Source organism: Leucothrix arctica (assembly GCF_003172895.1).
GTDB lineage: Bacteria > Pseudomonadota > Gammaproteobacteria > Thiotrichales > Thiotrichaceae > Leucothrix > Leucothrix arctica.
This window is the reverse complement of record NZ_QGKL01000012.1, coordinates 115,344-208,100: the sequence shown is the minus strand read 5'-3', so window position 1 is coordinate 208,100 and position 92,757 is coordinate 115,344. Positions and strand designations below refer to the sequence as shown.

Annotated in this window: 77 protein-coding genes and 1 tRNA gene (1 of these 78 cut by a window edge); 44 read left to right on the top strand and 34 right to left on the bottom strand. The window is 43.2% G+C overall.

From position 1 onward, the window contains the following. Positions 1 to 150: 150 nt before the first annotated feature. The 4 genes from DKT75_RS04720 to DKT75_RS04705 all read right to left on the bottom strand — a co-directional run bounded on the left by DKT75_RS04720 (position 151) and on the right by DKT75_RS04705 (position 4,850). Complete coding sequence (locus DKT75_RS04720; RefSeq protein ID WP_109821425.1) at positions 151 to 462, bottom strand: transposase; 312 nt, start codon at positions 460 to 462, stop codon at positions 151 to 153. A 248-nt stretch (positions 463 to 710) separates the two neighbouring features. Then, a complete protein-coding gene (locus DKT75_RS04715) occupies positions 711 to 1,586 on the bottom strand; it encodes a cache domain-containing protein (RefSeq protein ID WP_109822272.1) in 876 nt (291 codons plus the stop codon). 46 nt (positions 1,587 to 1,632) lie between these two features. Further along, on the bottom strand, positions 1,633 to 2,583 hold the full coding sequence (locus DKT75_RS04710) for a zinc transporter ZntB (RefSeq protein WP_109822271.1): 951 nt from the start codon (positions 2,581 to 2,583) through the stop codon (positions 1,633 to 1,635). Between the two features lie 86 nt (positions 2,584 to 2,669). After that, positions 2,670 to 4,850, bottom strand: a complete 2,181-nt coding sequence (locus DKT75_RS04705) for an FdhF/YdeP family oxidoreductase (RefSeq protein ID WP_109822270.1) — start codon at positions 4,848 to 4,850, stop codon at positions 2,670 to 2,672. A gap of 368 nt (positions 4,851 to 5,218) precedes the next feature. On the opposite strand from DKT75_RS04705, the gene DKT75_RS22355 reads away from it, so the two are divergent. The 3 genes from DKT75_RS22355 to DKT75_RS04690 all read left to right on the top strand — a co-directional run bounded on the left by DKT75_RS22355 (position 5,219) and on the right by DKT75_RS04690 (position 7,488). Continuing rightward, complete coding sequence (locus DKT75_RS22355) at positions 5,219 to 5,854, top strand: M48 family metalloprotease (RefSeq protein WP_109822269.1); 636 nt, start codon at positions 5,219 to 5,221, stop codon at positions 5,852 to 5,854. Between the two features lie 352 nt (positions 5,855 to 6,206). Further along, complete coding sequence (locus tag DKT75_RS04695; protein WP_146201320.1) at positions 6,207 to 6,596, top strand: hypothetical protein; 390 nt, start codon at positions 6,207 to 6,209, stop codon at positions 6,594 to 6,596. 346 nt (positions 6,597 to 6,942) lie between these two features. Continuing rightward, positions 6,943 to 7,488, top strand: a complete 546-nt coding sequence (locus tag DKT75_RS04690) for an RNA 2'-phosphotransferase (RefSeq protein WP_109822267.1) — start codon at positions 6,943 to 6,945, stop codon at positions 7,486 to 7,488. Positions 7,489 to 7,577: 89 nt separating this feature from the next. On the opposite strand, the gene DKT75_RS04685 is transcribed toward DKT75_RS04690, so the two are convergent. Both DKT75_RS04685 and DKT75_RS04680 read right to left on the bottom strand, forming a co-directional pair. Then, positions 7,578 to 8,006 carry a type III PLP-dependent enzyme domain-containing protein gene (locus tag DKT75_RS04685; protein WP_109822266.1) on the bottom strand — a complete coding sequence of 143 codons (429 nt, stop codon included), beginning with the start codon at positions 8,004 to 8,006 and terminating at the stop codon, positions 7,578 to 7,580. A 134-nt stretch (positions 8,007 to 8,140) separates the two neighbouring features. Beyond that, complete coding sequence (locus tag DKT75_RS04680) at positions 8,141 to 8,617, bottom strand: type III PLP-dependent enzyme domain-containing protein (protein ID WP_109822265.1); 477 nt, start codon at positions 8,615 to 8,617, stop codon at positions 8,141 to 8,143. Positions 8,618 to 8,820: 203 nt separating this feature from the next. Between DKT75_RS04680 and DKT75_RS22460 the strand changes: the two genes are divergently transcribed. From DKT75_RS22460 to DKT75_RS04625, 12 genes are all read left to right on the top strand, one after another. Further along, positions 8,821 to 8,976 carry a hypothetical protein gene (locus DKT75_RS22460; protein WP_425451391.1) on the top strand — a complete coding sequence of 52 codons (156 nt, stop codon included), beginning with the start codon at positions 8,821 to 8,823 and terminating at the stop codon, positions 8,974 to 8,976. Positions 8,977 to 9,126: 150 nt separating this feature from the next. Beyond that, positions 9,127 to 11,421 (top strand): ATP-binding protein, encoded by a 2,295-nt coding sequence (locus DKT75_RS04675; RefSeq protein WP_109822264.1) that lies wholly within the window; start codon positions 9,127 to 9,129, stop codon positions 11,419 to 11,421. Between the two features lie 7 nt (positions 11,422 to 11,428). Continuing rightward, positions 11,429 to 12,511 (top strand): glycosyltransferase family 1 protein, encoded by a 1,083-nt coding sequence (locus DKT75_RS04670; RefSeq protein WP_146201319.1) that lies wholly within the window; start codon positions 11,429 to 11,431, stop codon positions 12,509 to 12,511. A 72-nt stretch (positions 12,512 to 12,583) separates the two neighbouring features. Beyond that, positions 12,584 to 14,890 carry a ribonuclease R gene (gene rnr, locus DKT75_RS04665; protein ID WP_109822262.1) on the top strand — a complete coding sequence of 769 codons (2,307 nt, stop codon included), beginning with the start codon at positions 12,584 to 12,586 and terminating at the stop codon, positions 14,888 to 14,890. Continuing rightward, entirely contained in the window at positions 14,887 to 15,624 is a 738-nt protein-coding gene (gene rlmB / locus DKT75_RS04660; RefSeq protein WP_109822261.1) for a 23S rRNA (guanosine(2251)-2'-O)-methyltransferase RlmB, read from the top strand. The genes rnr and rlmB overlap by 4 nt, the downstream gene beginning before the upstream one ends. Before the next feature lie 29 nt (positions 15,625 to 15,653). Then, positions 15,654 to 16,328, top strand: coding sequence for a glutathione S-transferase N-terminal domain-containing protein (locus tag DKT75_RS04655; protein WP_109822260.1), 675 nt, complete (start codon positions 15,654 to 15,656; stop codon positions 16,326 to 16,328). Between the two features lie 12 nt (positions 16,329 to 16,340). Beyond that, positions 16,341 to 16,952 (top strand): hypothetical protein, encoded by a 612-nt coding sequence (locus DKT75_RS04650; protein WP_109822259.1) that lies wholly within the window; start codon positions 16,341 to 16,343, stop codon positions 16,950 to 16,952. A gap of 71 nt (positions 16,953 to 17,023) precedes the next feature. Next, positions 17,024 to 18,040: an anthranilate phosphoribosyltransferase gene (trpD, locus tag DKT75_RS04645; protein ID WP_109822258.1), complete on the top strand. Its 1,017-nt coding sequence runs from the start codon at positions 17,024 to 17,026 to the stop codon at positions 18,038 to 18,040. Then, the gene (gene trpC / locus DKT75_RS04640; protein ID WP_109822257.1) at positions 18,037 to 18,852 is read left to right on the top strand and encodes an indole-3-glycerol phosphate synthase TrpC; all 816 of its coding nucleotides are present in this window, start codon (positions 18,037 to 18,039) and stop codon (positions 18,850 to 18,852) included. The genes trpD and trpC overlap by 4 nt, the downstream gene beginning before the upstream one ends. A 13-nt stretch (positions 18,853 to 18,865) precedes the next feature. Beyond that, on the top strand, positions 18,866 to 19,666 hold the full coding sequence (gene lgt / locus DKT75_RS04635) for a prolipoprotein diacylglyceryl transferase (RefSeq protein ID WP_109822256.1): 801 nt from the start codon (positions 18,866 to 18,868) through the stop codon (positions 19,664 to 19,666). A gap of 4 nt (positions 19,667 to 19,670) precedes the next feature. After that, positions 19,671 to 20,465, top strand: coding sequence for a thymidylate synthase (locus DKT75_RS04630; RefSeq protein WP_109822255.1), 795 nt, complete (start codon positions 19,671 to 19,673; stop codon positions 20,463 to 20,465). A 146-nt stretch (positions 20,466 to 20,611) separates the two neighbouring features. Beyond that, positions 20,612 to 22,699, top strand: coding sequence for an EAL domain-containing protein (locus DKT75_RS04625; RefSeq protein WP_109822254.1), 2,088 nt, complete (start codon positions 20,612 to 20,614; stop codon positions 22,697 to 22,699). 9 nt (positions 22,700 to 22,708) lie between these two features. On the opposite strand, the gene DKT75_RS04620 is transcribed toward DKT75_RS04625, so the two are convergent. Next, a complete protein-coding gene (locus DKT75_RS04620; protein WP_109822253.1) occupies positions 22,709 to 23,233 on the bottom strand; it encodes an ACT domain-containing protein in 525 nt (174 codons plus the stop codon). A gap of 144 nt (positions 23,234 to 23,377) precedes the next feature. Between DKT75_RS04620 and recG the strand changes: the two genes are divergently transcribed. From recG to DKT75_RS04565, 11 genes are all read left to right on the top strand, one after another. Then, positions 23,378 to 25,453 carry an ATP-dependent DNA helicase RecG gene (gene recG, locus DKT75_RS04615; RefSeq protein ID WP_211665162.1) on the top strand — a complete coding sequence of 692 codons (2,076 nt, stop codon included), beginning with the start codon at positions 23,378 to 23,380 and terminating at the stop codon, positions 25,451 to 25,453. Between the two features lie 71 nt (positions 25,454 to 25,524). Beyond that, the gene (locus DKT75_RS04610) at positions 25,525 to 26,016 is read left to right on the top strand and encodes a hypothetical protein (RefSeq protein ID WP_109822251.1); all 492 of its coding nucleotides are present in this window, start codon (positions 25,525 to 25,527) and stop codon (positions 26,014 to 26,016) included. Positions 26,017 to 26,034: 18 nt separating this feature from the next. Continuing rightward, complete coding sequence (locus DKT75_RS04605) at positions 26,035 to 26,718, top strand: RDD family protein (protein ID WP_109822250.1); 684 nt, start codon at positions 26,035 to 26,037, stop codon at positions 26,716 to 26,718. Continuing rightward, the gene (locus DKT75_RS04600) at positions 26,715 to 27,710 is read left to right on the top strand and encodes a stage II sporulation protein M (RefSeq protein ID WP_109822249.1); all 996 of its coding nucleotides are present in this window, start codon (positions 26,715 to 26,717) and stop codon (positions 27,708 to 27,710) included. Before DKT75_RS04605 ends, DKT75_RS04600 begins: the two co-directional genes overlap by 4 nt. Next, entirely contained in the window at positions 27,700 to 29,262 is a 1,563-nt protein-coding gene (locus DKT75_RS04595) for a hypothetical protein (RefSeq protein WP_109822248.1), read from the top strand. Before DKT75_RS04600 ends, DKT75_RS04595 begins: the two co-directional genes overlap by 11 nt. After that, positions 29,259 to 30,488, top strand: a complete 1,230-nt coding sequence (locus tag DKT75_RS04590; protein ID WP_109822247.1) for a DUF4350 domain-containing protein — start codon at positions 29,259 to 29,261, stop codon at positions 30,486 to 30,488. Before DKT75_RS04595 ends, DKT75_RS04590 begins: the two co-directional genes overlap by 4 nt. Then, complete coding sequence (locus DKT75_RS04585) at positions 30,485 to 31,450, top strand: AAA family ATPase (protein ID WP_109822246.1); 966 nt, start codon at positions 30,485 to 30,487, stop codon at positions 31,448 to 31,450. Before DKT75_RS04590 ends, DKT75_RS04585 begins: the two co-directional genes overlap by 4 nt. Positions 31,451 to 31,456: 6 nt before the next feature. Beyond that, a complete protein-coding gene (locus DKT75_RS04580; RefSeq protein ID WP_245923077.1) occupies positions 31,457 to 32,770 on the top strand; it encodes a DUF58 domain-containing protein in 1,314 nt (437 codons plus the stop codon). A gap of 482 nt (positions 32,771 to 33,252) precedes the next feature. Next, positions 33,253 to 34,743: a GTPase gene (locus tag DKT75_RS04575; protein ID WP_109822245.1), complete on the top strand. Its 1,491-nt coding sequence runs from the start codon at positions 33,253 to 33,255 to the stop codon at positions 34,741 to 34,743. Next, on the top strand, positions 34,676 to 36,052 hold the full coding sequence (locus tag DKT75_RS04570; protein ID WP_245923075.1) for a YcjF family protein: 1,377 nt from the start codon (positions 34,676 to 34,678) through the stop codon (positions 36,050 to 36,052). Before DKT75_RS04575 ends, DKT75_RS04570 begins: the two co-directional genes overlap by 68 nt. 4 nt (positions 36,053 to 36,056) lie before the next feature. Then, a complete protein-coding gene (locus tag DKT75_RS04565; RefSeq protein ID WP_245923073.1) occupies positions 36,057 to 36,575 on the top strand; it encodes a DUF3465 domain-containing protein in 519 nt (172 codons plus the stop codon). Between the two features lie 13 nt (positions 36,576 to 36,588). On the opposite strand, the gene DKT75_RS04560 is transcribed toward DKT75_RS04565, so the two are convergent. From DKT75_RS04560 to DKT75_RS04510, 11 genes are all read right to left on the bottom strand, one after another. Further along, positions 36,589 to 37,254, bottom strand: coding sequence for an HAD family hydrolase (locus tag DKT75_RS04560; protein WP_109822243.1), 666 nt, complete (start codon positions 37,252 to 37,254; stop codon positions 36,589 to 36,591). A gap of 91 nt (positions 37,255 to 37,345) precedes the next feature. Then, positions 37,346 to 37,945 (bottom strand): LysE/ArgO family amino acid transporter, encoded by a 600-nt coding sequence (locus tag DKT75_RS04555; protein ID WP_109822242.1) that lies wholly within the window; start codon positions 37,943 to 37,945, stop codon positions 37,346 to 37,348. A gap of 155 nt (positions 37,946 to 38,100) precedes the next feature. Next, the gene (locus DKT75_RS04550; RefSeq protein ID WP_109822241.1) at positions 38,101 to 41,280 is read right to left on the bottom strand and encodes an efflux RND transporter permease subunit; all 3,180 of its coding nucleotides are present in this window, start codon (positions 41,278 to 41,280) and stop codon (positions 38,101 to 38,103) included. A gap of 1 nt (position 41,281) precedes the next feature. Next, a complete protein-coding gene (locus DKT75_RS04545; RefSeq protein ID WP_109822240.1) occupies positions 41,282 to 42,592 on the bottom strand; it encodes an efflux RND transporter periplasmic adaptor subunit in 1,311 nt (436 codons plus the stop codon). A 375-nt stretch (positions 42,593 to 42,967) separates the two neighbouring features. Next, complete coding sequence (locus tag DKT75_RS04535; protein ID WP_109822239.1) at positions 42,968 to 43,606, bottom strand: HAD family hydrolase; 639 nt, start codon at positions 43,604 to 43,606, stop codon at positions 42,968 to 42,970. A 73-nt stretch (positions 43,607 to 43,679) separates the two neighbouring features. Beyond that, complete coding sequence (locus tag DKT75_RS04530; RefSeq protein ID WP_211665161.1) at positions 43,680 to 44,282, bottom strand: MSMEG_1061 family FMN-dependent PPOX-type flavoprotein; 603 nt, start codon at positions 44,280 to 44,282, stop codon at positions 43,680 to 43,682. 63 nt (positions 44,283 to 44,345) lie between these two features. Continuing rightward, positions 44,346 to 44,516, bottom strand: coding sequence for a hypothetical protein (locus tag DKT75_RS21870; RefSeq protein WP_170310654.1), 171 nt, complete (start codon positions 44,514 to 44,516; stop codon positions 44,346 to 44,348). A gap of 154 nt (positions 44,517 to 44,670) precedes the next feature. Beyond that, entirely contained in the window at positions 44,671 to 45,417 is a 747-nt protein-coding gene (locus DKT75_RS04525) for a sterol desaturase family protein (RefSeq protein WP_211665159.1), read from the bottom strand. A gap of 60 nt (positions 45,418 to 45,477) precedes the next feature. Next, positions 45,478 to 47,232: an ABC transporter transmembrane domain-containing protein gene (locus tag DKT75_RS04520; protein ID WP_109822238.1), complete on the bottom strand. Its 1,755-nt coding sequence runs from the start codon at positions 47,230 to 47,232 to the stop codon at positions 45,478 to 45,480. 53 nt (positions 47,233 to 47,285) lie between these two features. Next, positions 47,286 to 47,975, bottom strand: a complete 690-nt coding sequence (locus tag DKT75_RS04515) for a pseudouridine synthase (protein ID WP_109822237.1) — start codon at positions 47,973 to 47,975, stop codon at positions 47,286 to 47,288. Between the two features lie 153 nt (positions 47,976 to 48,128). Next, positions 48,129 to 49,967, bottom strand: coding sequence for an ABC transporter ATP-binding protein (locus DKT75_RS04510; protein ID WP_211665157.1), 1,839 nt, complete (start codon positions 49,965 to 49,967; stop codon positions 48,129 to 48,131). 310 nt (positions 49,968 to 50,277) lie between these two features. Here DKT75_RS04510 and DKT75_RS04505 point away from each other — a divergent pair, with 310 nt between their 5' ends. From DKT75_RS04505 to DKT75_RS04470, 8 genes are all read left to right on the top strand, one after another. Further along, positions 50,278 to 51,090 (top strand): formate/nitrite transporter family protein, encoded by an 813-nt coding sequence (locus DKT75_RS04505; RefSeq protein WP_109822236.1) that lies wholly within the window; start codon positions 50,278 to 50,280, stop codon positions 51,088 to 51,090. Between the two features lie 59 nt (positions 51,091 to 51,149). After that, positions 51,150 to 52,883, top strand: coding sequence for a bifunctional protein-serine/threonine kinase/phosphatase (locus tag DKT75_RS04500; RefSeq protein ID WP_109822235.1), 1,734 nt, complete (start codon positions 51,150 to 51,152; stop codon positions 52,881 to 52,883). Between the two features lie 454 nt (positions 52,884 to 53,337). Further along, positions 53,338 to 55,518: a sensor domain-containing protein gene (locus tag DKT75_RS04495; RefSeq protein ID WP_109822234.1), complete on the top strand. Its 2,181-nt coding sequence runs from the start codon at positions 53,338 to 53,340 to the stop codon at positions 55,516 to 55,518. 225 nt (positions 55,519 to 55,743) lie between these two features. Then, positions 55,744 to 56,289, top strand: a complete 546-nt coding sequence (locus DKT75_RS04490; RefSeq protein WP_109822233.1) for a sigma-70 family RNA polymerase sigma factor — start codon at positions 55,744 to 55,746, stop codon at positions 56,287 to 56,289. Then, the gene (locus DKT75_RS04485; RefSeq protein WP_109822232.1) at positions 56,282 to 56,968 is read left to right on the top strand and encodes an anti-sigma factor; all 687 of its coding nucleotides are present in this window, start codon (positions 56,282 to 56,284) and stop codon (positions 56,966 to 56,968) included. The genes DKT75_RS04490 and DKT75_RS04485 overlap by 8 nt, the downstream gene beginning before the upstream one ends. Positions 56,969 to 57,074: 106 nt before the next feature. Continuing rightward, a complete protein-coding gene (locus DKT75_RS04480; RefSeq protein WP_109822231.1) occupies positions 57,075 to 57,683 on the top strand; it encodes a fasciclin domain-containing protein in 609 nt (202 codons plus the stop codon). Positions 57,684 to 57,908: 225 nt separating this feature from the next. After that, entirely contained in the window at positions 57,909 to 59,774 is a 1,866-nt protein-coding gene (locus DKT75_RS04475; protein ID WP_109822230.1) for a cation:proton antiporter, read from the top strand. Further along, on the top strand, positions 59,771 to 61,132 hold the full coding sequence (locus tag DKT75_RS04470) for a DUF2254 domain-containing protein (protein WP_109822229.1): 1,362 nt from the start codon (positions 59,771 to 59,773) through the stop codon (positions 61,130 to 61,132). The genes DKT75_RS04475 and DKT75_RS04470 overlap by 4 nt, the downstream gene beginning before the upstream one ends. A 13-nt stretch (positions 61,133 to 61,145) precedes the next feature. Here the strand turns inward: DKT75_RS04470 and DKT75_RS04465 are convergent, their stop codons facing one another. After that, positions 61,146 to 61,412 carry a sll1863 family stress response protein gene (locus tag DKT75_RS04465; protein ID WP_109822228.1) on the bottom strand — a complete coding sequence of 89 codons (267 nt, stop codon included), beginning with the start codon at positions 61,410 to 61,412 and terminating at the stop codon, positions 61,146 to 61,148. A gap of 74 nt (positions 61,413 to 61,486) precedes the next feature. Next, on the bottom strand, positions 61,487 to 61,666 hold the full coding sequence (locus DKT75_RS04460; RefSeq protein ID WP_109822227.1) for a PLD nuclease N-terminal domain-containing protein: 180 nt from the start codon (positions 61,664 to 61,666) through the stop codon (positions 61,487 to 61,489). A gap of 231 nt (positions 61,667 to 61,897) precedes the next feature. Here DKT75_RS04460 and DKT75_RS04455 point away from each other — a divergent pair, with 231 nt between their 5' ends. Beyond that, on the top strand, positions 61,898 to 63,313 hold the full coding sequence (locus DKT75_RS04455) for a mechanosensitive ion channel domain-containing protein (RefSeq protein ID WP_109822226.1): 1,416 nt from the start codon (positions 61,898 to 61,900) through the stop codon (positions 63,311 to 63,313). Between the two features lie 10 nt (positions 63,314 to 63,323). Here the strand turns inward: DKT75_RS04455 and DKT75_RS04450 are convergent, their stop codons facing one another. Together DKT75_RS04450 and tpx are read right to left on the bottom strand one after the other, a co-directional pair. Then, positions 63,324 to 64,076: a YdcF family protein gene (locus DKT75_RS04450; protein ID WP_109822225.1), complete on the bottom strand. Its 753-nt coding sequence runs from the start codon at positions 64,074 to 64,076 to the stop codon at positions 63,324 to 63,326. A gap of 49 nt (positions 64,077 to 64,125) precedes the next feature. Next, complete coding sequence (gene tpx, locus DKT75_RS04445) at positions 64,126 to 64,623, bottom strand: thiol peroxidase (RefSeq protein ID WP_109822224.1); 498 nt, start codon at positions 64,621 to 64,623, stop codon at positions 64,126 to 64,128. Between the two features lie 153 nt (positions 64,624 to 64,776). Here tpx and DKT75_RS04440 point away from each other — a divergent pair, with 153 nt between their 5' ends. After that, positions 64,777 to 65,058, top strand: a complete 282-nt coding sequence (locus DKT75_RS04440) for a peptidylprolyl isomerase (protein ID WP_109822223.1) — start codon at positions 64,777 to 64,779, stop codon at positions 65,056 to 65,058. A gap of 52 nt (positions 65,059 to 65,110) precedes the next feature. On the opposite strand, the gene DKT75_RS04435 is transcribed toward DKT75_RS04440, so the two are convergent. Then, positions 65,111 to 65,761: a C39 family peptidase gene (locus DKT75_RS04435; RefSeq protein WP_146201318.1), complete on the bottom strand. Its 651-nt coding sequence runs from the start codon at positions 65,759 to 65,761 to the stop codon at positions 65,111 to 65,113. A gap of 296 nt (positions 65,762 to 66,057) precedes the next feature. Here DKT75_RS04435 and DKT75_RS04430 point away from each other — a divergent pair, with 296 nt between their 5' ends. Continuing rightward, positions 66,058 to 68,022, top strand: coding sequence for an SGNH/GDSL hydrolase family protein (locus tag DKT75_RS04430; protein ID WP_146201317.1), 1,965 nt, complete (start codon positions 66,058 to 66,060; stop codon positions 68,020 to 68,022). A 39-nt stretch (positions 68,023 to 68,061) separates the two neighbouring features. Here the strand turns inward: DKT75_RS04430 and DKT75_RS04425 are convergent, their stop codons facing one another. Then, on the bottom strand, positions 68,062 to 69,576 hold the full coding sequence (locus tag DKT75_RS04425; RefSeq protein WP_109822220.1) for a B12-binding domain-containing radical SAM protein: 1,515 nt from the start codon (positions 69,574 to 69,576) through the stop codon (positions 68,062 to 68,064). Positions 69,577 to 69,720: 144 nt separating this feature from the next. Between DKT75_RS04425 and ppc the strand changes: the two genes are divergently transcribed. Together ppc and DKT75_RS04415 are read left to right on the top strand one after the other, a co-directional pair. After that, positions 69,721 to 72,519 (top strand): phosphoenolpyruvate carboxylase, encoded by a 2,799-nt coding sequence (ppc, locus tag DKT75_RS04420; RefSeq protein WP_109822219.1) that lies wholly within the window; start codon positions 69,721 to 69,723, stop codon positions 72,517 to 72,519. 48 nt (positions 72,520 to 72,567) lie between these two features. Continuing rightward, positions 72,568 to 72,882: a DUF1244 domain-containing protein gene (locus DKT75_RS04415; protein ID WP_109822218.1), complete on the top strand. Its 315-nt coding sequence runs from the start codon at positions 72,568 to 72,570 to the stop codon at positions 72,880 to 72,882. Between the two features lie 125 nt (positions 72,883 to 73,007). On the opposite strand, the gene opgC is transcribed toward DKT75_RS04415, so the two are convergent. The 4 genes from opgC to DKT75_RS04395 form a co-directional block, all read right to left on the bottom strand. After that, positions 73,008 to 74,246, bottom strand: coding sequence for an OpgC domain-containing protein (gene opgC, locus DKT75_RS04410; protein ID WP_109822217.1), 1,239 nt, complete (start codon positions 74,244 to 74,246; stop codon positions 73,008 to 73,010). Between the two features lie 66 nt (positions 74,247 to 74,312). Further along, complete coding sequence (locus DKT75_RS04405) at positions 74,313 to 77,432, bottom strand: hypothetical protein (RefSeq protein ID WP_109822216.1); 3,120 nt, start codon at positions 77,430 to 77,432, stop codon at positions 74,313 to 74,315. Between the two features lie 5 nt (positions 77,433 to 77,437). Further along, positions 77,438 to 78,877, bottom strand: a complete 1,440-nt coding sequence (locus DKT75_RS04400; RefSeq protein WP_109822215.1) for a DUF3131 domain-containing protein — start codon at positions 78,875 to 78,877, stop codon at positions 77,438 to 77,440. Continuing rightward, complete coding sequence (locus DKT75_RS04395; protein WP_109822214.1) at positions 78,877 to 79,425, bottom strand: hypothetical protein; 549 nt, start codon at positions 79,423 to 79,425, stop codon at positions 78,877 to 78,879. The genes DKT75_RS04400 and DKT75_RS04395 overlap by 1 nt, the downstream gene beginning before the upstream one ends. Positions 79,426 to 79,634: 209 nt before the next feature. On the opposite strand from DKT75_RS04395, the gene DKT75_RS04390 reads away from it, so the two are divergent. Genes DKT75_RS04390 through DKT75_RS04370 form a run of 5 tightly spaced genes read left to right on the top strand, consistent with a single transcriptional unit; the run spans position 79,635 to position 84,855 of the window. Continuing rightward, positions 79,635 to 80,849, top strand: coding sequence for a PP2C family protein-serine/threonine phosphatase (locus tag DKT75_RS04390; protein ID WP_109822213.1), 1,215 nt, complete (start codon positions 79,635 to 79,637; stop codon positions 80,847 to 80,849). Continuing rightward, entirely contained in the window at positions 80,839 to 81,171 is a 333-nt protein-coding gene (locus tag DKT75_RS04385) for an STAS domain-containing protein (RefSeq protein WP_109822212.1), read from the top strand. Before DKT75_RS04390 ends, DKT75_RS04385 begins: the two co-directional genes overlap by 11 nt. Positions 81,172 to 81,182: 11 nt before the next feature. Continuing rightward, a complete protein-coding gene (locus DKT75_RS04380) occupies positions 81,183 to 81,605 on the top strand; it encodes an ATP-binding protein (protein WP_109822211.1) in 423 nt (140 codons plus the stop codon). Between the two features lie 35 nt (positions 81,606 to 81,640). Next, entirely contained in the window at positions 81,641 to 83,530 is a 1,890-nt protein-coding gene (locus DKT75_RS04375; protein WP_109822210.1) for a glycosyltransferase family 2 protein, read from the top strand. Beyond that, positions 83,527 to 84,855 (top strand): DUF3131 domain-containing protein, encoded by a 1,329-nt coding sequence (locus tag DKT75_RS04370; RefSeq protein WP_109822209.1) that lies wholly within the window; start codon positions 83,527 to 83,529, stop codon positions 84,853 to 84,855. Before DKT75_RS04375 ends, DKT75_RS04370 begins: the two co-directional genes overlap by 4 nt. Positions 84,856 to 84,858: 3 nt before the next feature. Here the strand turns inward: DKT75_RS04370 and DKT75_RS04365 are convergent, their stop codons facing one another. The 6 genes from DKT75_RS04365 to DKT75_RS04340 all read right to left on the bottom strand — a co-directional run. Continuing rightward, positions 84,859 to 86,595: an ATP-binding protein gene (locus DKT75_RS04365; protein ID WP_109822208.1), complete on the bottom strand. Its 1,737-nt coding sequence runs from the start codon at positions 86,593 to 86,595 to the stop codon at positions 84,859 to 84,861. 1 nt (position 86,596) lies between these two features. Then, on the bottom strand, positions 86,597 to 87,145 hold the full coding sequence (locus DKT75_RS04360) for a heme NO-binding domain-containing protein (RefSeq protein WP_109822207.1): 549 nt from the start codon (positions 87,143 to 87,145) through the stop codon (positions 86,597 to 86,599). Positions 87,146 to 87,609: 464 nt separating this feature from the next. Beyond that, a tRNA-Val gene (locus tag DKT75_RS04355) sits at positions 87,610 to 87,686 on the bottom strand. A 56-nt stretch (positions 87,687 to 87,742) separates the two neighbouring features. Beyond that, positions 87,743 to 91,477 (bottom strand): PilC/PilY family type IV pilus protein, encoded by a 3,735-nt coding sequence (locus DKT75_RS04350; RefSeq protein ID WP_158278794.1) that lies wholly within the window; start codon positions 91,475 to 91,477, stop codon positions 87,743 to 87,745. Positions 91,478 to 91,577: 100 nt separating this feature from the next. Continuing rightward, complete coding sequence (locus tag DKT75_RS04345) at positions 91,578 to 92,048, bottom strand: pilus assembly PilX family protein (protein ID WP_109822205.1); 471 nt, start codon at positions 92,046 to 92,048, stop codon at positions 91,578 to 91,580. 2 nt (positions 92,049 to 92,050) lie between these two features. After that, positions 92,051 to 92,757, bottom strand: the 3' portion of a protein-coding gene (locus DKT75_RS04340; RefSeq protein ID WP_109822283.1) for a PilW family protein. It continues 193 nt past the right edge of the window; 707 of the gene's 900 nt are visible here — the last part of the coding sequence; its start codon lies beyond the right edge, outside the window; the stop codon is at positions 92,051 to 92,053.

The window sequence follows — 92,757 nt, the reverse complement described above, 5'->3', positions numbered from 1 at the left end:
GGCCAAACCAGCGCTTGAGCTCCGCGATCAGTTTAAGGCGTTGTGGTGAAACAGTTTTAGATGGTTTGCACCAGTAACGGTAACTACTTCGGTTGACCGCCAATACTCGACATAAACGGCTGACACTGTGGCTCTCTTGCTGCTGACGGATCAGCGCAAACCTTTGATTGAGTCCTGCATCAAGAGAGCTGAAGCCTTTTTTAGGATGTCGTTATCGCCTTCCAACCGTTTGATTTTACGTTCAAGCTCACGAATTTTAAGTTGATCAGAGGTCAGTGGTGCAGCGCTAGAAAGCTGACCGTTACGCGCTTGTTTAAGCTGTCTTGCCCATTTATCGACCGTCGATTTTCCTAATCCTAAACTCTCTGAGACGTCCTTAACATTGCGCCCTTTATCGACGACCTCTTGAGCAACTTCAAGGCGGAACTCGGGTGAGTAGGTTGGTCTGGTTCGTTTTGTCATATTTACACCTGCTTAGTTAAAGTGAGTTTATCACCTCTAATCAGGTGGCCAAATTTAGTGTGCCACTACAGATCAAAGCCACAAGGAGCATTAAGTTGTAATTATTAAGTACTGAGAACCTTCTAAATTAACGCTCAACGATCCCATACCACCACCAATACATAAGTCGCTAAAGCGCTATAAAACGAGTCCCGATAATACCTAGCAACAGACATGTAGTGGTTTTAGGTATTATCGGGCTTGTACTATTATCTTCTTGAGTTAGCTTCTTCTAACTTTTTCATGACTATTCTAGTGCTGCTACCAAGACGTTTAATTGCACGACTTAACGCACCAATTTCATCTTTTCTGTCGGTATATTCGATATCACTATCTAGTGCGCCTCTACTGTACTCTGCCGCTATCTCAGTCAGTCTAGCTAACGGTGCAGTCATGCTCTTTATCATATAAAACGTTAGTGGTAGTACCACCACGAAAAACACAGCCAATAATATCACCGCCCATTTCGTCAAAAAGCTTTTGGTGAAGTCATTCATGGTAGTAAATATCGCCTGCTCTCTCTCTTCAATATCATCGATATAAACACCCGCACCAATTGAATAAGGACTATCAGGTATCATCTTGGTATACGATAACTTCGGTTGATTTCCCTTACCCGGCTTATCCCAGTAGTACTCAAGATAACCGCCACCCGCTTTAGCAATCTTATCCAACTCTTGAATAACAAAAACGCCATTCACATCTCTAAGGTCAACAAGATCTTTGCCTTCTAGCTCTGGTTGACTCGCATGGATAAAGCTCACTTCTTCTTCAAAGATAAAAAAATAACCTGACTTGTCAGGGAAAAAGCGCGCACCTTTAGCTAATTTAGAATAGGTTTTATGGATTTCTTTTACGTCGGTTTCGCCCTCAGTAGCAGCGGCTAATGTGGAGGCCATTACATCAACGATATCTTTGAGTTCGTTCTTGTATCCAGAGAGCATTTCATCACCGGCATTCTGAATACCGATATCTCTTATCTGATTTGACATAGAGTGATAACCAACACCCGTCAGCGCGGCGAATAAAGTAAGCACGCACACCAATACGATAACTTTCACACTGAAGTTAAAATTCTTCCACATAGATTCCTTCCTATTGTTTAAACTTTGACACTTAAGCTATAGGTACTTACAACCACTTCATTTTGCGAAATAAAATAGCTTGGGCAGCTACGATCACCACCAACCCAACGCAGGTCAACCAAAATGAATTAGGGTTATCAGTACCCGGTATTCCGCCCACATTGATGCCTAATAAACCGGTTAAAAAACCGAGGGGTAAGAATATTGCGGCAACAATTGAGAGAATGTAGGTATTTTTATTCAAACGATCTGACAAAATATATTGAACATCTTCCTTTAATATATTCAGTTTGTCTCGCATCACTTCGAGGTCTTCTAAGTTTCTCATGACTCGTTCATAATTTTCATTATGATAATTTCTATGCTCGTCATGCAACCAATTAAGTGTTGAATTCCTTAACTGACTCACCACTTCACGCTGCGGGAGTAAGTGACGCTTAAACACGACTATTTTTTTACGTAGTAATGTAATCTGCCCACGCACGTCTTGGCTAATGCCTAACGTTGACTCAGTAATCGACTCTTCCAGCAAGTCTACACTGTCATCCAACTCCAAAATAGTATCTTCAATTTTCTGAAAGAGAATAGAAATGAGATGTGCCAACAATACCGAGCTACTCATCGGCACTGCACCCGCCGTCATCTTTTCTTTAATTTCATCTAGCGTTTGAATGCTTCGATAATGACACGTGACGATTCTGTTTTTTTCAACCCAAATACGGATTGAAACCATGTCTTCCTCAGATTCGTCAGGGTTAAAGTTAATCCCTCGAAGAATGATCAGCATACCTTCGTTGAATGACTCAACACGAGGCCGTGACTCCTGCGATAACATCGCCTTCAACGCAAAGGAGGGAATATTATCCACCAGAGAAAGCGCTTCAGCATGAGTCGTCAGCTGTAGGTCGTAATCACACCACGAGTAGTCACTAGTGGATGAGAAAGACTCATCGACTAGTTTGCCACTTTTAATCCACAACCTTTGCAAATCGCTCATAAACACACACTCCCAATAACTAAGCCATTGGGAGTGTAACGGTAATAAGGTAGGTGACCAAGAACCTTAATGATTGAAGTTATTACTTAAGCCATAACTTCAATCTTTACACCCACTGACTTGAAGTTAGGTGTTTTACTGCGTGGGTCTAGGGTATGTCCTGTCAAAACATTTGCTTCAGGGTAGTACGCCAAGATACTTCCTTGAGGAATATCAAACGCTTTCACCGTAACACCCTCCATTCGACCCGTTGACGACACCAAACTAACGACATCACCCGACTTAATCCCTAACCCTTCAATATCACCTGTTGAAACAAGTATTTCGTCACGCCTTGCATTACCTCGGTAACTATCCGTCTCTTCATAAATGATGCTATTAAACTGCCCCTCACTGCGAATAGTCGCCAGTAACAGTGGGAATTCTTTATTTCTACTGTTACCAGGAATAGCATGAGTAATAAAGCTAGCTTTGTGTGTCGCTGTTTTAAACTCAGGCTCATGCATGATGCGTCCACTGACATGAAATTCTTCTTTTGCCACACTAATGTCTTTCAGCTTTTCCATACCCGGCACGGTAGAAGCAATTGTTTCTCGTATCGTGTCGTGACTATGAAATTCTTCAAAATCTACCGCATGATCAGGCATTATTTTTTTAGCCAACGTCGCGAGTATTTGAACTTCTGACTTCACATTATCCAAGCGATCAATACCGCCATCACTCAAACGAACAAAGTTAAACATGGACTCTTGAGTGGTTGATTGTGTCTCTTCATCACGCGCCAATACAGGCAGAACCAACGCTTCACTATTATCCATACCATACAAATGACCTTGATTAAGCGTCGTTGTTAAGTACATTTTAAAATCAATATTATCTAAAGCTTGTTGAGTCCAGTTACTATCTGGCGAGGCTGCGTATAAGTTACCACCGATAATACAGGCAGCATCAATCTCACCTTTATGAGCTGCTGCCAAGGTGTGGTAAGTATCCATCCCCTCTTTCTCAGGTAGTTTCACCCCGAGCTGAGACTCTAGCTTATTAAATACTTCTTCTGGTAGAACAGGCTTTACACCAATACTCCCAATACCCTGAACATTACTGTGTCCACGTAATGGTAGTAGTCCACTGTATTGCTTGCCGATCATGCCTCGCAATAACGCTAAGTTAGCAATGTACTCAACGTTTTCACTGCCATGCTGGTGATGAGTAATACCCATGCCCCATGCAAATACCGCATTCTTTGAGTTTGCATATAACGCCGCTGCGGATTCAAGTTCTGATTGACTTAATCCACACGCATCCAAAATTTCTTGCCATGGTACACTTTGAATGTCGTCCATGAAGAGGTCGAAGCTTTCACAATACTGCTCAATAAACGCTGTATCCTGCTGACCCTTTTCCAAAATTGCTTTAGCAATGCCTTTGATAACAGCGATATCACTGCCAATTTGCGGCTGCAAGAATAACGATGCGATCTCAGTCCCACCCATTAACATCGACTTAGGGCTTTTTGGTATCGCAAACTTAACTAAACCCGGCTCTTTAGCAGGGTTAATAACAATCACCTGGCCACCACGATCACGACAATTCTTTAATTGGTGGATAAAACGTGGATGGTTTGATGATGGGTTTGCACCAATAACAAAGACCAAGTCACAACCAGATAAATCATCTAACTCAACCGTTGCTGTACCTGTACCAATCGTGGAACCTAACCCAACACTCGTCGCTTGGTGGCAGTAATACGAGCAGTTAGTAATATTGTTAGTGCCGTATAAACGCGCCACTAACTGCATCAAAAATCCAGCTTCGTTCGACGAGCGACCTGACGCATAAAAAAACGATCGGCTAGGATCCGTTTTAGAAAATTGTTGTGCAGCGTAATCTAATGCCCAGTCCCACTCAACCGGCTTATAGTGTTCGCTTCCTTTAGCTTTAAAAATAGGATTACCTAAGCGGCCTATATTCTCTAGCTCTTTGGGAGATAACTCACGTAACTCATTGACAGAGTGTTCAAACACTTCATGAGGAATAGGTGGCTGGATGTCAGTCGATTGCGCTTGAATACTTTTATTACAAACAGATGGAAACTCACCTAACTCGTTAGTCATCCCCCCTTGTTGGCCGCCCATACCAAGACCACAGGCCTTACACGTATTCTTTGCTTTCAGCGCTTTTGCAGACTGCTTCAAACCAATACGTTTAATAGTACTTAAAGTATAAAGTACTTTTTTAGGACCACCACCGACGATGCTCTCTCTCATTTTCTTCTCCCCAACCTTACGCAGTTATCTAATACCAAGTAATTTACTAGTCAAAACCTCAAATCACAACAAGAAATCTAGAAACTATTTATCTATAATAGATTGTCGGTTATTAGTGACTAGCCTAAGGTCGTCACAACTATAAAAATAATACATGACATGGCCTCAATGGATATAATCTATAAGCACGAAAAAAAAGCTATTAAAGATAGTTTTAACCTTTTCAATTCTCTTTTGGATATTTATACAGCGGCGTTGTTGATGCACTACGCAAATACCCTGACGGGATAAGCTTCTATATCGGTCATGAACTCGGCCACATAAAACGAGGCCATTTAGCCTTCCCAGAATTACTCATTCCGGGCAGTATGTTACCGATTGTTGGTTCTGCTTATGCACGTTCGCAGGAATACAGCAGTGACTTACATGGAATAAAATGCTGCAAAAAACCAAAAGATGCGGTATTTGCAATGGCTGTATTGGCACTGGGAGCTGAGCAGTGGAACAAACTAAACATCAAAGCATACGCCAGCCAATCAGAAGATACCGGTAGCTTTTGGATGTCGTTTCACGAACTGACAGCAACCTACCCTTGGCTTAGTAAACGTATGCAGCACTTACTAGGTAAGTCAGCAAATGTAGAGCCGTCATTTTCGAAACGTAGTGCTTTAGCATGGCTTTTAGCGCTATTTGTTCCTCGTATCGGCTCTGGTGGCGGGTCGTTAGTATCCCTAATGATCGTCGTTGCAATTGCGGGTATTTTGTCCTCTATCGCTCTGCCTGCCTATCATTCTTATCAACAGCGAGCCGAGATGGCTTCTGCTCAAACAACTATGAGTGAGCCTTCAGAGCAGTACGCTGCGATTAATGAGCCTGACATGCAACAGCAACCATCACCAAATAGAGTGGTTAAAAAAACTGCACCAAGCGTTGAAAACACAATCGATGTAACAGCACAGGTCGAAATTCTAAACGCGCAAAAGGCCATGATCATCGCTTCTTAGCTTAAAACCATCATTAGTGATCACTTAGCCACTCAAGGGGAGGTTCCTAAATCACTTTCTGAACTAGGCCTTCCAAATGAAGTTGAGACAGTAGAAATTAAGCTCATAACAATGAAGGCAAAACGATTGCCTTTAACTCTGTGGTCTTTGAGAACAATATTTCATGGGAATGCGAGTCGGAAGTCCAAATTGGTGGTTGTAGCTAACCACTCAATGTCTCTAAATCTTAGTCACCTTAAACACTTTTATTAAGGTGGCTAATTTCATTTCCATGTTTCATTCTATGCTTTTGAACCAATACCAACTACCCTATCGACTAATCCATCAAACTTCTAAACCAGATGAAACCGATATGCGTAAGTTCCTCGTTCTATTAATAATCATGACCGCAGTTTTCCTATTTACAGCTAACTATCGCACTGCTGGAAATGCAGAGACGCAATGGCTTTTAAAGTCATCCCCAAGCTTCGCAAAAAATATTGGCTCAAGTGATGCAGCAAAAAACCAAGATATGCTCATTAATGGCAAGATCCCAGATTGGGTGATAGAAAAAGACTACTCGGTCCTCGCCACCTTCAAAGACCAAGGCGCTGCGGGTCATACTGCTAAAGATCAGGGCTGGAAAAGCTTAACGCTATTGCTTGATCTAATTGTATTGATTGGATGGCCGATTTATTTAGCGTGTCTAATTATTTTGGTCTTTAAGCACTTAGTTTCTAAAATACTTAATCGTAAGCGGTAATTTAAGTAGGCTCTAACCACCTAAGAGTTCCCTCATATAAACCATCAATGCTTATTTTGTCTTTTTGACACTTTAAGCTTGACGCACTTAGTGTCTTTACGGCATTATCCACTAAGTGTCTTTTTGTCTATTATCAATAGGCTATGAAAGCAATCATATAAAGCCAGTACGCTGGCACTGAAGTCTTTCCCCTACAAGACACCACAAAGCCAAAGTCCCATAAAGTACTCATCATGGTTCATGCAATCGCAATCATACCTGATGCTATCCAATATTTTGGTGGAGACAAACACATAGGTAACGGCGTTATCTCTATTGCATAAAACAACTAATCTTAATAATTAAAATGAATGAAAAACAAATAAAAAATATCAGCAAATTTCTTAGCCTGGTACTTCGACATGACCCAATAAAAGCTAACTTATCACTCGATACAGCAGGCTGGACAAGCGTGTCTGAGCTACTAACTAACCTGGAAGCCACTCGCTACTCGATCAACCTTGAACAACTTAAAGAAGTTGTCGATAACAATGATAAAAAGCGATTTCAAATATCGGATGATTGCTTAAGAATACGCGCTAGCCAAGGCCACTCCATTAACATTGACTTGCAACTGACTCCGAAAGAGCCACCAGCAGTGCTTTTTCATGGCACTGCAACGCGCTTTGTGGACTCTATAAACCTGCAAGGGTTGAAGGCGGGTAGTCGGAACCATGTTCACCTATCCACTAATGTTGATACAGCGCTCGCGGTTGGTCAGCGTTATGGAAAGCCTGTTTTACTGAAGGTAGATGCACAAGCAATGTATGAACAAGGTGTTGAGTTTTACCTATCAGAAAACGGAGTTTGGCTGACCGAGCATGTATCACCTAACTTTATTAGCAATGCTTGAGGCAGCGACAAATAACCCAGGGGGGCAAACTTCAAAGTAATGAGCTTCAAAACCGACCTTGCTTCACCTGAATTATTCTCTGTATACTTTCATGCCATTACACAGGGCTTAGTAATCAACACCAAATCCTTCAAACCCCTCAGTACCGACTGATCAATTCTCTGCCGAATGATTTCAAACTCACCCTCTTTCACCAACACATCAGGAATAATGTCTCTGCTATTATAGGAATTAGACATCACCGCGCCATAAGCACCTACAAAAAAGAAAGCAACCAAATCGCCAAAGGCAATCTCACTACTGACTGAATAGTTACGGGCAAACGTATCGGTACTCTCAAATATGGGGCCAACAATGTCACACTGCTGCGTTTTAACTTTACGGTTATCCTTGATCTCCAACATAAGCTGTACCGCTTCATAAAGTGCAGGTCGCATCAAGTCATTCATTGCCGCATCTAAAATAACAAAAGAACGTGGCTCAGCAGCTTTGACATAAATAACACGGGTGACTAGCAATCTTGTATCAACAACTAATGATCCACCCCACCAAAACCACCACCCAAATCCAACACATCAATAACACCGCCGCATGCTCAATACGCTACTGTACCTCTAATAGCTTCTGGATAGCATCACGATAAGGCGCAGCATCAAATATCTGTGAACCCATGTGCATTGCCAACCCTGTAATATTGCTGGTAAAGCCCAATAGCATGCTCTGGGTCAATACCAAACTTATTACCCTTTGCACCTGTCGTTATATTCTTGTGAGTATTCACAATCACATTAGGATTCACCCTCAGCGCCACCCATACTTGCTTGCCTTGTTGGTTTGCTATATGCGCTAGCAGTTCCAACTCCTCAGCGAATTCAACATTAAACGGCCCAACACCTTTTTCGATCACCTGCTTAAACTCTTTAGCAATCTTTCCAACACCTGAAAATACCATCTGCTCACCCGAAAAACCCGCTGCAATAACACGACTTAATTCACCACTAGACACTAGGTCCACACTTAGACATTGTGCTTGTATCAGACTCGGTATGTGAATATTGCTATTAGCCTTAACCGCATAGTGAATACCAATACCACGAGATTCAAATTCAGCTTTTGCATCGTTGAATATTTTTCAATAAGTGCGCATGGGAGTAACAATAAAACGGTGTTTCTACTGTCTTAGCAATAGCATCTATCGACGCATTATCAATCTGTAAACGATCTGTAAACGATCTGTTTGATAGTTAATTTGTTCACTTAAGGGAAACATCATGGGAAACTCCTTTGGCACTGCCGTCTAAACAACTAATATAGAGTGACTAGTGTAAGGAGATTGCTGAGGTAAGGCTGCTGACAGGTGTTACAGATGTACTTATCTATGTGGAAGCACCAACTATGGAGTACATCAATAATATACGTACCAAGCTAATTGCCCTACCTAACTTAGATAAAATTCAAACCACTACTACTTTAGAATTACTTTTTTAATAAACATTTAGGAAGTTATTGTTATCGCGGTCGGCTTCATACACGCAAAACATTGTAGTATTTACCTCACGTCAAACTCATTATTAACCTTATGCAGTGCTTACTATTTTATTATATAACTAAGCCAATTGTTACAAGACTAGGAAAAGTATGTCGCAACTTGAAAATCTCTCTGCCATTGACTTCGAAGACCTATGCCGCGATTTAGCTCGGGCTGAAACAGGAGTGAGGTTTTCAGCATTTGGGGCAGGTCCTGATGGAGGAATAGATGGAAGGTTCTCTCAAGGTAACGAGACAACAATATTGCAATGTAAGCACTACCTAAACTCTAGCTTCTCAGATTTAGAGCGTGCAGCTAAAAAAGAAGTTGATAACATCAAAAGGCTAAAACCTGATCGTTACCTCTTTGTTACCTCTCAATCACTAACACCGAAAAAAGTAGAAAAACTTACTAAAATTTTTCATCCATTCTTAAAAGGCTCTGAAGATATCTGGGGGAAAGAAGACATTCACGCCCTATTAAGAAAAAACCCTCGTATAGAAGCATCACATATCAAGCTGTGGTTATCGAGTACAGCAGTTTTGGAAAGAATTTTATCATCTGGACTTGAAGCTTTCACTGAAGCCACAAAAGGTGAAATATTAGATGAAATTAAGGTTTATACTCGGAACCCAAGCTTTGATGAGGCAGTAAAAGTATTAGAACAGGAAAACATACTAATAATCTCAGGCCCCTCAGGGGTCGGAAAAACAACTCTGGCAAAGATCCTCACTTATAAATACCTAAATGATGAGTGGAAGTTCTATGCCATTAGATCATTAGATGAAGGCTTCGTTAAACTTGAAGAAAACAACCCTACTATTTTTTTCTTCGATGACTTTTTAGGTCAGATAGAACTCAGACGTGACTCTCTTAATCAAAATGATACCAAACTCTCTACTTTTGTTAAAAGGGTAAGGAAATCTAAGAACACAAGATTTATACTTACTACACGGGGACACATATTTGAAGAAGCAAGAAGACTATCCGATCATATTGATAATAAAAAACTACAACTTGCAAAATACCTTCTAGATGTAGGTTTATATTCTAGAGAAATCAAGGCACGCATCCTTTTCAACCATATCTCGGTATCAGATTTAAGCAACGAGCACTTTGCATCACTACTGAAAGATGATTGGCTACAGAAAATAATAGATCATAAGAACTATAACCCTAGGGTAATTGCTTCGGTTTCTAGCGAGTGCCTTGATAAAATTGATCCCCGTGAATACCCTCAGGCTATTGAAAATGCATTGAATAGTCCTGATACTATTTGGAGAAAACCATTCCTTTCTCTAAATACAAAATCAAAAAACCTTCTTTATACACTTTTTTTCTGTAGAGAAAGTGGTGAAAGAATCGAGTCTATTAAAGAAAGCTATTCAGCACTTCACCATTCGGTAAGCCGATACTACAACCAACCAACAGAACCTTCTGATTTTGAAGAAGCCTTACGCTCTTTGGAGTCTGGCTTTATAAAAATAGATAGTGCAAAAGTTAGCTTTATCAATCCATCCGTTCAGGACTTTCTTAAAGAATATCTGGTAGACAAAACATTAATAAGCTTGTTACCTAAAACAGCTATACGTCCTGAATGGGCTTATAAACTATGGACTCATATCAAACTAATTAGTAACTCCGCGAAAGAGAGAAAAGATTTTTCCTGCAAGTTTTTGAGCTTTGCCAATGAAATAGACTCATATCAACCGTCCAAAATCATATTGGACACAGAAAAAGAAGATAGATCAGTTTACGGGCTATTTGAGCCGCGCTTTGAGTTTGGTCTTTCTTACTCAAAGATCCTAGAGTTGCTATTCAACTGGTGGAGTGATTCTGACGAATACCTATTTCTTGAAAAAGCTTTATCTTTCCTTAAAAAATCACCCTTGAAAGTACACTCTTTAATAAGCATATTAGATCTACCTGACCTTCACAACTGGGTCGATGACTCTCTCGAAAATACAACCTCCATCAAACACGAGTTATTAATAGCCATTGAATACAAGTTTCTAGAATTCATGAACCAAGGTGTGAGCATTGAAGAGTTAAATTTACTCCTACTTCACTTAGATGACTACTTTGGTGAGTCTACCCCCCTCATTATTCAAGAAAAGTTAGACTCACTTATTGATTATGAGTTTGAACATACTGAAGAGTCAGTATCCAGCTTGGATACTGAGGATGAGCTAGTAGAATATGGAGAACAATTAACATTCCTTTCAGGGCTCACACACCATGATTCCACACATGCTCTCACTGTAATTCAAGAATGCATAGATAACTTAGAAGTAGAAGATGATTTTGAACAAGAGGTAACACACTCACCAAAAAGCAACAGTACAGGGGAAGCATTTGACGATAACAACCTCAAAAGTTTATTTGCACAATTAATTAAAAATTGATAATTCGATGACACACCCAAAACACCTCCTAGTAGACATCTCCAGCCACGGCTTTGGCCACTTCGCTCAAACCTGCCATGTGCTAAATGCTCTACACAAACTTCACCCTGATCTTCGAGTCACCATTAGAAGTAAACTCCCTGACACACTGATCAAAGAACGTTTAAATATGACCGTCACCAGCCTCGACCATAAGCTCGATGTTGGCTTGATTATGGTGAGCGCGATGGAGATCAATCGCGAAGCGTCATTTGAGTATTACAAAAACTTTCATAATAATTATGAACAAAACGTAAACGATGAGGTCGAATGCTTACAACAATTAAAACCTGACCTGCTGCTGGCCAATGTGCCGTATGTTTCTCTCTCTGCAGCTGCAAAACTCAATATCCCTAGTATCGCCATGTGCTCATTAAATTGGGCAGACATATTCAAGCGATACAGCACGGAATACCCTGAAGCAGCCCCCATCGTTGAGCAAATTAAGCGCGCTTACGCCCAAGCTGAAACGTTTTTGACTGTTACACCCGCGATGACAATGCCGTCATTGAGCAATACCCAAGCTATTCCACCTATTTTACAACACGGAAAAGCGTATACTGACAAGCTACGAAAGCAGGTTGATAATGACCAAGCGAAATTTGTACTGGTCGGTTTGGGTGGTATTCCAACCGAGCTAAGTGCAATTGAGTGGCCAAGAATCCCTAACGTGTTTTGGATAATCAACGATAGCCTAGATACTTCACGTGAAGACATCATAGGCCAAGACACAACAGAATTAAGCTATATCGACCTGATGAAAAGCTGTCATGCGGTATTAACAAAAACAGGCTACGGTATGTTAGTTGAGTCAACAACCAACGAAACACCGTTGGTTTGTATTGAACGAGATAACTGGCCAGAAGAGCCTGCCCTTTTCGAATGGGTTGAGCAACATGGTTACTTACAAACAATAACGTTAGACAACTTTTACGCTGGCAATTTTGCCGCTGAAGTTGTGGCATTACTAAACATAGACTGGCAAAAGCCAGCAATTACAAACAATGGCGCAGACGTCGCCGCAAAAATTATCAGTCCTTATCTGCAATAACGGTATTTTTCGTACCTTAGACAATCATTTGCAGTATTATAAGAGACTAAATTAATAGGATAAAAATAGATTTTGAAATATAAAGACCCACACAAAGCCCGCGAAGCAGAAAATTACGAGCGACCAATCGCTAGCCGTGAACTCATTCTAAAAGTGTTAGAAGAGAGTCAGGCACCACTGGGCTTTGCTGAACTCGCTGATCTACTAGAAATGCTAGATGACGAAACGCGAGATCCACTAAAATACCGTCTTCGTGCTATGGAGCGCGATGGACAGATAATCTTTAACCGCCGTAAACAGTACGTGCCGGTCAGTAAAGCTGAGCTAATTTCAGGTCGCATCAGTGGTCACCCAGATGGGTTTGGCTTCTTGATCCCAGATGACAGCAGCGATGATTTATTCCTGCATGGCAAGCAAATGCGTAAAGCCATGCACGGTGACAAAGTACTTTGTAGCGTCACAGGTGTTGACCGTAAAGGCCGTCGCGAAGGCGCGATTGTCGAAGTACTAGAAAGCAATACTGAAGAAGTCGTTGGACGTTACTTCGTTCGTGGTGGCGTTGGTTTTGTCGAGCCTGACAACAAACGTATTACTGCTGACGTGATGATCCCACCTGAAAACTCAGGTAAAGCAAAACACGGACAGATTGTTAGTGCTGCGCTTATTGAGCAACCAAACACGCGTCAGCTAGCGATTGGTAAAGTCGTTGAAATCCTTGGTGAGCACATGGCACCGGGCATGGAAATCGACATTGCACTGCGCTCGCATGACCTACCACATGAGTGGAATAAGGACATCTACGCAGAAACCGCTAAGCTAGGCGCTGAAGTAGTTGAAGCTGATAAAGAAGGCCGTGTGGATTACCGCAAGATGCCTTTGGTAACGATTGATGGTGAAGACTCTCGTGACTTTGATGACGCAGTTTACGTTGAACGTAAAGGCGACAACTGGAAGCTAGTCGTAGCGATTGCTGATGTATCTCATTATGTGCCTGTTGGTAGCGCATTGGATCAAGAAGCTTGGAATCGCGGAACGTCAGTGTACTTCCCTGCTCAAGTTATCCCTATGTTGCCGGAAGAAATTTCTAATGGCCTTTGCTCGCTAAACCCACAGGTCGATCGCTTGTGTATGGTCTGTGAAGCGATCATTGATAACGACGGTGATGTACTGAGTTACGAGTTTAAAGAAGGCATCATGCATTCTGCTGCTCGTTTGACGTATACCAAAGTTGCAGCGATGTTGGTTGATAAGGACGAGGCACTTTGCTCTGAGTATCAGCATATCCTGCCACACCTTGAAGATATGTACTCGCTCTATCACGCCCTTCGTGGTGCACGTGATGAGCGTGGATCTATCGACTTTGAAACGAAAGAAACCAAGATCGTTTTTGGTAAAGATCGTAAAATCGAATCAATCAAGCCGACTGAGCGTAACGACGCACATAAGATCATTGAAGAGTGCATGATCGCAGCAAACGTGTGTGCCGCTCGCTACTTGAAGAAGCACGACATGCCTGCATTGCACCGTGTTCACCCTGAACCAACGCCAGAAAACTTAGAGAAAGTACGTGAGTTTTTGAACGGTGTCGGTTTGAGTCTGGGTGGCGGTGTTGAGCCTGAGCCAAAAGACTACGCACGCCTGTTGGCGAGTGTTCAAGGTCGTAGTGACGCTGAGCTTATTCAGACAGTATTACTGCGTAGTTTGTCACGTGCTAAGTACAGTCCTGTTAGTTCTGAAAAGCCTGAAGCGGCTCGCCACTTTGGTCTAGCTCAGAAAGACTACGCTCACTTCACGTCACCTATTCGTCGCTACCCTGACCTATTAGTCCATCGTGCAATTCGTCACCTGATTCGTGATAAGAAAAACACAGCAGCAAACTACACTTACTCAGCAAGCGATATGGCTGAACTAGGCGAGCATTGCTCGATGGCTGAACGACGTGCAGATGATGCAACGCGTGATGTTATGGCATGGCTGAAAGCAGAATATATGCTGGATAAGGTCGGCGAAGTCTTTGACGGTTTCATTACCGCAGTGACAAGCTTTGGCCTATTCGTAGAACTGAAAGAAGTTTATGTTGAAGGTTTAGTCCATGTAACGTCACTGAAAAGTGATTATTACAAGTTCGACCCAATTACGCATCGTATGACAGGTGAAAGCTCAGGCCGTAGTTTCCGCCTTGGCGACCCGATTACGATTCAAGTTGCGCGTGTTGATTTGGATGACCGTAAGATCGACTTCACACTGCCTGGTGCAGCTGACGAAGACGGCAAGCGAAAGCCTAAAAAATCAAATACGAAAGCTAAACCAAAGTCGACAACGAAAGATGGTAAAACGTCTGACGGTCGCAAACCTAAACGTAAAAAACGTAAATCATGAAGACTTTTCTAAATGGAGTGCATGCCGTTCAAAATGCACTTGAGCACGACGTCGAAAACATGATTCAGCTGTGGGTTGCAGAAAACAAACGCAACCCGCGTGTTGATAAAGTGGTGGCAGAAGCTCAACGTCTGGGGCTGACTGCGCAAAGCATGACGCCTTCAGCAATGGACCGCATGACAGGTAGTCGTAAACATCAAGGTATCGTGGCTGAGTACATGGCACCTGATTCTTCGTCTGAAAATGACCTATTTGAGCTGATCACAAACAGTGATGAGAATCTTTTATTACTGATTCTTGACGGTGTTACTGACCCTCATAACCTTGGTGCGTGCTTACGTACCGCCGAAGGTGCAGGTGTTCATGCGGTTATCGCACCAAAAGATAATGCGGCTAGCCTGACTCCGACTGCACGTAAAGTTGCATCAGGCGCTGCTGAGCGCATTCCTTTTGTACAAGTGACTAACCTTGCACGTACGCTACAGATGCTAAAAGACGCAGGTGTTTGGATTACAGGCACCAGCGACAAAGCTACTCAGACGATGTATCAGTGCGACCTTAAAGGTCATACTGCGATCGTCATGGGCGCAGAAGGCAAAGGCTTACGTCGTTTGACAGAAACAGCATGTGATCACCTTATCTCCATCCCTATGGCTGGTTCGGTATCTAGTTTGAATGTTTCTGTTGCAACGGGTGTCGTGCTTTATGAAGCCGTACGCCAGCGCCAAGCGTAAATCCCCTACTCGTATAAAGTGACTCCCCTATGCTGACCTTGTATCAATTTAACTCTTGCCCTTTTTGCTGGAAAGTTCGCTCATTACTGAACTACGCAAAGCAGCCCTATGAGATTGTAGAAGTCTCGCCAATGGGTATGAAAGGATTAGAGTTTACTGATCACAAAAAAGTGCCCGTTTTAACCGACGGCGACAAGGTCATCGTAGAGTCCGCAACGATCATAGACTATGTGAATGAGAACTACGTTCATGCGGAAAAGTCAGCGAATAGTAAAGAGTGGACTGACTGGGTCGATGACTCACTCGTTCATTACTTACCTGCATTGATTCACCCAGGTTTTCTAACGTCATGGAAGAACTTTGGACACATCATGGAAGCCGACCAATACCCTTGGTACAAGGCAATCATTGTGCGCTTGGGTGGCTCTATCGTGATGCCGAAAGTAGCCAAGAAGCTAAAAAACAAACACCATATTATTGATGAAAAGGCTGAGTTTTTAGCGGCAATTGATCATTGGGTTGATCAAGGTTTAAGCGGCAAGCCATTTTTTGGTGGCGAACAAGCTGACTTTGTCGACTGTAGTGTGTTTGGCGTGCTACATGCAGGCGATCAACTGGGCGTTGTCGCGATGGCAAAAAATCACAATCCAACATTTTCGCAGTGGTATGATAACTGCTCCCCCATTATGTCTGGCCAAAAGTAGGCTCAAGCTTTTATGAATATCCGACCATTATTACTTAGTTGTTTAATTGCGCTGGTTTTACCTGCGTGTGAAAAAATTGATAAAGAAGCTGAGGAACAAGCAGAGCAAGCCGCTGCTGAAATAAAGCCAATCCCATCAGAGAAGTACGATAAAGATGGCTTAGTATTTGAATACCCTACCGGTTGGAACGTCATAGACGATTCAACACAAGATGATGTCCGTTATGTGTTTATAGAAAGCAGTGATGGTGCAGTATCGGTTATTCAAGTATTCAACAAAGAACAATCACCCACACTTGAGCAGTTTGCGACGAGCTACTCTGAGCAAACTCAGATAGTACCCACACTCGCTGAAGGTGAAACAGCCGAGTCTGCTGCACAAGTAATTGCACCGACAGACTTAATGTCTATCACTCGTGATCTTGACGGGAAGACTTACGACTGGATTGTTGAGTCAGTACCGGGAGAAATCGGTGGCATCGCCACTAGCGACTACCGAGAGTACTTTAGAAAGGACTCTGAACGCTTTAGTGCCTTCCTAATCAATCAAGTAAACAACGATGTACTGACTGCGAATGAAGGCTCTTTTGAGTTAATCTTCAGAACGTTGACACCTGCAGAATAAGCGTTATTGAGTAACTAAATTAGTACATGTTAGTATCGATTTTCAAGCAACTATCTGACCAGTAGACGAATATGACAACACAACAAGCCATAGCTAAATTAATTGAAGGCCAATCACTGACTAAAGATGAAATGTCAGCGGTTATGAAAGAAATCATGACGGGTTTAGCGACCGATGCTCAAATTGGTGGTTTCTTGATAGCGTTGCGTCTAAAGGGTGAGAGTATTGATGAAATCACCGCTGCTGCAGAGGTTATGCGCGAGCTAGCAACACCTGTTTCAATCAATGCTGAAAACTTGGTCGATATTGTTGGTACCGGTGGTGATGGTAGCGGTACATTTAATATTTCTACCGCGAGTTGTTTTGTGGTTGCTGCGGCGGGTGGTCATGTAGCAAAGCACGGTAATCGTTCGGTATCTAGCAAATCAGGCGCAGCAGATGTGCTTGAAGCGGCTGGCGTCAACCTTGGCGCATCTCCAGAGAAAGTAGCTACTTGCGTTGAACAACTTGGTGTCGGTTTCATGTTTGCATTGAACCACCATAGCTCAATGAAACACGCCATTGGCCCACGTAAAGAGATGGCTGTTCGCACTATCTTTAATATATTGGGCCCATTAACAAATCCAGCTGGCGCGCCGAATCAATTACTCGGTGTGTTTAGCAAAGAATTAGTACGTCCATTAGCCGAAGTGTTGAAGAAGCTTGGTAGCAACCATGTACTGGTTGTGAGTGCTGATGATGGCTTGGACGAAATTAGCATTGCCTGCCCTACGTCTGTCGCTGAACTTTGCGAAGATGGGACGATAAAAGAATACACTATCCAACCTGAAGACTTCGGTTTCAAGAGTCAACCACTCGACGCAATCATTGTCTCTGACCCAGAAGAAAGCTTAGTCATGCTAAAAGGCGTTCTCGCGAATAAAGCAGGGCCTGCACGTGACATTGTCGCGCTAAACGCAGGTGCCGCTATTTATGCAGCAGGTTTAAGTGATAGTTTGGCGAGTGGTATTGAGCGTGCAACGGAAGTAATTGCCAGTGGCGCAGCAATGGAAAAATTAACAGCATTAAGTGAGATGACAAACGCATGAGTACATACGATGAGGACTCATCAGTCCCAGATATCCTGAAAAAAATAATCACTCATAAAACTCAGGAAGTCTACGATCAACGACAACGTGTTTCTCAAGAAGACGTGATGAAAGCAGCAATATCTGCTTCTCCTGTTAGACCGTTTGTTGCAGCGATGCGTGACAAACTGGCGAACAACCAATCCGCTGTGATTGCGGAAGTTAAAAAGGCTTCGCCAAGTAAAGGCGTGATTCGTGAGCACTTTGTACCTAGCGAAATAGCTAAAAGTTACGAGCAAGGTGGCGCTGCGTGTTTATCAGTATTGACGGATGAGAACTTCTTTCAAGGCAAGACTGAGTATTTAATAGAAGCGCGTGCTGCTTGTAGTATTCCGGTTATTCGCAAAGACTTTATTGTTGATAAGTATCAAATTTATGAAGCACGTGCGATGGGTGCTGACTGCATCCTTCTTATCGTAGCGGTACTCAGCGCTGAGTCACTGACTTCATTCTATGACCTTGCTAAATCGCTAGGCATGGATGTACTGATTGAAGTTCATGATGCCGATGAGTTAGCAATAGCATTACCCATTGGTGCAGAACTAATCGGTATTAACAACCGTGATCTACGCAACTTTGACACTTCGCTAAATACTACAATTGATCTACTAGAGATGATTCCAGAAGATCGTATTGTTGTGACTGAAAGCGGCATTCACACAAAAGAAGACATAGCACTCATGCGTAAGCACAACGTGAATAGTTTCTTAGTTGGCGAAGCATTTATGCGCGCTGATGAGCCTGGCACACAACTACGCAACTTGTTCTTCTAGGACGTAATACATTATGTTGACTCATCCACAGTTTGACCCTGTCGCTATAAAGTTTACCGAAACATTTGGTGTGCATTGGTACGGCCTCATGTACGTTGTTGGTTTTTTGGCGTTCCTGTTTTTAGGTAAATATCGCGCCCGTAAGCCGGGCAGCCCTATTACCCCAGATCAAGTCGATGACATTCTTTTTTACGGTGCATTAGGTGTCGTGCTAGGTGGTCGTATCGGCTCGGTCTTGTTTTATAACTTCAGTCAGTTCCTCGAAGACCCAATGATGCTTATCCGTATATGGGAAGGCGGCATGAGCTTCCACGGTGGTTTAATCGGGGTTTCCTTTGCAGCCTTTTTACTGGCTCGAAAGTTTGGACTACCACTACTAAAAGTTGCTGACTTTATTGCACCATTGGTACCATTAGGTCTATGTGCTGGCCGTATTGGTAACTTCATTAACGCTGAGCTTTGGGGGCGCCCAACCGATGGTCCTTGGGGAATGATATTCCCGAACGTAAATAATATTCCACGTCATGCATCACAACTGTATCAAGCCGCTTTAGAAGGCTTATTGCTATTCATTGTACTGTGGTTATTCTCTAAGAAACCTCGCCCAATGGGTGCTGTGTCAGGGTTATTCCTTGTCGGTTATGGCATCGCACGTTTTGCTGTTGAGTTTGTGCGTGTACCCGACAAACACTTAGGTTTTGTCGCATTCGACTGGATGTCGCAAGGTCAGCTACTTTCAATACCAATGATTTTATTAGGTGTTTGCTTCATCGTTTGGGCTTACACACGAAAACCTGCACCGGTAGGCACGTAAGACCATGAAACAATATCAAGATTTAATGCGTCATGTCCGTGACAACGGATCGATAAAAACAGATAGAACCGGAACAGGTACAACCTCGGTATTCGGTCATCAGTCACGTTATGACTTGAGTGAAGGCTTCCCGATGGTGACCACTAAGAAGCTTCACCTACGCTCGATCATCCACGAACTACTGTGGTTCTTAAAAGGCGATAGTAATATTGCTTATTTAAAAGAAAATGGTGTATCGATTTGGGATGAATGGGCAGATGAGAATGGCGACCTTGGTCCTGTTTACGGTGTCCAGTGGCGCTCTTGGCCAACACCCGATGGCGGCAGTATCGACCAAATTGCCCAAGTCATTGAGCAGATAAAAAACACACCAGATTCTCGTCGTATGATTGTGAGCGCATGGAATGTTAGCTTGGTCAATGACATGGCACTTCCGCCTTGCCACGCGCTCTTTCAGTTCTATGTAGCTGATGGAAAACTGTCTTGTCAGTTGTACCAACGCAGTGCGGATATCTTTTTGGGTGTACCGTTTAATATTGCATCATATGCACTGCTGACGATGATGATGGCTCAGGTCTGTGGACTTGAAGCGGGTGATTTCATTCATACGCTGGGTGACGCACATCTTTATAGTAATCACATGGAACAGACGGATATTCAACTCAGTCGTGAGCCTCACCCACTACCGACCATGAAAATCAATCCTGACGTTAAGGACCTATTCGACTTTAAATTTGAAGATTTTGAATTGGTTGATTACCAGTTCCACCCGTTATTGGCGGGCAAAGTTGCGGTTTAGCTTAAACTTATCTAAAATCTTTTGGACTCACTCTTTGGCTCCACTGGTACATCCTGTTAGAACATAACCAATAAGCCTGTTACACGGTAATGAACAACCTATGAAATTTAAAGCTAACCTACTTCGGAAGACGGAGTAGGCTGAATGTGCCGAATTTGACACTCAATATCCGAAGCAGGCTCATTTTATTGCTTGGTGCATTACTAACGCTCGTTGGTGTTGCAGGCTATATCATTGTTCAGGACTCTCAACAGCGCTTAATAGAAAGCCAAGCGGTCAGAGTCGCTGAAATTGTCACACGCCAAGCTGCAGCTGCTCATTCCATCTATTCAAATAATATTTTAGGCAAGATAGAAAAAGATAAGATAGGATTTGCCGACGTAAATTTTCATAAAAAGAAAGGTGCGCTGCCTATACCTGCTCAGTTTATGAAGAGCTTGGCATTAAGATCATCAGGCACATCAGATGGTTTATACAAATACAGACTTGTCAGTAAATGGAACTTAGCCGAAGATCAAAACCTAAATAATGACTTTCTTATCGAGGCATGGAAACATTTAGAGCAACAAGACCAACTTGAACCCACACAAGCCATTCAGTGGACGCCCTTTTATTCCATCAGAGAATTTAATGGCGAAAAAACATTATTATTTCTAAGTGCCGATCCTGCATCGAAAAAGTCATGCATCACCTGCCATAACAACTACGAACAATATCCAGCAATGGTCGAACGACGCTCTGAGCAAGGTGTTGCGCCACAAAAAGAGTGGAAGTTACACCAACTAATGGGCGCTACTTTTGTTCAAATCCCTATTCAGTCCATGCAAACCTTGGCCTCAAAGGAAAGTACGCAAACCATGCTATGGATACTAGTGATATTGACGGGTGGACTCGCACTGCTTGCACTATTCCTTTTGGGTGACTTCACTAAAGCTAGACGTGTGACCAAAGAGCTCTACTGGCAAGCTCGCCATGATGATCTAACTAAACTGCCTAATAGGCTTAGCTTTAATAAAAAAGCTGAAGATCTACTTCAAAGTGCGCATAAAGAAAATAAAACACACGCCATGTTTTATATGGACCTTGATCAGTTTAAAGTCGTAAACGATACCTGTGGTCATGCCTCTGGCGATGTACTTCTCTGCCAAATCACCAAAGAGCTACAGCTCGATATTGAAGCCTCTCATATGCTAGCCCGTTTAGGTGGGGATGAATTTGGCGTCTTACTAGAAAACGTTTCAATTCAACAGGCTGAAGAAATTGCAAAAACTCTCTGCGCTAATATAAAAAACTATCTGTATACCTGTAAAGGGCGCACCTTCAACGTAGGCGTCAGTATTGGTGTCGTTGCAATAAATAAAGATTCTAAAAGTGTCGATGACGCTCTAAGACAAGCTGACTTATCTTGCTATGCGGCAAAAGAAGCAGGTCGAAACCGTGTGCATCTCTATTTAGAAGCCGATGAAGAAATGGTGCTTAGAAAAGGAGAAATGACATGGGTCTCTCGAATACTAAAGGCATTAAAAGAAGATAGAATCTTAATTTATAGCCAAAAAATAACCGCTTTAAATACAAAAGAAACACACATACACAGAGAGGTATTAGTTCGGCTATTAGACGAAGACGGCCGTATAGTGTCCCCCGGTGAGTTCCTACCCGCGGCAGAACGTTACGACTTAATGTCAAAGCTAGACTTAGCTATTCTCGACTTATCGCTATCTGCGTTACATAAAAGAGCCTTTAGCGATCTTGGTGATGATGGCTTTATATCTGTCAATATTTCTGGGCAATCGTTTAGTAACGAAAGCTTTTTGACAGAAGTACTTGCGCTAATCAAACATCACGATGTTGATACCAATCAACTCTGCTTTGAGTTAACCGAATCAACAGCCATATCAAATCCTATTTTTGTTCGTCACTTCATGGCTGAAATGAAAAAGCTTGGGATTAAGTTTGCCTTAGATGACTTTGGTACGGGCTTAAGTTCGTTAACGTACTTAAAGCAATTTCCTGTGGACTACCTAAAGATAGATGGGAGCTTTATAAAGGATATCGTACAAGACCCTATTGACCGAACGCTAGTAGAAGCGATTAATCAGATGGCTCATACCATGAAAATACAAACCATCGCCGAGTACGTTGAGTCTGAAGAAATTTTAGAGCTGCTACATGAAATGAAAGTAGACTACGCTCAGGGTTACTATATCGAGCGCCCTAACCAAGTGATCGTATAAAGTTACTGACTATTTGCTGGTATCGGTAATAGTGATGTCGATTTTGTTTCTACGTAAGTTTTCTGCTGCTCGGTTTAATTCTTCCAAGCCTAAGGTCGCACGGCCTTTGATAAGGTTTAGGAAGTCACTGCTTTGACCAACTTCAGGCTTACCTAGCAAATCTGAGTTCATACTCATAATTTCCAGACCTGCATCATTTAAAATCGTCATGCAGTAAGAGAATACACCGACACGGTCTCGACCCTGTAGCCGCACAGAAACTTCTGGGCAGTGGTGAGTTGGATCAAACTCTTTAACGCTATCAATGATCAAACGTAGCTGGTGTTTTTCTGTTGTTGGCTCTAACAAACCACGCAATTCATGAATCTCTGCGTCGGTGTTAACGATCATCATCACGACAAAGTTATCACCTAGACTGAAAGAAGACATCGCCACAAGATCACAACCGTCTTGTGCAAGGTCTGAAGATAGACGTCTTATCATTGAAATTGCACGATCGCTTCCAATGACAACGACTCGATAGTTATTTTCCATAGAAATGACTCCTCAGACACGGCAATGTGATTGATTTTAAATTTGATTCTACCCTAGAGAGGTGATTTAGCAATAGCGTAAATAGCGTACCTCCGACGACTCGTCTATACTAAAGATCATACTAAAAGCGAACAATGGATACTTGTGCAAACTCATAACCCACTTATGGAAGCAGTCACCACACTAAAAGGTGTGGGTCCAAAAATGGCAGAAAACTTACAGAAGCTGGATATTCATTGCCTCCAAGACCTGTTGTTTCACCTGCCTAGCCAATACCAAGATCGTACCAAAATTCATGAGATTGGTAGCTTACGTGGCGGTCAAAATGTCTTAGTCGAAGGCACTGTTGAGCACACTGAAGTCGTCTTTCGTGGTCGGCGCATGATGATTTCACGCATTAGCGATGAAACAGGCAGCCTAGTGCTACGTTTCTTTTTCTTTGGTGGTGGCCAGAAAAGCGCACTCAGTGTTGGCACTCGAGTACGGTGCTTCGGTGAGATTCGTCAGTCACTTCATCAAATCGAAATGATTCACCCTGAATATACGATTATTAATGACTACGCGCCGTTAAAGCTAGACGACACGTTATCCGCTATCTACCCCGCAACTAAAGGCTTGCAACAGCGTACTATTCGCCGACTCATGGGTGAAGCGCTAAAGATTTTAGTAGAGATAACAGACTACCTCCCTTTAGCAATACGACAGCGCAAAAAAATGCCACCTTTGGCTGATGCCATTCGCAGCATACACACGCCCGATGCTGAAAGTAGTCAGGCACTGCTTAATGCTTTTCACCCAGCCATTAAACGATTAGCCTTTGAAGAACTACTCGCTCATCAGCTGAGCTTGCGACAATTCCGCCTACAGAGTTTGAAATTGACGGGCATTGCTATGCCATCAAAAGATAAACATATTTCAGCACTAAAAGCGTCATTACCCTTCTCGCTCACGGGTGCACAACAACGGGTTATTGAAGAAATACAAAAAGACTTACGCTTAGCTTCACCTATGTCACGACTCGTTCAAGGTGATGTGGGGTCAGGTAAAACCTTAGTCGCTGCCGCTGCAGCCTTACATGCTATAGAAGCCGGCTACCAAGTTGCCCTAATGGCACCGACCGAGATATTGGCCGAGCAACACCTAAAGTGCTTTCAAGAATGGTTTAAGCCGCTTGGTTTGACGGTCGGGAGCCTGACCGGTAAACAAAAAGCCGCCGAGCGACGAGACCAAAACGAACGTGCCGCTTTAGGTATGAGTAACTTGGTTGTGGGTACACACGCCCTATTTCAAAACGATGTGGTATTTGCCAAGTTAGGTTTAATCATTATCGATGAGCAACATCGCTTTGGTGTGGGTCAGCGCTTGGCATTACGAGATAAAGGTGCGGGCAAACTCGGCTATCCACACCAACTCATTATGACGGCAACGCCTATTCCTCGTACGTTAGCGATGACGGCTTATGCAGATATGGACTACTCCGTTATTGATGAGTTGCCACCCGGCCGAACACCTATTAAGACCGTCGTTATTGCCAACGAACGCCGAGATGAGATCGTACAACGGATTCATGGAGTATGCGCCAGCGGTGCACAAGTGTACTGGGTCTGTACCTTAATAGAAGAGTCAGAAACACTACAATGTGAAAATGCCGAGCAAACACTGGAAATGCTCCAAGAGCAACTACCTAACATAGCGATAGGCCTAGTCCATGGCCGCATGTCAGGTGCAGATAAGCAGGAAGTCATGCGCCAATTTAAATCCGCTGAATTATCGCTGCTTGTGGCAACGACGGTAATAGAAGTAGGTGTTGATGTCCCTAATGCTAGTTTAATGATTATTGAAAATGCAGAGCGCTTAGGCTTGGCACAGCTACACCAGCTTCGTGGTCGAGTCGGTCGAGGTGCTGCGGCAAGTAGCTGTGTTTTGATGTATCAAAGCCCATTATCCAAAACTGCACGTAAACGTCTCGACGCATTGAGGAATAGTAACGATGGTTTTGAAATCGCAAAAATAGACCTAGAGATCCGAGGTCCGGGTGAGGTGTTTGGGACACGTCAAACGGGAGAGTTACAGTTTCAAATCGCTGACCTTTCGCGCGATGAGGCAATGCTTCACGATGTTCAAGAAACTGCTGACTTGTTATTAACGGAATATCCTGAAACAATCCAACCTCTAATTAAACGTTGGATCCGTCAAGCTGCTGTATTTATTCAGGCATGACGGTATCAAAACAAAGCCTCTTATAAACACGCTTAGGCGTCATAAGAAGCGATAAAAAACAGGATTAACGGATGAACCTGAAAATACTCGCTATCGTTCTGCTACTGGGATCTTTCTCAACTGCATGTACAAATTCACGTTCCAGCAGCATCTATGCCGCCGGTGTAAGCAAACACTTAGACAGTGACCATAAAGATACAAACGAAGGTAATATGGAGTATTTCGGCTACTCCCAAGATTTCGAACGTAACAACTGGCTTTATGAAAATGGCGTTTCGACTTTCGTCGACTCTTACTCCGTCAGAAGCTATATGCTAACGAGTAATATTTCCCATGAAAACTGGGTTTATTGGGGTATGTTAAGGCCAATGATTGGGGCTAATTGTGCATTGAAAGGCTACGATCACAGTCACAAACGTAGACGCTGGTTGTGTACACCACCGCTTAAACTTAGAGTGGGGAAAAAGACGGGATTATTTGCTAATATAATGGCCACACCAAAGATTGGTGATATTACCAACGGGCTGGTGGCAGCCGAGTTTGGTTATAAATTCAAATGGTAAACAGGTAACGTCATTTAAATGCAGACAATCGATACACTTTATTCAATCAATACACCTGAAGGCGTGGCGCTTCGCCTTATGCCTGCAGGGCCAGTGCTTAGATTCTACGCATGGTTGATTGATACCTGTATTCGTGGCGCTGTTATGGTGGGTTTGGCCATTGCACTGGCTTACCTTGATGAATTAGGTGATGGCATATTCCTGATTTTGGTGTTTTTAATTGAGTGGCTTTACCCCGTTTACTTCGAGCTTTTCCACAACGGAAAAACCCCAGGTAAATCTATGATGGGTTTATTTGTTGCTCAGGAAAATGCGAGCCCGATTACACCCGCCAGCTCTCTTATTCGTAACCTACTTCGATTTGTAGACTTTCTGCCATTTGCCTACGGCTTTGGACTCGTCTGCATGTTGAGTAATAATCGCTTTCAGCGCATTGGCGACATTGTTGCAGGCACGGTGGTACTACATGTTGAAGCGATACAACCGCTGACAGAGCAAGATAATATAATAGCCGAAGTCCCGCCACGCCCACTTCAGTTAGATGAGCAACAGGCAATCATTAACTTTTACCAACGCCGCGCTACACTGAGTGAAGAGCGTGCCGAAGAACTTGCTAAAGTCGCGGGTTCACTGGTTGAAAACAAAACATCTGCTGCTGATTACTTATCGGGAATGGGTCGTTGGATTATGGGGAAACGATGAGCTCTAGCCGTCAGCAACAGTTTACTCAACGTCACGAAACACTGTGGAGCAACTTTGAAAAGCTGCTCGACTATCAAGCACTATCACGCTTTAAGCGCAACAAGGCAGAAAAACCCGCTGAGCTCGATATGCCGACGGCTTACCGCCAAATCTGTCAACACTACGCGTTAGCTAACTCGCGTATGTACAGCCCAATATTGGTCAACAGACTTAATCATTTGGTGGTACGTGGACATCAAGCTTTATACAGTAGTCACAGCCAATTCTTACGCTCTATTCTCAGTTTTTTTGCTGCCGAATTTCCGTCATTAGTAAGACGAGAATGGAAAATAATGTCGATCGCTTCCGCACTGTTTTATGTGCCCTTTATTGCCATGATTATCCTGATTCAACTGAAACCAGAAATCGTTTACAGCGTGATGGATGTTGAACAGGCACGCATGATGGAGTCAATGTACGATCCAGAAAACTCATCGTTAGGGCGAGAACGTGACTCGGGGTCAGACATAGAAATGTTTGGCCACTATATAAGGAATAATACCGGCATTGGCTTCCAAGTGTTTGCTGGCGGCATGCTGTACGGTATTGGCACGCTGTTCTTCTTACTGTTTAACGGCATCTTTATCGGTGCGGCGGCGGGTCATTTAACCCACCTCGGTTATATCGATACCTTTTGGGGTTTCGTACTGGGTCACGGTGCCTTTGAGTTAACCGCCATCGTTATCTCTGGCGCAGGAGGGCTTAAACTCGCTCAAGCACTCATTGCTCCCGGACGAAAATCACGTATTCGTGCGCTCATTGATAATGGAAAAGTGGCCATCAAGATCATGTACGGTGCCGCCACCCTATTCATCATGGCTGCATTTGTAGAAGCATTTTGGTCCTCCATGCCGTTACCCGTCATGATTAAGTACAGTGTTGCCGCATTTCTTTGGGCATTAGTCATCGCTTACTTCTGGTTTGTGGGTCGAGGCTATCAGCATGCAGCTTGAGTCCATTACCGCTAACATTCGTTCTCGTACACCTTGGGAAGCGATTGACCTTGGCTTTGCTATGGTGCGTGAGTGGTGGCTACTCATTTACACACCGTTAGCCCTATTATTACTGACTCTCATTACGCTACTACTGATCGTCATTCCTTATGACTATTACTGGGTTAGCTTGATTATTTTATGGTGGTTGAAGCCACTTTATCACCGCCTAATTTTGCATATTATTAGCCGCAAGTTATTCGGTGACACCGTCGAATACGCCTCAGCCCTTAGAGAATTACCGACTCTAATGACTAAAACCGGTTTATTCAGCGAACTAACATGGCGACGGTTCTCGATGAGTCGAGGTTTTCTGCTCCCTATTTGGCAACTAGAACAACTACGAAGCACGCCAAGAAAACAGCGACAGCAGCTACTGCTTAATAATGTGCATACCGTGGCTATTTGGCTCAATATCGCAATATTTTCCTTCCAGTTCATACTCACCCTGTCTTTCTTTATGCTGATCTGGTTGTTTATCCCCTCTGAAATATCCGCTGATTTAGGTGAGCGAATCTTTTCTAATCGGCTCGACAGCATTGGCTATTCCGTTGAAATTATTGCGGTCACTGGTTTCGTGCTTGTGATGGTATTTTTAGAGCCGTTTTATATCGCAGCTAGCTTCGCCATGTACATCAACCGTCGTACACAGCTTGAAGCGTGGGATATAGAAATAAACTTTAGAAAAATGGCTAATCGCTTTAGCTTGTTGGATAAGACCTTGCCCGATAAAAAACTAAGTACGCTAGCGGCAATAGTACTAGCCTCGGCACTTGGCTTAAGCACCCTGCAACAACCTAGTTACGCAGAGGAAGTACCACTTAGTAACGTAGTCGTTACCGAACAATTATCAGAGTCACGTCTGGCTGGGGATAAGTCAAAAAGCATCATCGAAGAAGTCATGTTACAACCTGACCTAGCTTTTGAAAAAATGACACCTAAGTGGCGTTTAAAAGATAAAAGTGAAGAAAAAGAAAAGAATGAAATAGACCCACCAAGCTGGCTCGTCTCGCTTGGGCTAATCATTGCTAGCCTGCTTGAATACAGCTTATGGCTGTTAGTGGGAGCCGCTATTATTGCGCTTTATATTTTCCGTAAACACTGGTTACCTTTACTGGTCAGAGTGCCCGAAAAAGAAGGCGTAGAGCGACCTGACATTTTATTTGGTATGGATGTAAGAAAAGAGTCATTGCCCACTGATATTCCAACGGCAGCCAAGTCACTTTGGAATGACAGTAAGCATCGAGAAGCACTCAGCGTATTATATCGTGGGGCACTCGTTAAGCTGATCAATGACGATCAGTTAGCACTCGAACACAACCATACTGAAGGTGATATTCTTAGGCTAAGTCGCCCAGCAATTACTACTCCAAGATACCGATATTTAGCCGACCTGACCCGACACTGGGTCGCGATTGCTTATGCACACAAAACACCTAGCGATGAACAGATAACGTACCTACTTGATCATTGGAGCAGTGACTTTGCGGTAGCAGCAGAGGCGGAACAATGAAAATAAACGCCCGCGGTGCAGTGCCTGCACTCGTCATTGTTACTCTTATCAGCTTACTCACTTTTGGCTTTTTTCACCTCTACGAGCGCGTGGAAGAAAGTGGTTGGAAGCCGCTAACTGGAGAAGCTAAGAGTAACCCCTTATTTGCCAGTCGATTGTTTCTTAAGCGCATGGGTATTCCCACTCAGTCTTTAGAAAGCTTGCACAGCCTCGTTGAACTACCAAGTACCAACAGTGTCATTTTATTGACTGCTTCGCGTTATAGTTTGAGCGAACAAAGAGTCGATGAGCTTCTTGCATGGGTTGAGCAAGGTGGTCACCTAATCATACCAAGCACAGAAGCATGGCAAGAAAGTTACTATGAGTTCGATGAAGCACTGGTCGACGAAACTAGTAATGACAATCGTGATGCGCCCCCCACCGTCAGTGCCGATCCTATTCAAAATGCGATTAAAGTTCACATTGATAGCGATGATCATATTGAGTTTGAAGACGGTAAGCCTAGGAAGATTCAATTACCCAATGCCACTAGGCCACTTGAGATTGCTGAAGATCACTTTCATGCCATCATTCTAGATGATGATAACGAGTCTGTGCAGATTGAAAAAGTGCAGCTCGATAATAAAAACTTCATTATTAGACAAGGCGTTGGTGCAGGTTTAGTCACCTTAGTATCGCAACTTCACTTCATGGAATATCGAACGCTTTACGACTTCGATCATGCAGAAATTTTATGGTACTTGGTACATCGTAACGCGACAGAACTATCCAGCCCAGATGAGGTATGGTTAATCCACTCAGATGAGTCGCCTAGCTTATTAAGCCTAATATGGAAAAAGTTCTGGGCATTTATCCTCATGCTGACTGCGCTACTCGTGGTCTGGGGATTACGTACATCTCGACGCTTTGGTCCGCTTATTCCTAAAGAAGATGAAGACCGCCGTCACCTCATGGAACACATCACGGCCAGCGGAGCGTACTACTGGAAGCATAAGCAAGGCGACACACTGATTAATAGTACTCGCACTGCCACTAACCAACGCTTAAGTCGACGCATACCCGGCTGGCAGAGTTTAACTAAAGACCAACAAGCTGAAGCGGTTGCCAAAAGACTGACGCTCGACACTAAACAAGTGTTCCAAACGCTACACGGCAATATCAGTAATAGCCCTTACGACTTTACCGAGACGATTAAACAACTCGAATACATCAGGACTAATGTATGAGCATGCAAATTGAACAAGTCAGTGAGTTAGTCACTGCGATAAAAACAGAAATCAGTCATGCCGTCATCGGCCAAGAAGACGTGATTCACCAAACACTGATTGCATTGATTGCAGGCGGAAACGTTCTCATTGAAGGTGTGCCAGGTTTGGGTAAAACACTGTTGGTGCGTGCTTTAGCAAAAACCTTTGAAGGTGAATTTTCTCGTATTCAGTTCACCCCCGACTTGATGCCAGCTGACGTAACGGGTCATACACTTGTTGACTTAAAAACGAATGAGTTCAACTTACGTCGCGGCCCAGTATTTACCAACTTGTTATTAGCCGATGAAATTAACCGTGCGCCTGCCAAGACCCAGTCAGCACTACTAGAAGTGATGCAGGAGCGTCAGGTTACCATCGAAGGTGAATCTCACCCCGTGCCATTACCCTTCATGACTCTAGCGACACAAAACCCGCTAGAACAAGAAGGAACATACCCGCTCCCAGAAGCTCAGTTAGATCGATTCTTACTGAAAGTCTTCATGGAGTACCCTAGCACCGATGAGGAAAGCCTCATGGTTGCAGCGGTCACCAATAAACAAACAGGCGACCAGCTGAATTTATCGCGAGTCAAAGCGGTGGCATCACCTGCTGACATCTTGGCGCTTCAAGCCGCTGCTGCTGAGATTAGAGCAGATCAGCAAGTTATCGACTATGCCGTTAACCTCGTTCGAGCAACCCGCACATGGCAGGGTTTGAGTATTGGCGCGGGCCCTCGTGGCAGTATTTCATTAATTCGTGCGGCACGTGCTGAGGCGATGATTAACCTTCGAGACTTCATTACGCCAGATGATATTAAAGCGATTGCGCTGCCCGTATTACGCCACCGTGTTGCGCTAGCACCTGAGATGGAACTTGAAGGTTATTCGACCGATCAAATTTTGACATCGGTGATCAACAGCATCGACGCGCCGAGACAATAAGCACTTATGAACTTGCCCATCCCCGGTAAATCACTCTATAAACTCCTAGCGGCTTTGGCTGTGCTGGCGTTCATTGCGAGCTTTGTTCCAAGCCTGATTATGTTGTGGAAAGGCGCATTGGTGATCGCGGGTATCGTCGTGCTACTGGATTTATTTCTGTTGTATCGACGAGCAATACCAGAGGCTGAACGTGACGTTCATAGCTCTTTTCCTCTTGGCGTAAAGCGCGATGTTGGTCTCAAGCTAACCAACACCTCACGCTATGCATGCACCTTAGATGTGTATGACCACTTCCCTATTCAAGTTGAAGCCACGGGCTTACCTGTACATCTGAGTTTAGCGCCAGACCAAACGGCAGAGCTACAATACCAAGTCACAGCAACCGAACGTGGTAAAGCCCTATTTCGTGGTGTGCAGTTCCGTTTGTATTCTCGTTGGAATTTTTGGTTACGTGACTATCGATTATCGCTGACCAATGAAGTCCACATTTACCCCAACTTTGCGGCTATCTCGCACCTTGCATTATTGGCGACTGATAATCATTTAAGTCAGATGGGTATCATCAAAAAACCAAGGCGTGGACAAGGGCAAGACTTTCACCAATTACGTGAATATCGTGAGGGTGATAGCGTTCGACAGATTGATTGGAAAGCCACGTCCCGACTAGGCAAAGTGATCTCTCGTGAATACCAAGATGAGCGAGATCAGGAAGTCATATTCATGTTGGATAGCGGTCACCGAATGCGCGCACGTGATGATGAACTATCTCACTTTGATCACACCTTGAATGCCTTACTAGTACTGTCTTATGTAGCATTGCGACAAGGTGATGCCGTAGGTTTAAGTACTTTTGCCGGTAGTCAACGCTGGATAGCCCCTAAAAAAGGCTACCACACCATTCAGAACCTGCTCAATACGGTGTATGACTTGCAACCGACTACGGATGCTCCTGATTACATAAAAGCCGCCAGTGACCTTCTGACGCGTCACAAGAAACGCGCATTAATCATCATTCTAACTAACGTTAGAGACGAAGACAGTGCAGAACTGAAAGCGGCGGTCGGCATACTTCGTAAACGTCACTTAGTATTACTCGCCAGTTTACGCGAGCAAAAACTTGATCAGGTTCTTGAAGAAACACCGACAGAGATTAATAGCGCACTTAACACCGCTGCAACGCATCATTATTTACAACAACGTAAAGCGTCATTTGATGCGTTAACCAATCAAGGTGTGATCGCCGTAGACGTGGCACCACAACAACTAGGCGTGTCCCTCATTAATAGCTATTTGAATATTAAGAGTAGCGGCAAACTGTAAGACTCACTCAACGCCTAGTTGAGGTTATAAATCCCGGTAAATCCAGCGAAATAGTTCTATATTTATGAATTATTTTTGCCTAAAACGCCAGACTCACCAAGAAGGTAACCGCAGCCATGAGTGGTATGTATCCTCGGGCACGGTCAACACTGTTTCGACAAACTCTCATGCAAAATGGGGACCTTGTCATAGCTACAGTGCAAAGCAATGTGTACGCTTCAGATTGAACTGTAAACCTAATCTATTGGGGTAGATAAATTCAGCTCTGACGCCTAGTAAACTAGACCCGTTGGGCATCTGTTGCGTACGGTTGCAATCTATCTAACTTCTACCGCCCATCCTTGTTAAGTATGATTATTGGACACAACGAAACGACCAACGGTCGTTATGATCGCTATTATTTAAAGTGAACAAATTAGAGTTAAGCTTTTACTAGCTCATGATAAACTCGGAAACAATCATAATAATCACTGACTAGTCTCATGAATAAAGCGGGATCTACATTCAAGCGAATACTGGCCGTCGTTGTTGCCATATCAGCCTTCTTATTGTTGCTGTTTATATTTTTTGCAACGCGGAGCATCCTTGATATTTGGGCGCGCATGCAGCTACTGCCCGAAGGTATTTTCTATACCTACATGGGGCTTATCGCAGCCTTTATCGTGGGAACTATTTGGTTAATTTATAGCTTACTCAAGCCGTCAAAATATGCCCTAGATGACAACAATAATGAAATCACCGAAGAAAGTGTGTTGTCCGAAATCGACCATGCTGAGAAAGTCGGCATGGACACTCGTGAGCTAAGACGAGAACTAGAAACGCTTCAAGCACGTAAAGATACTGGAACGATCTATGTCTCGCTCTTCGGCAACGTGAGTACCGGTAAAAGTTCGATTATTAAAACACTACTCCCTGATGCTGATATCGACATCAATGTACGTGGTGGCTCGACGCAGCACATTTCTCAATACACGTGGAAATCTAGCTCAGGTGATCAACTCGTGCTAACCGACTTACCCGGTCGAAATGAAGCGAGTGGTACGTTGGATGAGTTGGCAAGTGATGAAGCGGTGCGTGCTCAAGTCGTTATTTACGTGACTGACTCTGACTTGTCTCGAACACAATTTGATGACATTCAAGAGTTGCTCAGCTTTGGTAAACCACTGATTGTTACACTGAACAAAAGCGATCGTTATGACGACGAAGAAAAAGACTTACTGAAACAACGCTTTGCAGAACGAATGGCAACGGTTGAAGGCTATAAACACAAAGCACGTTTGGTGTTTGTACAGTCAGGCGGAGAAGAAGAAGTTATTCGAATAGATAAGGAAGGTAACGAAACACCGTTTATTCGCCCTAGAAAAACTCATATCAATGAACTTGCAGATGCACTGCAACGAGAGATTGATGGCCACAGTGAATTATTAGAAAAGCTACGGGATGCGTCGGTGTTTGTTTTGGTGAAACAAAAACTAGATGCAGAGAAAGCAGATTACCGACAGCTTGAAGCTGACCGGATTATCAAAAGTTCGACTAAAAAAGCGATCGTTGGCGCAATGGCTTCGGTGAGTCCTGGGGCTGATATCGTGGTGCAAGGTTATTTAGGCACACGTATGGTGAAAGACCTATGTGCACTATACGACTCGCCAGTTAAACAATTAGATATTGATAAGTTTTTAGACTTTAGCCAAGGCCAAATGAAGAAAAGCATACCGCTGATATTGGCGGTGGCAGGTAACGGTTTAAAAGCATTTCCCGGTATTGGGACGGTTGCTGGTGGCTTAGTTCACGCAGTGGCGTACGGAATGATTTTTGATGCACTGGGTAACTCAGTGAAGAAAACCCTAGAACAACGTGGTCAGTTACGCGCAGCACCTGCTGCTATAACCTTTAAGGAGATGTTGAGTGAAAATCTGGACTCGCGCGCAAAGCTATTTGCCAAACTGGTTTTCGACCAACGAAAAGACCAATGATGACGTTGACCAGCCAAGCACACACTCTGCGGGTGATTCACACCTAAACTTAGCCAAGCAAAGCCTTCACCAGCTACTCAACGATAAGCGCGTACCTGACTCAGTTCGCCAGGGTTTGAAAAGTGACTATAGTGCTATTCAAAAGATGCTCGACAAGCTTGAACAAGGCCAACTGCATATTGCCGTGTTTGGCCGCGTGAGTGTGGGCAAGTCATCGGTGCTTAATGCGTTAATGGGTAAACAGGTGTTCAGCGTTAGCTTGCTGCATGGTGAGACTAAAAGCGCCGACATGGAAGCGTGGAAAGAAGTCGATGCGGGCGGTGTGTTTTTAATTGATACACCCGGCATCAATGAAATTGACGGTGAACAACGTGAAGCACTGGCTCATGAAGTCGCTGGCCGTGCTGATTTATTGTTGTTTGTGATCGATAGTGATTTAACCGATATTGAGCTAACGGCTCTGAAAACCGTCGCTGATGCAAAACGCCCGATTATCTTAGTCGTGAATAAATCTGATCAATATAACGAAGAAGAACTACTGCAACTACGCACTATCATTCGTGATCGTGTCACGGGGATTGTTGCACCTGAAAATATTGTATTTACTGCTGCCTCTCCTGCTAAGCAAATCATCATTCGTGAAGATGAGTTTGGTAATGAGCAAGAATCGACGCGCCAACGCCCTGCTGACATTATCAGCCTAAAATCACGCTTGTGGGATGTGATAGAAGCAGAAGGTAAGACACTATCGGCGCTCAATGCCTCATTATTTGCAGGCCAACTCAGCGAGCAAGTTGGTGAGCGAATGTTGGAAGTGCGTAAAGAGGTTGGTGCGAAAGTCATCAATATGTACTGCATGGGTAAAGGTGTGACGGTTGCACTCAACCCTATTCCTATTGCTGATTTGGTGGCTGCCGCTGCTATTGATGTGAGTTTAATTGTTCACTTATCTCGCATTTATGGTTTACCGATGAGCAAGACCGAAGCGGGTGAATTGATCAAAAGTATCGCCGCTCAAATGATTTTATTATATGGCTCTTTTTGGGCGATAAACATCGCGTCGTCAGCTCTAAAAATCGGTACGATTGGACTGTCAACGGTGCTGACAGGCGCAGCACAAGGGGCTATCGCGTGGTATAGCACCTTGATTATTGGTCGTGCGACTGAAACCTATTTGGCAAAAGGAAAGTCGTGGGGAGACAGTGGTCCAAAATTAGCCGTTGCCGAGATACTTGATAGTTTGGATAGAGACTCCATACTTAAAGAAGCGAGAGAAGAAATCATGTCCTACATCAAACAAGGCAAATAAGAATATGAAATTTAATAATCGTAGAATAATGAATAAATTTAGCCGCATTATTGCAGGTGTAGCGGTTGCTGCATTAGTGAGTGGTTACAACTATTTTTTCAGCGAAGAGTCGGGTTCAACTCAGGCGAACAGTGGTAAATCGTCACCTAATTTAGAGTCGGGCAAAGGCCCTAGCTTAGAAAACCAGTCTGCATTATTAAGTAAGATTCGTTCAGCGAAAGAAAACACCCATTCTCGCTTTTGGATGTCTGCTGAAGGGACTGTGGTTAAGAACCTTAAGGATGATCTTAAGGGCAGTCAGCACCAAAAATTCCTTATTAAACTGGCTTCTGATGTCACGTTGTTAGTCGCTCACAATATTGACCTTGCGCCACGAGCACCCGTGTCGGTTGGCGATAAGATCAAAATCCGTGGACGTTATGAGTGGAACAACCGTGGCGGCGTTCTGCATTGGACTCACCATGACTCCAAAGGCAAGATCGAAGGCGGCTGGATTTATGCCGACAACAAGTTCTACAAGTAAGGCGCTTCACGTACTAGTCTTGTAGGAAAAGCTCACTGTTTAAATGCCCAATGAGGTCTGAAGCGCAGTCGATCACTAGATCGGCTTCTTCAGGCTCATCATAATGTTCACTTCTAATCCAAATGGCTTTCATGCCTAGCTTTTTTGGCGTCGCTACATCGCTCTGGGGATGATCGCCAATGAATATGCACTCTTCTGCTGACAACCCTAAATCCGCTAAACACCTGAGATAGATCTCTTCGTTTGGCTTCTTGATACCCTCTTCCTCTGACACTTTGATGACTTGGAAATACTGTCGGATACCTTCAGAGTCTATCTTTGCATTCTGACCTTTTGATCGGCCATTAGTAATCATCGCTAAAACATAGTGCTCAGACACTTGAGCTAGCATCTCTTTAATACCCGGGAACAATACTCCGTCTAGGCCGTAGGTTGCCTTGAAGTCGGTGAATAGTGCTTCTGCTTCAACTGACTCAGTTAGCTCCTGCATTGACTCTTCGTAGGCGATCAGCTTATCCGCGTAGCCGTTTTTTTGATTGTGCATGACGGTTGTGACGAATGATTCTTGGCTACATGAAAGCTCGGTATCGAAACGGATGTATTGGTCATTGAGAAACTTCCTGACAGTTTCTGTGCGGTCTATTAATGTTTGGTCGAGGTCGAAGATGATGGCTTTCATAGTAGATGTAGCTCCTCTTTCAGTGGCGGCTTATTGGTATATAGAAACGGGTATCTAGAGATTTTCATTTACAGTGACTTATCGCATTCAATTAGCCAAATAACAGCGTCAAAGCAATAATCAACATAGTAAGTCCCACAATAAACTCTAACACCTGCCAAGCCTTAGGATTTTCAAACACTGGTGCTAATAATCTAGCCCCATACCCCAAACTAAAAAAGAACGTAAAAGAGGCAATAATCGCACCCAAAGCGAACTCCAACTGCTGACCTTCATACTGCGTTGAAATACTCCCCAACAACACCATCGTGTCCAAGTACACATGCGGATTTAACCAAGTAAAGGCAAGGCAAATAGAAGCGATTTTCAAAGCTGAGCTTTGTACTTCAGTGTCGGTTGTCAACGCATGTCGTTGGCTAAATGCTGACTTAAAACTTAAAAATGAATACACCAGAAGAAATGCCGCACCACCGTAACGAGCATACATTTCTATCGAAGGATATTTACTGACAACCATGCCAAAGCCAGCAATACCTAATGAAATCAGAATAGCGTCAGAGATTGCGCAGATAGCGCAAACCAATAATACATGCTGCCTCTTAATACCCTGTTTTAAAACAAAAGCATTTTGAGAACCAATGGCAAGAATCAGAGATAAACCGAGGGAAAAGCCTGCGAAAAAGGTAGTCATTCAAGTTCACTTATTAAGGTTGATACTAATAGTTACAACAATTAATACCAAGTTCATCGCCCATAATCGGAGGGGAAAATAAGCTGGGCATTAAACGCCTGCTCAGCACATAAAATATCACTGTCAGTAACTGACTTATCTCCAATCAGCTACTGTCACTCACCTGACGGCTTTTCTGCTAGCTGCGTTTCGGTCAGTTTTTTCTCTTCCTGCTGAGCCGCATATTTATCTTTGACTTCATCACCGCCACCAAACAAACCACGCACAACCACGTAGTAAATCGGTACAAGACATAAGGCCAATATCGTCCCTACCAGCATCCCCCAAAGTACACTAGTACCGATAGCACGCTGACTAGCAGAACTTGCGCCAGTCGCGGTATACAAAGGTATAACACCCGCGATAAACGCTAGTGAGGTCATTATGATAGGACGAAAACGAAGCGCACACGCTTTCATCACAGCACGCACTCTATCCATGCCGGTCTCTTGCAGCTCTTTCGCGAACTCGATAATCAAGATCGCGTTTTTGGCCGAGAGCCCCATCACGGTTATCATCCCGATTTTGAAGTAAATATCGTTATCAAATTCTCGGAAATAGTTACCCAGTGTCACACCCAGTATTCCCAATGGCACCACCATCAGTACTGCAAATGGCATTGACCAACTTTCATATAGCGCGGCAAGACATAAGAATACCGCCATCGCAGAGAGCATATAAACATACAACTCAGAGTTACCTGCACGAATTTCTTCTAGTGACTGGCCACTCCATGCAACCGAGAAACCTTGGCCTATTTTCGCAGCAAGCTCTTGGATATTATCCATCGCTTGACCACTCGCAAAACCTGGCGCAGCGGCACCCTGAATAGCCATCGCACTAAAACCGTTATAGCGCGTTACCTGCTCTGGACCCTTCGTCCAATGAACTGATGAAAGCGACGACATTGGCACCAGTTCGCCTGCTGCATTTGGCACCGTTAAGCTCAAAATATCATCAGGCTGCATACGTGCTTTGGCCTCAGCCATGACATACACACGTTGCATACGGCCTTTATTCGGAAAATCGTTAACGTAGTTAGAACCGAACGCACTCGCTAAACTAAAGGATATAGATGACAGCGGCACGTTTTGCGCAAAGGCCGCATCACGATCAATATCGACACGAATCTGCGTGGCATCTTCCAAACCATTCGGTCGAACGCCAGTTAACATTGGACTCTGATTGGCCATACCTAGCATTTGATTACGCGCATTAACCAATGCATCGTGACCCAAGTTATTACGATCTTGCAGGTAAAAACTAAAGCCAGAGGATGTACCCAAACTACTGATCGCAGGTGGCGTGATCGCAAAAATCATCGCATCATTAATCGCCTGAAGCTTGCCGGTTAACGAGCCTGCTAATGCCATCGACACTTCGCCAGCTTGTGTACGCTCAGACCAATCTTTTAGCGTGATAAAGCTCAGCGCCATGTTTTGACCCTGACCTGTAAAGCTGAAACCCAGTACTGAAATCACATCTTGAACAGTGGATTCATTGCTAATAATAGCCTCGGCCTTTTCGATCATCGCTTCAGTACGCTCACGAGAAGAACCCGTTGGTAGCTGATAGGTGACGATAACCGTGCCCTGATCTTCCGTCGGTAGGAATGAGCTAGGAATGCGCTGAAACAGCATGACAGAAGCCGTGATCACTAGTGCAAACACGATCATCATTACGATACTGTGCTTGATAAAGAGCCCGACCATTGAGCGATACACTTTAGTAATCTTAGTCAGCACTCGGTTAAACCAACCAAAGAAACCACCTTTTTCGTGGTGATCATCACTCACAGGTTTAAGCAAAGTTGCGCACAAGGCAGGTGTTAGGGATAACGCTAAAAATGCAGAAAAGGCAATCGACGCGGCCATAACCAAAGAGAACTGACGGTAAATACCACCCGTTGCCCCATCCAAAAAGGCCATCGGAATAAATACAGCAATCAGTACCAAGGTAATACCAACAACCGCACCCGTGATTTGCGTCATCCCTTTGTGTGCCGCTTGATAGGGTGTGAGTTTTTCCTCAACCATCAAACGTTCGACGTTTTCCACCACCACGATGGCGTCATCCACCACGATACCAATAACCAGTACCATCGCGAACATGGTCAATACATTGATAGTCAGGCCCAGTGGCCCCATGACCGCTACCGCCCCTAATAGTGAGATAGGTACAACGATGGTTGGGATAATGGTATAGCGAATATTTTGTAGGAATAAGTACATCACCAAAAATACTAATACCAGTGCTTCACCCAAGGTATACAGCACTTTTTTCAGTGAAATCTCGACAAACTTAGACGTGTCATAAGGCACTTTCCAAGCCATTCCCTCTGGGAAAAATGGCGCCATTGTCGCGAGACGTTCTTGTATTTCACTCGCCACAGCAATCGCGTTACCGCTCGAAGAAAGCTGGATACCGACACCAATCGCCGGACGACTGTTTAGACGTGCGCTAGTGCTATAAGCTTGGCTTCCTAGCTCAATAATCGCAACGTCACTTAACTTAACAGTCGCGCCGTTACTGCTGCGTTTAACAACAATTTTCTCAAAGTCTTCAGTTGACGTTAGCTGGCCATAAACATTAATCGACGTTGTATATTGTTGACCTGCCACACTCGGTAATGCCCCCAAACTACCCGCAGTAATCTGCGAGTTTTGAGCACCAATTGCCGTGGTTAAGTCAGCGTAAGACAAACCAAAACTCTTCATCTTTTGTGGATCAACCCAGACACGCATCGCCTGCTCTGAACCAAACACCTGAATCGTTCCAACCCCTTCAACACGCTGCAAATCAGGCTTAACGGTACGCACGGTATAGTCAGCGATGGTTGCTTGAGTAATGTCGGAGCCTTCCTCCGCGTACATCATGGTAATCATCAAGAAACCCGTTCCGGCTTTGGATACGGTGATTCCGGTGTTACGCACAGACTGCGGCAGGCTTGATTCAACTTGCGATAACTTATTCTGAACGTTGACCTGTGCGATATCTTCATCAACACCCGATTTGAACGTCAGCGTTACCTTACCCGTACCATTTGAATACGCATTGGACTCAACATAATCCACGTTTTCAACAGCGTTTACGCCCTCTTCAATGACCGAGATAACCGAGTCTTGAATAGTTTCAGCCGTTGCACCTGTGTAGAAAAATGAGATTTCAATCTTAGGTGCTGCAATGTTTGGATACTGTTCAACAGGGATTTTTGTCGCAGAATACAAGCCGGCAAAAATAATGAATATCGCAACTACCCAAGCAAAGATTGGGCGGTCGATAAAGAACTTAGCCATATTATTTCCCTGCGCTCTGAGTCACGCTAGTCCAAGGACGCGTTTGTACTTTTTTCGCCCCTCGCATAATCGCTAACTGCCCCATGCCATCAACGATCACTTTCGCGTTAGGCGTCAGGCCTTTTGTAATAATCCAATTTTGATTGCGCTGGCCACTGACAGTGACTGGCTGAGGACGGAAACTACCATCATCTTCAACAATCATCACAATGTCAGTATCACCACGCGTCACTGCTTGCTGTGGGATCAAATAAGCGTCTTCGATACGTTCTTGCGGCACGTTTACACGCACATATAAACCAGGAATAAGGTCTTGATCAGGGTTAGGGACCTCGGCACGAACCGTCACCTCACCTGTGCTTTCATTGACTGTTTGATTAACAAACAACAAGCGTCCTTTATGTGGATAAACCGTGCCATCATCTAACAAAATTTGGATATTCTTATCTGAGCCTGTACTACTAATCCGCTCACGTTGTGCTTGGCGTAATTTCAAAATAGCACTCGCTGGCTGAGTAATATTTACATACAGCGGATCAAGCTGCTGTACCTCGGCCATTTGCGTTTGCGAACCTACTACATACGCGCCTTCTGTAACGTTAGACACTCCCGCAATACCGTTAATCGGTGACTTGATCTTGGTATAGCTAAGATTAATATTGGCCGTTTCGATACCTGCCAAAGCCGCTTCAATCGTTGCTTTAGCAGAGTTCAATCCTGCTTTAGACGCTGCGATACCTGCTTGAGCCGCATTGACATTACTTTGCTGAACTTGGAAAGTAGACACGGTTTGATCATAATCTTGTCGCGCAATGACATTGGTTTTAATCAGTTGCTCAGAGCGAGAAAGCTGCTTGCGAGCATAGTCTCGATTAGCCTCGGCTTGCTCCAACGCTGCTTGGTTTTGCTGTAAACCTGCTTCAGCCGTTTTAACCGACGCTTGTGCAGTCGATAAGTTTGCTTTGGCATTACTAAGCGCCGTGTTAAACGTACCTGGGTCAATCTGATACAACAAATCCCCTGCTTTAACCGTTGCACCCTCAGTAAATACACGCCTTTCTACCACACCACTGATTCGTGGAATAATGGTCGCGGAACGAGATGCCTGCAAACGTGCTGGCAAATTAGTTGTACGTGTAATCCCTTCTGGCACCGCTGTAACAATATCTACCACCGGTAACGGCATTGCTTTAGGAGGCGCACTAGGTGCAGCTTCAGCTTTTTTGGGTGTATCCAGTTTTTCGCAACCACTGATTGCTAACAATAGGAAAAGGAGCAAAGCTCCGAATTGCACCGGCTTTTGGTATGACATTGTGTACTTTCCAGATGTGTATAGGAGATTTTTATAGGACGCAGAAATAGCTTTGCTATTGTACTTTCGAGCGATATTGAGTGTAAAGAGAGGAGTTGTTACCGATGCTAATTACCTAAGCAAAATAACAGTGAATGGCGCAGTTGTGGGCTAAAAGCGTATAAGTAACCATGTTGCTAGCATGGGTAGTTAGGTACCGCTACATAGCTAGTTTAAAGGAAGGTAAATGACCTTTAATTAATAGTGTTCTCTAAGTTACATTTTCCTACTTTTGTCATGGGTTAGACAAGCGCTATTTCTTCCATGAAACTTAGGCACACAATATTTAGATATAGTCGGGCCGACGCGTAGTTCAACTTTTAGAACTTATTCCACTCAGATATATTCAAGCAGCTCTGGAATTGCACTAATTTCAAAGTCCGCATTCATCGACTTTAAGTGTTCAAAGTCATGAAACTGAGCATTCAATGGTGGAGCAAACAAACACGTATGACAACCTACCGCTTTTCCAGCAGTAATGTCTACGTGAGAATCTCCAATGATTAACGTTTCTTCTGGAGCACAGCCCATCCTCATCAGCATTTCCTCAAAGGGTAATGTGCTTGGCTTGTGACCGTAACCATCATCTCCAGCAATCGTTGAATCAAAATAACTGTTGAGACTATGCGCGCCCAGACCCACCTCAAGTATCTGCCGAGAGCTAGAGCTAACCAGACTAAAGTCTGTTTTGCTAGCGCGAAGTGCCACTAGCGTTTCTAGCGCACCCTCGTATAACTCAACGGATTGCAAGGACCGGTATACATGCTTGCGCACCTCCTCAGCGATTGTTGGAAAATCAATAGTTGGATGTCTATCTGGCACTTCGTGATGGTTATGAAAGAACTCAGTAATGATTTCCGCAGAATCAAATTTCAAGTTTCGTTGCGTCAATGACTTTTGGTATCCAGCCAACCATAACTCTAAGGTTCTAGCTAACGTCCCGTCCCAATCAAATATTATCTTTTGAAATTTCAAACTAAGTGCTTCCCCAAAGTTTATCTCCTATTACTACAGTTCTATTTAATTCTTCACTCGCTAAGTGAGAAAATTAATACAGCGACTTTTTATAACTCTTATCTACAGCACCTTGCTCGACAGAAACTAATTCCATTGCCGAATGGTCACGCATCATTTCAAATAACGTCGCCACTGGACGTGTCTGTGGCCATGTTTCTGGTTGCCATAAACCAGCGCGTATCGGCGCTTTTCCACAATGAACAAGTATCTCGCGGGCAGTCACACGCAATACCGTTTTAGGCGCTCGATCATTGATCTTAAAACGGTCGCAAATATCAGCATCATCTAAAATCTCAGCCACACCATTTACCCGCAGCGTTTCAGTCACACCCGGTATCATGAAAATCAGTGCAACGTTGGGGTTTTGGAGAATATTCATCAAGCCATCAAGACGTCTATTACCTGGCCTATCAGGTATCAGTAGTTGATTTTCTGACTCCACTTCAACAAACCCTGCGGGATCACCTTTGGGAGATAGATCCAGTTTTTCACCGTTAAACGTGCCTATAACTACGAATGTGGAGTGCTTAATGAAGGCTCTACAATGGTCGTCGAAAGTTGAGATGACTTTAGCAGCCGCGACTGGAGACTGTTCTCCGTAAAGCGCTCGTAGTTTTTCAGGGGTCATGGTCATACTAAAAATCCTATGGCTCTAAATAAATGCACGGGTGTTTGCATCAGTAATTTCTACTGTAAATTAATCCTTCTTTTCGATAGTGATTTCGATATTTTTGCTAGCACCAGCAAACCACTTTTGCACATACAAAGACCCAACGATAGGTGCTGTTCCTTCTTCTGGAACCTCCTTGTATCTAACACTGTTTTTAGTCTCTTTTTCGAGAGTGAGTTTCACTACTTTTTTTGTCATACAATTTCCTGCCATTTTTATATAAAAACTTTAGACTACTTTTACAGCAATCTTATTAATAAGTTAATGCATTGGTTTGAATAACAGAAGCATAGACCACGCAAAGTCTCTCTTTGAACGGGATATGCTCTTTAAGCAAAAATATGATCACTCATTAGTTTGCACCAACTAACTTAGTTTTTAACGTCCGATCCCAAAACGAGTTAACGAACCCAAAATTCACATTACCCACCGAATGATGTGCGGAATGCGACTCGGTATAACCATTAAACAACCGAAACAACACACTCTTACTTTTCATTCGAATGTTCGAGTGTATGACCAATGTAAATATGACGCCAAACATGTGAAACGAAAAGATAACAACAAGATGAACCGGAAATATCAGCATAAATAACGGCGCACTCAAACTGATTAACAACGCCTCAAGCGGGTGAACGCTATACGCACTCCACGGAGTCGTTCTAACCGAATAGTGATGTACGGAATGAGCCTTTCTAAATAGTTTTAAGTGCAACAGTCGGTGAACAAAGTACGAATATGTTTCATAAAATATCGTGAAGACCAACACTTCAATGATCAACTGACTCATTGAAGTAGGGATAACACCCACAAAAAGTTTTCGGGCAAGTAAGCTAGCTAAAGAAAATACAGCACACGCTAACACTCCATTAATCACCTCTCTACGTACTTGCCCTTGTTTAAGAGGACGAGAGTCGATCAGCTCTGCGAATGAGTTTTCTTTTGTAATTATGCGAGTGATAAACACAATAATTAATGCCGCCACTATGTAGACGCTGACGTTAGCCGCAAGCGACATCAAAAAGGCTATATACCAATCTGTCTGAATCCAATAATCAAATACAGACAACAGACGTTGTGTTATTTCAGTAAAATTCAAATGACCTCCACGTTAATCTTCCCAGCAACCTTGCTGCCAATCAAGCTGCCGACCTTGCTTTCAACTCACAGACCGCTCTTGAAACTGCAACTCAGACAATCGCTTATACAACACCGAACTCTCCAACAGCTCATCATGACTACCCTGCACCACCAACTTCCCATCTTCCAATACTGCAATCGAGTCAGCATTTCGAATAGTCGCCAATCGATGCGCAATTATTACCGTTGTTCGCCCTCGCATAAGGTTTTCCAAGGCTTGTTGAACACGATGCTCACTCTCAGCGTCAAGCGCAGAGGTTGCTTCATCAAGAAGCAATATTTTTGGGTCTTTCAAAATAGCTCTAGCAATCGCCACGCGTTGACGTTGACCACCTGACAAACGCACACCCTGCTCACCCAAAAAGCTTTCATACCCTTCAGGTAACTTCTCTATAAAGTCATGGGCATTAGCTGCTTTGGCCGCTGCAATCACCTCTTCTTTAGTCGCATCAGGTTTACCGTAACGTATGTTATGCATCACATCTGCACTAAATAAAGTCGGTTGCTGTGCGACAACTGCAAGCTGTGAACGCAGGTCAGTTGGCAGTAGATCTCGAATGTTTGTATCACCCAAAGTGACTACACCCTGATCAGGGTCGTAGAAGCGTTGCAGCAATTCAAACACAGTCGATTTACCCGCGCCCGATGGGCCAACGAGTGCCAACGATTTACCTTCCTCAATCACCAAGTTCAAGTTATCTAAGGCCGCTTGATCAGGTCTTGACGGGTAATGAAAAGTGACGTTTTCAAACGCCATTCGAGAGCCATTATTACTCGCTTTTTTCGGGTGACTTGGTAACTCAACGGCACTCTTAATCGATAATAATTCAAAGAGTCGTTCAGCTGCGCCAGCCGCCCGTTGCACGTCACCGATCACCTCTGAAATAGTGGCTACTGAGCTAGCGACAATAATCGCATAAAACACAAATGCACCAAGCTCACCACCTGTCATAACCCCGTTAATTACATCGTTTCCGCCTACCCAAAGCATGGCGGCAATGGCACTGAATATAAGCGAAATAACAACGGCAATTAACATAGCCCGTTGCTTAATACGCTTGCGAGCAATCTCAAACGCACCCTCTACGTGCCCGGCAAACGCTTTACGTTCGTTCGCTTCTTGGGTATAGCTTTGCACTGTTTTAATTTGCTGAATGATCTCGCCCGCGTGACTCCCAACATCAGCAATCGTGTCTTGGCTTTTGCGTGACAATACGCGAACGCGACGGCCATATAAAATGATGGGTACTAGCACAATCGGCACACCAATCAACACGAAAGCAGTCAGCTTTAAGTTGGTAATCAACAACAGCGTAAGACCACCAATAAAGGTAATAAACGACCTTAACGCCATAGACGCTGACGAGCCAATAACCGTTTGCAGCAAGGTGGTGTCAGTGGTTAGACGTGACATGATTTCGCCGCTGCGATTCTCTTCAAAGTAACTTGGGTGTAGCGTGATCAAGTGATCGAAAACTGCCTGCCGAATATCCGCAGAAACGCGCTCTCCCAACCAAGACACTAAATAAAATCGTGCATAAGAACCAACCGCCATTAACACCGCGATTCCAATAATAAATATCACGGCTTTATTGAGTTGGTCGATAGAGCCTGCAATAAAGCCCTCATCGATTAATATTTTTATGCCCTGCCCCATTGCCAAGGTCACACCGGCAGTGAATACCAACGCGCAACCTGCTGCGACTAATGTACCTTTATACTTCAGTAAAAAACGGCCTAGTTGGAATAGAACGGAGTAACTTGATCTAGCCATAATTGATATCTACAGGGTTATTAGAGAGTTGATTGGTCTGTATTTTGCGGCATTTATTGAGTGAAAGACTGTACTTCATCATGCGTTAAATAGCGCCATTCACCTACTTTAAGGTCAAGAGATACGTCACCGATTGCTTCACGATGAAGTGTATTGACGCGATTACCTACCGCAGCAAACATACGTTTAACCTGATGAAACTTGCCTTCCGTGATCGTTAAAAGTACTTCTTTGGGGCTCACTATTTCTAAGTCAGCAGGTCGCGTTAAGTGCTGTTCACCTTGTAATTGTACGCCTTGTTTAAACCTATCAACAACACCATCGGCAATCGGTTTGGACAACCCCACACGGTACACTTTGCGGCATGCTTTGGTAGGTACGGTGATGTTATATGACCAACGTCCATCATCCGTAATTAACACCATACCTGTTGTATCTGCGTCTAAACGGCCTGCAATATGAAGCTCTGAGACGTTATCTATGTCTAAGTGGTTAAACAATGAGGGATACACTTCGTCGATATTTGAACAGATTGTGCCAGCGGGTTTGTGCATGAGTACATAACGAAAGGCTCGCGCTTTCAGCTTAGTTCCGTTTAACAGTATCGTGTTGTTTTCGTGAACTTGCATGGCTTCATTTGTAGTGATTTCACCATTGACGCTCACGTCTCCAGAGCTGATGCGTAACTGTGCTTCGGCTTTGCTTAGCTCGGTGCTTTTACAAATGAATTTATCAAGACGCATTATCGAGACTTCTTAAAAAGTACATCACATTCATCCCCTGCGTTAACACCCATGGTATTCGTTAAATAGCTATCCATAATATCACTGAGTCGCTAGGGACTTAATTAAGTCTCCAGCAATCAGCCATAAACTCCACTACTCTAGACTCTCAAATTAATCTTCACTAATAAACCCACCCGACTGCCGCTTCCAAAAACTCGCATACAAGGCATCCTTTTCCAGCAACTCCTCATGCGACCCTTCCTCAACAATCTCCCCTTGGTCCATCACCAATATACGATCCATTTCAGAGATAGTAGACAAACGATGAGCAATCGCCACCACCGTCTTACCTTTCATCATTTCATTCAACGTCGCCTGTATTTGCGCTTCAACTTCGCTGTCTAGGGCGCTGGTCGCCTCATCCATTATCAAGATCGGTGCGTCTTTCAATATCACTCGCGCCAGTGCAACACGTTGTCGTTGACCACCGGATAACTTCACTCCACGCTCGCCCACTTGCGCGTCATAACCCCTGTTGCCAACGTTATCTTCAAGATCAAGAATAAAGTCATGCGCCTTGGCTTTGCGCGCCGCTTCGATCATGTCTTCCTCAGTTGCGTCAGGACGACCATAAAGAATGTTGTCTCTAATAGAACGATGCAGCAGCATACTTTCCTGCTGAACCATACCAATACGTGCGCGTAAACTGTCCTGCGTCACAGACGAGATATCACTGCCATCAATGGAAATTTGCCCCTGCTCAGGATCAAATAGGCGCAGCAATGTTTTAACCAACGTCGACTTTCCAGCACCGGATCGACCAACTAAACCGATCTTTTCACCGGGTTTTATGGATATAGAGATGTCTTTCAAACCACCGCTGTCACGCCCGTAATGGTGCGATACGTCAGTTATTTCGATGCCACCTGTTTCTATTTCCAAGTCAGCCGCATCATCCGCATCCTTCATCCCGATTGGTTGTGCAACAGTTTCCATACCTTCAGAAATAACACCCAGTGAACGGAAAAATGACGATAATGCTGACAATATCCACCCCGTCATTGAGTTGATTCGTAACGCCAACGCACCTGCAGAAGCAACCACACCGACCGTAGCTGTTTCGTTCGTCCACATAAATAACGCCCAACCCACGACGCTGACAATTAAAATACCATTGAGTAATACCAAACCCGAGTCCATGACGGTCACGATTCGGTTCTCTTTCATATAGGTTTGACGGTGACTTTCAAAGATCTCTACGGCTGACTCTGTCTCTCGGTCTGAGTGCGAGAACAGTTTTACTGAATTAATATTGGAGTAGCTATCAACCACGAAACCCAGTGTGCGACTTCGTGCCGCAGAGCTAGCACGTGCAGCAGGTCGAATACGCTTCAACGACCAACGTAGCAATATCACATAAAGCACCATCCAAATGCCGAGCGGAATCAGTAGCATCGGATGCGCATTGGCCAGCAGGATACCTGCACCAATCATATAGGCGACGGTAAAGGTCAGCGCATTCATCATTTGAAAAGATAAATCACCCGCAGCGGCCGGCATTTGTATAACACGACTTGCAATACGTCCTGCAAAGTCAGACTCAAACCAGCCGACAGGTTGACGCAGTACGTGACGGTGTGAGCGCCAACGCCCCAGTGCGGCCAAGTTGGGTTGTATACCGTTTTTGATGAGCGCGGTATCGAGTGTTTGTATCAGGGGTCTGATAATCAGTATGAAAACGAGAACTAATATCAGCTCTACACTGTTGTTTGCCCAAAACTCACTCGGGGATGTTTTGGACATGACATCCACTAAGTGCCCGAGATAGAAGATTAAAAAGACTTCTGCACCAGCCGTCGCAAACGAGGTGACTGCGTTTAACGCGATGAGTTTGCGGAACGGGTAAAACAGCGCCCAGAGGAATGGCCCTATTTTATTGGGTGGGGTGTCGTTTGCTGAGTAGTCTATGTATGGATCTACTAGATTCTCAAAGAAGTGTAGTATGCGCATCATTCCCCCTATGTTCAGCCTATTTGGCTGTAAGCGTTTAGAGTAACCAAGTCACCTAGATGGCGCAATATTTGTAATATATTAGTTTAGCTCTCTATTTGGAGTATGAAAGCCGCACCATAGTGGAATAAAGAAGGTAATTTGGTGCAAAAGTGTTAATTAAAGTCACAAACGATTTAGTTTATTAATTAAGCAGATAATTCTTACTAGCTATATAGAAACTTAACATTCACGAAAAAGGAATGAATAACTAAAACTTTGGCACGCAACTTGCCATTAAATAATTTTACCCAATCCAGGAAAATTATAAATGGCTTATATAGAACCTTCTGAATTCGTTACTAAAATGGTCGATACCGGCGAATCAAAAATCTTCATGTCTGCAAAAGATACAATCATTCGTGCCTACATGGCCGGTGCAATCCTAGGACTTGCAGCAATATTTGCTATTACAATTGCAACTCAAACTGGCTCTGGTCTTCTTGGTGCCGTGTTATTCCCTGTTGGGTTTATCATGCTTTACCTGATGAAGTTTGACCTGCTAACGGGTGTATTCACACTAGTACCACTAGCTCTACTCGATAAGCGTCCAGGCGTTACGTTTAAAGAAGTGATGCGTAATTGGGGTCTTGTTTTTGTAGGTAACTTTGCAGGTGCATTAACAACTGCATTCTTAATGTCTTTCGTTCTGACTTACGGTTACAACACTGACGGTGGCGCTATCGCACTTAAAGTTGCCACTATTGGTGAGTCTCGTACTGTTGGTTATCAAGAACAAGGCTTAGGCGGTTGGATCACGATTTTCTTCCGCGGTATGTTATGTAACTGGATGGTATCAATGGGTGTTGTTGGTGCGATGATCTCTACCTCAGCAACCGGTAAAATGGCTGCAATGTGGATGCCTGTTATGCTGTTCTTCTACATGGGCTTCGAGCATTCAATTGTAAACATGTTCCTATTCCCATTCTCGATGATCATGGGTGGTGACTTCACTGTATATGACTACCTAGTTTGGAACGAGATCCCAACAGTACTAGGTAACTTAGCTGGTGGACTATTACTCGTTGGTTTACCGCTATACTATACACACGTACGTACTAGCGCTAACCGCAAGATTGTCTAACACTTAGTCACTCTTCGAATGGAGTCTCCATTCTTAATAATGTTTGGAGACTCCATAAGATGTCCAGTTCACTCCGTATTAGTTTAGGTCAGCACTCTCAAGCAGGCCTTAAAGACATTAATCAAGACTTCCACGGTGCATTTACACCCAAGGAACCCGCCCTATCCAGCAAGGGTATCGCTGTTGCACTTGCCGATGGCATTAGCAGTAGCGATGTCAGTCAAGTCGCCAGTGAAACCGCAATCAAAAGCTTTCTTAGTGACTATTACTGCACCTCAGATGCATGGTCCGTTAAGACCTCCGCACAACGCGTTTTACTCTCCATTAATTCTTGGCTATACGCACAAAGCCAGCGCGGTGAACACCGATACAATAAAGACAAAGGCTATGTGTGTACCTTCAGCGGCCTTATCATTAAATCAGCGACTGCGCATATTTTTCATATTGGTGACGCACGCATCTATCACTTATCTGCGGGTAATCTAGAGTGTTTAACCCGAGAGCATCGTGTTTGGGCGTCTCGTGACTCCAAAGACTCTAGCTACCTCAGTCGTGCACTCGGCATCAAACAACAACTCGAAATCGATTACCAAGCGGTGCCATTACAACAAGACGATATATTTTTACTGATCACTGACGGCATATTTGAGCACGTCAATGACCAGCAACTGATTCAACTCATTGAACAATACAGTGACCTAAACCGTGCGGCACAGGCGATTACTGACATGGCCTTGGCTAAAGGCAGTCAGGATAACCTCACGGCACAGTTAGTTAAAATAGATCAACTTCCAAGTAAGCAGGCTGATGAGATTTATAATGACCTCACTACTCTGCCTTTTCTGCCTGAGTTAAAACCACGCATGACCATTGATGGTTATGAAATTATTCGGGATATTTATCGCAGTAGCCGCAGTCATGTGGTGCTGGCGAAAGACGTGGATACCAGTGAGCAAGTCGCATTGAAAGTACCGTCAGTTGAACTTCGCACTGACGCAGCCTACCTCGAACGCTTCCTGATGGAAGAATGGATTGCTAATCGTCTGGATAGCGTCAATATTTTAAAAGCACCGCTCCAGACACGAAAACGTAATTATTTATACTGCGTGACCGAGTTTGTTGAAGGTCAAACCCTCGCTCAACGCATGATCGATGAACCAACACCCGACCTTGAAACGGTCCGCAATATTGTGGAACAGATTGCAGCGGGCTTGCAGTGCTTTCACCGTCAGGAAATGCTACACCAAGACCTTCGACCCAATAACATTATGATCGACCAAAGTGGCACGGTGAAGTTAATCGACTTTGGTTCGACTTATGTCGCTGGCATTGCCGAAATGGACTCACCCCTAACGGAACATGCGATGTTGGGTACTGCCTCGTTTACCGCGCCAGAGTACTTTTTAGGTGAGTTTGGTACACGACGCTCTGACTTGTATTCACTGGGTGTCATTACGTATCAAATGCTTTCAGGGCGTTTGCCCTATGGAACAGAAGTAGCAAAAGCACGTACTAAATTAGCTCAGAGAAACCTAACCTATAACTCCGTACTGGACCAAAAGCGTGAGATACCCGCTTGGCTAGATGGCACATTAAGAAAAGCAACTCACCCTGACCCGGAGCGACGTTATGGCGAGCTGTCTGAGTTTATGTATGACTTGCGCCACCCTAACAGTGCGTTTATGGAGAAACATAAGCGACCGTTAATAGAAAGAAATCCGCTATTATTTTGGAAGGTATTGTCGTTAGCGCTGTTTGTTGTGGTCATTTTATTGTGTCTTAAAATTCAGTAATTATTCTTTTGGCCAACTAAATCTCCTCATTACCCCTGTAACATCAAACTAAGCCTATTTATTTTAAAATAAAAATAAGACGGTTTTTATTGATTTTAATTCAACATAAAATACTTAAAGAGCACTTTTCACACTTTAATGATATCATGAGCCGCAATTATACTAAAAAACACATAGAAAATAAGAATATATACGTCTCCGTACTACTGTCTGGGCTGACAGACTGTCTAGGCATAAGACCAAAACTGCTACCGAAATTGACTAGCGGCTTAGTTGTCACTCAGATAACTAATAAACTAGCCACTAAAGATGGCTTGAAGTATTAGCCGTTAGTCTCACTTAAGTTCTGATTCATATAACTTTATTGATAATAGCAGCGGCAAATATTAGGAATGTATGGGTATTTATCTTAAAACCATGAGTCAGCATCGTACTTAAGGCATCAATAACTGCAATGAATAAACTTTCATCACATGACTTAATTTTACTTCAACATCAACTAATGATGTCGATGGGGGTCACATCCGACCCTGAGAAAATGCTGCGTGATTTTTCAAGATTGCTTATTGAATCGCTTGACCTAACGGCTGTTCACATTGATCAAAAAAGAAATTTAAAAACGGATACACAGACACGCTCTCGCACCTATTACCCAGACAAACACTATGAAATGGGTGCTACTTATATCACTCACTACATTGGTGTAGAGAGCCCACGTGAATCTAAATACTTAGAGCTCAGAAAAGTAAGTAATAAATACTGGTATTGTTTTTCATTAAATAACATTGGTTTCATGGTGCTTGAACGACCAGAAACGTTTTTAAATGAGAAGGTAATTCCCGCCCTAACGCCAGTCATCATTAGAATGTCTAAGACCTATTCCGGTCGTAAACAACACATAGTTAACAAACAACAACGCGCTGAAATTCACAACATTTCGACTAACTTACGCACTGAAAAATTAAAGCTAGAGCAGATCTTACGTTCTATAGAAGATAGCGTGATGGTACTGGACAAAAGTGGTTTAATTACTTTTTCCAACCATGCAGCACACAAACTATTTGGTGCCGATAAAGCCACCATGGTCAATACACATTTTACCAAATATCTACGCGTTTATGATCTGGATGGAAATAAAGACATGACCCGAACTATTGGGAAAAGTGTCATCAACAAGGGTGAATGGTCTACTCCACGTCCTGTGAAATTAATAACGCAAGACAATCAAGAGCTATATGTTCGCCTGAGAGTGAAGGGTATGTTTGATGAGAAGTACTCTGACCCATCCGACGAAAAATATTACGTCTCGACGTTTCACGATGTGACAGATAGTTATAGGCTTGAGCAAAAGCTGCAAATCCAAGTAAAACATGATGCCCTAACTGGCTGCTTAAATCGTCATGGTTTTGGAGAACGCTTAGCACAATATATTACTAGCCGAGAAAACGATGACAATTTGTCATTCGTTTCTATCGACTTAGACAGATTTAAACTCATTAATGATATTGGAGGTCATCAAGCGGGTGATGCTCTGTTAAAAAGTGTGACTCAGTTAATTGAGCATGACATCAATGGCCGTGGCTCACTTGCTCGTCTTGGTGGCGATGAGTTTGTTATTTTGTTTAATAAAATTGAGCCTCAACTTGTTGAACATATTACTGAAGATATTTGTAAAAGCATTGACCGCCTTCGGTTTAAGTGGGAACAAAATATTTTCACTATTGGGGCAAGTTTTGGTATATCGCACAGTTGCGGTAAAGAAATAGATACGGATGACGCTTTCATGAGGGCCGATGAAGCCTGCTTAATGTCTAAGGAAAATGGTCGTAACCAAGTGACCATAGCGCCCAAATCAATAGGCAATGAGTGTGACGCTCAAAATAAGATAATTCATCACTTCAATCGAAATTATCTTCACTATATAAATCAGGCATTGAAAGGTACTGATAAAGAATATCAGCTTGTTCTGTTTAAGCAGGACATTCGCTCAATTTCTCCAATATTTCAGGGCAATCATCACGAAGTGCTCCTGCGTTTATTTCATAAAAATACCATCATACCACCGGATACTTTTTTGCCAGCGGCAGAGCGCTCGGGCATTGTTAGAGAAATAGACCTATTTGTATTAGAGAAAACCTTACGGTATTTGACAAAAAATATAGGTGGGCACTACAACGTTAACTTGTCTGGCGTCTCTTTAAGCGATGATGTGACTCGTCAAAAAATACAGCAACTCATTGCTAAGTTCCCCAATGAATCCAAGTTTTTATGCTTAGAGATTACTGAAACAGCAGCTATTACCAACCTTGCGAAGTGCATTCGATTTATGGAAGAGTTAAACGAAGTGGGGGTGAGTTTTGCGCTGGATGATTTTGGAACAGGTGTTTCCTCATTTAGCTATTTAAAGAGCTTACCCGTTAAGTACTTAAAAATTGATGGCTCGTTTATCCATGACATTTGTAATAACGAGATTGATGAAATTGTTGTTCAATCCATCGTTTCCGCATCACGCGCCATGAAAATACGCACGGTCGCTGAGTACGTGAGTGATGAGGATATTTTAACGAAGGTGACATCATTGGGTATTGATTATGCTCAAGGTTATTGGATGAACATCCCTTCTCGTCTAAACTAACGCCTATACGTTTTTAAATGACCGTACAGTATTGCGCTCCCGCGTATCTGACAGTCGTTTCTATATAGGCAGTGCTGGTCAGCAAAAAAAATATAACTTAATTAAATAATCATCACTTGGAAACAAGTGGTGATTTATCTTGTCTGACTGCACGGTTTCAAAACACCTCGAATCATTATATAACAGTGCTATAGTGATTAAATACATCAATATCTAGGAGCGGATATGACTGAAAAGGCAGATATAGAAAAGTTTATCTCCCAAGCAGCACTCGGAAATCAGCAAGCATTTAACGACCTCTACGATGCAACATCAACCAAGCTCTATAGTGTCTGCCTCAAAATTTTAAATAATCCAACTCATGCTGAAGATACGTTGCAGGATGTGTTTATAAAAATCTGGCGTAGCGCGGATAAGTACCAACAAAACGGCCTAAGCCCGATGACTTGGTTGATTACTATCGCTAGAAATACTGCCATTGATAAGTTACGAGCACTCGGCGGGCATTATCACTCACCCGATGCTCTCGATGCATTAGAAGACACAGGGCAATCCCCTGAGGCAGAGTCCATCGCATTTAGCGAGAAAGAACAAATTGCTCGATGCCTTGAGCAACTCGAGCAAGATAAAGCAGAGGCAGTAAGAAGTGCCTATTTACAAGGTGATAGCTATGCCGACCTCGCAAAAAAATATGCCGTACCAGTCAATACAATGAGAACGTGGTTACGTAGAAGCTTGTTAAAATTAAAGGGGTGCCTAACCAATGACTGATACCCAAGATCCACAAGAAAACCAAGATACTGTGCTAGTGGCAGAGTATGCACTTGGCCTCATGGAAAGAACTGAGGCGGCTGCCTTTGCTAAGCGACTAGAAGAAGAAAGTGAGCTGCGTGCTGACTACATTAGCTGGTCTGAGTACTTAACAGGCTTATCGAGTGAAATACCTATGGTTGCTCCACCTGCTCACTTAAAGGCCACTATTAAACAACGACTTTTCGACACTGCAACTCAGAGTGAAGAGAAATCACCGGGTTGGTTTAACTTCCGTTGGGCAGGTGGTTTTGCGCTGGCAGCAGTATTAGGTGTCATGTTGTTTATGTTGAAACCTATTCACTTTGCTCCCACTTACACGGCACAGTTAACATCTGCTGATCAGGCTATTCAAGTGACTGCACTCTACGACACTGAGGCGCAGTCACTTAGAATGATTAATTTCGCGGGTAAACCTGTCGCAGGCCGTGACTTTGAGCTTTGGGTTATTGTTGGTCAAGAAGCACCGGTATCTTTAGGTGTTGTAACATCCTTTGCCGATCACTATGTGAATGTACCGGTTGAACTGAGAAGTTTAGTCGCAGGTGCGACCTTAGCATTGAGTGATGAAGCACTAGGCGGATCAACGACGGGTAGCCCCGGAACGGTGTTAGTTGCAGCAACTGTTCAAGCAATTTGAAATTAATTTAGTTTTTTTTCACACGGGGTGAAACTCTTTTTGAGTTCACTCCGTGTCTCTCAGTAACCATGGCAAAAAGTCATGAAACTTACTCAGAGAGACTATTATGAAAATTTCAAACATTGCAGTATCAGTAGCCGCAGCAGTAACCCTTACAGCGTGTTTCACAGGTGGTGGCACGACAGCATCAAGCACAAGCACAATGAATAAAAACTCAGTGCTCATGAGTGAAAACCCTATGGTTGGCGGTGCTCCAATGTTTGCCAACAAAAATATTATAGAAAATGCCGTTAACTCTAAAGACCACACAACACTTGTTGCTGCGGTTAAAGCGGCGGGTCTTGTTGAAACACTCCAAGGTCCTGGCCCATTCACGGTATTTGCACCCGTAAACTCTGCATTTGATGCACTACCTCCTGGTGCAGTAGAAAACCTACTTAAGCCTGAAAACAAAGCAGCACTGACTAAGGTTCTGACTTGCCACGTGGTCGGTGCAAACGCAATGTCACTCGCTATTAAAGGCATGATCAGCGATGACGGTGGTAAGCACCCAGTAAAAACGTTGGGTGGCTGCGTACTGCAAGCAACATATAGCGGCGACAAGATTATGCTAACTGATGAAAATGGTCGTACAGCAACGGTAACAGTAGCTGACGTCAAACAGTCTAATGGTGTTATTCATGTTATTGACACGGTCATGCTACCAAAGCAATAACTCTCCCTCTGAATAACAATAAGATCCATTAGTTGTGGAATTTGGCCGATTAAAGAGCTGTCTCTTCGCTTGCTTTGAGATGACTCAACAATCGGCATTTTTTTGCCTACAATAAATGACTTAAATGTGATTTAACTGACTAACTTTAAACGATAACAAAAAATACTGGTTCGTCGAGTCCACTTGTATAAACTACTCTCATACAGAAATAACGGACTCGTTTTTATGCAGCATCATATGGCTGAACTGATTGCCTCAATTCTCATCGTTGGTATTGCTCTACAGTGGGTTGGCTGGCATTTAAAAATCCCTGCTTTAATTTTACTGATTGCTGCGGGCTTCATTATGGGGCCAGTCACAGGCTGGTTAAAACCGACTGAAGATTTCGGTGACATTCTCCAGCCTATGGTTTCATTGAGCGTTGCCGTCATATTATTTGAAGGCGGGCTGAGTTTACGCTGGCATGAGTTCAAGAAAAACACGCGCGTTATTTACCGGCTAGTGACTTGGAGTGTGTTGATCACTTTTGGACTTGGTAGTCTTGCGGCGCATTATTTAGTGGGTATGTCCTGGCCTGTGGCCTTGGTCTTTGGTGCCATCATTATTGTTACCGGCCCAACCGTGATCATGCCACTGCTCAAGCAAGCGAATCTGAAAAAGCGCCCTGCTTCGCTATTACGCTGGGAAGGTATCGTCAATGACCCTATTGGTGCGCTATTAGTCGTACTCATTTACGGGTATTACGTGCTTGCCGAAAGCGACATGCTTATTATCAATATATTGAGTGGCTTGCTTATCAGCGTATTTGTGTCACTGGCAATGGGTGTCGGGGCTGGGCTATTTATTGCACGTGCATTTCGCAAAGGTTTTGTACCAGAGTACTTAAAGTCACCGCTCATATTGATCGCCGTACTCTTGGTTTATACAATTTGTAACCGCGTACAGAGCGAGGCAGGCTTGCTTGCAACCACTGTCCTAGGTATCACTTTAGCTAACCAACAACTCAACACCTTTCATGAGCTACAGCGTTTTAAAGAGTACATCACCATTCTATTGGTTTCTTCGACGTTCATCGTATTAACGGCTGATATTAACCCTGAGATACTGCAACAAATTGGCTGGCAAGGTTGGTTACTTTTAGTCTTGGTTATTTTTGTTATCCGACCTGTCGCTATTTTCCTCTCGACAGTAGGGACGGACATTAATAAGCAAGACCGACTGCTCATTTCATGGATAGCGCCACGCGGTATTGTTGCCGCAGCAGTCGCCGGCTTGTTTGGCGCTGAGCTTATAGCGAAAGGTTACGAAGGTGCGGAGCTGCTATTACCGTTAATTTTTGCACTAATTATTATGACCGTGATTTTGCATGGTTTGAGTATTGGCTGGGTGGCTCGAAAGCTAAACCTAGCCTCGTCACACCCTGACGGCGTTATGATTATTGGTGCTTCAAACTGGGGGATTGCATTGGCTGCTGCCTTGCAGAAAAACGATATTCCAGTGGTACTTGTTGACCGAGACTGGAAGCGTTTGAAGCCCGCTAGAATGCAGAACATACCGACACATTTCGGTGAAATATTGTCTGAGCGAACAGAAGAAGTACTGGAGCTGTCACACATCACTAAGCTCTTATCCATCTCAAAAAATGAAGCTTATAACACGCTGACGTGTAGTCGCTTCTCGCCAGAGCTTGGCCAAAATAATGTGTTTGAAATGGCTTGGCAACCTGAAACGTCCACAAGAAAAAACAACGGCGCACCCAAGCTGCCAAGCAAAGCTATTCGTGGGAATATCTTGTTTGGTAAAGACGTGTACTACAATGACTTACTGGATGCCTATGAGAAGGACTGGCAGTTTGATAGCACCAACCTCAGCAATCAGTACACGCTAGAAACACTAGTTAAAGAGAAGCCTAAAGGCACGTTACAAGTAGCAGCTATTGATGGTGGAGGTAACATCCACTTTTATCCTTGGGCTGACGGTCAACGTACCGATGGCTTCAAAACAGTCATTAGTTATGTACCACCAGAGAAACCTGAAACTGTTCCAGTATCTGAAGCTGCTACTGAGTTACTCACTAAGGAAGAATCATGAAAACACGCATTCGTCATTACTTAGAGGTTCTCAGCACAGCTATTTGGATGGTGCCACTGGCTTTCTTGATCGGCTCTATTATTCTCGCGTTTCTAAACTTCTACTTAGATAAAACGCTAATTGCGAGACACGTCCAATTTCCTGATTTCTTTTTATACTTTAATGACTCAGAAAACATTCGCACCATGCTGAGTGTGTCAGGTAGCTCAATACTCGGCGTTGCAGGGGTTTCATTCTCTATAACCATTGCATCGCTCACACTCGCATCACAGCAGTTTGGCTCTCGCTTACTACGCAACTTTATGATGGACCGTTTCAATCAAGTGGTACTGGGGATTTTTATTGGGACATTCCTCTACTGCATCATGATGTTACAGTTCACTAGCTCAATGGATCTCAACAAAACCACACCCATAATCTCCATGGTTGGTTTACTGATTTTAGTCATCACTTCCCTACTGATGCTAGTGTTTTTCATTCACCACATTGCTGTATCGATTCAAGCGGATACCGTCATTGCAGATGTTAACGGTACATTACAAGCACAGTCAGCTAAACTTTTTCCTGAGGAATGGAGCGAGAAAAAACACTTACCTGACACCCCACCCGCTGATCTACAAGCAGATCTATTTAACACGGATGCAAGCCCAATGAAGGTCAGAGGGTCTGGTTATTTACAAGGAGTCGATCATGAAAGGCTAATCAAGCTGGTCAATGACAAAGACATTGCGATAAAACTGACTGTAAAACCGGGTGATTTTCTCATCAAAAATAGTGTAATTGGCTATTGCTTGGCGTCTGACGCTCAAAAAGAAGACTTTGAAAATGAAATCGTTGGCCCCGTCAATGACCGATTATTGGTTGGAAGTAAAGCGACTGCTGAACAGGATCCCGAATTTCCCGTTAGGCAATTGGTTGAAGTCGCTGTGCGTGCATTATCACCCGGTATCAATGACCCATTTACAGCAATCACTTGTATCGACCGACTAGGCGATAACATTGCCTTTTTGATCAACCGAGAGTTCCCATCTGATCATCATTTTGACGAAGAAGGCCGATTGCGACTACTTACTAAGCCATTTACCTTTGAAGGGATTGTTGAGGCGTCGTTTAACCAGATTCGTCAGCATGGCCGTAACGATGTGTCAGTGACTATTCACTTGTTAGATACGCTGCTTTGTTTAGCTCATCAAGCGAGCAGTGACGAGCAAGCAAAAGCGATTAATACACAAGTTAATGCGCTCTACTCCACAAGTAATGAAAACTTTAACGCTCAGAAGGATCGCGATGACATCAAAGCGAAGTATAAAGCGATTAACCAGTGTTTAGAGAAGCGGTTCAAGCTCGACGGAGCTTGAACCTAAGTTGCTGTTATGAAAGCGCTTTCTTTATTTTCTCATAGGCGTCTTCAAAGCCATCCTTAATAGAGTCCCATGCGTCATCCGATGCATCGGCGACTTTATCAAGCCATTCGGCAGCTTCGTTGCGCTCACTCTTGAGCTCTTCGACTTTCTTCTCATACTCAATCTGTGAGTCAGCAGAGGCTTCCTTTGCTTTGGCTTGCCATAAGTCTATTTTGGCATCTACTTGATCAAGTTTAGCCTGCATTTTTTCTACGTGTTTATCTTGCGTGTCCATATTAGTTCCTTTTAAAATTTTAGTAAAAATCGACTGATTAAAAATTAATTATTCAGCATAAAATTTAAGTCTCACTAACCCTTGGGGCCTGCAAAAAACCATAGGAGCAACCCTATTACCGGTAACATAACGATAAGGAGTGTCCAGAGTACTTTTCCGCCGGTACTTGCTCCACTGTTCACAACTTTTATAACTGCATAAATGTCTAGAATTAGTATTAGTAGACCTAGTATTCCGCTTACTTCGATACCCATGTAAAACTCCTTTAGTTAGAAAAATATTCTTCGTTAAGATGTTTCAAAAAATCGTCAATAGTCCGTATTTCCTAGTTATCTATCACCCTAACAGCTGAAAAAAAATTATCAATTACAGTATATTAATGAAATTATGGCCCTACTTTTACTACAGTTATTTTTATCATTTAATAATGAGAGTGTTATACAACGCTTTCTTTGCTCTAAACCTTACGCCTAAGACCATTCAAAATGACCAAGCCTCTTTCTTTGCTTTTTCTAGCGATATTTTTCCAACTCAGTCTTGCTATATTTCTGAGTTTTGCCAGCATCACGAGCGTGCAAGCTGACACTATTACTGACCTTCTTGGAGGCGCTTCGACAGCTGACACAACACCCGCAGACAATAAAGTTATCACCACTGACAGTAGCTCTCAAAGTGATAGAAAAATCCGTGTACGCTTGCAAGAAATCTACACAGAATTAGATAACTTAAACGCTCTCAGCGTGTCAGTAAATAAGAGTGTAGTGACTATTAGAGGTGAAGTAACAACCGCTGCAGAAGAGTTAAAAGCAGTCACACTGGCAAAACAAATTGAAGGGGTTGTGGAAGTTGAAAACGAGTTGGTAATTACTCGTAGCGTTGAAAAACGACTGGAAACTACTTGGAACAAAGTCGCTACCCTGAGTAAGGACATTGCGAACGCCCTCCCCGTTATATTAATCGCATTAGTGGTTTTCATCGTGTTTTGGATATTAGGCGGCTGGCTGTCAAATAGGCAGGGAGTGTTTCGTCGCATTACGCCCAACCACTTTATAGCCAACCTGCTTGGACAAATTACACACTTAATATTAATCATAATCGGATTAGTGCTAGCCTTGTCGTTACTTGATGCAACAGGCTTGCTAGGAACGATCATGGGTGCGGCAGGTATCTTTGGTTTGGCGATTGGTTTTGCGGTACGAGATACCGTCGAAAACTATATTGCGAGTATTTTACTAAGCTTAAGAAACCCGTTTCAGGTTCATGACTTTGTCGAGATCAGCGGCAAGTTAGGAAGTGTCGCTCGTCTGACAACACGTGCCACTATCCTTATTGCCCCTGACGGTAACCATGTCCGTATTCCAAATGCTGAAGTGTTTAAAGCTATTATCATCAACTACACCCGTAATCCAGAAAGACGTTTCCACTTTGATCTAGGTATTGATGTCGCCCAAGACCTTAGCGAAGCGCAGCAACTCGCGGTTGATACACTGCATAACATGGAAGGTGTGTTAGATGACCCAAAGCCAATGGCGTTAGTAGACTCTTTGGGTGACTTTAGCGTGATTGTTAGAGTCTATGGCTGGGTTAACCAAGAGCAGTTCAGTTTTTCTAAGGTAAACAGCGAAGCAATTAAGCAGACTAAACAAGCATTTGATGACGCGGGTATTGTTATGCCTGAGCCTATTTACCAAATACGTGTGACTGATAACCCGGTCTTGTCTGCGGATGCGGTGACAACCGTGAGCGAGCCAAGCAAGCCGGTGAAAGAAGAAATCGCTAAGCATAGAGTCGAGCAGGAAGCAGACTTAACACCCGATGACACTGCGATGGATCAGATTCAAGAAGAGTCTGAAAATAGTGATAACGAGAATCTATTGAGCCCGCAAGCGCCCACGGAATAGAAAAGTGTGGTTATTTAAGGACGCTATACCAGACAAATCCTAGCCATTCATGGAGTGCCACACCACTTCGGGCCAGTGCACTTGCCTGAGGCATCCATAGCATCCATTTTTTATCCCAAGCCGATACACCATAAGAGTGTGATGCTGGCATGTAAGTCACTGTACGGTTTGTAAATACCTGCATGCTCCGTCGCATGTGCCACGCGTGAGTCACTAACCAAGCGGTTTTAATACCGTCAGCACTCAGCATGACATCACTCAGCTCTGCGTTCTCCCACGTGGTATGGCTATTGCCTTCGACCCAACGTGCTGTGATATTGAATTCGTCTTTAAGCACTTGCGCCATAAGCTGAGCTTCGCTAATGCCGCTATTAATTGGGTCACCACCCGTTAATAAGATGGGTACGCCTGTTTTACGATGCAGTAAAGCGGCATAACGTAGTCGCTCCATCTCTGCGTTACTTACGGTAATGCCACCGTACTCTACTGCACGGTCATTTCGCCCACCACCCAGCACTACAATTGCTTCAGCTTGCTGTTGTTCCCAGAGCTGTGCTTGCGGAGGATATTGAGACTCTAAAGAATTCATCAGTCCGTTAGATACAAACGGGGTACTAAATAGAAGTAGCTGTGCGATCGCAACAAACCACAGATAGGGTTTGAGTGTTGAACGTCGGAAAAAAAGTAATCCGATTAATAAAAAAAGCAGCAAGTTACCCGGCGGGTAAATAAGAAATTCAATCGTTCGGTGAAGAAGAATCATATCCTAAACCCTTTTTGAGCCGTAGTAACTTGCTGCTATTTAGTCTGACTTACAGTGAAGCAAGTGCTTTTTCGTAGTCTGGCTCTTGAGCAATTTCAGGTACAAGCTCAGTGTAAAGTACTTCGTTATCTGCGCTTAGCACAACAACTGCACGAGCAGTTAGGCTTGCTAGAGGGCCATCAACGATTGTTACACCGTAGTCTTCTGAAAACTGGCGGTTACGCATCATTGATAATGTCTTAACCGCTTCTAGGCCTTCAGCGCCACAAAAACGACCTTGTGCAAACGGTAGGTCAGCAGAGATTGTTAAAAACACAGTATCTTCGTGTTTTGCAGCAGCATCGTTAAATGCTTTTGTTGATAAAGCACAAATGCCTGTATCAATACTTGGTACGATATTTAGTAATTTTTTCTTACCTGCATACTCAGCCAAGCTAACATCAGCCAATTCACCCGTTGTTAGTGTAAAATCTGGTGCAGTTGTACCGATAGCTGGTAGCTCGCCGACTGTATTAATCGCGTTACCTTGTAGTGTAATTGAAGCCATGATCGTTCCTTTTTTTCTTGGGGAATGTTGAAAGATGATCACTATAACGTATGAATTTTCATTGGCAAGCTTGAAAGTTGAGAACTTGTCACAATATTCAAAAGCAGTTATTTGTTATACTTTTCATACTCCCAAAAATTAAAGGACCACATAATGGCTAATGCTAACGCACGTCACATTCTAGTAGCTTCTGAAGAAGCTTGTCTTAACCTTAAAAAAGAAATCGAAGGCGGCAAAGATTTCGCTGCTGCGGCTAAGGAACACTCAAGCTGCCCATCAAGCGCTAACGGCGGTGATTTAGGCAACTTCGGCCCAGGCCAAATGGTTCCTGAGTTTGACAAGGTTGTATTCAGCGCTGATGTTGGCACTGTTCAAGGCCCAGTTAAAACTCAATTTGGCTACCACTTGCTAGAAGTGACTGCTCGCCAAGACTAAGTTTTATATAGCCTCGTTACTCTTTAGTGACGAGGCTTTTATTGATCAGCGCTTACACACCTCGCTCGATCTGTAAAAATTCTGGCTCAAATTTCTTCATTGACCCAATAATATATTTTGCTTCATACAAACGGTTTCTTCCATTTGGACTAAACGAGTCATGCATTTCAAAATATAATTTTTCATCTTTATATTCATAACCCACTACCGCTAAAAAATGTCCCCAACCGCCTGGTATATAAAACGTCGAGTATGGTTTATTGGCATTTTTCCCGCGAGGAATGTGATTCATATTGACGTTCACAAGGACCATTTGCTGTTGGTCTAACAGCTTTTTGATCTGACTTTCTGTATTTCGGCCTTTGGTTAGCTTTGTAGACTTATATCTCACACCCATAAAATTTAGGTATGTTTCTATGTCTGCAAACTCCCACCAACGCCCAAAATCTTTATTTCTATCAAGCCCTAAAAAATCATTAACTAGACCTCTAGCACTCTTTATTTCTTTGAATGTATTCTGTGGTTTGTAGTTAGTATCAGCAAAGTTACGCGCCATGATTGCGGCAAGAGGCCCACAGTGCAGCGTATCCCCTCTCGTTCGCTGTACAAAAAACTCCCCTTTGGGGTCTATAGACTCACTTGAAAAAGCAGATAAACTAGCACACATTAGTGCAGTCCCTAGCCAAGAGACAAATAATTTCAACGGAATGCTCCACAATAGATTTGACAAAAGTACGACTGACTAAAAGTATACGATTAATCTAACGTTAAGTTTAATTTAAAAACATTAAATATTTGATTTCAACTTTTTCCTTTTGAAAATCGACGTTATATGAAAGAGTTTTCACATACATCCAGCCAAACAGAGACCCTAGCTCTCTCCCTCCTATCTCAGCAGAGCAACCCTTCCTCCCTCTAAGTGACGAAGGTCGCAATAATAACAAGTAACCTGCTTTCCATGTATGAATTAATTAAAAATTCCTTAAGAGGATTCACGGAATGAACAGATTGCTCAAGATGAGCCTTGTTTCACTTAGCCTACTAGCACTTCACGGGTGTAACAGCAGTAGTAGTAACTCAGGCCAAACAACTAATACGGTAGTCACAAATACACCGACAGCAACTACAACGTCAAAGTGTGACGCCACAGGCAACGCTATAAATAGCTTCCAGCGCATACCAATGCACTATGGTTTTTTACGCGATACTTCGTTTGTCTCTAGTGAGTCTGGCGGTACGTTGCCACTAACCGTTACTGCTGACGCAGAACAATGGGCTAGAACGATTGATGTCGACTCTACAACTGCATTAGTTGTCGGTCAGTTGATTACCTATTTGGGTGAGAACTTTGACTACAACGTCGCCAAGATAGAAAGCCTAACAGCGACAACTATCACACTGACAGAAAGTACTGCTCTAGTGTCTAAGGTTGCTGCTGGAAATAATGCTTGGAATTTTTACGACCATGAATATACACCAAACCATTATGGTCAAAAGGCTCTTGCAGATCTTTCATATAGAGAAAGTGCTGCCATTGTTAATGCAGGTACAACTCACGTAATTATTGGTGATGGCTGGATCAATGACGAGGCCTTTACTGAGCGTCTTGAGAAGCGATACCCAAGTGCTAACATTATCAATAACGCAAGTGATGCTGACGGTCTCTGCGACTTATTAGCGGGCTTCGATACTGACGTTAGTGCTAAAGGCGCTCAGTACGTTTGGATCAATAGTAGTGTTAGTGACTACACTGTTGGCGTATCTCAGGAAGAATATAAGCTACGCTTACAAGACCTTATTGCTAAGGTACAAAGCGCAGGCGCAACAGCGATTGTCTTTGATGCTGTTGCAGGGTCTGCCAACGCATCAGCTGATGGCGTGGTAACAAACCAAACTTTATCTTATCGCTACTCTAGTAAAGTAGCTGATTTGATTAGTGAATCAAATACTACGGTGACCGAGCCAGTTACTGAAACCGAGACTCCACAAGAGCCGGTGACAGAAACAGAACAAGAGCCTGTTACAGAAACTGAGACTGAAACCGAGCAAGAACCTGTTACAGAAACTGAGGCCGAAGAAGAGCCAGTTGTCGTTGTAACGCCTCCAACAGAAACTGAAGGCACAGTGAGTTGTACAGCAACAGCTGAAACTATCGCTACGTTTACGCGTGTAGAAATGCATTATGGTTTGTTAAAAGGCCAAGGCTTTGTATCTGATGTTGATGGTCAAGCTGAAACAGAAGGTTTAGAGACTTACACGGTTAATAGCGCTGCAAGTGCTGGAGCAACATCAATTAATGTTACCTCTACTTCTGGACTAGTGACTGGCCAGTTAATCACATACTTAGCAAGTAATGCTGTTTATCGTGTTGCTCAAGTCGAAAGCCTAACTGATACACAAATCACTATAACGGAATCTTCAGCAATCGTTTCTGGTTTGAATGCCGGTGAAACGCTGTGGAACTTCTACGAAGATCCAGATCATCCTAACGCTGTTGGTGCTCACGCAATCGCTGATTTCGCTAACACATTTGTGTCAGGCGACACTAACGCGAGTGAAGGTACTCACGTGTTGTTAGGTGATAGCTGGTTCTCGAATAACGGCTTTGATTCTTACGTCATGGAAAACCTTCCTAACGCAACAATCATCAATGAATCTGTCGGTGGAGATACACTGTGTGACTTATTAAGTAGGTTTGATAGTAATGTTGCTGCGAGTGAAGCAGACTTTGTTTGGATTAATAGCAGTACAAATGACTACTTCAAAGACGTTAGTCAGGAAGACTACAAACTACGTATGCAGAACCTAATTGCAAAAGTACAAAGTATTGGTGCTAAAGCGATTGTCTTTGACTCTACACCTGCACCAGCGGGTACAACAGACAGTGGTGTAACTTATGATACCTTAGCTAACCGTTACTCTGAACAAATTCAAATCCTTTTGAATGAAGCAAACGGACAGTAACGCTTAAACAGAGCCTTTAGTCATCAATGGCTAAAGGCTCTAATCAGCTGTTTGTTGGTGCGTGTTCTGACGTTTGTTAGGCGTACCCTTCTTAATACCCTTCTCAACTTTCTCTGCTTGAGAGAAAACCATACTCCCTTTAAAGCCAGCGCGTTGGAAGTCCAACTGCAATACTTGCTGCGCATCACTTTCTAGTACATCCAACTCATTCAACATCACCTGATAGACCAAACCAAATAAACGCTTTAGCGCGATTTTCCATGTACTACCCGCTTCCTTAAACAACGTGTCTGACAACTTCATAAAGCGCCAAAAAGGTTGATCACCTAAAATAAGCGGTAACGTTGTTGTGAAACGACCTGAGTTAGCAATCATGTCCCAATAACGTGCTAAACGGTTGACCCGCTGCATGGTTTGGAAATCAATATCTCGTGTACTTAAAATGTTATACGGCGGACTTGGGTTATAACGTAACTGATACTCATCAATATGACGGTTTAGCGGAGCACCACGTAAACGCTTCAAAATACCCAATTGAATCTCTTGCGGTTTCAATGCAGCTAACTGATCAAAACTCAGCGCGAAGTTTTCTAAGCTATCACCCGGTAAACCAAAAATAAGGTCTGTATGTAAATGTGCCCCAGTATTTTCACGTAACCAACGCAAGTTCTCTTTTGTCTTTTCATTATCCTGACGACGGCTAATCAATGTTTGAATGACAGGGTCAAACGTCTGCACACCAATTTCGAACTGTAATCGGTTAGGTGGAAAGCGTTCTAACATGACCTTTAACGCGTCAGGTAAATTATCGGGGATAACTTCGAAATGAAGGTATAAGTCTTCATCCATTCGCTCTAAAAAGAACTCTAGGATTGCAACGGAGGTTTTAACTTTGAGATTAAACGTGCGGTCGATAAACTTAAAGTTACGTGCGCCCCGCTTATACAACAAATCCATCTCTTCAAGAAACGCACCTAGCTCAAATGGCTTCGCAGTCTTATCCAATGCGGATAGACAGAACTCACACTTAAACGGACACCCTCTTGATGCTTCAACGTAAGTAATTCTGTTTGCGATGTCTTCTTCACTGTAATACTCATAAGGCAACTTGAGTTGATCCAATGGCATAGTGACACCTGTCACTATTTTATTCAGCGGCTTTTGACCGCTCAATAACTGCTGACACAGTGTTACAAAACTCACTTCACCAGCGCCCGTCACCACATAATCAACCAGTTCACACACGGCTGGCAAATCTGGCGGATGACTCACTTCTGGCCCACCCAACACAATCACCACTTCAGGAGAGATTTGCTTTAATAAGCCAACCAACTCCGTCACCTCAATGATATTCCAGATATAGACACTGATACCGATAATGGACGGTTTTTCAGCTAATAAAGTCTCTGCAATATTGATAGGAGTTTCGTGAATAGTGAACTCTTGCACGCTCGCTTGCACTTGTAAATTGCCGAGGTTCGCGTACAAATAACGCAGGCCAAAAGCGGAGTGCAGGTAGCGTGCGTTTAGGGTAGTTAAGATTATTTTGCTCATGGGGCGGACTGTATCACGGTTTAGTATTTATTCGCACGGCCACAACTATTGGTATATTCACATGGATCTAAAAACATAATAGAGTACGTAAAATATAGATAAATAAGACAAAAAAAGACAACTACGATTCAACTGAGGCTTTTTATGAGTAACGAAATGCAAACAGCTACCCTGCAAGAACAAGTACGAATGGTCGGTGACCTTTTAGGCGAAGTACTTTGTGAACTAGGCGGCGAAGCACTTTATAACGATGTAGAGCACCTGCGCAAAGGCTACATAAAATTAAGCGCTAATAACAATGATGTCGACCGTGCTGAATTAATGAGGTATATCGAGTCACTTGATATTGATCGTGTTGAAGAAGTTATTCGTTCATTCAATATTTTCTACATGCTTTCGAATATTGTAGAAGAGAATTTACTTCACAGAAACCGTCGTAAGATTTTTCGTACTAACTCAGATACGCTATGGAAAGGCTCTTTCCTAGGCTCTGTTAACGACATGAAAAACCAAGGCTTAAGCGCGGATGAGCTACAAAAAGTCATTAATGAAATGCAGTACTTACCTGTGTTCACCGCTCACCCGACGGAAGCGCGTCGTCGCACAGTCATGGTTATACAGCGTAGTATTTTCTTGACGTTAAACCAACTTCATAATGACCACTTGATCGAAGAAGAACGGACCGATCTTATGCGTCATCTAAAAGCAAAAATCCAACTGCTTTGGCGTACCAATGATGTACGCGTTGACAAACCAACCGTTGAAGACGAAATCCGCTTCGGTTTGTTCTACTTTAACAACAGTATTTTCGAAGCTATTCCTCAAATGTACCGTTACTTTGAGCGCTCAGTTAACAAGGTTTATGGTGAGGGTGAAATCACTATACCGCGTGTTATCAAATTTGGTTCATGGATCGGTGGTGACCGTGACGGCAATCCATTCGTAACCGCTGACGTGACTCGAAATGCCATACGTTTACACATGCAATGCGTATTGAACGAATACATATCGCGTACTCGCTCATTACGAAACATTCTGTCGCATGACCTAGCATTCGTTGCACCTAGCGATGATTTTAACGCATCCATTAAATCGGATGAAGATGACCTGCTAGTTGATGTTTTCAAAGAGAAACCACTGCAACTACGCCACGAACCATACCGCCGTAAGTTACAGATGATGGCTTACCGTCTTAAACAAAATCTACTTCAAGTCAATGCGCGTCTAAATGGCGAAGCAATCACAAGCTTCCCCCATGCTTACAACGGCATCGACGCTTACATGAAAGATCTCTATATCATTCGTGATTCGCTCTATAGCCATGGCGACCAAGCGACTGCGGATAGTGAACTGAAGGACTTGATTCGTATTGCTGAGACCTGTGGCTTTAGCCTGTTTGACTTGGATATTCGTCAAGAATCTACCGAACATACACAAGCAGTGACTGAGGTGCTGGAGCAATTCAGACCTAACCTTGGTTATGCGGATATGGACGAAGATCAACGCATTGCCGTCCTAAGTGAGCTTATTGAAAATACCGCACTACCACGCGCCAACCCTGCTTCGCTGACTGACCAAACGATTGAAGTGTTGAAAGTATTCGACACAATGATTGAGATGCGTAAAGAGACTGGCGATAGCATTTTTGGTACTTACGTTATCTCAATGACACATAGCGCTAGTCACATCATGGAAGTCATGTTCCTTGCGCGCTTAGCGGGTCTTGCGGGTAAAGACAGTGACGGTAAGTACTTTGCTGATATCCAGATTTCACCGTTATTTGAAACCATTGAAGATCTGCAACACATCGCGATCGTGCTAGATAAGTTACTAGCGAACCCTACTTATAAAGCATTGCTAGACGTATCCGGCAATATGCAGGAAGTGATGCTGGGCTACTCTGACTCTTGTAAAGATGGCGGTATTTTAGCGTCTCAATGGAGTCTCTATAACGCTCAGAAGCAAGTGATTGCACTGACTGAAAAATACGATGTGAACTGCCGACTATTCCACGGTCGTGGTGGTACGGTTGGCCGTGGTGGTGGCCCTACGCATGAAGCGATTTTGTCTCAGCCGCCTGACACTGTTAAAGGTCAGATCAAATTCACCGAACAAGGTGAAGTTATTTCCAACAAGTACAGCAACGTTGAAACAGCGGTGTATGAACTTGGCGTAGGTATGACAGGTTTGATGAAAAGCAGTATTGGCTTGGTTAAGAAACAAGGCCCTTATGGTGAACAGTACTTATCAGCTATGGCTAAAATCGCTGAAGCAGGTGAAGCTAGTTACCGTGTGCTTACTGACGATACTGAAGGTTTCCAAGACTACTTCTACGAGAACACTCCGGTTCAAGAAGTGGGTTTGTTGAATATTGGCTCTCGCCCGTCTCATCGTAAAGCCGTGGTGCGTTCTAAGTCTTCGATTCGTGCGATCCCTTGGGTATTTGGTTGGTCACAAGCACGTCATACTCTGCCTGCTTGGTACGGTATCGGTTCGGCACTGGCAAGCTTCCGCTCGGAGTCTACTGAAGGCGAAGCCGCGCTAAAAGACATGCATAAAAACTGGCCTTTCTTCCGTGCACTCGTGAGCAACGTTCAAATGTCTCTAAGCAAAGCACGCATGGATACTGCAAAGGAATACTCGCAGCTTTGGAAGGATAAAGAGCAGTCAGAAATGATCTATCAAATGATCAAAACTGAGTATGAGCTTACTGTTAAAGAGATTCTGGCGTTGAGCGAGCAGTCTAGTTTACTGGAAGCAGATACCCAGTTAAGTGCGTCGTTAACGCGTCGTGAGCCTTACCTTGATCCGTTAAACCATATTCAAGTGATGCTACTTAAGCGACATCGTCCGCTACAGGACAATGACGAAGAGTCGCCTTGGTTGGACGGTTTACTGCTAACCATCAATGCACTCGCAGCAGGTATGCGAAACACCGGTTAATCTGGCATAATCGCTGGCCTTATCGACATAAATAACGAGTAGAACAACATGGATAACGATACGCAAATTAAAGCAGAAGCAGCCGCTTTTCGTGCCTTGGTTAAACACCTTCAGGAGCGTAAAGACGTGCAGAACATTGACCTAATGAATCTGTCAGGCTTTTGCCGTAACTGCATGAGTAAGTGGTATATGGGCGCAGCAAATGAACTGGGTGAAGACATGGACTACGATGCAGCGCGTGAAGCAATCTATGGCATGCCGTTTTCAGAGTGGAAAGAAAACCACCAAGGCAAAGCCAGCGATGAACAGATGAAGGCATTTGCAGATACTAAGCCTTTGCATGCAAAGATTAGCGGACATTAAGTCTTAGCTTAAAGCGTAAAAAGGGCCATGGATAGTTAACACTTCCATGGCCCTTTTTTATTGAATAGTAAGTCCTAAAGTCAGCCTTAAAGACTCCATTTAAAACCTATTATCAAATTACTTCTTTAATTCGGAATTATCTTAAACATAAATCGTGTCTTCACCATCGTCCAAATCGCCAACAATAGACCCACGTGAATACCCGTATTAATCCAAAAATCATTCATCTCTGGTAATGGTGTATTCGCCAAAATCAGTAAGAAGAAGATATGCACATAAAACACATAAAGTGACGCTTGCCCCAGCGGAATAAAGAACCACCCTAGCGCCTTATTAATAGGCATCCAAAAACGTGTCAGTAACGCGTACATGGTAATCAACACCACCGTCACGTTAAGCAAACGACCCGGCCCTAATTTATACTTCTGGAAGTAATTATTATTCAACCAATGGAACGTGTCCGTTGAAAGCCAAGTCAGTTTCACCGACTCAAACTCATCCAATGGGTTGTGCCAAGTCAAAACGATCAACGCTGCCGTGAGTAAGAATGACGCATACAGTAACGCTTTACCCAACTTAGTAGAGAAGAACTCGATCACCTGCTTTTTGTAATAACCTGCCGCAATACCATGCACATAAATAAGCTGCCAAGCGTAAATAGGAAATGCGTATTCAAACTGAGCATTCGTTGGTCGGTAAGCAGGACTGCCGGGGTTAGACTCTGGCGCACCAAAGTTTATAAAATAAATGACCCAACTCAAGCCCAGTAACACCCCTACTCGCTTGCGACTAATCATAAAGAATACAAAAGGTGTCACAAGGATAAACATCACCACGTACATGCCCACAATCTGGAACTGATGCGGCCCTATACGTAACAATAGTGTTTGATGAAGTAGTGTGAAAATACTCGAGTCCATACTGGTAAATAATGGATAGGTTTTCCCACTATAAGGGCTATGGTAAGTCGTGATAATGGTGCTATCGATCTCAGGTATAAATCGTATACCCGCAATAATTAGGATCAACACCACGTTGGTCATATAGAGTTTAACCGAACGATCTAATAACGCTGGCATGACTGCACCAAGGCCATCAGTACGCAATCGTTTACCAAATACCATACCGACCACGACACCAGCTAAAATAACAAATATTTCAGCGGTAGAAACAATACCTATGCGCTCCCAACCAATGTACATAAGCGCAGAAAAGTACTCAAAGTGACTAGCAAAAAGCAATGGGATAACGATGCCGCGCATGAAGTCTAAACGTAAATCGCGGGTTGCGCCTGTATCAAGATAGGACCAAGACCGTGCCTTGGTTTTCACTGATTCTTCAGCTACTGCGTCAGATGCACTCATAAGAATTGCTCATTTTTATTATTACTTGACCAAGAGTGGCACTTCTTCACTTAATAAGTCGTGAATTTAGAACTTCCAGTTATAACTAAAAGACCAAGTACCGTTTTCTTTGTAGTTTGGTTCAAACAAGTCGTTAGGCCCGTAGTTTGAATACTGTAAGTTAAACTTGTTTGGTCGCCAGTCACTATACCCAAAGCCATAAGTCCATTTAGGGTCACCATCACCTTCTAATGGATAACTCAGAGAACTACTGATGTACCAGTTTTCTTTAGGAGACCAGCGGAAGTTAGCAGCTGCAGAGCTGTTTCCATCGATTGGAATATTTAAAGCACCGGATAAACTCAGGCGATATTTTTTTAGTATTTCTGACTTCACAGAATACCCAAAACTCGCTACCGCCTTATCTAACGCTAGGCCATCACCCAGTTTTAGCGGTCCCCAGTTATTCAACTGAGCCGAAAACGTACCTGGATGCCAGTCACTGTAGCCAATCCCCCACGAGTAGCTAAATGGGTCTTCTTCATTCTCTAAGGAGTAGTTCCAACCGCCACGAGCAAACCAATAGTCATCTTTGATTAACTTACGATTGACAGAACCACCAATTGCCCACTTACTATTAGCGAGCGACTTTTTAAGATAAACACCACCTGCTAAGCCAATCGGCTTCCGCTTCCCTTTTTTAACAACGTCACTAGGTAACTCTTCTACAAAGGTTTCATCTATAAAGTAAGGCGCTGGTGCATCGGCTCCTAGACCAACAGGTATATTGGCTGCAGGTGCGCTAAATTGTGCTATATCACGTGCATCAGCGGACTTTTCAGAAAAAATGAAAGTGGCAGGCTTAGTGCTATTTTTATAGTTTTGACTCGTTGAGAGCATCTGTTCTTTAGGTAAGCTCACTTGTGAGCGTTTACCCACAAAGATCTGAGTATTTAGTCTAGCGACGTCCACTTCTTGACTGACTTGAGTCTTAACAGATGCCTTTAATCGCGCTTCTATCTTTTTAATAACAGGCTGCGAATCAGGTTTATAAGATTCAACAGGCTTATTAATTATTTGTTTTTTTTTAGGTCTCTTACCCGCTTTTCTAGCGGCCAAATTTTCCTCGTACTCAGCATATTCTTGCAGTAATTGTTCTACTGTCTTTTCGCCGGACTTAGGTTTATCACCATTTTCATACGGGCTATAAATAAATAGGCTTGATGAGACATCACTGCTTTGTTTCTTTTGTGGTGTTCTTTTAGCTTTTGCCTTCGTTCTATTTCTAGACTTTGATGCTTGAATAGCTGTTAACTTAATTTGTGTTTGTAAACGAGGAACAGCCAATAGGTCTCTAACCTGTTTTTTAATCACAACAGGCTTAAGCATGGTTCGCGACATAGGCTCATTAACAAACACCATACTCTCAACCATCGGCACTGCTAAAAGCTCGTTTAATATTTTCTTTGCAGCTGTTTGCTTAGTCGATACAGGCTTAGTAACCACTAGAGGCTTCACTCTAACCACTGGCTGAGGTTTTGCCGCAACTTGAACATTTACCACAGGTTTAGGCTGCACCGTCACTTGTGGTGTCGAGGTAATAGTAGGAACAAAGTTGCTTTTAACGAACTGTTTCGCTTCCGCCGCAGGTGCTGCTACAGGTAATTTTGCTGGGAGTACTGACTCCAGAGTACCAATATTTGAGTTAGAAATAACGGTTTCAACAGAGCCATTATATTCATTCACAGTCAGTTGAATATTATCAACAATCAACACATTACTACCGGCAGCTAAGCCACCTAATAAGCGCTCAAGTAGCGGCTGATTCTTATCAACGATAATCATTTTTTGGGGCTGAGCTGCCACTGGAATAGCTTGTACTGCTTGAGGTCTCCTGACAACGACTGCAGGAGCAACTCTTGAAGCTGCTATCACTTTATGCGCAACAGGTATTCCTGGGCCATGTACGTCGCCCGGCCTATGCTTATGGGTTGGAGCTGGCCTTGATGAACCAAAACCCGTGCCGCCTGAGCCACTTGTTAAGCCATGTGAATGAGTTTGTATACCATCTAAACCGATACCATTATAAACAACTACTTTAACTTTTGGCTTATCGATGACAAGCTTCGTCAGTAACTTTGGAATAACAGCAGGCTGCTCTTCCACTTCGACTGCTGTTTGTAATATTGGTATGAGTATCTCGATCGGAATAATCACTACCGACGTTTCCAATACTGGTATATCTATCTCAACAGGAACAATGAGTACGGTCGTTTTTAATAACGGTACAAGTATCTCCGTTGGAATAATCAATAATTCTGTTTTTAATAACGGCACTGTAACCGGAATAGGAGAAAGCAATACCGTCGTATTCAACTGAGGAATAACTAGCGGTATTTCAATAATTTTTAACTGCGTCTTTAACAACGGAATATCGAGTAACGGCTCAACTTTCACTTGAGCTTTCAACTCAGGCACAGACACCGGATAAATACACTCAGAGTCCCATGAGTATGTGTACTCAGTAGCTTCAGCCACTTCTGACTGAGCGATTACTTTCTTATTTAGATTATTTTCAAAACGGTCAAACAAGCCAGATGTGTCAGGATGTGGAAAGCACTGCTGACGATAAATTCGATGAAATAACCATTCGAAATCAACGCGTAAACTTTGCTGATCAAAGCTAATTAATTCCGGTATAAAGCGCCCTTCTACTTCGCCAAAAAAGCCAAGAGACTTAAACCCTTCCCAATTAATCGGTGAATTTTCAGGCGCCAACGCTCGACTTACCCCAATGCCATCGCTTTTAATATCAAACAGCACGCCTTCTTGCATTACATCGCAATAATTCCACTGCAACATAGTTCGCTCTACCTGTGTCCGTAGAGCAGGATAACGTTGAGCCGTGTTGACTAGAGTATTCAGCAGAATATCTAACGTCGCAGCATGTAATGAATGGGTTTCGTTTTTAAGTAAATGCTCATCGGGGAAGTTATCAGTCTCGTCTTGGATTTCCCAAAAAGCACCTAACGCTTCCTTTGCGGCACCTTCAGACTGAACACAGTGAAGTACTTTCGCTTTTTCTAGTATTGGTAACTGTGGGGGCTCTTGCGCTGTAACACTGACAGTGCTGCACACAAACACAGACAGTGACAAAAGTGACTGTCTAAGCGTTATGTTTAGAGCACAAGAGCGACGAAGTAACATAGGTATTACTGCTGACTTTTGAAGATACTTGGGTCAAGTTTAAGCTTACGACCGCAGGCATTACAAAGCTGGTACAAAGGTCCATACTTTTTATAAAGCAAAGTACTCATCACGATGCCATTAGTATTAGCACTCATCGCCTTGTTGTAACCCTTACCGTTTTCATAAACACCGGAGTACCAGCCTTTCTTCGGATCATGAGCACTTTCTACCTGTTCTTTCAAAACAGTGCTATAAGGGTCGTCGGGGAACAACATCGCCATTGTCCACGCAGCTTTAGTCGAGACACTTTTTAGCTCGTTATACTGCACACCACGGTCGGTCGTTGTATTCCAAGGCAAACCCGCCGTGAAAATCGTGTTGTAAACGAAGTAAGGTTTACGATCAACGTTATCTTCTGAGATAGCGCTTACGACACCTGTACGCTTCCAACGCTCTTTTTGTACATCATAAATATTTTTAGTCAGTGACGTATTTTCTTCGTTATAACCATGTTCCATAACATCCAAACCATAAGACTCTGTCACGACATAGTTGTACGCGCCAAGCACTCTTGGGTCACGACTATCAAAAGCAATCGGGACATCATAAATCTCCATACCGCTACGGTATTTATTGTTGTAAGTAGCAGCGACAGACTGATCAAAGCCCGTTTCTTTAAATACCTTCCCCGCGTATTGCTCGTAACCTAAACGGCCTTCCTGCAGTACGCGTATTTTCTTAGTGACCGCATCACGTGCTAGACCATACATCTGTCCATTGTTGATAAGACGATCATATTTCCAACGAGACAACACTCTATTTGACTGATTGGTGTACTTAGGATGCTTACAACTTAATGTATTCATCCAAGAAACGAGTCGAGCCAAATCAAGCGTCGACACACCAATACCGTCTTCACTAGGCTTGTTTCGATAATCCACCATCTCTCCGGTAGTCGTGCTGTATACCTTATTAGGTGCTTCATTGTTAAACAGCTTCATTTCACTGAGCATTTTGATCATCGCAACAATGCGGTCATCAAACTGTTTTTGGTCGATAAAGCCAAAATCATGAGCGGCAATCGTTGCAGCCAGTGCTGAACCTGTATCCCACATGGTGGTTGAGGTAAAGTTATTAACTGAGTTAACTAGCCCTGTTTTAGGCTGATAATTATTTTCAAAATACTTCCAAGCAATCCGAGCGGCAGCAAGATCAGTCTCAGCCAAACCACTAATAGGCTTGAAGCAGGCATGTATTTCTTCTTCTGCCTGACTAGGAATACCGGACATACCCGGTGCACCCTGCTTTGCAGCAAATAACTCACTAACATCAGCCTTAGACTCATCGACGTCATCCATCGTTAAACTTGTCCAAGTGATCACACCTACACCGAGTAGTCCACCTAGTAATAATGGGAGATAGCGCTTTAATCGACGCTTTTGATTTTTATTATCGTTATTCATTATGACTTACCTTTAGTCTCGATAAGCACTTTCTCCAGCGCTTTATAAATAGGTGCAGCTGACTTGCTTGCATCTTTTGCTTTCCAAGCTTTAACTAAAGCGTCAATAGTTTGCATAGATGCACGCAATTCTTTCTGGTGTTTAGTGTAGCGATCGCCTGCTTGCCAAATTGCTTTCTTAATACTTTTAAGTAGGTCAGCAGCTTCAGACGCCTTACCGCTAGAACGCAGTACGTCAGCCTTTAATACTTGGCCATAAAGTTCATGCAGTGCAGTGACTTGTTTTTGAGCGGCAACTGATGCCAGCTGCTTTTTCTCTGCTGTTGCCTGCAATTTTTGAGCATCTAAAAAGCTTTCGAAAGACTCTTGAAATAGCATCGCACGCTCATCAACTACTTGTTGCTTCTCTAACAAGGCCTGGTGACTTTGGGATAACTGAGTTTGGGTCAGCTTGATCGCTTGATTTTGACGCTGTGTCGCCTGCATAGAGACGTAACTGAACCAAGCTAACAGCACGAGAATAGCTACATTGATAGATCGGTAGAGCATAATGAGAACCACGCTTTTTTTTATTATTATTCTTTATCGCAGGCGTACATAACATGAATATCCTAAGATAAATATTATCATACCCTTTTACTGCACTCTGTCTAATTTTTGTTGATTATGTTTTACAGTTTTAGATCATTATGCCACACTAGATTTAAAACAAGCAAACGAATAACAATTTTTAAAACAATAAGTTAGCTGAACAAAAAATGAATATCCTAATAGTTGATGATGCAGCAGACATGCGCTTTTTAGTAAGTAGCATAGTCAGAAGACTCGGCCATTCGGTGACTGAAGCAATCGATGGTCTGGACGCTTTAGCCAAACTCAAGGCAGGTGATATTACAACAATTATCAGTGATTGTAATATGCCAAATATGGACGGCTTTGAGCTTTGTAAGCAGATTAGGCAAAGCGACTTCCCTAAATATATGTACATCATTTTATTAACAGGTCTTAAAGGAAAAGACAGTACCCTTAAAGGTATCAATTCAGGGGCTGATGATTTCGCGTCTAAGCCATTGGCCATAGAAGAAATGCGTATCCGTCTACTTGCGGCACAGCGCGTTATTAATCTAGAAGATGATATTGCTAAAACAAATTTGGCACTAAAAATCGCTCATGATCATATTCAGAAAGATCTTGAATCTGCGGCTCTTACCCAGCTTAAATCTCTACCACCACCACTAAAGTCAAAGTCTGTTTCTACAGAATGGTTTTACAAGCCAGCCATTTTTATTGGTGGCGATACCTTTAACTATTTTGAGACTCAGACCAACTGTCTTGTTTTTTATAGTCTAGACATATCTGGTCATGGTATTTCAGCAGCAATGCTTTCTATGTCGATGCAAGTATACCTAGGGCTGAAGCGAGGTTTTTATGGCGGTCCTATTACCAGAGAGCGTTTACCTGAAATCCCTGCACTTTTTGCTAAAAACTTAAATGATTGTTTACTAAACCAACACAATCATGATCATTATCTAACCATGATGTTCGGCATAATCGATATGGATACTAATAAGGTGTACTACACCCAAGCAGGACACCCACAGCCATATTGGTACAAAGCGGCACAGAATACGATTGCCCCCATTGACGTCAATGGTTTTCCAGTTGGACTAGTGCCTGATGTGGAATACGAAACCGAGGTACTGCAGATGGAGCCCGGTGACAAGCTTATCGTTTACTCTGACGGTATCAACGAAAATGATTCTCTTATCAACCAACAACCATTAGATGGTGATAATTTAACGCAGCATTTTGAGCAGATAAAAGGACAAAGTACCGCTCAAATGATGCAGAGCATAGAAAAAGAGTGGCTATCAGAAAGTCAACTGAATGCGTTACCTGATGATGTTAGCTTCCTCGCCTTTCAGTTCGAAAACCCTACCCCCAAAAAAGAGAACAAGAATAATGAAAATTAACTTACAACAAGAAGGCAGCGTAACAACAGCTGTTATCGACGAAACACGTTTAGATGCATCAGTTGCACCTGAGTTTAAATCAGCGATGGAGGCAATTATTACCTCTGGAAATGACCAACTGATTATCGACATCAGTAAACTAAGCTTTATGGACAGTAGTAGCCTTGGCGCAATGGTTGTAGTGCTTAAGAAGATTAGTGCCACAGGAAAAATGGTTATTTTTGGAGCATCCGGAACAGTGTTAGAACTATTCAAGCTTACCCGCATGGATCGTATCTTCACCTTGACGAATGACATCGAAACGGCAAAAAATTACTTTTAATCGGAAATCACATGGCACACTGGCAAATTACAATTGATAGCAACTTTTCAGCAATTAGAGAAGCCTCTGAGTTGCTACAAGAGTACTGTGCCCAGTGCCAGATTTCACCTGAACTCGGCGGGCATTTGGAACTCATCATGGTAGAAGCACTCAATAATGTGATTGAGCATGCCTACCAGGGTGAAGACGGTCACAAAATTGACATTGAACTCATCGATGAAACTCAAAAAACAATAATATCGATCACTGATTATAGTCAAACCGCCCCAAGCCTGATGGGTAATCAGAAAAAAGAACTACCAGAAGAAGACTTATTGCCCGAAGGGGGTTGGGGTTTACCTCTTATTCAGGCTTTAGCTGATAGTATTGATTACTCTTTAAACAGTAAAAACAACCTACTGATCCTGACTAAGAATAAAATTAACAGTCATTAGCGGGCAATCTAAATAAAAAAAACAAGGTAACGACTATGAGCTTTTATTTTGAAAAGTTCGAGCATCGAAAGCCAGAACCGCCACTAGAACACTCACCTAACCGTGAACTGTTATGGCAATATCTAGCTATTATCAATCTAGTCTTAGGTATTTGGTATATTTCATGGCGATGGACTTCATCTCTAAACTTAGACGCTCTTTGGTATGCCATACCACTCGTTATCGCTGAAACCGGTGCCTTTATTGGACTGTGCTTTTTCACCTTCAATTTGTGGAAGGTAGAAGATACACCAAAGCAAAAGCCACCAGTGTTACTTAGTGACGTGACTAGTTACACGCCCCAAGAGGATCGCCCTCTAAAAATCGATATGTATTTTCCTAGCTACGACGAAGACCCAGAGCTGGTTCGTCTTAGTATCAGAGACGCTAAAAAAGTCACCTACCCTCATAATATCGACATCCTAATTTCTGTCTTAGATGATGGAAAACGTGATGCGATGCGCTTAGTAGCGGAAGAAGAAGGCGTAAATTACATTACTCGTGACAGTAATATCGGCTTTAAAGCCGGTAACTTGCGAAATGCAATGGAGCAGACAAGCGGTGATTTCATCGTTATTTGTGATGCTGACACTCGCCCCTTTCCTACTATTATCGAACACACACTGGGTTATTTTCGAGACCCTAATGTCGCGTGGGTTCAAACACCTCAGTGGTTCTTTGATTTACCAGAAGGCCACTCACTGACTGATAAGTTAGATAAGCGCTTTTCAACGCCCGGTCGAAAAGTCGGTTCGTTTATTGAAAAGATTATCGGCCCAGTAAAGTTTGGTGAAGACCCTTTCGTTAATGACCCGAAGATGTTTTACGATGTGATTCAACGCCGGCGTAACTGGTGTAATGCATCGTTCTGTTGTGGGGCTGGCTCCATCCATCGTCGTGAGGCCGTTATGGAAGCGGCACTTAAAGCCTACGCTGAGTCCATTGATAAAGAGATTCAAGATAACAGTCAAAAGATCATTAAGATTACAGGTGAAGATAAACTCGACCCTGTGGCTGAGGCTAGCTTAAAGCATCAAGTATTACAGGATAATGAGTTCACGCCTTACCGTTTCCATGTATCTGAAGATATTTATACGTCTATCGTGCTACATACAGATGAAGGCCGTGATTGGAAGTCGGTCATGCACCCAGAAGTAGAGTCTAAAATGCTCTCGCCACAAGACTTACTGACTTGGACAATACAGCGTTTCAAGTACGCTGGTGGCACATTGGATATTGCTAAAAACGATAACCCAGTATTTCGTAAAGGCATGAGCATGCCGCAGCGCCTTATGTATGCGACAACGATCTGGTCGTACATTGGTGGTATTTGGAACTTCATTTTCCTTTGCGCACCACTCATCTATTTATTCTTCGCTATCGCGCCTGTTACCGCATTTTCATTCGATTTCTATGCGCATATTTTGCCATTCTTAATCATGAATGAACTGGCCTTTATGGTGGGTTGCTGGGGGATTGCGGGCTATAGCTCCAAAGCTAGTTACCTCTCCTTCTTCTCCAATAACCTTCGGGCAATTTGGACAGTTATGAAAGGCGAAAAAATCAGCTTTCCAGTCACACCAAAAGATCGGCAAGAAGGAAATTTCTTACATCTTCTGATTCCACAATTAACCATTATCGGACTGACCTCACTGGGTATTTTGTTTGCTTGGTGGCAAGTGTCGACAGGAAAAACTGGCTACTCATTCGACGGTGTACTCCTTAATACTTTTTGGGGCTTGAACAATATAGTTGCACTAAGTGGCATTGTATTAGCGGCACTATGGAGACCGTCTGAAGAAGAGGAAAGTGCAGAAGTAGAAGCTAAAGAAGAGACGACAGAGAGCGTCTTTACAGAACAACCAATTATGCGAGAAACAACATGAGCTTAAAAACAAATATAATACGTGCTCGGGGGCATATTGTTTTCATACTGGCGTTATTGACAGCCTTTGGTATTGTCATCACCATGGAAAACATGAACTTTGATAACCGTGTTGCTTCACGCTCAGCTGTGAAGAATGAAGTAGAGATTGAAATACCTAAGCAACGTGCCATCACCGCTGAAGAGCGAGAATGGGCCAACATTGCTTGGAAGTATTTTGAGAACAATACCATTGAAGAAACGGGCATGGTTAACTCGGCTAACCAGTACAACGCCTCTACGCTTTGGGATACCTCTTCCTATTTGATGGGGCTAATCTCGGCTTACCGACTTGATATCATTCCTAAAGAAGAGTTCAGTCAACGTACGCGCAAGCTATTAACATCACTTGCGGAGTTGCCGCTTTACGATGGCAAACTACCCAATAAGTCATACAACACGATTAGTTTGGCGATGGTTGACTACACTAACAAGCCGACGCCAAAAGGGATTGGTTGGTCTGCAATTGATATTGGTCGTCTTATGGTGCCTATCAACATTTTGGTTTGGCAGTACCCTGAGTTTCATCAGGAAGTACAGTCGGTTGTTGATAAGTGGGACCTTGCAGCAATGGTCGACAAAGGTAGCTTATTTGGTGCTCTTCGTGAAAAGAACAAAACGACCATGCTTCAAGAAGGTCGTTTAGGTTATGAAGAGTACGCGGCAAAATCTATGCAGTTGATGGGTTATGACGTTAATGAAGCGTTGGATTACCAGTCTTGGTTGAAGTACATCAACATCTACGGTATCGATATCGCCACTGATAGTCGTCGTCCTGAAGAGTTTACTGCACACAACTACGTGGTAAGTGAGCCTTACATTTTGGATGGTCTTGAGTTTGGTTGGGACCAGATCTCAAAGCAGTTCGCCAACCGCGTTTATGCTGTACAGGAAGCTCGCTACAAGGATACTGGGATATTAACGGCTGTGAGTGAGGACAACATCGATCAAGCGCCCTACTTCGTTTACAACACGGTATTTACCGATGGTAAAGAGTGGAATACGATTACGGAAGATGGCAAAGATGCGAGTGAGTTCAAAAGTCTAAGTACTAAAGCAGCCTTTGGTTGGCACGCACTGTATGAGACGGACTACACAAAGAAGCTAATGGCTGTTGCAAGCACATTGCATGATGTTGATAAGGGCTGGTATTCGGGTCGTTACGAGAAGTCTGGTAAGCCAAATAAAGCGCTTACGGCTAATACTAATGGTATTATCTTAGAGTCTATTGCTTATAAAGCACTTGGCCCGCTCATCAAGAGCAAGCCAACCTTAGCTCAGAAGTAATCATTAACGCTGGTCTAACCAGTGCACTAATGTCTTACCAAGTTTATCCTGATCGATAGGCTTGGTAAGATAATCATCCATCCCTTTCGACATATACTCTTCAGACGCCCCTTCCATTGCATTAGCCGTTAACGCAATCATCGGTGGCATCACTCGTCCAGAGTCTTTCATCATTTCGCGAATCTTTTGCATGGCTTCAATACCACCCATTCGTGGCATTTGAATATCCATGAGCACTAGACTGAAGTCCTCTTTTTCACAAGCCTCAACACCTTCTATACCATCATTTGCCGTACTGATTTTAAACCCACACTTCTTTAATAGTGCCGTTGCGACCATTCTATTCACCGCATTATCGTCAACTAACAAGATGTGATGATCGTCACCCGGCACTTTTTCATACCAGGCCTTCTCGACAACCTCTTCTGGCACATCGATACTTGTCACTACACCACCAGTGTTGCGAAGGTGCTCATAAAACTTGTCTTGAGTGATTGGCTTAATGAAACTGTCTATCCCCATTTGCTGAATTAGCTCAGTTAGTGGACAGCTTGGCTCGTTAATTCGACGAATGAACAACCAGTTTTCGGAGTCATCAGCCACTTGAAAATGATTATATAAAGCGACTCTCTGATCATAGTCGATACTTTCAAAGTCTATGATAAAACGATCAAATGGTTTCTTCTCATCCTGATGCCAGGCGATGAGTTGTTCTATGCTATCTGCTAACGTTAACTTACCGCCCAACGCCTCGAACTGACGGGCAATCACTGGATGAATCAGCTTATTACCTTCATACAGCACATAACTAGCATCCAGCCTTTTTTCAGTGTGCTTAGAGTCGGCAATCATCATCGGCATTTCTACCCAAAAACAACTCCCTTCACCCAGCGTACTGTATAAGCCAACATCACCCTTCATCAAGGTTGCTAAGCGTCGAGAAATTGACAACCCTAAACCCGTACCTTGAGGGTTAGTTTGATCATATTTGCCTTGAGAAAATGGTGTGAATAATGTTTTTTGCGACTCTTCATCAATACCACAACCAGTGTCATGAATTTCAAAGCGTATCGAAACTTTATCGCCTTCTTTTTTCACCAACTTAACTTGCAAGTCGACATAACCAGTATCAGTAAACTTTAACGAGTTACCCAACAAGTTGATCAATATCTGGCGTAGACGGAAAGGGTCACCAATGAGATCTTGCGGCACGCCTTGGTCAGACTGACATAACAGCTGCAGTTCTTTGTTAGCGGCTGTAATGGCCATCGAGTTGAAAATATCTAATAGCAACTCGCTAAGATTAAACGGTCGATTAAAGATTTCGAATTTGCCGGCTTCAAGCTTCGACAAATCTAAAATATCATTGATGATAGACAGCAGTGACTCTGAAGAAGATAGAATCACCGCTGCTTGGTTTTTTTGCTCGTGTGTCAGCCCTGTGTCTAGAAGCAAGTTAGCCATACCGATAATGCCGTTCATAGGCGTACGGATTTCATGACTCATGGTGCTTAAAAACGTTGTCTTAGAGCGACTAGCAGCCAAGGCATTATCACGTGCTTCTTCTAGCTCTTTGGTCCGGGTCTGTATTTGCTCTTCCAATGAGTTAGCAAAATTTGTTAGCTCTTTATTTGCGCTATATAACTCTAGACTTTTTTGCTCCAACAGTAGTTCTGCTTGTTTTCGAGCATTTTTCTCTCTGGTGAGTCGCCTAACTTGTATTGCTAATTCATCACTCATTTCAAGCTCCAGCTTTTGTTAGCGTAAACTTCACGAGATTATTTTGGCCCCCAGAAAGGTCTTCTGCGTGCAAAGTAATATCTTCTTTGTAGTAAGCAATACAACCACGAATCAAACCTTCAGCAACAGGTGCTAATGGTCGTTTTGACTGGTAAGTCATTTCAAGGACTGAAGGGTCTGGCTGCTCTGTACCAAAAGTCGGTAGCTCAGCATCTGGATATAATTTTCTAACTTCAACGTGTACGTGACCTTCTATAAGGTTTAGAAAGTCAAAGCATGACTCCACACCCACAAAGAAGCTCGGATACAAAGCAACGAAACGACCAAACAAATGCTCGCCAAATACTTTTACCAGCGGCACAACTTCAATACCAGACTCATTACTTAAGTGTCCGACCATTTCGATGAGCTCTGTATGGTGATAAGTACCAACGGAGGTGTAAGCACCACCCGTTGAGAGGTCTGATGCTTCAATAATTCTGTCTGCCACTTCTGGTGAGAACTTGTCTTCAACCATTTCTAGAAATTCGGTAAAAACGATACCTTTCATGGGTCTTTCCCCTTTTTTTATTAGTTGTAAGCTTATTTATTTTTATTTAGATCAATTATACATCATAAAAAATAATCGAAATAGTGCTTCATGCCCCTGATAATAACTTTCCAAAACTTCTAACACCCTGAATCTCGATCAAAAAAATATAATTTTTATAATAAGTTGAGAAGTGAAAACGAGGTCACCCAGATACAAAGGTATTAACACCTGATGCTGCTCTTAACTGACTAGTCAGTTGTTAACCTAATCTATGACTCTAAGAATATTAACTGTGTGAGCTATGACCGCGACAGTGCGTTTTTTGATAGCTAGTTAAGGCAACTAGTGAGGAAAAGTGTAAGTCCGCATAACAGATATGCGCATAGCTATAGAAGTGGCTTTTCTCTGAAAAAAAAGCAAAAAAAAAGGCATGAAATTAATCATGCCTTTTTTTGAATTTCCATCTACCAGTATCAAAATACTGGTAGGCACGAGTGGATTCGAACCACCGACCCCTACCATGTCAAGGTAGTGCTCTAACCAACTGAGCTACGCGCCTAAAGAGGGATGAGATGTTACCCTCTGAAATTCAAATGTGCAATCCAAATCCTAATATTATTTCGTAGGATCTGTCCAAAACACACTTTCTAGCTTAGATACATCATGCTCTTCCAGTGCCGAGTTCTTTTTACCAACACGAATGTCGACGAATTGGCTACATGCGTCAGAAGTACACACCGGCTCATTAAACACCTGCTGCGGTGAACCTGGAATTTCATTTTCACTAATAATCAACATCAGGTCAGAATCAGTAATCGTTCCATCACCATTTAAGTCACTTCCCGCATTACCCGTCAGTACATTCATTGAGTAATAACGACCTTGAGTTTGTGGTGACTCACATAAGTCTTCTACCGCAACTTCAGCATTAGCGTCGGGCACCAATGTTGTAAACATAACATTACCTTGAGAAGTAACACTGGTTGCCAATACCTTCTCACTATCTTCTGGTAAGACAAAGTACCAACCTGACTTACCGTCAACGTCCATAATTGTCTTATCTTCCAAGGTACCTTCATCAATGCTAGAGATTGAGTTACCTCCAGTAGCAGTGATCTCCACTAAGTTTGCCGATTCAGTCAGCGCAACAAAAGACTCAGTACTATTTAATTTTGTTTCTAATGGGATATTAACCGCACCATCAATCAAAACATAGAATCGGTCTTCTATATCACTATTCGCAGGATGAGCACGGTAACCACTTCCAATCGAAACAGTTAAGTACCTCTTTCCTAGGTGTGTAAACATCGCAACATCGGGCTCGTTAAAAAACATCCGAGGGTTAATATCACTACCACCTAAGTCTGCAAACTTAACCAGTCTTGCATCAGCAAAGCCGTAAGTAGGACCTATTGGAAGTTCTAATCGGAATATCTGCCCACCTGTATCAGCGAAGTACATGCGGTCAACTGCACCATCTTCATTCATATCTAGAAGTCGTGCGCCACCCGGTATGCTATGAGTGAGTAGTGTTTTATTACTCAATGCACTACCTAATGATCCACCATTTTGAGCAGACCAAAGTAACTCACCCGTTTTAGCATCGACGATAAAAATATCCATTCCGACGGTATCTGCACTTCTAGCGACCGTAGTCACTTCATTATCTTGATTGGTGTCATAACCACCCGTGAAGATTGCAACTTCTCTTGGCGCACTAGACGCATCTACACGAATCTTTGCTAAGTAAGGTGTAGACCAGCTTTGACCTAGAGTACTAAAGCCTGATGTTGTTGCACCATCAATTTTCCATAGCAGTTTAGGGTCATGAGGACTAGTCACATCAAGTGCGTAGTACTCTCGACCACCTCGGCGCATACCAAAGTAAAGAATTACCTGATCTTCGCTTCCTGAAGCAGCACTGATACCACCACCATCAGCATCATGAACCCATGTAGTTATGATTCCATCAATACCGTAAGCATGATTACCTAAATCAGAATTATCGTATTGCGTCTTGAGGTTCTTCAACAAAGATTCAGGCATGAACGCGAACAGCTCTTTACCAGAGGTAGTATCAAATGCGTGAAGATATCCCTCATTAGTAGCTGCATATATGACTTGCTGACCCTCAACGCCTGTCGTGGCATGGTCTTCATGATAAGTAACAATGACCGGCTCAGTGTGAAGCATGTCACCAATATGAGGAACTGACTCGTACTCTTGAGTTTCGACATCCAAGATACGGCCGCGGGCAAAGTTGACGAGTTTCTTTCTTTCATCTTCTGTAGCACCTGTCTCAAGCCCTAACAATGTACTAGTAAGAGAGCCGCCATCTAAAGCATTAGTCTCATTAATCTCATTTGCTTCGACAGACAAGTCACACTCAGATGCTCCACAAGCCACATCCGTTAAAACAGTTCGACTAACAGGATTGATCAACTCAGAAATACCACCTTTCTCTACATCTTTTCCGTCTGGTACTGACTCTGTTGCCGTTGACCAAAAGTCGACTGCACTATCTTCAAATACACCCAACTCATTGACAGCAACATTGCCGTAAAGGTCAGTAATAGAGGTGACTGACTTACCATCGACTGTACTTTTCGATAACTTAAACTTCTTTAGATTTCCATTCCAGCGAGGTGCGAGGTGCTTATCAAACACAGGAATATAAATGAAGTCTTCATTTTGAATACCGTTCTTCATATCTATGCTGTAACCAGGAGATGCATAAGAAGAAGTACTCGCTGTAATATTCGCTAATATTTCCGCAAAAGCACCTGACAAAGCCACTTCGTCTTCAACAGAGAAGAAACCTTCAACCTCCGATGTATCTGGGTCATCTGCAGTTACTAAGCTTTTAAGATAGTCCGTTGCGTCAGGGTTATCCCCTAGACCAAAACCGATTGCGTATGTGTTAATCGGTTGGCTACCGATTAAGTTACTGTTATCTGTGTCTGCCAAGAACCGTGTTAACTCTGGGCCACAAATACCGCTTTTAAACCCGCTAGGTGTAGGATTTGACTCACAATCTTCATAACTAAACGTTTCGTCACCACCTGATTTATCAAGCAGTGGTGCAATAGTCCCTGCTTTCAAGCCTGTATAAACAGGACCTTCAACTAGAGACAATGATATCCCACCACGAGATGATATATTTGACTCGTAAGATGTTGGCTGTCCATCAGAAAGTAGAACAATATAGTTGTTCTGACAAACTTCAGTGATAGGCGTTTTATAATCCGCTTCAACTACAGAGCCTTGGTCTTCATTACAAACCTCGTAGTCGCAAAAATTTTGCTCTATTTCTTCTTCTATTTCTACTTCCACTTCTTGATCAGAGCACACATCATCATACGACCAATAATAACCACCACAACCATTACGTCGACCACTATTACTACAAGACCTCACCAAGCTCCATTGTTTCTCACAAACAGTGGTGGTTTCAGTGACGGTTTGAGTGACTGTTGTAGTCTGTATTTCGCACTGCTCGTTTATCTCGCAGTTTTCATAATATCCAGGCGAGTCCTGATCTCCCGACTTTGCTGCACACTTATACCAATCAGGAATACTAGTAGTCGTTCTATTTAATCTGCTAGTGGTTGTCGTACCGCACTTTGTCCCCATCGGAGTACCATGATAGGTCGATGGATGCGCTGCCCAAGTATTATTATGGTGTGCATAGGTATCTACATTCTCTGTATTACCATCTAACCCTTCAACATTTCTCTCACCAAACGTAACCGTTTCACCACGGAAATACATAGCTGCCTCAAATAGAGCACCTACTATCGGCGTTCCACCGCTGTGAGACTCTTCCTCAAGAGCGTCCCCTTCTTTCTCAACCTCATACCAAGAGTTTTTCCAATACCAGTCCGTCATTTCCGACAGATAATTTCTAACGGTAATTGTCTCACTGGGCTCATGTAAATTACTGTATACCCAAGCTGGGTTACCATCGTCATGCTCAGGTAAAGAGTCTACGACGATGGGACGTGCTAAAGAGTCGATGTTTGTAATCGGAAACTTAATACCATGGGCTTCAGTACGATAAGGTAATTCACCGTAGTTCATAAGCCCAATATTCACTGAACTTGAAGCACTGCTTACCACAGTTTGAAGCGCTGACTTCATCGCCTCAAAACGCGTACTGCCTGAACTTTCTACTTCTTCATCCATTGAGCCCGACACATCAAGCACAAACATGACATTTGGGTCAGCGTTGGTTAACGAATCTGAGAAGTATATTTCTGTATCATCGGCCAAACCTACACCACTAAGCTGTAAGCCAAACACCAATAAGCAACTTTTAAAGAGCGCCGTCCTTTTTTTATGTTTAATCATTTTAAAAATTACCTTATTTTTATTTTTATCTGTTACTAGCTTAGTCATGATTTTTCAGGAAAACCGGAGACAGCATCATCCTATTACAAACAATAACCACTTAGTCTAGGAAACTTCCCTTAGACAAATTGGGAGTTAGCTTACCTGCACCTTGAAAGTGAGCCGCTTTTGCACCGGAGGTCTTCATTGATGCTCTAACTTGAAACATAAATATGCGACACGGCGTACTGTCAGGGCCAAGACTTGTCGCAAGATTATTAGGCGTACACTGATATTCTTTATCAAGATCTACAATCTCAGATGTAGAAACTATGTCTCTCGCATCATCATCAGGCGCGTTTACATCTGTTGTCATCCACTGATATAGCCAGTAAAAATCAGCATCTTTTTGTATTTTAGACTCTGCCGCTTGGTAAACCTGTAAAGTCTTTTGATAGTTGTTTGCAATAATTAAGTCCATCGTAGAAATTTTCATTGCTGTAACACCAAGAATAGTCAGCACTAATAACATCATTAATGACGTTATTAGTGTCATACCAAGCTGTTTATTTTTATTTTTATTTTTATTCATATTTATAGCTCACGAAATGCTCTGTTCGGTAGCACTATTGAAGTGGTATATACCCTATAAAGACGCTTATCTGCTGCTATGGTAATCTCTTCATCTAGTAGGACAAAAACTTTCGATTCTGATTTTTCTAGTACTTCTTTTTCAGATCTAACTAAAATAGCGGCTTGTACGCTAACCACTAGACCCCACTGAGAGTTAGCAGTAATCGCTTCAGCATTACGGTATTGATAACTACCATCATTATTTATAACGCCATACAAAAACTGCATGTTTTCAATATTTTCGGCTAAAGGCTGTGTACCTCCACGAGAACCTTTACAACGTAAAGCGCGACCACCATCAGCTGTGCTGATATGCAAGTAGCTATACAGTTTTGCGTCTGCTGGCGTATACATTCCATCATCTTCATCTGAGCTACAGGCTAAAGGAATCTCTCCTTCCATGCAGTCTTTCAGAATTTGTCCAGCAAGCGGTTCATTAGGGCTATCGGCAATACTGATTACAACAACCGCATCACGTTTTGCTCCAGTTGATCCGCCAATTTGTTCAGTCTTTTTATTTAGAATATTAATACTAGAGGCCGAAGACGAAACTAATGTTTCACTACCTCCACGGCAATCAGGGTTGGGAATATCATCTGTTTCGGCATAAAACGGCGCATCAAGATGCAGGTTACGCATTGATGGATAACCAGCATGACTGACTATTT

Bases quoted from the DNA above. Each gene is read 5' to 3' on its own strand.
- DKT75_RS04720 (WP_109821425.1), bottom strand. From the start codon at position 462: ATGACAAAACGAACCAGACCAACCTACTCACCCGAGTTCCGCCTTGAA.
- DKT75_RS04715 (WP_109822272.1), bottom strand. From the start codon at position 1,586: ATGTGGAAGAATTTTAACTTCAGTGTGAAAGTTATCGTATTGGTGTGC.
- DKT75_RS04710 (WP_109822271.1), bottom strand. From the start codon at position 2,583: ATGAGCGATTTGCAAAGGTTGTGGATTAAAAGTGGCAAACTAGTCGAT.
- DKT75_RS04705 (WP_109822270.1), bottom strand. From the start codon at position 4,850: ATGAGAGAGAGCATCGTCGGTGGTGGTCCTAAAAAAGTACTTTATACT.
- DKT75_RS22355 (WP_109822269.1), top strand. From the start codon at position 5,219: ATGTTACCGATTGTTGGTTCTGCTTATGCACGTTCGCAGGAATACAGC.
- DKT75_RS04695 (WP_146201320.1), top strand. From the start codon at position 6,207: ATGCGTAAGTTCCTCGTTCTATTAATAATCATGACCGCAGTTTTCCTA.
- DKT75_RS04690 (WP_109822267.1), top strand. From the start codon at position 6,943: ATGAATGAAAAACAAATAAAAAATATCAGCAAATTTCTTAGCCTGGTA.
- DKT75_RS04675 (WP_109822264.1), top strand. From the start codon at position 9,127: ATGTCGCAACTTGAAAATCTCTCTGCCATTGACTTCGAAGACCTATGC.
- DKT75_RS04670 (WP_146201319.1), top strand. From the start codon at position 11,429: ATGACACACCCAAAACACCTCCTAGTAGACATCTCCAGCCACGGCTTT.
- rlmB (WP_109822261.1), top strand. From the start codon at position 14,887: ATGAAGACTTTTCTAAATGGAGTGCATGCCGTTCAAAATGCACTTGAG.
- DKT75_RS04655 (WP_109822260.1), top strand. From the start codon at position 15,654: ATGCTGACCTTGTATCAATTTAACTCTTGCCCTTTTTGCTGGAAAGTT.
- DKT75_RS04650 (WP_109822259.1), top strand. From the start codon at position 16,341: ATGAATATCCGACCATTATTACTTAGTTGTTTAATTGCGCTGGTTTTA.
- trpD (WP_109822258.1), top strand. From the start codon at position 17,024: ATGACAACACAACAAGCCATAGCTAAATTAATTGAAGGCCAATCACTG.
- trpC (WP_109822257.1), top strand. From the start codon at position 18,037: ATGAGTACATACGATGAGGACTCATCAGTCCCAGATATCCTGAAAAAA.
- lgt (WP_109822256.1), top strand. From the start codon at position 18,866: ATGTTGACTCATCCACAGTTTGACCCTGTCGCTATAAAGTTTACCGAA.
- DKT75_RS04630 (WP_109822255.1), top strand. From the start codon at position 19,671: ATGAAACAATATCAAGATTTAATGCGTCATGTCCGTGACAACGGATCG.
- DKT75_RS04620 (WP_109822253.1), bottom strand. From the start codon at position 23,233: ATGGAAAATAACTATCGAGTCGTTGTCATTGGAAGCGATCGTGCAATT.
- DKT75_RS04610 (WP_109822251.1), top strand. From the start codon at position 25,525: ATGAACCTGAAAATACTCGCTATCGTTCTGCTACTGGGATCTTTCTCA.
- DKT75_RS04605 (WP_109822250.1), top strand. From the start codon at position 26,035: ATGCAGACAATCGATACACTTTATTCAATCAATACACCTGAAGGCGTG.
- DKT75_RS04600 (WP_109822249.1), top strand. From the start codon at position 26,715: ATGAGCTCTAGCCGTCAGCAACAGTTTACTCAACGTCACGAAACACTG.
- DKT75_RS04595 (WP_109822248.1), top strand. From the start codon at position 27,700: ATGCAGCTTGAGTCCATTACCGCTAACATTCGTTCTCGTACACCTTGG.
- DKT75_RS04590 (WP_109822247.1), top strand. From the start codon at position 29,259: ATGAAAATAAACGCCCGCGGTGCAGTGCCTGCACTCGTCATTGTTACT.
- DKT75_RS04585 (WP_109822246.1), top strand. From the start codon at position 30,485: ATGAGCATGCAAATTGAACAAGTCAGTGAGTTAGTCACTGCGATAAAA.
- DKT75_RS04580 (WP_245923077.1), top strand. From the start codon at position 31,457: ATGAACTTGCCCATCCCCGGTAAATCACTCTATAAACTCCTAGCGGCT.
- DKT75_RS04575 (WP_109822245.1), top strand. From the start codon at position 33,253: ATGAATAAAGCGGGATCTACATTCAAGCGAATACTGGCCGTCGTTGTT.
- DKT75_RS04565 (WP_245923073.1), top strand. From the start codon at position 36,057: ATGAAATTTAATAATCGTAGAATAATGAATAAATTTAGCCGCATTATT.
- DKT75_RS04560 (WP_109822243.1), bottom strand. From the start codon at position 37,254: ATGAAAGCCATCATCTTCGACCTCGACCAAACATTAATAGACCGCACA.
- DKT75_RS04555 (WP_109822242.1), bottom strand. From the start codon at position 37,945: ATGACTACCTTTTTCGCAGGCTTTTCCCTCGGTTTATCTCTGATTCTT.
- DKT75_RS04550 (WP_109822241.1), bottom strand. From the start codon at position 41,280: ATGGCTAAGTTCTTTATCGACCGCCCAATCTTTGCTTGGGTAGTTGCG.
- DKT75_RS04545 (WP_109822240.1), bottom strand. From the start codon at position 42,592: ATGTCATACCAAAAGCCGGTGCAATTCGGAGCTTTGCTCCTTTTCCTA.
- DKT75_RS04530 (WP_211665161.1), bottom strand. From the start codon at position 44,282: ATGACCATGACCCCTGAAAAACTACGAGCGCTTTACGGAGAACAGTCT.
- DKT75_RS21870 (WP_170310654.1), bottom strand. From the start codon at position 44,516: ATGACAAAAAAAGTAGTGAAACTCACTCTCGAAAAAGAGACTAAAAAC.
- DKT75_RS04520 (WP_109822238.1), bottom strand. From the start codon at position 47,232: ATGGCTAGATCAAGTTACTCCGTTCTATTCCAACTAGGCCGTTTTTTA.
- DKT75_RS04515 (WP_109822237.1), bottom strand. From the start codon at position 47,975: ATGCGTCTTGATAAATTCATTTGTAAAAGCACCGAGCTAAGCAAAGCC.
- DKT75_RS04510 (WP_211665157.1), bottom strand. From the start codon at position 49,967: ATGCGCATACTACACTTCTTTGAGAATCTAGTAGATCCATACATAGAC.
- DKT75_RS04505 (WP_109822236.1), top strand. From the start codon at position 50,278: ATGGCTTATATAGAACCTTCTGAATTCGTTACTAAAATGGTCGATACC.
- DKT75_RS04500 (WP_109822235.1), top strand. From the start codon at position 51,150: ATGTCCAGTTCACTCCGTATTAGTTTAGGTCAGCACTCTCAAGCAGGC.
- DKT75_RS04495 (WP_109822234.1), top strand. From the start codon at position 53,338: ATGAATAAACTTTCATCACATGACTTAATTTTACTTCAACATCAACTA.
- DKT75_RS04490 (WP_109822233.1), top strand. From the start codon at position 55,744: ATGACTGAAAAGGCAGATATAGAAAAGTTTATCTCCCAAGCAGCACTC.
- DKT75_RS04485 (WP_109822232.1), top strand. From the start codon at position 56,282: ATGACTGATACCCAAGATCCACAAGAAAACCAAGATACTGTGCTAGTG.
- DKT75_RS04480 (WP_109822231.1), top strand. From the start codon at position 57,075: ATGAAAATTTCAAACATTGCAGTATCAGTAGCCGCAGCAGTAACCCTT.
- DKT75_RS04475 (WP_109822230.1), top strand. From the start codon at position 57,909: ATGCAGCATCATATGGCTGAACTGATTGCCTCAATTCTCATCGTTGGT.
- DKT75_RS04470 (WP_109822229.1), top strand. From the start codon at position 59,771: ATGAAAACACGCATTCGTCATTACTTAGAGGTTCTCAGCACAGCTATT.
- DKT75_RS04465 (WP_109822228.1), bottom strand. From the start codon at position 61,412: ATGGACACGCAAGATAAACACGTAGAAAAAATGCAGGCTAAACTTGAT.
- DKT75_RS04460 (WP_109822227.1), bottom strand. From the start codon at position 61,666: ATGGGTATCGAAGTAAGCGGAATACTAGGTCTACTAATACTAATTCTA.
- DKT75_RS04455 (WP_109822226.1), top strand. From the start codon at position 61,898: ATGACCAAGCCTCTTTCTTTGCTTTTTCTAGCGATATTTTTCCAACTC.
- DKT75_RS04450 (WP_109822225.1), bottom strand. From the start codon at position 64,076: ATGATTCTTCTTCACCGAACGATTGAATTTCTTATTTACCCGCCGGGT.
- tpx (WP_109822224.1), bottom strand. From the start codon at position 64,623: ATGGCTTCAATTACACTACAAGGTAACGCGATTAATACAGTCGGCGAG.
- DKT75_RS04440 (WP_109822223.1), top strand. From the start codon at position 64,777: ATGGCTAATGCTAACGCACGTCACATTCTAGTAGCTTCTGAAGAAGCT.
- DKT75_RS04430 (WP_146201317.1), top strand. From the start codon at position 66,058: ATGAACAGATTGCTCAAGATGAGCCTTGTTTCACTTAGCCTACTAGCA.
- DKT75_RS04425 (WP_109822220.1), bottom strand. From the start codon at position 69,576: ATGAGCAAAATAATCTTAACTACCCTAAACGCACGCTACCTGCACTCC.
- ppc (WP_109822219.1), top strand. From the start codon at position 69,721: ATGAGTAACGAAATGCAAACAGCTACCCTGCAAGAACAAGTACGAATG.
- DKT75_RS04415 (WP_109822218.1), top strand. From the start codon at position 72,568: ATGGATAACGATACGCAAATTAAAGCAGAAGCAGCCGCTTTTCGTGCC.
- opgC (WP_109822217.1), bottom strand. From the start codon at position 74,246: ATGAGTGCATCTGACGCAGTAGCTGAAGAATCAGTGAAAACCAAGGCA.
- DKT75_RS04405 (WP_109822216.1), bottom strand. From the start codon at position 77,432: ATGTTACTTCGTCGCTCTTGTGCTCTAAACATAACGCTTAGACAGTCA.
- DKT75_RS04400 (WP_109822215.1), bottom strand. From the start codon at position 78,877: ATGAATAACGATAATAAAAATCAAAAGCGTCGATTAAAGCGCTATCTC.
- DKT75_RS04395 (WP_109822214.1), bottom strand. From the start codon at position 79,425: ATGCTCTACCGATCTATCAATGTAGCTATTCTCGTGCTGTTAGCTTGG.
- DKT75_RS04390 (WP_109822213.1), top strand. From the start codon at position 79,635: ATGAATATCCTAATAGTTGATGATGCAGCAGACATGCGCTTTTTAGTA.
- DKT75_RS04385 (WP_109822212.1), top strand. From the start codon at position 80,839: ATGAAAATTAACTTACAACAAGAAGGCAGCGTAACAACAGCTGTTATC.
- DKT75_RS04380 (WP_109822211.1), top strand. From the start codon at position 81,183: ATGGCACACTGGCAAATTACAATTGATAGCAACTTTTCAGCAATTAGA.
- DKT75_RS04375 (WP_109822210.1), top strand. From the start codon at position 81,641: ATGAGCTTTTATTTTGAAAAGTTCGAGCATCGAAAGCCAGAACCGCCA.
- DKT75_RS04370 (WP_109822209.1), top strand. From the start codon at position 83,527: ATGAGCTTAAAAACAAATATAATACGTGCTCGGGGGCATATTGTTTTC.
- DKT75_RS04365 (WP_109822208.1), bottom strand. From the start codon at position 86,595: ATGAGTGATGAATTAGCAATACAAGTTAGGCGACTCACCAGAGAGAAA.
- DKT75_RS04360 (WP_109822207.1), bottom strand. From the start codon at position 87,145: ATGAAAGGTATCGTTTTTACCGAATTTCTAGAAATGGTTGAAGACAAG.
- DKT75_RS04350 (WP_158278794.1), bottom strand. From the start codon at position 91,477: ATGATTAAACATAAAAAAAGGACGGCGCTCTTTAAAAGTTGCTTATTG.
- DKT75_RS04345 (WP_109822205.1), bottom strand. From the start codon at position 92,048: ATGAATAAAAATAAAAATAAAAATAAACAGCTTGGTATGACACTAATA.